The sequence below is a fragment of the Streptomyces sp. NPDC001514 genome, assembly GCF_053597075.1.
In genome coordinates this window covers 56,712-169,726 of the sequence record NZ_JBSFHO010000005.1, presented here as the reverse complement: position 1 = coordinate 169,726, position 113,015 = coordinate 56,712, and the positions used below count along the sequence as shown (strand labels likewise).

Here is a 113,015-nt window from a genome sequence, read left to right as displayed (position 1 = left end):
GCTTCGTGGACGAGCGGCGCGGCCGGATCGAGGCCGCGACCACGGCCGCCCGGATCAAGGGCTTCGCCGACCGTGGACCGGTGTACCTCGGCGGAGCGGACAACGACCCGGCGACCCCCGACGAGACGCTCCAGAACCCGCCTTGCGGCTACCGGCTCACGGCCGGACAGTACGCGGACGTGAAGGACGAACTCGCCCTGCACGGCGTGCTCGCGAAGGCGGACGGGGACGGCTCCGCCTTCGTACCGCTGCGTCAGTCCCAGCGCGCCTTGGTGCCGCTGCTGCTCGATCAACGCGCCACATACCACCTCGCAACGGGGCAGTCTGTCACCGCCTGTTGATCCCGGGCGGTGCAGGGAGGGTGTGGTAGGGGGTACCGGACAGCGAAATCAGGTTCCACGAAATTTCGTGAAAGGTGCCCCCTGTGTCGCACGACGAACAGCCTCCGGATCAGCGACCGGGGCTGCCCGTGAGGGCGGCCCTCCCGGGCCGCCACCCCCACGAGGACGAGCCTCCCGTGACCGACCGGGTGGTGTTCGGAGTGACGGCCGTGCTCACCCTCGCCTTCGTGATCTGGGGATCCGTCTCCACCAAGACGCTGGAGAGCATCTCCGACACGATGCTGAGCGGTCTGATGCACAACGGCGGCTGGGCGTTCGTCCTGGCCGCCTCCGGCTTCGTCGTCTTCGCCCTCTGGCTCGCCATCAGCCGTTACGGCAGGATCGAGCTCGGCCAGGAGCACGAGGAACCCGAGTTCCGTACCGTTTCCTGGGTCGCGATGATGTTCAGCGCGGGCATGGGCATCGGCCTGATGTTCTACGGTGTCAGCGAGCCGCTCGCGCACTACGTCAACCCGCCGCCCGGGACCGACCCCGCCGACTCGGCGGACGCCATGCAGACGGCCATGGCCACCACGCTCTTCCACTGGACCCTGCACCCCTGGGCGATCTACGCGGTGGTCGGCCTCGCCATCGCATACAGCACCTTCCGGCGCCGCAGGCGGCAGACCATCAGCGCCGTCTTCGAGCCGCTCATCGGAAAGCAGCACGCCGAGGGCATGCCGGGCAGGGTGATCGACGTCCTCGCGATCTTCGCCACGCTCTTCGGATCCGCCACCTCCCTCGGCCTCGGCGCCCTGCAGATCGGCAGTGGATTCAGGGAACTGGGCTGGATGGAGAAGGCCGGTACCGGCCTTCTGGTCAGCATCATCGGCGTGCTGACGGTGGCATTCGTGTTCTCGGCCGTCTCCGGTGTCGAGCGGGGCATCCAGTGGCTGTCCAACACCAACATGGTGCTGGCCGTGGCGCTCGCCGTCTTCGTCTTCGTCGCCGGACCGACCATCCTCGTCCTCGATCTGGTGCCGACCTCGCTCGCGTCCTACATCGGCGATCTGCCGCAGCTCGCCGGTCGTACCGAGGCGGCGAGCGGCAAAGGAATCGACGACTGGCTGAGCAACTGGACCGTCTTCTACTGGGCCTGGTGGATCTCCTGGACGCCGTTCGTCGGCATGTTCATCGCGCGCATCAGCCGTGGACGGACGATCCGTCAGTTCATCGGCGGCGTGATCCTGGTGCCGAGCACCGTCAGCCTGATCTGGTTCGCCATCTTCGGCGGTACGGCGATGAAGCTCCAGGAAGGGGGTCGGCTCGGGGCCGAGACGACGCCCGAGGGTCAGCTCTTCGGCGTGCTCCAGGAGTTCCCGATCGCGGGCGTGACGAGCATCGTGGTGATGATCCTGGTCGGCATCTTCTTCGTCTCCGGGGCGGACGCCGCTTCGATCGTCATGGGCACGCTCTCGCAGAGGGGCACCTTCGAAGCGGCCCGGCTCGTCGTCGTGTTCTGGGGCGTGGTGACCGGCGCGGTGGCGGCCGTGATGCTGCTCGTCGGTGAGGGCAAGGGCGATGCGCTCGCCGGACTGCAGCATCTGACGATCCTGGTCGCGGCCCCGTTCATGCTGGTGATGGTCGGCATGTGCCTGTCCCTCATGCGCGACCTTCGCCAGGACCCGCTGATCGTCCGCACCGAGCTTGCCGAGGAGGCCGTGGAGGAGGCCGTGATCGCGGGTCACGAAAAGTACGCAGGTGCCTTCGAGATCCGTATCGGGCCCGTCCCCGAGGCGGAGAAGGGCACGGAAGCCGGACCAGGGACCGACACGGACCAGGGGGACGAGCCCGGGACCGGCCGGGACGGTGTCAAGGGTTCCTGACGGGGAGCGGAGGGGTCGGTCACCCCAGCAGCGATGCCACCGCCTGCGCGCAGCCCCAGGCCACGGTGACACCCGCGCCGCCGTGACCGTAGTTGTGGATCAGCCGGGTCCCGGGCGCCGACGCCTCGCGGCCCGGCTCCAGCCGAACCCCTTTCGACCGCACCGGCCGGAGCCCCACCCGATGCCCGAGCACCGGCGCATCCGCGATCTCCGGGCGGATCCGGGCGCAGCGCTCCACGATCGCCGCGGCCGTCGCCAGGTCCGGGGCCGGCGACCAGTGGCCCTCGTCGGCCGTGCCGCCCAGGATCAGCCGACCGGGCTGCGGGAAGAAGTACGTCGTCGCGCTCGACGCGTCGTCCGCCGCGGTGAACCACGACGTGATCCCCGGGTTCTCCACGAGCACCAACTGCCCGCGGACCGGTGACACTTCCGGATCCGGTACGAGGCCACGGGCGCCGAGCCCCGTGCAGTTGACCACCACCGGAGCCTGCGCCGCCGCCTCGGCGAGCGAGCGCACCTCCCGGGTCTCCACAGCCCCGCCCGCCGCCTCCAGCCGCGCCCGCAGCCAGGCCAGATGCACCGGCATGTCGATCAGCGGAAGCCGCGCCGCGAGCGCGGACACGTGCCCCGCCGGCATCTCGTCGGCCTCCAGCTGCCGCAGGTCCGCCACGTGCCGTGCCCACGGGCCGAGACCGTCGAGCCGGACCCCGGCGTGCACACCGGGCACCAGCCGCACCCCGGTCTCCTCCGGCCGGGCCGCCAGCGCCTCGTACACCCTCAGTGACGTGAGCGACCACGCGCCGACCCGCTCCTGCGGCTCGATCCGGTACGGCCACCACAGCGCCCCCGCCACCGCGGAGGTCGTCTCCCCGGCCGGCTCGCGGGTCCACACCCGCACCCGGCGGCCCTGCTCCGCGAGCACCACCGCCGTCGTGAGCCCGATGACCCCGCTGCCGACCACGATCACTTCGCCCGGTTCTCCGTTCACGAGCCGGACCGTAGCCGAATCCGTCGTGGCGTGCTCACATCCCGTCGCAGCTGGGGATACTCAGGACATGTCTGCCGAGTACGCGACCTTCGGGCTGGCGCCGGCTATGCGGGCCGGGGGAGTCCTCGCCGATGGTGGCTATCAGGTCCACCGGGACTTCATGGACTTCATCGTCGACGGCCGGCCGCTCCTCTTCCAGCTCTCCGACCTCGACGCCGTCTCCCCGCTCGCCTCCGACATCCCGCCCGCGATCTTCACCCACCAGGTGCGCAGTCTGCCGCTGGAGGCGGAGGCTCCGCTGCCCGGCGGACGGTACGTCATCTACGGCTGCCCGGAGTGCGAAATGCTCGCATGCGGTGCCGTCACCGCGGTGATCGAGCGCGACAGCGACGACATCGTCTGGCGGGACTTCGCCTGGCAGACGGACGAGACCGCCGACCTGGAGCGGGGCGGCTACCACGGCATAGGGCCGTTCCGCTTCCGCGGTGCCGAGTACCGCGCGGAGCTGGAGCGGCTGCTCGACGACGAGGAGGCCCGCCCGCGCCGCCGCGTCCTGCTCATCGGCGCCCGCGTCGCCGTCCTCGCCAAGCTCGCCGCCGCGCTGCGCACCATCGGCATCGGCGCCGAGATCACCGACGACGCGACGCGGATCCCCGCCGAGGAGCTGCGCACGTACGGCGCCGTCGCCTTCGGGCGGGCGGTCGGGGAGGCGGAACGCGCGGCGGTGCGCGCCGCGTTCGAAGGGGCCGGTGTCGATGCCGCCTGCGTCGACGGCCTCGCCCCGGTCATCCCGCTCCTCGTCGCCCAGATCGAACACGCCCTGGACCGGGGCCCGGTGGAGCGCCGCCGCCTGACAGGGCTGACGGCGAAGGCGGGTGCGGTCGAGGTGACGGTCACCTCTGCCTGCCGCGTCAGGCTCGTCGCATACCGCCTGGACCGGCTCCACCGCACCCACACCCACGACGTCTTCGACGGGATGCTGGAGCCCGGCAGCCACACAATTCCGCTGGACGCGCGGGCGGTGAAGGGGCAATCCTTCGTGGTGGCACGCGCCATGGGGGGCGTGCTGGTCGCGCCCGTAGCGCGATGACACAGCCGAGGGGCCCGGGCGAGCCGTCGAATCGCCGAGACGACATGAACCGACCGAACTGGAGGTCCGCCTCCCCGCGCCGATGAGCGGCGCACGGAGGAACGGACCCGCGATCCGTACGCGTACCCCCGCCGAACTGCGCCGCACGCGCAGACCGCGCGCCCACTCCTGCTGGGACCATCTCTACGCGGCGCCCCTGTGGCCGCTGCACGGAGCCAACCTGGGAACCCTCGCCCGCACCTGTGACGCGGTCGGCGCCTGTCTGACGGTGCCGCGCTTCCCGTGGGTGCCGGAGGCGCTGGCGCGCGGCAACACCCTGCGCAAGCCGTTGTGCACCCACTGGACCGGCGATCCACTGGGCTGGCTGGCGCGGCAGCGCGAGCGTGGCGTACGGATCGTGGGCGTGGAGCTCGCGGACGAGGCCGTCCGCCTCGCCGATCTCCCGCCCGCACGCGAGCCCACCGTCATGGTCCTCGGCCATGAACAGGACGGCATCCCGCCCGAAGCCCTCGACCTGCTCGACGAGTGCGTGGAGATCCCGATGATCGGCACGGGAGCGAGCCTGAACGTGGCCGTCGCCGGATCGCTCGCGCTCTACAAGCTCGCGGGCCTGCTCTGAGCCGCTCCAGGCGGCCCAGGCGGGCCCTGGCCGGGACCGGCCCCCACTGGCCGGGACCGGGCCCGACCTGTGCCCCCGATAGGATCGGCCACCTCATGACTGCAACCCTCGTCGCCAAGGACCTCGCCGCCGGACACGGCGACCGCTCGCTCTTCTCCGGGCTCGACCTCGTCGTCGCGCCGGGTGATGTGATCGGCCTCGTCGGCGCCAACGGCGCCGGGAAGTCCACCCTGCTCCGGCTGCTCGCCGGCCTCGACACGCCCGAGCAGGGGGAGCTGCGGCTCTCCCCGCCGAGCGCCACCGTCGGCCATCTCCCGCAGGAGCCGGAGCGCCGCGCGGGCGAGACCGTACGGCAGTTCCTGGCCCGCCGGACCGGGGTCGCCGCCGCGCAGGCCGCGATGGACGAGGCCACGCAGGGCCTCGTCGACGGCGTGCCCGGCGCCGACGACGCGTACGCCACCACCCTCGAACGCTGGCTGGCGCTCGGCGGCGCCGACCTCGACGAGCGTGCCGATGAGGTCGCCGACTCGCTCGGCCTCACGGTCGGCCTCGACCAGCCGATGACGTCCCTGTCCGGCGGTCAGGCGGCCCGCGCCGGGCTCGCCTCGCTGCTCCTGTCCCGCTACGACGTGTTCCTCCTCGACGAGCCGACCAACGACCTCGACCTGGACGGACTGGAGCGGCTGGAGAAGTTCGTCCAGGGACTGCGCGCCGGCACGGTCGTCGTCAGCCACGACCGCGAGTTCCTCACCCGTACGGTCACCAAGGTCCTCGAGCTCGATCTCGCCCAGCAGCAGATCACGCTCTATGGCGGCGGCTACGAGGCCTATCTGGAGGAGCGCGAGACCGCCAGGCGGCACGCGCGCGAGGAGTACGAGGAGTACGCCGACAAAAGGACCGCCCTCGAAGGCCGCGCCCAGATGCAGCGTTCCTGGATGGACAAGGGCGTCAAGAACGCGCGGCGCAAGGCCACCGACAACGACAAGATCGGCAAGAAGTTCCGCAGCGAGGCGAGTGAGAAGCAGGCTGCCAAGGCCCGCCAGACCCAGCGGATGATCGAACGCCTCGAGGCCGTCGACGAGCCCCGCAAGGAGTGGGAGCTCCGGATGGAGATCGCGGCCGCGCCACGCTCCGGCGCGGTCGTCGCCACGCTGCGCGACGCGGAGGTCCGGCGGGGCGACTTCCATTTCGGGCCGGTGTCGCTGCAGGTCGACTGGGCGGACCGGGTCGCCATCACCGGTGCCAACGGCTCCGGCAAGTCCACGCTGCTCGCGGCCCTCCTCGGCCGTCTCCCGCTGGACTCCGGGCACGCGACGCTCGGCTCCGGCGTCGTCGTCGGCGAGGTCGACCAGGCGCGGAAGCTCTTCCACGGTACGGAGTCACTGCTGGACGCCTTCTGCGCGGCCGTGCCCGACACCGAACCCGCCGAGGTCCGTACCCTCCTCGCCAAGTTCGGCCTCAAGGCCGCCCATGTGCTGCGCCCCGCCGTCACCCTCTCCCCGGGCGAACGCACCCGCGCGGCGCTCGCCCTCCTCCAGGGTCGCGGCGTCAACCTCCTCGTACTCGACGAGCCGACGAACCACCTCGACCTCCCCGCCATCGAGCAGCTCGAGTCCGCGCTCGACTCGTACAGCGGCACGCTGCTGCTGGTGACGCACGACCGGCGGATGCTGGACGCGGTCCGTACGACCCGGCGCATCGAGGTGGCGGACGGCAAGGTGACCGAGTCGTGAACGGCTGCGGCGTCGGGTTCGAGTGGGGGCCTGCGGGCGCCCGGCACCTGGCGCCGCACGTGGCGTGCCTGGCCGTCGTGGACGTGCTGTCGTTCACGACGGCCGTGAGCGTCGCCGTCGACGCGGGCACCCGGGTCTATCCGTACCGCTGGCGCGATGCCACCGCGCAGGAGTACGCCATCCGCCTGGACGCCGCCCTCGCCGTCGGCCGCCGCGCGGTCACCCGGGAATCGCCCTGGTCACTGTCGCCCGCTGCCCTGCGTCGCGCGCCCCGCACCGCACGCCTTGTGCTGCCCTCGCCGAACGGCTCCACCATCGCCGCCGAGGCCGCCGCCGGCGGGGCCACGGTCGTCGCCGTGTCCCTGCGCAACGCCCGCGCGGTGGCCCGATGGCTGAGGACCCAGGGCTACGGCACCTCCGAGCGCCCCCTCGCGGTCGTCGCCGCGGGCGAACAGTGGCCCGACGGCTCCCTGCGGCCGGCCGTGGAGGACCTGCTCGGTGCCGGGGCACTCATCTCCACGTTGCGCGGCCTCGGCACGACGGACCTGACCCCCGAGGCGGCCACGGCCGCGTGGGACACGACGGCCGACCCCGCGACGGTCCTCCACCGCTGCCACTCCGGCCGCGAACTGAGCGAGGGCGCCTTCGCGGGGTTCACGGCGGACGTGGACATCGCGGCGGAGATCAACGCATCGACGTCGGTGCCGGTCCTCGCGGACGGCGCGTTCACGGCGTCAACCTGAGGGCGGGGAGCGCCCACGGCGGCCTCTCCCCGCCGATGCCCCTGCGCTCTCCGATCCATGGCGTGGGCTCGCCGCCTCCCCCTGCCCGAGCGGTACGCACCTGTCGCCGAGCCGCGCCAGGATGCGGCGGTCGGCGTGTGGGTTCCCCGGGGTCGCCGCACGGTGGGGTCGTGCGGCGCCTGGTCGCGCTCGGCGCCCGGTTCCCGCGTGTCTCGACCGGTTCCCGCGTGTCTCGACCGGTTCCCGCGCGTCTCGACCGGTCATCCGCCTCGCTCCGCGGCCTTGTTGCCGGCTCCGCGAGCAGCGCGGGATGCGACCGTGCGTCCGCGCAACCGGCGTTGTCAGTGGTCGCAAGTATGTTCAGCCGTGTCCCGCCGTTGTGGCGCGGAAGTCCCCTCGGTGCATAGGAGATGGTGCGTTGTCGGATTGGGAGAGGTCGAGCACGGCACGGGTGATACCACCCGCACGGCCGCGCAAGCTCGCCAAGGTCCCGTTCGTCGAGCTGGCCGACGGACGCTTGCAGGGCGTGGTGTCCAGCGGCTCGGACATCGAGCGGGTCTATGTCTCGTCGGTCGCGGCGGGTACGTACGCGTTCGCTTGCAGCACCAACAACAACCGGCCCTGCGGCGGCGCGAGGGGCTCGTTCTGCAATCACATCCGGGCCCTGATCAACGAGGCGGTGCTGCAGTACGGCGCCGAGCGCGTCGCCCGCTACCTGAGGGTCGAGCTCGCGGACGGGGTGCCGAGCGCCGAGACCATCGCTGCCGACATGAGCAGCACACGTCCACCGCAGGGTGACACGAAGGCCGCCGCGCCCGTCTTCAGCCGGTTCCTGCGCCACCTGGCCTACCTGGAACTCGCCCCGACCACCGCACCGTTGCCGGAGATGCAGTGGTTCCCGCCGACCAGGGCGGTGGCGTGATGCGCGCCGACCTGCTCGCCGAAACCGTCGACGGGCTCGACGAAGCCCTGGCGGCCGTCGACGCCTTCGACCGGGCTCTCGTCGCCGGACTGCTCTGTCCCCAGCCCGCCCAGGCCGCCGGCCTGACAGAGCTCACGCACGCCGTCGCAGGGACGCCGCTGGCCACCAGGGTCGCCGAGGCGGCCGAGAAGGCGGCGGCCGGAGCCGCGGGCGAAGACCACTTCGTCGCCCTCGCCGCCGCCCGCACCGCGCTGCTCGGCTCCGTCCACGACGCACTGATGACCCGCGTCGAGGAGGCGACCGGTCGGCCCCGCAGCGAGGAGGCCGTCCCGGTGTCCGGCGGGCAGCAAGCGGCGAACCTGCTCGCGGCCGCCCGTTCCTGGCTGTCCGATCTGGCGCGCTCCGGGTGGCAGGGCATCGACCACGACGTGGTCTCCGGGGCGGCGCAGGTCGTCTCCGCGATGCTTCCGGACCCGGCCCTGCGCCGTCTGGCGACGCTCCTCGACGGATTCGCCGCCGAACTCGCCGCATCCTGCCCGGGTGCGGCCCTGGATCGCATCCCGGCACGCCGCTGGGCCGACCTGTGGTCGCGCGCGATGCTGCTGACGCTGCCCGGTGCGGCCGACGTGACCATCACCGGTACGGCCACCGGCCGCCTGCTGCCCCTCGGGGTCGACCTGCACGAACACGCGACCGCCGCACAGGTCCAGGTCCACGCGGTGTTCGAGCCCGCGGACGGCACCGCGCCCCGCCTGGTGCGTGCCGGCGTGTCGGTGCCGAAGCCCGACACGGTCGTCGGAGCCGGCCTCTGGCAGCTGCTCCGCCCGCACATGTCACTCCTGGCAGCCGCCGGCGAGGGCCGCTCGATGGACCTCGCCGACATGCCGGTCACCGCCGAGGGCGACCTGATCTGGAGCGACGAGCACGCACGCCTGGGCGAGCCCGCCGACGCCTGCGCCACCGCCCGCGTCGCCCTGCCCACCGCGACCGCTGCGGCGACCGCACCGCTGGACCGGCACCCGGCGCGCATCGCCGTACCTGTCTTCCTGGAGGGCTACGCCGCCCAGAAGGACGACGACGCACTGACGTTCACCATCGCCGGACACCCTCTCGCCATCGACACCGACCGCATTCCGACCGCCGGACCGCTCACCCCTGAGGCCGTCGCGGCGTCCGGAGCGTGCATCGGGCTGCTCCGCTGGGACGCCGGGGCGTTCGTCGTCCAGCCACTGGCCGTCGAGACGACCGTACGGAAGAAGGCCGTCGCGATCCACGCCGGGGGATGGGCCGGGGGCACGACCGACAAGGCCGGCGTCAAGGCCGAGAAGGCCGCCACCGACGCCGTGGCCGTGCTTCGGGAGCGGGCAGGGAGGCTGCTGCGGAAATGACGGAGCACACGACCGGGCAAACGGCCGAGACCTGGCAGACGGCCGACTGCACGACTCCACAGAACCCCGAGGTGGACCCCCACGACAACCGCCGCCAGGTCCTGTACTGGCGGCTCCTCGCCCGCCTCTTCGACCACGAGGAGCAGGCCACGCTGGAATCGGCGAGCCTCGCCGTCGTCGAGGACATCGGTCTGCCGTCCGCGCTGCTGGACCCGGGGGCCTCCGTCGACTCGATCGTGCAGCGCCACCCGGAGCTGGCCACCGAGTTCGACGGTCTGATGGTGCCCCGTCCCGACCCCGACCCCGCCGACGGTGCACGCGACCGGGCCGCTGAAGTACGGCGCGCGGCGCTGGTGTCGAAGGTGCTGCTCAGCGTCTTCGCCTCCGGCTCCGGCACGGTCACCGCCGGACAACTGGCGCGCTGGCAGTCCGATGCGGGCTGGCTGGAGCGCGCTCTCGGCTGCAGGCCCGGCGAGCTGCGCGGCGGCCGCGCGGGGGGAGGGCCCGGGGGAGCCACGGCAGGACCGGGCGTCGGCCCGACCGGCACCGGCGGCCTGGGCACGACGCCCGACCTCAGCCGGCTGATCCCGGCGATCGGCCCGGAACTCGGCGCCATCGAGGCCGACCTCGTCAAGCGGATGCACCTGCGCGAGGTGCTGGCCGACCCCAAGCTCGCCGCGCAGCTCACCCCGAGCATGTCGCTGATCGAACAGCTGCTGCGGGACAAGAACAACCTCTCGGGCGTGGCCCTGGCCAACGCCAAGGCCCTGATCCGCCGTTTCGTCGACGAGGTCGCCGAAGTGCTGCGCACCCAGGTGGAAAAGGCCACGGTAGGCGCGCTGGACCGCTCCGTCCCGCCCAAGCGGGTGTTCCGCAATCTCGACCTCGACCGCACGATCTGGAAGAACCTCACCAACTGGAGCCCGGAGGAGGAGCGGCTGTACGTCGACCGCCTCTACTACCGGCACACCGCCCGCAAGACGACGCCCCAGCGGCTGATCGTCGTCGTGGACCAGTCGGGCTCGATGGTCGACTCGATGGTGAACTGCACCATCCTGGCGTCGATCTTCGCCGGGCTGCCGAAGGTGGACGTGCATCTGATCGCCTACGACACACGGGCCATCGACCTGACCCCCTGGGTGAGCGACCCGTTCGAGGCGCTGCTGCGCACCAACCTCGGGGGCGGCAATGACGGCCCCGTCGCGATGGCGATGGCCCGCCCGAAGATCACCGATCCTCGGGACACCGTGATGGTGTGGATCTCGGATTTCTACGAATTCGACCGCTCCCAGCCGTTGTTCGAAGGAATCGAGGCGGTCCACCGCTCCGGGGTGAAGTTCATTCCGGTCGGCTCGGTGACCAGCTCCGGCCGCCAGGAGGTCAACCCCTGGTTCCGGGAGCGCTTCAAGGCCCTCGGCACGCCGGTGCTCTCCGGCCACATCCGCAAGCTCGTCCACGAACTCAAGACGTTTCTCGCCTAATTGTTGCTCAGAAAGGCCCTGATATGTCCGACCTGTTGCGCGCCCCTGCCGAGATCAAGTACGCCGAGGAGCTGGACTGGCTGGAGTCGGTCGACGACAACCCCAAGCCCTTCTCGTGGCGCCTGTCCCCGAAGATGGTCCGCCTGTTCATCCTGGGCTCCGAGCGCTCCGACGGCCTGGACCGGGAGATCTCGCAGAAGTGGTTCGGCGACCGCAGTTTCGTCGAGCGCTCCATCGTCACGCTGGCCTCCGACCGCGGCCTGCTGCTCATCGGCGACCCCGGCACCGGCAAGAGCTGGCTGGCCGAGCTGCTGTCCGCCGCGATCTGCCGGAACTCCACGCAGGTCGTGCAGGGCACGGCCGGCACCACCGAGGACCACATCAAGTACTCCTGGAACGTGTCCATGGTCATCGCCAAGGGCCAGTCGCGGGAGTCGATGATCCCCTCGCCGATCATGACCGCGATGGAGACCGGTACGATCGGCCGTTTCGAGGAACTCACCCGCTCCACCAGCGACGTCCAGGACGCGCTGATCTCGATCCTGTCCGAGAAGTACATCTCGGTTCCCGAGCTGGACAGCGAGGACGGCACCGTCTTCGCCAAGCCCGGCTTCTCGGTCATCGCCACCGCCAACAGCCGCGACCGGGGCGTCAACGACCTGTCCTCGGCGCTCAAGCGCCGCTTCAACTTCGTCCGCATCCCGGTGGTGACGAACAAGAAGAGCGAGACGGAGATCGTCCGCTTCCGCACCGAGGAACTGCTGCGCCGCCACCAGATCGAGCTGGACGTGCCGCCGACGCTGCTCGACGTGCTGCTGCAGAGCTTCGCCGACCTGCGCGCCTCGGCGGCCGCGGCCGGCAGCGACGACGAGAAGCTGGAGTCCGCGCTGTCCACCGCCGAACAGATCGGCGTGCTCGAGGACGCGATCCTGCACAGCAACTTCTTCGGCGAGCGCGCCCTGACCGCCCACACCCTCGCCTCCTCGCTCGTCGGCTCGCTGGCCCGGCGCGAGCCGGAGGACCTGGCCATCCTCAACAAGTACCTGCACGGTGTCGTCGAGCCGCGCAGCAAGGAAGAGGGCGGATCCTGGCCGGAGTTCCTGGAGGGCGGCCGCGACGCGATCGCCACCCTGTCATGAGCAGCACGCACCAGGGGACCTTCGAAGCACTGCGCGGACAGTTGCAGGAGGCCGCCGCGACGTTCGCCGACGGGCCCGACGCTCTGGAGGGCATCCTCCTCGGCATCGTCGACGACGTCGACCGCGCGGTGCGCGAGCCACTGGAGATCTTCCCCGTCTGCCACCACTCGCCCGCCTCGGCGATCGCGATGGCACGCCGCCTGCGGGAGAAGCAGCCGAAGGTCGTGTACCTGGAGCTGTGCGAGGACATGGCGCCGCTGCTGACCGAACTGCGCAACTGCAAGCTTCCGGTGGCGGTCCAGGCGTTCGCGACCGAGACCGACGGCTTCCCGGCCGAGTGGTCCCCGCTGTCGGTGGTCGCACCGATCACCGAGGCCTCGGCCGAGTACCAGGCGATCGCCTACGCACTGGACACGCCGGGCGTCGAACTGGTCCTCGTCGACCGTTCCTCGGACCACGTCTTCCAGTGGGACGCGCGCGGGACGGACCCCGTAGAGCCTGCCGATGCGGAGGCCACGCCCGCCGAGGAAGAGGCCGCGCTGCACGGCGACGCGGTCGGCCTGGAGATCGGCGACCTGCGGCCGCGCTTCGCCGAACTGGAGGAGCACCTGCTGCGCCACGGCAGGGTGCGGCACTGGTCGGAGTGGTGGCACCAGTACGTCGAACTGCCGCTCGGCGACAGCGACCACGACACCTACCGCCAGGTCATGCTCCTGATCGGCAGCCTCTTCCGGCGCCTCGCACCCGGCGACCCCCACCGGGTGCGCGTGGACGAGGACCGCGAGCGCTACATGTGGACCAGGATGCGGGAGCACCTGGCCGCGACCGGCACCGATCCCGCGGACTGTCTCTACGTCTGCGGCGCCTTCCACGCGGCAAGCCGAGTCGCCGAGTTCGGCGTCCACGGCACCGACACCTTCGAGATCGGCCCGCGCAGTGCCACCAAGTGGCAGCACGGCCTGATCCCCTCCAGCCACGCGGCGATCGAGGCGCAGTTCGGCCTCGCCGCCGGCTCGGTGTCGATCGCCGCGACGGTCTGGGCGAAGAACGTCAGGCGCACGCGTGTGGAGCCGTACCGCCTGGCGGGACAGGCGGGCACGAGGAGGACGAAGGCCAAGAAGACCGCGGCCGCGGCGGCTCCCGTACCGGCCGTCCCGCCCTCGGACAAGCTGACCGGCTTCCTGCAGCAACCACCCGTCCTGGACCGGCTGGACGAGGCCGAACTGCTCGGCTGGTCGGTGGAGATCGTGCGCGCCGCGCGCCGAGGCGGCTACCTCGCCTCCACCGCCGACGCCATCGCGGTGTTCGAGACGTCGATCCTGCTGGCCGGGATGCGCGACCGGACCAAGCCGACTCCGTACGACTTCCAGGACGCGGCCGTCACCTGCATCGAGAAGGACACCGTGCCCGGACGGCGCGACGTGCGCCGTCTCGTGGAGATCATGATGGGTGGCGACCGGATCGGCCAGGTCGGCTACGACGCGCTGCCACCCCTGGCTCGCGACGTGCACGACCGACTGGCGCCGCTGAACCTGAGGCTGCAACAGCGCGGCGTGCAGCGGGCGCTACTGGACATCGCTTCCCAGCCGCAACTGGAGCAGTGCTCCGACGTGCTGTGGATGCTGCGCTACCTGATGCCGCAGGGTGCCGCGCGGCCGATCATGGGCGAACGTCGGCTCGGCGAGCGGCCGATCCAGGAGTCGTGGGACCTGGCGCTGGGCACCCACCAGCGCGCGCTCATCGAGCTCGGCTACGAGGGCGTCAGCATCGAGCAGGTCCTGGAGCAGCGCCTGCGCCGCACGGCGTACGGCCCGCAGGCCACCGCGGCGACCGTCCTGGAAGCAGTCGAGGACGCGACGCTGTATCTGCGCAGCCGCCGCCTCGCCGACGAGCTGGGCACCCGAGCCCTGGAGGTGCTGTCGGCCGAACGCAGCGTCGACGGCGCACCGGAGGTGCTGCGCCGTGTACGGCGGCTGCTGGCGTACTACCGCACCAACGAGCCGGTGCTGCCGCCGTGGATCGAGTCCTTCGTCAAGACCGGGTACGCGCACTACTGCACCCTGCTGCCGACGGCGTTCACCGACGACGACGCCACCGTCCGCCAGGTGGCGGCGATGCTGGGCTTCCTGTTCAGCATGGAGAGCCTGGCGCTGTCGCTGGGCTGCGACCGTACCCAACTGGAGCTGGCGGTCGCCCAGTCGCATCCGCAGGAACCGTCGAAGACGGCGCTGCTGTGGGCGGCTCAGGTACAGCTCGGGAACCTCTCCCGCGCGGACCTTCGGGCGAGGTGCGACGAACTGCTGGGCAACCCCCTGGTGGTGCCCGCCTATCCGCGCTACCTCAGCGGCTTCGTACACGCCCTGGAGCCCGTCCCGGGCCTCACCGACTTCGTTGTGGAAGCGGTGTCGAACGCGTTCGGACGGCTGCCGGACCCGGTGCTCCTGCCGTGGCTGCCGACCCTGATCACCACCCTGCGATCGGGGGGCGCCGAGCTTGCCCCGCTGCTGATCCGTGAGGCCGGACGGATCTTCCCCGGGCGGCTCGCAGCGCTGGACGAGTGGGTGCCGCCGTGGCGGGCGCATCCGGCGCCGGAAGCCGTGCATCCGGCGCGGCGCGCGAAGGGCAGCCGCGGTGCCATGTTGCTCGCTGCCCACCCCGAGACGTGCGACGCGCTGGCGAGTCTGCTGGGCTGCGACGGGACGTGGGAGACGGCGGACCCTGGCGTGCCGGGCGCGGATTTGGTCGGCCGCCATCCGGATACGGCGGTGGCGCTGGAGGTATTGCTGGCCGGCCCATGACGTCGGTGGGGTGAAAGCCCACGCAGCGGATCCGTCGTCGGGTCCCCGGCCCTGTGGCTGACCCGTCCGGCGGCACCCGGGCTCACCTGGCGGTGCGGGCCGCCATATCCAGCCTGTCCGGCGTTTGAGGACGAACATCCCCGGCCGCCTCGGCGGTGCGGGCCGGCACATCCAGCCTGTCCGGCGTTTGAGGACGGACACCGGGCCGACCGGACGGGACCGGGCATGTCCGGCAGCCCGTCTGCGGGGCGTACCGGGGCTCCACCCCCTGCGGGTGGAGCCCCGGTACGGGGAGGTCAGCCGCGCCTGCCCCCACCCTGCTTCGGGTCGAGGAGGCCCGCCTTGCGAAGGGCGTCCGCCATGGCGCTGTTGGCCGGGGCGGGGGCCTGGCGGCCGCCACCACCACCACCACCGCCACCGCCACCGCCGGAGCCGCGGCGGTCCCGGCCGCCGCCGCCCTGGCGCTGCTGGGGCGGACGCCCGCCCTGGCCGCGCTCGCGGCCCTGGGCGGGGGCCGCCTCGTCCTCCAACCGCAGCGTCAGCGAGATCCGCTTGCGCGGGATGTCGACGTCCAGGACCTTCACCTTGACCACGTCGCCCGGCTTCACCACGTCCCGCGGGTCCTTGACGAAGGTCCGGGACATCGCCGACACATGGACCAGCCCGTCCTGGTGGACGCCGACGTCCACGAAGGCGCCGAACGCAGCCACGTTCGTGACGACACCCTCGAGCACCATGCCCGACGACAGGTCGGAGATCTTCTCGACGCCCTCCTTGAAGGTCGCCGTCCTGAACGCGGGCCGCGGGTCGCGCCCCGGCTTCTCCAGCTCGCGCAGGATGTCGGTCACCGTCGGCAGACCGAAGATCTCGTCCACGAAGTCGTCGGCCCGCAGCGACCGCAGCACCGATGTGTTGCCGATCAGCGAGGCGACCTCGCTCCCGGTCGTCTTCACCATCCGCCGTACCACCGGGTACGCCTCGGGGTGCACGCTCGACGCGTCCAGCGGGTCGTCCCCGCCGCGGATGCGGAGGAAGCCGGCGCACTGCTCGTACGCCTTCGGGCCGAGCCGTGCCACGTCCTTGAGCGCCTGGCGCGAGCGGAAGGGCCCGTTCGCGTCCCGGTGCGCCACGATGTTCTCGGCGAGGCCCGAGCTGATGCCCGACACGCGCGAAAGCAGCGGTGCGGAGGCCGTGTTGACGTCGACGCCGACGCCGTTCACACAGTCCTCGACGACCGCGTCCAGCGAGCGGGACAGCTTCACCTCGGACAGGTCGTGCTGGTACTGGCCGACGCCGATCGACTTGGGGTCGATCTTCACGAGCTCGGCGAGCGGGTCCTGCAGCCGCCGTGCGATCGACACCGCGCCGCGCAGCGAGACGTCGAGCCCCGGCAGCTCCTGCGAGGCGAACGCGGACGCCGAGTACACGGACGCGCCCGCCTCCGACACCATCACCTTGGTGAGCTTCAGCTCCGGGTGATTGGCAATGAGTTCGACGGCCAGCTTGTCCGTCTCGCGCGACGCCGTGCCGTTGCCGATCGCGACCAGCTCGACGGCGTGCTCCTTCGCGAGCCGCGCCAGCTTCGCGAGCGACTCGTCCCACTTGTTCGCGGGGACATGGGGATAGATCGTGTCGGTGGCGACGACCTTGCCGGTCGCGTCGACGACGGCCACCTTCACGCCGGTACGGAAGCCGGGGTCGAGGCCGAGCGTCGCCCGCGTCCCCGCCGGGGCGGCGAGCAGCAGATCCCGCAGGTTCGCCGCGAAGACCCGTACCGCCTCGTCCTCGGCCGCCGTCCGCAGCCGCAGCCGCAGATCGATTCCGAGGTGCACGAGGATCCGGGTCCGCCAGGCCCAGCGAACCGTGTCCGCCAGCCACTTGTCGGCCGGCCGGCCGCGGTCGGCGATGCCGAAACGGCGGGCGACCATGCCCTCGTACGTGGAGGGGCCGGGCTCGTCCGACGGCTCCTCGGGCTCCAGGACCAGGTCGAGGACCTCCTCCTTCTCGCCGCGCAGCATCGCCAGCACACGGTGCGAGGGCAGCTCGGTGAACGGCTCGGCGAAGTCGAAGTAGTCGGCGAACTTCGCGCCCGCCTCCTCCTTGCCCTCGCGCACCTTCGCCGCCAGCCGGCCCCGCGTCCACATCCGCTCACGCAGCTCGCCGATGAGGTCGGCGTCCTCCGAGAAACGCTCGGTCAGGATCGCCCGTGCGCCCTCCAGCGCGGCCGCCGGATCCGCGACGCCCTTGTCCGCGTCGACGAACGCGGCGGCGGCCGCGAGCGGCTCGACCGAAGCGTCGCCGAGCAGCCCTTCGGCGAGCGGCTCAAGACCCGCCTCGCGGGCGATCTGTGCCTTCGTGCGCCGCTTGGGCTTGAAGGGCAGATAGATGTCCTCGAGGCGGGCCTTGGTCTCGGCGCCCCTGATCTGCGCCTCCAGCTCGTCGGTGAGCTTGCCCTGCTCGCGTACGGACTCCAGGATCGTGGCCCGCCGCTCCTCGAGCTCCCGCAGATACCTCAGCCGCTCCTCGAGCGTGCGCAGCTGCGCGTCGTCGAGCATCTCGGTCGCTTCCTTGCGGTAGCGAGCGATGAACGGCACGGTCGATCCGCCGTCGAGCAGCTCGACGGCCGCCTTCACCTGCCGCTCACGTACGCCGAGCTCCTCGGCGATCCTGCCTTCGATGGACGTCGTCACGGTTACCCGACTCGCCTTCTGCTGCTGGCTGTGCTTCAGGCTGCATTCTGCCGGGTGGCCGGGGGCCGTGTCGCGCACCCCCTCCGAGGCCGGAGGTCAGCCCTTGCCGGTCAGGTCCGCCGGGAAAGCACCGGCCGCGACGGCCGTCATCAGGAAACCGCGGGCCAGCTCGGTGAGCCGTTCGACGCCCGCCGCGCCGAGATGCTCGTACGGTGCAAGGTCGAGCCGGTCCGTGTGCTCCTCCAGCTCCGCCCGCAGGGCAGCGCCCTCGCTGGTCAACTCACCCTCGGCGCCGAGCAGTCCACGCTCACGCAGCCGGTCGGACGCCGCCTCCCAGTCGGTGCGGCGCCACCCGCGGCTGGCGAGGATCCACCGCGGTGACATGCCCTTGCCGGTCGCCGTGTGGCTGACCAGGGCCTCCAGCGGGTCGAGACCTGCGATCAGCAGTGCGGTGAGATGGCCGTCGCCGCGGTGCTCGCGCAGCAGGGTCGCGGCGTGCCAGTAGGCGAGATGCGGCTCCTCGGGCACGGGCAGATCCGCATGTGCCGCGTACAGCGGCCGGGCGTGCCGGGTGCAGGCCTCCGTGGCGCGCAGCGCGAGCCGCGCCGCCTCCGCCATCTCGGCCGACGCGACCACCTCGTCGCCCAGCAGCCGGCGCAGCGTGGCGTCCGCGGCCCGCAGCCGGGCAGCCAGCACGGTGGCCGGCGATGCCGTGTCCCACACCGCGGGCAGATGCCGGGCGATCAGCTCGTGGTTGAAGTTGTAGAACGTCGCCGCAACCGTGCCCGGGCCGACGGCGCCCATCGCGGCGGCACGCCCTGCGAAGTACGCGGCCCTCGTGTCCTCGATGCCGAGCCCGGCGAGCTCCTTCGCGTAGTCGGGCGAGAAGTACAGCGTGGAGTGCAGCGGGTTGACGGCGTTGTGGCAGCGGCGTCCCGCGCGCGGCGGCAGTGAGGTCATGACCGGCACGTTACCGACTGGTCGGTACGACAGGAAGGGCGGGCGGCCTCCTGCTCGGCGTGATGGCAGGAAAGGTGGGGTGCTCGTCATTGCGGCCATCTCGGGTGGCCCCGACGATGGAGACATGACCGAGCGATCCGTGCTCGTCGTCCTCTTCGACGGCGTGCAGAGTCTTGATGTGACGGGCCCGCTGGAGGTGTTCGCGGGCGCCAACAAACACCCTGGAGCCCCGTTCACGTACGGCATCCGCACCGCCTCGCTCGACGGCGCGCGGATCCGCACATCCAGTGGGCTCACCCTCGTTCCCGACACCAGCCTCGACGAGCTCGCCGGCTCTCCGCACACCCTGCTCGTGCCGGGCGGCGAGGGCACCCGCCACCCCGCCCCCGCGCTGATCGACTGGCTGCGCGCCCACGCCCCGCGCGCCGAGCGCCTCGTCTCCGTCTGCACCGGCGCGCTGCTGCTGGCCGATGCGGGGCTGCTCGACGGACATCGCGTCACGACTCACTGGGCCGTCTGCGACCACCTCGCCCGCAGCCATCCCGCGGTCGACGTCGACCCCGAGCCGATCTTCGTACGGGACGGGAAGCTCGCCACCTCCGCAGGGGTCACCGCCGGAATCGACCTCGCTCTCGCGCTGGTCGAGGAGGACCTCGGGCGTGAGACCGCCCTGAGCATCGCCCGCCATCTCGTGGTCTTCCTGCGCCGTCCCGGCAACCAGGCGCAGTTCAGCGCCCAGCTTGCCGCCCAGACCGCACAGCGCGAACCGCTGCGCGAGGTACAGGCGTGGATCACCGAGCACCCGGACGACGATCTGTCGGTCGACGCGCTCGCCCGCCGGGCGAGGCTCTCGCCCCGTCAGTTCGCCCGCGCGTTCCGGGCCGAGACCGGCATGACCCCCGGCAGATACGTCGACCGGGTCCGCCTGGAGCACGCTCGCCGCCTACTGGAGGACACCGGCGACGGCATCGAGGAGATCTCCCGCGCCTGCGGATACGGCACGCCCGAGGCGATGCGCCGGGCCTTCGTCAAGGCGCTCGGCGCGGCGCCCGCCGAGTACCGCCGCCGCTTCCACGCACCCGTCCACTGACCACCGGCCCCCGGCATCGACCACCGGCCACTGACCACCGGCCACTGACTACTGACGACTGACCACCGAAGGAGACCGCCTTGCAGATCGCCATCCTGCTGTACGACGAGTTCACCAGCCTCGACGCCGTAGGCCCGTTCGAACTGCTCAGCCGGATGCCCGGCGCCGAGACCGTCTTCGTCGCCGAGAAGACAGGCCCCGTACGCAACGACCAGGGCAATCTGGCTCTCGTCGCCGACCACACCCTCGCCGAGGTGACGGCCCCGGACATCGTCCTCGTGCCCGGCGGCCGCGGCTCACGGCAGGCCATGGGGAACGAGACCGTCCTGGAGTGGTTGCGCACGGTGGACGCCACCAGCACATGGACCACCTCGGTGTGCTCCGGCTCCCTGGTGCTGGCCGCCGCGGGCCTGCTCAAGGGCCGCCGGGCCACCAGCCACTGGCTGGTGCTGGACGTCCTGGGCATGCTGGGCACCGAGGCGACCGGTGAGAGGGTCGTCCTCGACGGCAAGTACGTCACGGCCGCCGGGGTCTCGTCCGGCATCGACATGGCCCTGCATCTGATCGGCCGGATCGCGGGCGACGAGGTCGCCCAGAAGATCCAGCTGCTGACCGAGTACGACCCGCAGCCACCGTACGACGCGGGCTCGCCGGACAAGGCCCCGGCGGAGATCGTCTCCTACTGGCGGGCGCAGGGGGCGTCCGACGACACGATCCGGGCCGGCGGCGAGTAACCGTCACACCGTCCAGGTGAAGCGCGGCGTCCTGCGCTCCAGGAAGGCGGCGACCCCCTCCGCGGTGTCGCCGCTGCCACGCGCCTGCTCCGCCCAGTACGCGTCCCGGTCGATGCGCCCCGACGCGAACTCCTTCGCCGCGGCCTGCGTCAGCTGGGACCGACTCGTCAGCACGCGCGTGAACTCGGCCACCCGCTTGCCCAGCTCCCCCTCCGGCAGCACCTCGTCCACCAGGCCGGTGCGCAGCGCCCGTTCCGTGCCGATCAACTCGCCCGAGAAGAGCAGATACTTCGCGGCCGCCGGCCCGACCAGCGACACCAGCCGCCGGGTCGACGACGCGGGATAGACGATCCCCAGTTTCGCCGGCGTGACCCCGAAGGAGGCGCCTTCCTCGGCGAACCGCAGATCGCAGGCCGCGGCCAGCTGGGAGCCGCCGCCCACGCAGTAGCCGCGAACCGCCGCCAGTGTCGGTTTGGGGAAGGCCGCGAGCGCGTCCTCGGCCCGTACGGCCAGACTCTGCGGCTCCTCGCCGGCGGCCGTCGCACGCTCGCGCAGCGACGAGATGTCGGCACCGGCGCAGAACGTGCTCCCGGCGCCGGTCAGCACCAGCGCCCGTACCTCCGCATCGTGCGCCAGCCCCTCCAGCACGTCGGGCAGCGCGCGCCACATCGCGGCCGTCATCGCGTTGCGCTTCTCGGGATTGCTGATGACGACGGTGGCGACCCCGGCCACCACCTCGGCGGAGATCTGCCCCTGCTGCGGCTCCGAACGGTCCATGTGCCGGATGCTATCGGCCCGGCCCGAACCTATGATCAAGAAGGGGGTGCGACAAGGAGGCACGGATGGCCGGTCCCACCCAGGAGGGCAGGAGGCTCCGCCGCAGCTTCGGCTGGCTCGCGGCCCTCGGCGTGATTCTCGTGCTCGGCGGGCTGGTCGGACTCGTCTACGTCGGCGTGGCGACCATCACCTCCATGCTGCTCTTCGGCTGGCTGCTGCTGATCGGCGGACTGGTGGGGCTGCTGCAGGCGATCGAGTCGCGCGGCAGCAGCTACTTCTGGCTCGCGGTGGTCGTCGCCGCGCTCAACATCGCTGCCGGTGTGGTCGTCATCCGGCATCCCCAGGGCAGCGCGGAGGCGCTGACCATGTTCGCCGCGCTGCTGTTCCTGACCGGCGGGCTGTTCCGGCTGGTCGGGAGCGTGGTGGTGCGCGGTCCGCAGTTCGGCTGGACGCTGCTGCAGGGCGCGTTCGGCCTGCTGCTCGGCATTCTGGTGCTGGCGAACTGGCCCGAGAGCAGCCGCTATGTGCTCGGCACCTTCTTCTCGCTGGCGCTGCTCTTCGACGGGCTCGGGCTGATCGCGGTCGGCGTCGGCGGCCGCCGGATCATCGGCATGGTGAGCGACACGGAGGTGTCGGCGAAGTCGTCAGCAGAAGATCAAGATCAGTCGCAGAACTGACTCTGTCATACCCACCCGGTCGGATTCCGTCGATTGGCGGCAACTTCTGTTCAGCCGCTCGGTACGGACCAGCCGGTTCCCAAACTCGTCAGTCAAGAACTCAATTGGTTCCTGACCACAATTCACGAGGGTGGGTGCCGGACTTATGGAGAGCCCCGGGAGCGTCCCGGCCCGGCCACTGTCGTACGAAGGCGTCTGGCGGTTCACCGCACCCGCGCTCGAGGTCTCCGTGCCGCAGGCCAGGCACGCCGTCCGCGATCTGATCCGCCGCCAGGGAGTGCCGGTCCACGACGAGGTCCTGCATGGACTGCTGCTGATCGTCTCCGAGCTGGTGACCAATTCCGTACGGCATGCGGCCCTGCTGTCGCCCGAGGTCGCCGTCGAGGTCGCGATCGGCCCCGAGTGGATCCGGGTGGCGGTCGAGGACAACCACCCGTACCGGCCCAAGGCGCTGGAGACGGACTACGCGCAGACCGGCGGCCGCGGCCTGCTGCTCGTTCGGGAGGTCACCCGTGAGGCGGGCGGCACCTGCGACGTGGAGCACACCGCGACCGGCGGAAAGATCATCTGGGCCGCGCTGCCGCTCGCGACGGCCGCAGCCCATGCCATGGTCCAGCCACAGCGACAGCCATAGCAGCGATAGCCTTAGCCGTTGCCGTAGCCCTGGCCAAAGCGACAGCGACACCCATGGCCACGGCAACAGGCACGGGCAGCCTCACCAGCCGCAGGCCGGCCCCGTGAGCTCCTTGATCGCCGGACGCGCCGCGTCCAGCACGGTCATGAACCACGCGGAGAACGGGTCCCGGGCGTGCCGCTCGGCCAGCTCGGCCGCCGTCACGAACGCCGTCTCGCCGACCTCCTCCGCGTCCGGCCTCGGCGAAGCCTGCACCAGGCCGACGAAGAGGTGGTTGTACTCCTGCTCGACCAGGCCCGACGCCGGGTCCGGATGGTTGTAGCGGACCGTGCCCGCCTCCGCCAGCAGCGACGGCGAGACGCCCAGCTCCTCGAACGTACGCCGCGCGGCAGCGGCGATCGGCGCCTCGCCCGGGTAGGGGTGGCCGCAGCACGTGTTGGACCAGACGCCGGGGGAGTGGTACTTCCCGAGCGCGCGGCGCTGGATCAGCAGCCGCCCCTGCTCGTCGAAGAGGAACACGGAGAACGCCCGGTGCAGCTGCCCGGGCGCCAGATGGGCGGAAAGCTTCTCCGCGGTGCCGATGGTATGGCCGTTCTCGTCGACCAGTTCGAGCAAGATCGGCTGCTGGGTGCCGTTGGGCGAGCTGTTCGCCGCGGTGGCGGGTGTGGTCGGCATAGCCATCCTTCGCTTCGTTCCTCGGCCCTGCGGGGCCCACCCAGTCTGCCGTACAAAAGCGGCTTGTCCGCACTTCACCGCCCTGGGCATGTCCGCGCCCGCCACGCGGACACGTGGCGGGCGCGAACGGTGGTGGATCAGACCCCGAAGGCCCCCGGGTAGGTGATCGTGCCCTGCGGCACAGCCGTGGAACCGTCCAGGACCAGCGCCATCATCGCCTCGTTGGGCACCTCGAAACCCGGTGCGATGCCCAGTCCTGAGGCGGGGGTGAAACCGAACCGCGGGTAGTACTCCGGATGCCCCAGCACCAGCACCAGCCGCTCGCCGCGCGCCCGCGCCGCGTCCAGCACGGCCCGGATCACCGCGGAGCCCGCGCCCTGCCCCTGATGCTCCGGCGCGGTGGCGCACGGGGCCAGGGCCAGCGCGGGGGCGTCACCGACCCGGCAGCGGGTGAGCAGCGCGTACGCCGCGACCGAGCCGTCCGGCGCCTCCGCGACGTACGAGAGGCCCGGCAGCCAGGCCGACGCGTCCTCGCGCAGTGCGTCGACGAGATCCGCTTCTTCCTCCGTGGGGAAGGCCGCCGTGTTGACGGCGCGCACCGCCGCGATGTCGGCCGCCCGCTCGGGGCGGGTCCGCCAGCGGGCGTCGGCGGGCCGCAGCACGAAGCCGGTGTAGCCGTACTCCGTGCCGTGGTCGTGCCACATCGCGAGCTCGGCCCGGGTGGCGGCGAGTGCCTCCGCCATACCCGCAGCCGTGGGATCGACGGTGTCGGCGCGGGCGCCGAGCGGGCCGTAGTACTCCACCCAGTCGCTCACCGGCTGCCGGTACACACCGAGTACGTTGTATCCGGCCCCGACCGCCGCCGCCGCGTTCGCGGCCGTCGTACGCAGCCGGTAGTGCTGCTCCCAGAAGGCGCGGGCCTCGGGGCTCGGTGTGTCGGAGGTCCACTCGCACTCGGTGACGACGAGCGCGCCGCCGGGTGCGAGCAGCCGCCGCCAGTCGCGCAGGGCGGTGTCGAAGCCGATCAAGTATGCGGAGCTCTCCGCCCAGACGAGATCGAAGGACCCGTCGGGGTAGGGCAGTTCGCCCATGTCGGCGTTGACGGTACGGACACGGTCGCCGAGCCCGCGGGCCTCGGCGGCACGCCGCACCTCGTCGAGGAACGGCTCGTGCAGATCCACCGCCGTGACCTCGGCGCCGGCCTCGGCGGCCAGCAGCAGCGTGGCACGGCCGGGGCCGCAGCCCAGATCGAGCACGCGCGGACGGGACGGCAGCGGACCCGCGAGAGCCAGCAGCCGGCGGGTGGTCTCGTCGGAGCCGGGGCCCTGTCGGGGCAGGCCGTGGTGAAGGGAGAAGAAAGCGTCGTGCAGGGTGTTGTCGGACAACGTGGGAACCCTTTGAGTGAGCGGGCTCCGGCCGACGGACGCACGTACGTGCGGAGAGGTACGGGTCGGGTCAGCCGAGAACCCGGAAGTCGATGACGGACCGGGCGCTGCGCACGGCAGCATCCATCGCGACGGTCATCAACCTCAGCTCCTCTCCATGTCCATTGCCGGGCCAACGCTAACAGGAGTCGGCAACGCAGTTCGGTGGAACGACGGAGCCCGTTGACAGGGATCAGCGGCGGAGCCCGCTGACAAGGGTCAGTGGCAGAGCCCGGCCTCGTGCGCGGCATGGCCGCTCGGCTCCAGCTGGAACGTGCAGTGCTCGACGTCGAAGTGGGACCCCAGACAGCCCTGCAGGTCGTGCAGCATCTTCTCGTGCCCGAACGCGTCCAGCACCTCCTGCGCGACGACGACATGCGCGGAGAGCACCGGCATGCCGGACGTGATGGTCCAGGCGTGCAGGTCATGGACGTCCTCGACGCCGGGCAGCGCCACTATGTGTTCGCGCACCTCGCCCATGTCGACGCCCTTGGGTGCTGCCTCCAGCAGCACGTTGAGGGTCTCCCGCAGCAGCTTGACCGTACGCGGCACGATCATCAGGCCGATCAGGAGCGAGGCGATCGGGTCGGCGGCCTGCCAGCCGGTGGCCAGGATGATGCCCGCCGAGACCAGCACCATCACCGAGCCGAGAGCGTCCGCGAGCACCTCCAGATACGCGCCGCGCACATTGAGGCTGTCCTTCTGGCCCCGCATCAGCAGGGAGAGCGACACCAGGTTGGCGACCAGACCGACGAGGGCGAACGCGATGGCGAGGCCGCCCCTCGTGTCGGCGGGCGTGATGAAGCGCTGCACCGCCTCGTACACGAGGTAGCCGCCGACCCCGAGCAGCAGCAGACAGTTCGCCAGCGCGGCAAGGATCTCGGCGCGGGCGAACCCGAAGGTGCGCCGGGCGTCGGCCGGACGGGCGGCGAAGTGGATCGCCAGGAGCGCCATGGCGAGGCCGAGGCCGTCCGTCGCCATGTGCGCGGCGTCGGCGATGAGGGCCAGCGAGTCCGCCAGGATCCCGCCCACGACCTCCAGGACCATCACGCCCAGCGTGATCGCGAGCGCGATCCGCAGCCGTCCCTTGTAGGCGGCGGCCGCGGTGCCCGTCGGCGGGGCACCGCCGCCGTGCGTGTGTCCGTGGTCGTGCCCAGCCCCCATGAGAGGCGCCTCCCGTACCGTCCGATTCGATCTGATCGCGCCCCGCCAGTGAACTACGGGTGGGGGGTATCGGGCAACACGACGTTGAACACCGTTGTCATATGCTCTGACCTGCGGTGATGTCCGCAGGTCAGAGCAGTGGACGATCAGTGACGATCAGCGAGATGCCGGGCGAGTGCCGGGCGGGCGCAGGGCGGGCGCAGGGCGCCTGTGCTCAGCGGACGCGGGCCTCGGGGTGGTGCAGCACCCAGCCCTCCCAGGCCGACTCGACCATCTCGCGCACCCCGCGTGAGGCCGTCCAGCCCAGCTCCTTGGCGATCCGCTCGACGGAGGCGACCGCCTGTGCCGCGTCTCCGGCCCGCCGCGGTTCGACGACCGCGGGTGTGCCGTGGCCCGTCACCTCGGCGACAAGGCGGGCGAGCTCGCGGACGGAGACGCCCTCGCCACGGCCGATGTTCACGGTGAGGTCCCCGGCGCCGTCCTGGTCGGCCAGACGGCGGGCCACGGTGAGGTGGGCGTCGGCAAGATCGGCGACATGGATGTAGTCGCGGACGCAGGTGCCGTCCGGGGTCGGGTAGTTGTCACCGAAGATCCGCGGCGCCTCGCCACGGGTGATCCGGTCGAAGAACATCGGGATGATGTTGAACACCCCGGTGTCGGCGAGCTCGGGCCGGGCGGCGCCCGCCACGTTGAAGTAGCGCAGACAGGCCGTGGCGATGCCGTGTGCCCGGCCGGCCGCTCGCACCAGCCATTCGCCCGCGAGCTTGGTCTCGCCGTACGGGTTGATCGGCACCGCGGGGGTGTCCTCCGTGATGAGCTCCACATCGGGGACCCCGTACACGGCGGCGGACGACGAGAAGAGGAACCGCTTCACGCCGGCGGCGACCACGGCCTCCAGCAGGACGGTGAGTCCGTGCACGTTCTCGCGGTAGTAGCGCAGCGGCTGCTCAACGGACTCCCCGACCTGCTTCTTCGCGGCGAGATGCACCACACCCGTGACCGCGTGCTCGGCCAGCGCGCGGTCCAGCAGCTCCCGGTCGAGCACCGAACCGCGCACCAGGGCCACGCCGTCGGGCAGCCGCCCGGCCACCCCCGTCGAGACGTCGTCGAGGACGACGACGCGTTCCCCGGCCTCGGTCATGGCATGCGCCACATGGGCCCCGATGTACCCCGCTCCACCTGTGATCAGCCAAGTCATAGCCGCCACCCTAGGGGGTGCGCGAGGGCGGTTTGTGGGGCAAGGCCAGGATCGACGATGATGATCTAGGTGGTGCTCTGTGGTGCACAAGACACCATCTCGGCCGGGACGACCGCGGCCCGGCCGGGAAACCGCGGCCCCTCGGTGGGTGCGGCCGTTGGCCGGGGGAGCGGGGGATGTCCCCGGCGGTAAGCCTCGGTGAACGCAAGATTCCGAACATCGGATAGCCTCACCCGACGTGCCGCCGCCCGTGTCCACGGGCCGAGCCGCCGTGCACAGCCACCCGTCAGTGCCAAGGAGTGAGTCCGTCTGTCGACCGCCGTCCTCACCGGTCAGCCGGTACCCGGATCGCCGCTCGAAGGCGACCTGCGGTCGCTGGGCTTCGATGTCCGCGTCGCCTCCGGCCCCGACGAGACCGCCGCGCTTCTCGCCGCGGTCCCGGCCGCCGACCGGGTCGCCGTGGTCGACCCCGGCTTCGTCGGCCACCTCCACGCCCTGCGCCTGGGACTCACCGACCCCCGCTTCCCGGCGGCCGCGGTCCCGGGTGCCGTCACGGCCCAGGCCGGGGCACGCGCCGCTCTGCTGAGCGCGCTGCACACGGCCGCGGCCGCAGCCCCCGACAGCGCCCCCGACCCGGACGCCGCGCCGTCCACCGGTACGCGCGCCCCCGTACGCAGCTGCGTGCTCGCCGACCGCGTCGCGGACGCCATCGACGCCGACGGCACCCCGGTGCACCGGCCCGAGCTCGGGTCGCTCGTGGCGGCCGTGCCGGGCGACGCCCAGGCCCGCAACGAGGCCCGGCAGGCCGTCGCGGCCGTCGACGACGAGGACGTACGGCTGCGCTCGGCGGTGAAGGCGCGGGACGGCTTCTTCACCACTTTCTTCATCAGCCCCTACTCGCGGTACATCGCCCGCTGGTGCGCGCGGCGGGGGCTGACCCCCAACCAGGTCACCACCGCCTCGCTGATCACCGCGCTCATCGCGGCCGCGTGTGCCGCGACCGGCACGCGCGGGGGCTACGTGGCCGCCGGCGTGCTCCTGCTCTTCTCCTTCGTGCTGGACTGCACGGACGGGCAGCTCGCCCGCTACTCGCTGCAGTACTCGACGATGGGCGCCTGGCTCGACGCCACCTTCGACCGGGCCAAGGAGTACGCGTACTACGCGGGCCTCGCCCTCGGTGCCGCCCGCGGCGGGGACGACGTCTGGGCCCTGGCCCTCGGCGCGATGATCCTCCAGACCTGCCGCCACGTCGTGGACTTCTCCTTCAACGAGGCGAACCACGACGCGGTGTCGAACACGAGCCCCACCGCCGCCCTCTCCGACAAGCTCGACAGCGTCGGCTGGACGGTCTGGGTGCGCCGCATGATCGTGCTGCCGATCGGCGAGCGCTGGGCCATGATCGCCGTACTCACGGCCGTGTCCACGCCCCGCATCGTCTTCTACGCCCTGCTCGTCGGCTGCGCCTTCGCCGCCACGTACACCACCGCGGGCCGCGTCCTGCGCTCGCTCACCCGCAAGGCACGGCGCACTGACCGCGCGGCCACCGCCCTGGCGGAGCTCGCCGACTCCGGTCAGCTCGCCGAGAGCTTCGCGGCGGCCTTCGCCAGGGTGGCCCGCCCGCTGCCCGCCATCGCGCCGCTCGTCGTCGCCGTGGCCGGCGGCGCCGCCGTCGTGGCTGCCGCGGGTTTCACGGACGTCGGCAGCTGGTGGCCGGTCGTGGCCGCCGCGCTCTACGTCGCGACCTCCGGCTTCGCCGTCGCACGCCCCCTCAAGGGCGCGCTCGACTGGCTCGTCCCCCCGGTCTTCCGGGCCGTGGAGTACGGCGTGATCCTGCTCCTGGCCGCCCGCTCCGAGGTGAACGGAGCGCTGCCCGCGGCTTTCGGCCTGGTGGCCGCGGTCGCCTACCATCACTACGACACGGTGTACCGCATCCGCGGGGGCACCGGCGCGCCGCCGGCCTGGCTGGTGCGGACGATCGGCGGGCATGAGGGCCGCACGCTGGCGGTGGCGGTTCTCGCCGCACTCCTGGCGTCCCACGGCACCGGCTTCACCGTCGCGCTCGCCGTGCTCGCGGTGGCCGTGGCGCTGGTGGTGCTCGTGGAGTCCATCCGCTTCTGGGTCTCCGCCGGAGCACCCGCCGTACATGACGAAGGAGAACCCGCATGATCGGCCTCGTACTGGCAGCCGGTGCCGGACGGCGTCTGCGTCCCTACACCGACACGCTTCCGAAGGCCCTCGTGCCGGTTGACGGGGACCTGTCGGTCCTCGACCTCACGCTGAAGAACTTCAGCGAGATCGGCCTCACCGAGGTCGCCGTCGTCGTCGGCTACCGCAAGGAAGCCGTGTACGCGCGCAAGGACGAGCTGGAGGCCACGTACGGTCTGAAGCTCACCCTCATCGACAACGACAAGGCCGAGGAGTGGAACAACGCCTACTCCCTGTGGTGCGCCCGTGACGTCCTGAAGCAGGGCGTGATCCTCGCCAACGGCGACACCGTGCACCCGGTCTCCGTCGAGAAGACGCTGCTCGCCGCCCGCGGCGACGGCCAGAAGATCATTCTCGCCCTCGACACGGTGAAGCAGCTCGCCGACGAGGAGATGAAGGTGATCACCGCCGACGGCCAGGGTGTGCAGAAGATCACCAAGCTGATGGACCCCGCCACCGCCACCGGCGAGTACATCGGCGTCACCCTCATCGAGCCCGAGGCCGCCGCGGAGCTCGCCGACGCGCTGAAGGCCACCTTCGAGCGCGACCCCGACCTCTACTACGAGGACGGCTACCAGGAGCTCGTGAACCGGGGTTTCCAGATCGACGTGGCACCGATCGGCGACGTGAAGTGGGTCGAGATCGACAACCACGACGACCTCGCCAAGGGCCGGGAGATCGCGTGCCAGTACTGACACGGCTCATCCCGTCCCCCGTCGTCGTCGACATCCGCCCGGGCGCATTGGACGATCTGCCCGGGCTCCTCGCCGACCAGCGGATCTCCGCGTCGGGCAGGCTGGCGTTCGCCGTAAGCAACGGCTCGGGCCAGACCCTGCGGGAGCGGCTCGCACCGCTGCTGCCCGACGCCGACTGGTACGAGGTCGCGGGCGGCACGATCGACGCCGCGGTCAAGCTCGCCGACGACATCAAGGGCAGGCGGTACGACGCGGTCGTCGGCCTCGGCGGCGGCAAGATCATCGATGTGACCAAGTACGCCGCGGCCCGGGTCGGCCTGCCGTTGGTGGCCGTCGCGACCAACCTCGCGCACGACGGACTCTGCTCCCCGGTCGCGACGCTGGACAACGACAACGGCCGGGGCTCCTACGGTGTCCCCACGCCGATCGCCGTGGTCATCGACCTGGACATCATCCGCGAGGCCCCGGTCCGCTTCGTCCGGGCCGGAATCGGTGACACGATCTCGAACCTTTCGGCCATCGCCGACTGGGAGCTCTCGCACCGGATCACCGGCGAGCCGGTCGACGGACTGGCCGCCGCCATGGCTCGTACCGCGGGCGAGGCCGTCCTGCGCCACCCCGGCGGTGTCGGCGACGACGGCTTCCTGACCGTGCTGGCCGAGGGACTGGTCCTGACCGGCATCGCCATGTCGATCAGCGGCGACACCCGGCCCTCGTCCGGCGCCTGCCACGAGATCAGCCACGCCTTCGACCTGCTCCACCCCAAGCGCTGCGCGCTCCACGGCGAGCAGGTCGGAATGGGCGCCGCCTTCGCGATGCACCTGCGCGGCGCCCACGAGGAGTCCAGGCTCTTCGCCGACGTGCTCGGCAAGCACGGCCTGCCGGTCCTCCCCGAGGAGATCGGCTTCACCGTCGACGAGTTCGTCGCGGCCGTGGAGTACGCACCGCAGACCCGCCCCGGACGCTTCACCATCCTCGAGCACCTCGACCTGTCCACCGATCAGATCAGGGACGCGTACGCCGACTATGCCAAGACCATCCGTAGCTGAACTCCGCCCGGTCGTGCACCCGGCGGGAGTCAAGGACCGGCGCAGCGGCGAGCACTGGGGCGGCCGCCTGTACATGCGCGAGATCTCCCTGCGCGTGACCCGCTCCCTGGTCACCACCAAGGTCACGCCGAACCAGCTGACCTACCTGATGACCCTCGCCGGCGTCCTGGCCTGCCCGGCCCTGCTGGTGCCGGGCATCTGGGGAGCCGTCCTCGGCGTGGTGATGGTCCAGCTCTACCTGCTGCTGGACTGCGTGGACGGCGAGGTCGCCCGCTGGAAGAAGCAGTACTCCCTCTCCGGCGTCTACCTGGACCGGGTCGGCGCCTACCTGTGCGACGCGGCGGTCCTGGTCGGCTTCGGCCTGCGCGCCGCGGACCCGTGGGGCGGCGGGAGGATCGACTGGCTGTGGGCGTTCCTCGGCACGCTCGCGGCGCTCGGCGCGATCCTGATCAAGGCCGAGACCGATCTGGTCGGCGTCGCCCGGCACCAGGCCGGGATGGAGCCGGTGAAGGACGCGGCGGCCGAGCCGCGCTCGTCCGGCATGGCGCTCGCCCGCCGGGCCGCCGCCGCGCTGAAGTTCCACAGGCTGGTCCTCGGCATCGAGGCATCACTGCTCATCCTGGTGCTGGCGATCCTCGACCAGGTCCGGGGCGACCTGTTCTTCTCCCGCCTCGGCGTCGCGGTGCTGGCCGCCATCGCGCTGCTGCAGACGGTGCTGCACCTGGTGTCCGTCCTCGCCTCCAGCAGGCTGAGGTGAGCGGCATGAAGCTGGGTGCAGTGATCATCACCATGGGCAACCGGCCCGACGACCTGCGTGCCCTCCTCGACTCGGTCGCCAAGCAGGAGGGTGACCCGGTCGAGATCGTCGTCGTCGGCAACGGCGCACCGGTGACCGACGTCCCCGACGGCGTGCGCACGGTCGACCTGCCCGAGAACCTGGGCATCCCCGGCGGGCGCAACGCCGGGATCGAGGCCTTCGGAACCGCCGGGCAGGACGTCGATGTCCTGCTCTTCCTCGACGACGACGGTCTGCTGCCCAACAACGACACCGCCGAACTGGTCCGCCGGGCGTTCCTGGAGGACCCGAGCCTCGGCATCGTCAGCTTCCGGATCGCCGACCCGGAGACCGGGGCCACCCAGCGCCGGCACGTTCCGCGACTGCGCGCGTCCGACCCGATGCGCTCGTCCCGGGTGACGACCTTCCTCGGCGGCGCCAACGCCGTCCGTACGAAGGTCATCGCCCAGGTCGGCGGCCTGCCTGACGAGTTCTTCTACGCGCATGAGGAGACGGACCTCGCCTGGCGGGCGCTGGACGCCGGCTGGATGATCGACTACCGCTCCGACATGGTGCTGTTCCACCCGACGACGCCGCCCTCGCGGCACGCGGTCTACCACCGCATGGTGGCGCGAAACCGGGTGTGGCTGGCCCGGCGCAATCTGCCCGCGCCCCTGGTGCCGGTCTACCTGGGGGTGTGGATTCTCCTTACCCTGGTGCGACGGCCTTCGGTCTCGGCGCTCAAAGCGTGGTTCGGCGGCTTCAAGGAGGGCTGGACGACTCCGTGCGGGCCTCGTCGCCCCATGAAGTGGCGTACCGTGTGGCGACTGACCCGGCTGGGCCGACCACCCGTCGTCTGACGGGCCGGGATCTGAGAGCATCGGGCGTACTCCGGGACCTGGCCGCCACTTGAGCGCCCACCTGCCGCGCATCTTGAACACGAAAGTTTCAACTTGTGAGTGACACAACCCACGACGGCGCGATCGCGACCAGCGCTCCGCCGTCTCCCGACGACGGTCTGACATCGGCGGAACTCGCCGCCAAGTACGGCCTCTCGGTGAGCGGTGCCCGACCGGGGCTTTTCGAGTACGTCAGGCAGCTCTGGGGCCGTCGGCACTTTATCCTGGCCTTCTCCCAGGCGAAGCTCACGGCCCAGTACAGCCAGGCGAAGCTCGGCCAGCTGTGGCAGGTGGCGACGCCTCTGCTGAACGCTCTCGTGTACTACCTGATCTTCGGGCTCATCCTCGGCGCCGACCGTGGGATGCCGAAGGAGGTCTACATCCCGTTCCTGGTCACGGGCGTGTTCGTGTTCACGTTCACGCAGTCGTCGGTGATGGCCGGTGTCCGGTCGATCGCCGGGAACCTGGGACTGGTGCGGGCGCTGCATTTCCCGCGCGCCTCGCTGCCCATCTCGTTCGCGCTGCAGCAGCTCCAGCAGCTGTTGTTCTCGATGATCGTCCTCGTGCTCATCGCGGTCGCTTTCGGCAGCTACCCGTCGTTGAGCTGGCTGCTGGTGCTGCCGGCGCTGGTGCTGCAGTTCGTCTTCAACGTGGGCCTCGCGCTGATCATGGCCCGCATGGGCAGCAAGACGCCCGACCTCGCCCAGCTGATGCCGTTCATCATGCGTACCTGGATGTACGGCTCGGGTGTCATGTTCTCCATCCCGGTGATGCTCCGCGACGAGCCGGCCTGGATCGCCGACGTCCTCATGTACAACCCGGCGGCCATCTACATGGACCTGGTCCGCTTCGCTCTGATCGACGGTTACGGCTCGTCGAACCTGCCCTCGCACGTCTGGCTGGCGGGTCTCGTCTGGGCGCTCCTGGTGGGCTTCGCCGGGTTTGTGTACTTCTGGAAGGCTGAGGAGCGGTACGGCCGTGGCTGATCTGCAGAAAGACCTGAGCTCCGGCGCACGGGTCCCCACCGTCATCGCCGACGACGTGCACATCGTGTACCGCGTGAACGGCGGCAGCGGCGGCCGGGGCAGTGCGACCGCGGCCCTGAGCCGGATACTCCGACGTGGCAGCGGCGAGTCGCGCGGCGTCCGCAAGGTGCACGCCGTGCGCGGCGTGTCCTTCACGGCGTACCGCGGCGAGGCCATCGGCCTCATCGGCACCAACGGCTCCGGCAAGTCGACCCTGCTTCGGGCCATCGCCGGCCTGCTGCCCACCGAGAGCGGCAAGGTCTACACAGACGGCCAGCCGTCCCTCCTCGGGGTCAACGCGGCGCTGATGGGGGATCTGACCGGCGAGCGGAACGTCATCCTCGGCGGCCTGGCCATGGGGATGTCGCGCGAGGAGGTCCGCCAGCGCTACCAGGGCATCGTCGACTTCTCCGGGATCAACGAGAAGGGCGACTTCATCACGCTGCCCATGCGTACGTACTCCTCCGGTATGGGTGCCCGGCTCCGCTTCTCCATCGCCGCGGCCAAGGACCACGACGTGCTGATGATCGACGAGGCGCTGGCCACCGGTGACCGCAAGTTCCAGAAGCGCTCGGAGCAGCGCATCCGCGAGCTGCGCAAGGAGGCCGGCACGGTCTTCCTGGTCAGCCACAGCAACGGCTCGATCAGGGACACCTGTGACCGCGTCCTGTGGCTGGAGAAGGGCGAGCTGCTGATGGACGGCCCGACCGACGAGGTCATCAAGGCGTACGAGAAGGAGACCGGCAGGTAGTCCCCGGTCCGGCACATCGGAAGGGCCCCCACCGGATCATTCCGGCGGGGGCCCTCGTGCTGCGTGAGGCAGCGGCGCGGCAGGGCGGGTGCCGCGGCAGATGTGCCAGGCGGTGCGGCCGCGGGCCGCAGCGGCCTTGGCGGCACGCCGGGCGGGGCGCCCACGGTGCTGCCCCGGGTCACTCCTCAGCCGCCCGTCCCGTGCCGGAGCCATCCGGACCGGGCCGCGGCTGCGGCGTCCTCGCCCGCCCGCCCTCCCGGACGGTCGCGGCGGCGAGTCCACGGCGCGCGCCCGGCGGGACCTCGTCGGCGAGCTCGCCGAGGCCATCAGGCGGTCCCCGGCGCCCCGTACCGCGCCCCGCACCGCGCCGTCGTCAGACGCCCACCGGGGTCCGCGGCTCCTCCGCAGGAGCCTCCCGCAGCCCCACCCGCGCGTGCAGCCTGCGCAGCGCCTTCGGCGCGTACCAGGCCTGGCGTCCGAGCAGCCGCATCGCTGCCGGTACGAGCACTCCGCGCACCGCGATCGCGTCGATGACGATGGCCAGCCCGCTGCCGATCCCGAACATCTGCAGGAAGCTGATGCTGCTGGTGCCGAAGGCGAAGAAGCTCACCGCGAGCAGCCCGGCGGCCATGCTGACGATCCGCCCGGTGTGCGACAGGCCCGCCGTCACCGTTGTCGTACGGTCCGCCCCGGTGTCGTGCAGCTCCTTCATCCGGCTGGTCACGAAGACCTCGTAGTCCATCGAGAGACCGAACGCGACGCAGAAGAGAAGCACGGTCATCGACGTGTCGAGCGGCATCGGTGTGAAGCCGAGCAGTGAGGCGAGATGGCCGTCCTGGAAGACCCACACCATCGCGCCGACGGCCGCGGACAGGCTGATCATGTTCAGCAGCAGCGCCCGCAGCGGCTGCACGACGCTGCCGGTGAAGAGGAAGAGGAGCGCGAAGGTCGACACCGCGATCATGCCGATGGCGAGCGGCAGCCGGTCGTAGATGGCCGCCTTGGAGTCGACCAGCCGCGCGTCGTCGCCGCCGACCAGGGCATCGGTGCCGTCCGGTGCGGGCACGGCACGGATGTCGTGGACGAGATCCTGGGCCGCGTCCGACTTCGGTGCGAGGGAGGTGACGACGACCAGGCGCTGGGCGTCGGGGCGGCCGAGTGCCGCGTTCTGCGGGCCGGCCTGCCCGCTCGCGCCGTCCGTGTACGTGCCGCTGCTCGCATCCACGCGGACGACGCCGCCGAGCCGGGACAGCTCGCTCGCGTACGCGCCGAGCGGCCCGGACGCGACGGGTCCCGTCGTCACGACCTGTACGGAGCCGGTGTCGTCTCCCGCGAAGTCCCGCTGGACGGCGGCCGCGACCTGGCGGCTCGCCGCGCTCTCGGGAAGCACCCGCTCGTCCGGGGTGCCGAAGGTGACACCCAGCAGCGGGCTCGCGGCCACCAGCAGCACGGCGAGCACGGGGAGCGCGGTCAGGGCGGGCCTGCGCATGACGACGCCCGCGAGGCGTCCCCAGAAGGGGGCGTCGGGCCGCTGCACCGACGCCGCCCACGGCAGCCGCCCCTTGTTCACCCGGTGTCCGAGGAGCACCAGCAGCGGCGGAACGACGAAGAGGGCGGCGAGGACCGCGACCACGACGACGCCGATGCCCGCGTACGCGAAGGAGCGCAGGAAGAACGGCGGGAAGACGAGCAGTGCGGTGAGCGCGGCGGCCACGGTCGCGGCCGAGAACACGATGGTCCTGCCCGCCGTGCGGACGGTCGTCACGACCGCGTCCTCGACCTCGTCACCGGCCGCGAGCTGCTCGCGGAAGCGGCTCACCAGCAGCAGCGCGTAGTCGATGCCGAGGCCGAGGCCGAGTGCGGTGGTGAGGTTGATGGAGAACACCGACACATCGGTGAGCGATCCGAGGACGGAGAGCTCGGCGAAGGTGCCGGCGATCGCGATCAGCCCGATGATCAGCGGCAGCAGCGCCGCGACCAGGCTGCCGAAGGCGAGCACGAGCAGGATGAGTGTCACGGGGACGGCGATGGCCTCGGCGACCGCGAGGTCCGCACCGACCTGCGAGGTGACGTCGTTGCCGATGGCGGCCAGTCCGCCCGCCCGCACCGAGACCCCGCCGCGGTCACCCGCGTACGTGTCGGTCAGTTTCTTCGCGCGGTCGGTGCGCTCGTCCTCCGTGCCGGTGACATGGGCGGCGACGAGCGCCTGGTCGCCGCCCTCGGATGCGAGCTGCGGGCTCCTGGCATCCCAGTACGAGACCACATTGGTCACCGTGGGGTCGTTCCTCAGCCCCTCGGCGATGGCGCGCCCGCGCTCCTCGACGGCGGGGGAGGACAGGCCCCCGGCCGCTGGTCCGTCGGACGAGATCAGGAAGACGAGGTCGGTCTGTCCGCCGAACTTCTTGTCGATGAGGGCCTGGGCCCTTGTCGACGGCGCATCCGGGTCGTCGAACCCGCCTCCGAGCAGTTTGCCGAATGCTCCGGTCCCGAGCACGGCCATGACGGCGACCGCGGCCGCGGCCAGTACGAGTACGAGGCGAGCGCGGCGCAGTGCGAGCGCGGCGATCCTGGTCAGCATGGTCCTCCCCTGACGTTCCCACCGATGTTTACGGCGTTAACAATCACTGTTCCAGTGGATGTTTATGCTGTCAACATCGGGCAGGATGAAGTCATGGCGACAACCTCTGGCACGACGAGCGGCAAGACCGGCTACCACCACGGCGACCTGCGCAACGCGCTGATCGCCGCCGCGGTCGACCTCGCGACCGAGGGCGGCCCGGAGAAGGTCGTCCTGCGCGAGGCGGCCCGGCGTGTCGGCGTGTCGCCGACGGCCGCGTACCGCCACTTCGAAGGCCAGGGTGACCTGCTGCACGCCGTGAAGATCCACGGCCAGCTGGCGCTCGTCGAGTGGATGGAGCGCGCGGCCACCGCCGCGCCCCGCTGCGAGGACCCCGGGGACGCGGCGGAGTCCCGGATCGCGGCCATGGGCCGCGGTTACGTCGGCTTCGCCCTCGCGGAGCCCGGCCTCTACCGGACCGCGTTCTGCAACCCCAAGTTCCCGGGCGGATCCGGTGAGGAGGAGGAGTGGGCGGGGCTCGGTCCGGCCGGTCCGGGGCCCGAGTTCGGGGCGCTCGTCCTGCTCACCGCGGCCCTCGACGCCCTGGTCGCCACCGGGCGCATGCCCGAGAGCAACCGCCCGGCCGCCGAGGTCGCCGCGTGGTCCAGCGCCCACGGACTGTCGATGCTGATCCTCGACGGTCCGCTGAAGCTGCTGCCGGCCGAGGAGCGCGACGCCGTGATCGACCGGACCGTCGCGACGATCGTCGCCGGCCTGACGGCGCCGCGGTCCGCGACGCACGGCGGCGGCGTACCGGACGCGCGGACCGGTGCACAGGCGGAGTGAGAGTCAAGCCCCGGTTCGCCCGATGTCAAGCAACCGTCAAGTCCTGTGCCGCTTGGGAAGGTTGGCGTTGGATCGCATCGTTCTTGTAATGCGCGCAACACCCCGGCACGGTCCCGGGCGTTGTACAACGTAAGCTGTACCGGTGCTGATTCACGGCAAGTGGGGCGATACCCCCTAGGTTTCCCGCCCGCCGGGGCGGTTCCCTGCCGGGAAAGACCGGCGGCGTGTCCGAAATAGGATGTATTGGGTCGGCAGTGTAGAACGGGAGACGTGACGGCTATGACGGAAAATCTCCAGCTCCGCGTGTGTAGTGCCGTCCCCGCGCCGGGCAGTCCGCAGTGACAGGTACCCGGCAGGTGCGCCCCGTCGCCTCCACGCGCACCACACTCGACAAGGCCGCGGACGAGAACTTTCCCGTGGCCCCCTTCTTCCTGCCGCGCGCCTGGCGTGACGACCTCATGGCCGTGTACGGCTACGCCCGCCTCGTCGACGACATCGGCGACGGCGACCTCGCGCCCGGAGGCGCCGACGCCCGTCATCTCGGCCTCGACCCCGCGCAGGCCGACGACCGGCTCGTGATGCTCGACGCCTTCGAGGCCGACCTGCGGCGCGTCTTCTCCGGCTCCGGCGACGGCGACGCCGACGGCCACGGCGGGAGCAGCGGCGACGGCGACCGCGGCATCCCGCACCATCCGCTGCTGCGCGCCCTCGTGCCGACCGTGCGCCGCTGCGGACTCACCCCCGAGCCGTTCCTCGGACTGATCGAGGCCAACCGCCAGGACCAGCTCGTCGGCCGCTACGAGACGTACGAGGACCTCGTCGCGTACTGCGAGCTCTCCGCCAACCCCGTCGGCCGCCTCGTCCTGGGCCTCACCGGCACCGCCACCCCCGAGCGGGTGCGGCTCTCCGACGCGATCTGCACCGCACTCCAGATCGTCGAGCACCTCCAGGACATCCCGGAGGACCTGGGCCGGGACCGGATCTACCTCCCGGCCGAGGACATGAAGCGGTTCCAGGTCACCGAGGCCGACCTGGCGGCGCCCACCGGGGGCGCGTCGGTGCGCGCCCTGGTCGCGTACGAGGCCGAACGCGCCCGGCGCCTGCTGGATGAAGGCACCCCCCTCGTGGGTAGCGTCCACGGCAGGCTCAGACTGCTGCTCGCCGGATTCGTGGGCGGCGGGCGCGCCGCCCTCGACGCGATCGCGGCCGCCGGACACGACGTACTCCCCGGTCCGCCCAAGCCCACCAGGTCACGACTCATCCGCGAAGTGGGAGCTGTCTTGCGTAGAGCCGGTAGAGAGGGGTGAGCCGGAGCATGGAGGGACAGACGCGCATGTCCGCGCCGGTGCAGGCCGCGTACAGCTACTGCGAGGCCGTCACGGGACAGCAGGCGCGCAACTTCGCCTACGGCATCCGGCTGCTGCCCACGGACAAGCGGCAGGCGATGTCGGCGCTGTACGCCTTCTCGCGGCGCGTCGACGACATCGGCGACGGTGCCCTCGACGGGGCCGCCAAGCGCGACCGGCTCGAAGCGACCCGTGAGCTCCTCGGCAGGATCCGCGACGACGACGTGGACGAGGACGACACCGACCCGGTCGCGGTCGCGCTCGCCGACGCGGCGCGCCGCTTCCCGATCCCGCTCGACGGACTCGACGAACTCATCGACGGCGTTCTCATGGACGTCCGCGGCGAGACCTATGAGACCTGGGACGACCTCAAGGTGTACTGCCGGTGTGTCGCGGGCGCCATCGGCAGGCTCTCGCTCGGCGTGTTCGGCACCCTGCCCGGCGCGCGCGGCGCCGACCGCGCCCCCGAGTACGCCGACACGCTCGGCCTCGCCCTGCAGCTCACCAACATCCTCAGGGACGTCCGCGAGGACGCGGCCAACGGTCGTACGTACCTACCGGCGGACGACCTCGCCAAGTTCGGCTGCTCCGAGGGATTCCACCGCGTCGGCCCGCCGGCCGGGGCCGACTTCACCGGCCTCGTCCACTTCGAAGTCCGGCGGGCCCGGGGTCTGTTCGCCGAGGGCTACCGGCTGCTGCCCATGCTCGACCGGCGCAGCGGCGCCTGCGTCGCCGCCATGGCCGGGATCTACCGGCGCCTCCTCGACCGTATCGAGCGCGACCCCGAGGCCGTGCTGCGCGGCCGCGTCTCGCTGCCCGGCCGGGAGAAGGCGTACGTCGCCGTCCGCGGCCTCTCCGGGCTCGACGCCCGCCATGTCTCCCGACAGACCGTCAGGAGGCGTGCCTGATGCGTCACCTCACGTCCCGTCGGTACGCGCGTGCGCGTAACCGGCACGCAACCCTCCGCGACGGCGGTGCGTCCCTGACAGCGACGGCCGCGGTGGGGATGCCGGACGGCGCGCCGACCGCGGAGACGTACGTGTCCGACGCGAGGTCCGCCATGTCCGCCGTGTCCGTGACCACGGACAGGGCGACGGACACCGCGCAGGTCCCGGCCGCCGCCCGGCGGCCGGAGACGAGCGGGCGCGGTCCGCTGGACGACGTCGTCCGGCGCCGACGCCCGACCGGCGGCCCGCGCACGGGCACGCCGGCGTGGAGGGAGGGCTCATGACGCACGACGACACGACGTCCGAACGACACGCGGTCGTCGTCGGAGGCGGACTCGCCGGAGTCACCGCGGCCCTCCGGCTCGCCGACTCGGGGCTGCGCGTCACCCTCGTCGAGAACCGCCCGCGCCTCGGCGGCCTCGCCTTCTCCTTCCGGCGCGGCGACCTGACCGTCGACAACGGCCAGCACGTCTACCTGCGCTGCTGCACCGCCTACCGCTGGTTCCTCGACCGCGTCGACGGCGCCCGTCTGGCCCCGCTCCAGCCCCGCCTCGACGTCCCCGTGCTGGACGTCGCCCACCCCAAGGGGCCGCGGCTCGGTCGGCTGCGCCGGACCGCTCTGCCCGTTCCGCTGCATCTCGCCGGCAGCCTGGCCACGTATCCGCATCTGTCCCTCGCCGAGCGGGCGGCCGTCGGGCGCGCCGCGCTCGCACTCAAGGGGCTCGACCCCGCCGACCCGGCCCTCGACGGCATCGACTTCGCCACCTGGCTCGGCCGTCACGGCCAGTCCCGGCGCGCCGTCGAGGCCCTCTGGGACCTGGTCGGCGTCGCCACCCTCAACGCCACCGCGCCCCATGCCTCGATGGGCCTGGCCGCGATGGTCTTCAAGACCGGGCTGCTCTCCGAGCCCGGTGCCGCCGACATCGGCTGGGCGCACGTCCCGCTCGGCGACCTCCACGACACGCTGGCCCGCAAGGCCCTCGACTCCGCCGGGGTCCGCACCGAGCTGCGCACCCGCGTCAGCGCCGTCACCCGCACCGACGACGGCCGCTGGAACGTCACGGCGGGCGCCGAGCGGCTCGACGCGGACGCCGTCGTCCTCGCCGTACCGCAGCGCGAAACGCACGCCCTGCTGCCCGACGGCGTGGTCGAGAACCCGGACCGGCTCCTCGACATCGGCACCGCGCCGATCCTCAACATCCATGTGGTCTACGACCGCACGGTGCTGCGCCGGCCGTTCTTCGCCGCGCTCGGCACTCCGGTCCAGTGGGTCTTCGACCGCACCGACGCCTCCGGTCTGTTGAGGGGAGGGCCCGAAGGGCCCTCGAGCACGGGCGGTGGCGGGCGACGGGTGGGACAGTACCTGGCCCTGTCCCAGTCGGCCGCCGAGGACGAGATCGACACGCCCGTCAACGTACTGCGCGAGCGCTACCTCCCCGAGCTGGAACGGCTGCTGCCCGCGACACGCCGTGCGGAGGTACGGGACTTCTTCGTCACCCGGGAGCGCACGGCCACGTTCGCCCCCACCCCCGGCGTGGGCAGGCTCCGGCCCGCCGCGCGCACCGGTGCCCCCGGCCTGTACCTTGCCGGATCGTGGACCGCCACCGGCTGGCCCGCAACCATGGAGGGCGCCGTACGCAGCGGCTTCACCGCCGCCGGCGCCGCGCTCACCGACCTCGGCCGCCGCCATGAACATCCGCTCAAGGAGGCGGCATGAGAACTGAGCCTGGAACCAGAGGAGAGAACGTGCCGACTGCGCCTTCGGCGAACCCGGCTGTCGACATCGCGGACGTCACCGCGCTGCTCGAACGCGGGCGGACCATGTCCACCCCGGTGCTGCGCGCTGCCGTGGACCGGCTCGCGCCGCCCATGGACACCGTCGCCGCATACCACTTCGGCTGGATCGACGCCCAGGGCCGCCCCGCGGAGGGCGACGGCGGCAAGGCCGTACGTCCGGCGCTGGCGCTGCTGTCCGCGGAAGCGGCCGGGGCCGCGCCGGAGGTCGGTGTCCCCGGCGCCGTCGCGGTGGAACTGGTGCACAACTTCTCGCTGCTCCACGACGATCTGATGGACGGCGACGAGCAGCGCCGCCACCGCGACACCGTGTGGAAGGTGCACGGCCCCGCGCAGGCCATCCTCGTCGGCGACGCGCTGTTCGCGCTGGCCAACGAGATCCTGCTGGAGCTCGGCACCGTCGAGGCCGGCCGCGCGACACGCCGCCTGACCACCGCCACCCGCAAGCTCATCGACGGGCAGGCGCAGGACATCTCCTTCGAGCACCGCGAGCGGGTCACCGTCGAGGAGTGCCTGGAGATGGAGGGCAACAAGACGGGCGCGCTGCTCGCCTGCGCCGTGTCCATCGGCGCGGTGCTCGGCGGCGCCGACGACCGCACCGCCGACACGCTGGAGGCGTACGGCTACCACCTCGGGCTCGCCTTCCAGGCCGTGGACGACCTCCTCGGCATCTGGGGCGACCCCGACTCGACGGGCAAGCAGACGTGGAGCGATCTGCGCCAGCGCAAGAAGTCCCTGCCGGTCGTCGCCGCGCTCGCGGCGGGCGGCCCCGCCTCCGAGCGGCTCGGCGAGCTGCTCGCGGCCGACGCCAAGAGCAACGACTTCGACAGCTTCTCCGAGGAGGAGTTCGCCACCAGGGCGGCCCTCATCGAGGAGGCCGGCGGCCGCGAGTGGACCTCCCAGGAGGCCCGCAGGCAGCACGCCATCGCGGTCGGGGCACTGGACCGGGTCGAGATGCCCGACCGGGTGAGGGCGCAGCTCGTCGCACTCGCCGACTTCGTCGTCGTACGCAAGAGATGAGCACGGCCGCGCCTGGCCGGCCGATCAGGCCGTACGGACGGGACGGTCACGCCTCGGAGATGATCACGATCAACCGCATATGAGCTCGCAGTCGCCGGCCGGTGCCATGTCCGGCACCGGCCGACGGCAGACCCGCAGCAGCAGAGATCCGACTGCACGAAGGGGAAGCCATGACAGCGACGACCGACGGAAGCACAGGGGCCCCGGGACCCCGCGCAGCCGCGGCCAGCGAACCGACCGACACACCTCCCGCCCCACCTTCCGCGGGGGGTGACACCTGTTCGGCCGCCGCACGGGCGGCACAGCGGTCCATCGAGTACCTCCTCAGCCGCCAGGACCCCCAGGGATGGTGGAAGGGCGACCTCGAGACCAACGTCACGATGGACGCGGAAGACCTGCTGCTCCGTCAGTTCCTCGGCATCCAGGACGAGAAGACCACTCGGGCCGCCGCGCTCTTCATCCGCGGCGAACAGCACGAGGACGGCACCTGGGCCACCTTCTACGGCGGACCCGGAGAGCTCTCCACCACCATCGAGGCCTATGTCGCGCTGCGCCTCGCGGGCGACCGGCCCGACGACCCGCACATGGCCCGCGCCGCCGACTGGGTCCGCGCACAGGGCGGCATCGCCGCGAGTCGCGTCTTCACCCGCATCTGGCTCGCGCTCTTCGGCTGGTGGAAGTGGGACGACCTGCCCGAGCTGCCGCCCGAACTGATCTATCTGCCCTCGTGGTTCCCGCTCAACATCTACGACTTCGGCTGCTGGGCGCGGCAGACCATTGTGCCGCTCACCATCGTCTCCGCGAAGCGCCCCGTCCGGCCCGCACCCTTCGCGCTCGACGAGCTCCACAGGGACGCCCGCCACCCGAATCCGCCCCAGCCCCTTGCCCCGGCGGCCAGTTGGGACGGCGCGTTCCAGCGGCTCGACAAGCTGCTGCACCGCTACCACAAGGTCGCCCTGCGCCCGTTGCGCCGCGCGGCCATGAGCAGCGCGGCACGCTGGATCGTCGAGCGTCAGGAGAACGACGGCTGCTGGGGCGGCATCCAGCCCCCCGCCGTCTACTCGGTCATCGCCCTGCATCTGCTCGGCTACGACCTCCAGCACCCGGTGATGCGCGCGGGCCTGGAGTCGCTGGACCGCTTCGCCGTCTGGCGCGACGACGGAGCCAGGATGATCGAGGCCTGCCAGTCGCCGGTCTGGGACACCTGCCTCGCCACCATCGCACTCGCCGACGCCGGACTGCCCGCCGACCACCCCGCGCTGGTCAGGGCCGCCGACTGGATGCTCGCCGAGGAGGTCGTCAAGCGGGGCGACTGGGCCGTGCGCAAGCCCGGGCTCCCGCCCGGCGGCTGGGCGTTCGAGTTCCACAACGACAACTACCCGGACATCGACGACACCGCCGAGGTCATCCTCGCGCTGCGCCGGGTGCGGCACCCCGACCCCTCGCGGGTCGAGGCCGTGATCGCGCGGGCCGGCAACTGGACGCTCGGGATGCAGTCGAAGAACGGAGCGTGGGGCGCGTTCGACGCCGACAACACCAGCCCGTTCCCCAACCGGCTGCCGTTCTGCGACTTCGGCGAGGTGATCGACCCGCCGTCCGCCGATGTCACCGCCCACGTCGTCGAGATGCTCGCCCACGAGGGCAGGGCCCACCATCCCCGTACCCGCAGGGGAGTCGAGTGGCTGCTCGCCGAACAGGAGCCGAACGGCGCCTGGTTCGGACGCTGGGGCGTCAACTACGTCTACGGAACCGGCTCGGTGGTACCGGCCCTGACCGCGGCCGGACTGCCCACCGCGCACCCCGCGATCCGGCGCGCAGTCCGGTGGCTGGAGTCCGTGCAGAACGACGACGGCGGTTGGGGCGAGGACCTGCGCTCCTACCGGGACGCGTCCGCGATCGGCCACGGCGCCTCCACCGCGTCCCAGACCGCCTGGGCGCTGCTGGCCCTGCTTGCGTCAGGAGAGCGGGACGGCAAGGCGGTCGAGCGGGGCATCGCCTTCCTCGCGGAGACACAGTGCGAGGACGGCTCCTGGGACGAGCCGTACTTCACCGGCACCGGCTTCCCGTGGGACTTCTCCATCAACTACCACCTGTACCGGCAGGTCTTCCCGCTCACGGCACTCGGCCGCTATGTGCACGGAGAGCCCTTCGCCGACCGGAACGGGGGCTGAGTGGACGCTGCCACGGAGCCGTCCGGCGCCACCGGACCGTCCGGATCCACCGTGCCGCCGCTGCTGATCGCCTGCGCGCTCGGCATCGAGCGGCTCGCCCTGCGCGGCAGCGGGCGAGGCCGCGGCGGCGCGCCCGGCCCGGTGACCGTACTCCGTACGGGCATGGGCCCCGCCAACGCACAGCGTGCCGTCGCACGGGCACTTGAGGACGAGCGACGGCGCGGCGCGGCGGTCATCGCCTCCGGCTTCTGTGCCGGACTCGCCCCGGGCATGCACCCAGGCGATCTGGTCGTGGCCGACGAGACCCGCGGCCCCCGGGGCGCCACGCCGTGCACGGGCACCGAGCTGCTGGTGGGGGAGCTGGCCAGGACGGTGCCCGGGCGCACCGTCCACACCGGCCCGCTGACCGGCTCCGACCATGTCGTACGCGGCCATGAGCGGGCCGAGCTGGCGGCCGGCGGAGCGATCGCGGTGGACATGGAGTCCGCCGCCACGCTCCACAGCGCGCTGAGTGCCGGGCCACGCCCTGTTGCGGCCGTCCGGGTGGTCGTGGACGCTCCTGAGCATGAACTGGTCCGCATTGGCACGGTGCGCGGTGGAATATCAGCCTTCCGCGTTCTCCGTGCCGTCCTTCCCGCTTTCTATGAATGGCACCGTTCTTTGCTGCTCCCCAGGAGGTGAGCCAGATGGCCATGCCGCTCCGTCAGACCATCAAAATCGGGACCTATCTCTTTGAACAGAAGCTCCGCAGGCGTGAGAAGTTCCCGCTGATCGTGGAGCTGGAACCGTTGTTCGCGTGCAATCTGAAGTGCGAGGGCTGCGGAAAGATCCAGCACCCGGCGGGAATCCTCAAGCAGCGCATGCCGGTCGCGCAGGCGGTCGGCGCGGTTCTGGAGTCCGGGGCCCCGATGGTCTCCATCGCCGGCGGCGAGCCGCTGATGCACCCTCAGATCGACGAGATCGTCCGCCAGTTGGTGGCGCGGAAGAAGTACGTCTTCCTCTGCACCAACGCCATGCTGCTGCGCAAGAAGATGGACGAGTTCCGTCCGTCGCCGTTCTTCGCCTTCGCCGTCCACATCGACGGGCTGCGCGAGCGCCATGACGAGTCGGTCGCCAAGGAAGGCGTGTTCGACGAGGCGGTGGAGGCCATCAAGGAGGCCAAGCGGCGCGGCTTCCGGGTCACCACCAACTCCACCTTCTTCAACACTGACACTCCGCAGACCATCATCGAGGTGCTGAACTACCTCAACGACGACCTCAAGGTCGACGAAATGATGATCTCGCCCGCGTACGCCTACGAGAAGGCGCCCGACCAGGAGCACTTCCTCGGTGTCGAGCAGACCCGTGAACTGTTCAGGAAGGCCTTCGCGGGCGGCAACCGCCGGCGCTGGCGGCTGAACCACTCACCGCTCTTCCTGGACTTCCTGGAGGGCAAGGTCGACTTCCCGTGCACGGCGTGGGCGATCCCGAACTACTCGCTCTTCGGCTGGCAGCGGCCCTGCTATCTGATGAGCGACGGATACGTGCCCACGTACAAGGAGCTCGTCGAGGAGACCGACTGGAGCAAGTACGGCCGCGGCAAGGACCCGCGCTGCGCGAACTGCATGGCGCACTGCGGCTACGAGCCGACCGCCGTGCTCGCCACCATGGGCTCCCTCAAGGAGTCGCTGCGGGCCGCCAAGGAGACGGTCTCCGGAAACCGCGGATGAGGAGGGGCCGGCGGACGGTCCCGTGCCGCCCGCCGTCGCCGTGAGTCGAACAGATCAGAGAGGGGGCCCGAGCGTGACGATGCTGGAGAACATCCGGGGGCCGCGCGATCTCAAGGCGCTGACCGAAGCGGAACTCGACGAACTGGCCGAGGACATCAGGGAGTTCCTGATCCATGCGGTAGCCAGAACCGGGGGCCATCTGGGCCCGAATCTCGGCGTGGTGGAGCTCTCCATCGCACTCCACCGCGTCTTCGACTCGCCCGTCGACCGGATCCTCTGGGACACCGGGCACCAGAGCTACGTCCACAAGCTCCTCACCGGCCGGCAGGACTTCTCCAAGCTGCGCGGCAAGGGCGGCCTCTCCGGATACCCGTCCCGCGAGGAGTCCGAGCACGACGTCATCGAGAACTCCCACGCCTCCACCGTCCTCGGCTGGGCGGACGGGCTCGCCAAGGCCCATCAGGTCCTTGGCCGCACCGACCATGTCGTCGCCGTCATCGGGGACGGCGCCCTCACCGGCGGCATGGCCTGGGAGGCCCTCAACAACATCGCCGCCGCCAAGGACCGCCCGCTGATCATCGTCGTCAACGACAACGAGCGCTCCTACGCACCGACGATCGGAGGCCTCGCCAACCACCTCGCCACCCTCCGCACCACCGATGGCTACGAGCGCTTCCTCGCCTGGGGCAAGGACGTCCTCCAGCAGACGCCCGTCGTCGGCCGACCGCTGTACGAGTCCCTGCACGGCGCGAAGAAGGGCTTCAAGGACGCCTTCGCCCCGCAGGGCATGTTCGAGGACCTGGGGCTGAAGTACGTCGGCCCCATAGACGGACACGACATCGCGGCCGTCGAGTCGGCACTGCGCCGTGCGAAACGCTTCCACGGGCCGGTGCTGGTCCACTGCCTGACCCAGAAGGGCCGCGGCTATCAGCCGGCGCTGGAGGACGAGGCCGACCGCTTCCACAGCGTCGGGGTGATGAACCCGCTGACCTGCGAGCCGCTTGCGCCCGCGAGCGGCCCGTCCTGGACCTCGGTGTTCGGGGATGAGATCGCGGCGATCGGCGAGGAGCGGCCCGATGTGGTGGCCATCACCGCGGCCATGCTGCACCCGGTCGGGCTGACGAAGTTCGCCGAGCGCTTCCCCGACCGGGTCTGGGACGTCGGGATCGCCGAACAGCACGCGACCGTCTCCGCCGCAGGCCTCGCGACCGGCGGCCTCCACCCCGTCGTCGCCGTCTACGCCACCTTCCTCAACCGCGCCTTCGACCAGGTGCTGATGGATGTGGCGTTGCACCGGTGCGGTGTCACGTTCGTCCTCGACCGGGCAGGTGTCACCGGCACCGACGGCGCGTCCCACAACGGCATGTGGGACATGTCGGTCCTCCAGGTCGTCCCCGGGCTTCGGATCGCCGCCCCGCGCGACGCCTACCAGCTGCGTGCCCAGCTGCGCGAGGCCGTCGATGTGACCGACGCGCCGACCGTGCTGCGCTTTCCCAAGGAGGCGGTCGGCGAACCGGTGCCGGCGCTCGGCCGGGTCGGCGGCATGGACGTACTGCACCGCAGCGACGACGCCGAAGTGCTGATCGTCTCGGTCGGAGCGCTCGCGTGCGTGTGTCTGCAGGCCGCCGATCTGCTGGAGGCCCGCGGACTGCGCTGCACCGTTGTCGACCCGCGCTGGGTCAAGCCCGTCGACGAGCAGCTCGCCCCGCTCGCCGAGCGGCACCGCCTGGTCGCGGTCGTCGAGGACAACAGCCGGGCGGGCGGAGTCGGTGCGGCGGTCGGACAGGCGCTGCGGGACGCCGACGTGGACGTACCGCTGCGCACGTTCGGCATCCCCGAGCAGTTCCTCGCGCACGCCAAGCGCGGCGAGGTGCTGGCGGACATCGGGCTGACACCGGTGGAGATCGCCGGACGGATCAGCGCCGCACTGGCGCGCCGTACGCAGACCGACGAGACCGAGGAGTACGGGCCATGAGCAAGGAGTTCGACCTCAGGCAGCTGCTCACGGAGCGCGGCGGCGAACGGTACGAGCTGCACACGAGACACCTCAACCACCAGCTGCCGCGCATGCTCCGCACCATCGGCTTCGACAAGGTCTACGAGCGCGGCGAGGGCGCCTGTTTCTGGGACGCCGACGGCAACGACTACCTGGATATGCTCGCCGGCTTCGGGGTCATGGGCCTCGGCCGGCACCACCCCGTCGTCCGCAAGGCGCTCCACGACGTCCTCGACGCCTCGCTCGCCGATCTCACGCGCTTCGACTGCGCGCCCCTGCCCGGGCTGCTCGCCGAGAGGCTGCTGGCGCACAGCCCGCACCTGGACCGGGTCTTCTTCGGCAACAGCGGTACGGAAGCGGTGGAGACGGCCCTCAAGTTCGCTCGGTACGCGACCGGCAGGCCACGGATCGTGTACTGCACTCACGCCTTCCACGGGCTCACCACCGGCTCGCTCTCGGTCAACGGCGAGGCGGGATTCCGGGACGGCTTCGCCCCGCTGCTGCCCGACACCGCGATCGAGCTGGGCGACCTGGCCGCCCTGGAGCGCGAGCTGAAGCGCGGTGACGTGGCGGGCTTCGTCGTGGAACCCATCCAGGGCAAGGGCGTGCACGAGGCGCCGCCCGGGTTCCTCCGCGCGGCCCAGGAGCTGCTGCACCGCCACAAGGCGCTGCTCATCGCCGACGAGGTGCAGACCGGCCTGGGCAGGACCGGCGACTTCTACGCGTACCAGCACGAGGACGGTGTGGAGCCCGATCTGGTGTGCGTCGCCAAGGCCCTCTCGGGTGGCTATGTGCCGGTCGGCGCGACCCTCGGCAAGGACTGGATCTTCAAGAAGGTCTACTCGTCGATGGACCGGGTGCTGGTGCACTCGGCGAGCTTCGGCTCCAACGCGCAGGCGATGGCCGCGGGGCTCGCCGTCCTCTCGGTGCTGGAGGACGAGCAGATCGTCGCGAACGCGCGGGCGACCGGGGAACTGCTCAGGACGCGGCTCGCGGCGCTCATCGACCGCTACGAGCTGCTGCGGGACGTCCGCGGGCGCGGGCTGATGATCGGTATCGAGTTCGGCCGGCCGTCGTCCCTGAAGCTGCGCAGCCGCTGGACCATGCTGCAGGCGGCCCGCAAGGGACTCTTCGCGCAGATGGTGGTCGTACCGCTGCTGCAGAGGCACCGCATCCTCACCCAGGTCTCCGGCGACCATCTGGAAGTGATCAAGCTGATTCCGCCGCTGATCATCGGCGAGGCGGAGGTCGACCGCTTCGTCGAGGCCTTCACCGCCGTCATGGACGACGCGCACGGCGGCAGTGGGCTGATGTGGGACTTCGGTAAAACGCTCGTCAAGCAGGCCGTCGCCAACCGCTGAGATTTGCCGCCCGCCGTTTCGACTTTCTTGTCGCCCGGCCACGCGCAGTGTCCTTTTGCCTCTGGGGCAAGAAATTTGCCCCAGAGGAAAACGCCTGGCCCAATGGAGGCATGAGCCTTCCTCCCGGACACCCGGTCGGCCCATCCGCAGCAGCGGCAGCGGACGAGCTGCCCGACGTCGCACCCCGGCTGCGCGAACTGCGCCGCCGGCGCGGCCTCACCCTGGAGGCCGCCGCCCAGCGGGCGGGCCTCTCGCCCGCCCATCTCTCCCGGCTGGAGACAGGCAACCGGCAGCCGTCGCTGCCGATGCTCCTCGCCCTCGCCCGTACCTACGGTACGACGGTCTCCGAGCTCCTCGGCGAGCTGCCGCCGGAGCGCGACCCGATCATCCGTGGCGGCCGGATGGGGCCGGCCGAGGCCGACGGCTGGACGTACCGCCAGGCCGGCGGGCGCGGGCGCGCCATGCAGGCCCTGCGGGTGCGAGTGCCCTACGGAACACAGGGGGATCTCGTCCGGGTCCATCCCGGCGAGGAGTGGCTCTACGTACTCGACGGGCGGCTGCGGCTCGGTCTCGGCGACACCGTGCACGAGCTCGAACCCGGTGACAGCGCCCACTTCGACTCGCTCACGCCGCACCGTATCGGTGCTGCCACGCACGACGGCGCCGAGCTGCTCTTCGTCCACACCCTGCTGCAGAGCCCCGACCCGCACACACACCCGCACGCCTGAGGAGACCCGTCATGCAGGACAAGCAGTCGTCGCACCAGGACGCGAACCAGGAGCAGAAGTTTCCCGTCGGGCTGATCGTCCGGCTCTTCGCCTATCTGGTGGCGGGCCACCTGTTCGCGGCCTTCCTCTACCTGCTGTTCACCGTCGGCGGTCAGTGAGCCCCGACGGTGAACGGGAGACTCAGACCGAGCCGTCCAGCAGCCGCTCACGCAGCCGCTCACGCGTCTCGGGCGAGATCCTGAGGCCCTCGGAGAGGTAGCGCTCGGTGCCGCCCCAGGTCTCCTCGATCGTCTCGAACGCCGCCGCAAGATAATCGGCCCGGGCGTCGAACAGCGGGCTGAGCAGCTCCATGACCTCCGGCGAGTACCCCGAGGGCGCGTTGTCGCTGCGGCGCACCTTGTAGCGGCGGTGCGGGTCGTTCGACTTCAGGTAGTCGGCCTCGATGGCATCCCGCTCGACGCCCACCGCCAGCAGCGAGACCGCGATCGACAGGCCCGCGCGGTCCTTGCCCGCTGCACAGTGCATCAGTGCCGGAACGCTGTCCTCCGCCAGCGCGTGCAGCACCCGGCTGTGCTCGGCCGTCCGCTCCTTGATGATCATTCGGTACGAGGCGGACATCCGGCCGGCCCCCTTCCCGTCGGCGAGGATCGACCTGAGCTGCGCGAGGTCGCCGTCGCGGACCATCTTCCAGAACTCGGCGCCCTCGGCGGGGTCGCTGAGCGGGATGTTCACGTTCCGCACGCCGGGCAGCTCGACGTCGGGGCCCTCCAACTTGTGGTCGGCGGCGTTGCGGAAGTCGAAGATCGTGTGGAGCCCGAGCGACGCGAGGAAAGCGGCGTCGCTCTCGGTCGCATGCGCGAGGTGGCCGCTGCGGAAGAGCCGTCCGTGCCGAACCCGGCGCCCGTCGATGGTCGGCAGTCCGCCCACGTCCCGGAAGTTGCGCACCCCTGCGAGCTCGGGTTCGGTCGACGGGGTCTGGGGCAGCTGCTGCGTCACGGGGGCTCCTCCGTGTCTGCGGTCGGCACTGCTCGCCGACGATGGCGCGCTCCGACCCTACGACATCGATTCCTCAGGCAATCATCTCGGCTGTCGCGGCAAGAGCGTTGCCTCCAGGCTGCGTTCCGGCCGATGATGTTCGGACTTGCGCGAATCTGGGGGTTGGGATGATCGAACCGGTCGGCAAGGGGCGCATCTGGTTGCTGTCCGGGCGCACGAGCAGCTACGCGCTGCAGATCACCGACCGCGACGAGCTCCTCCATCTCCACTGGGGACCCCGGATCGGACCGGCCGACGCCGAGGCCCTGGCGGCCCGGCCCCTCCCGCCCTACTGGCCGTTCGAGTCGCAGCTCGACGGGCACGAGGAGTATCCGGTCGAGGGCGGACCCCGATTCGTGCGGCCCGCCCTCTCCGTACGTACGGAAGCGGTGCGGGGCACCGAGTGGCGCTACGACGACGCACAGGTGGACGGTGACGAGCTGCGGCTGCGCTTCGGCGACCCCCTGCACGGCCTCGCGCTGACCCTGCACTACCGGATGAGGGACGACTCCGACGTGATCGAGCGCTGGGTCACGGTGGCGCACGTGGGGGAGGGGCCCGCCCTGGAGCTGCTGCGCGCCGACGCCGCCGTATGGACGCTGCCGCGCCGCGACCGGCGCCGGCTCTCCCAGCTGCACGGCCGCTGGGCCGCCGAGTCCCTGCTCGTACGGTCGGAGCTCACGTACGGCGAGAAGGTGCTCGGCTCGCGCCGGGGGCACACCGGGCATCAGCACCTCCCCTGGGTCGCCGTCGACGACGGCGAGGCCACCGAGGAGAGGGGCGAGGTGTACGGCTGCGCGCTCGGCTGGTCGGGATCATGGCGGATCGCCGTACAGCACCTGCCCGACGGCCAGGTGCAGATCAGCGGCGGCGCCGGATACGACGACTCCGGGCTGCTGCTCCTCGCGCCCGGTGAGGCGTACACCACACCCGTCTTCTCCGGGCTGTGGACCGACAAGGGCTTCGGCGGGGCCAGCCGGGCCTGGCACGCCTGGCAGCTGGCGCACGTGATTCCGGACGCGCGGGCCTCCCGGCCGGTCCTCTACAACTCCTGGGAGGCCACCGGCTTCGACATCTCGGAGGACCAGCAGCGGGCCCTGGCGCGCCGGGCCGCCGGGATCGGGGTCGAGCTCTTCGTCGTGGACGACGCCTGGTTCCGGCAGCGCACGAGCGACCGGGCGGGGCTCGGCGACTGGACGCCGAATCCGGACCGCTTCCCGCAGGGGCTGAAGCCGCTCGCCGACGAAGTGCACGCGCTGGGCATGCAGTTCGGGATCTGGGTCGAGCCGGAGATGGTCAACCCGGACAGTGATCTCTACCGCGCCCACCCGGACTGGGTCCAGCACCATCCGGGCCGGGCCCGGACCGAGTTCCGCAACCAGCTGGTGCTGAACCTCGCCCGCGCGGATGTCCTGGAGTACCTCTGGGAGCAGCTGGACGGGCTGCTGTCCTCGGCCCCCGTCGACTATGTGAAGTGGGACTTCAACCGCTGCTTCACGGATTCCGGCTGGCCGGGCGAGCCGTACCCCCAGAAACTCTGGATCGAGCACGTGCACGCGCTCTACGCCCTGCTGGACCGGCTGCGGGCGGCGCACCCGACCGTCGCCTTCGAGTCCTGCTCCGGCGGTGGCGGCCGGATCGATCTGGGGATCCTCTCCCGTACGGATCAGGTGTGGACTTCCGACAACACCGATCCGCTGGACCGGCTGGCCATCCAGCACGGCTTCGGGCAGGTGCATCCGGCCCGGGTGATGGCAGCCTGGGTGACGGACAGCCCGAATGTGCAGCTCAATGGCCGGGTCAGTTCCCTGCGCTTCCGCTTCGTCAGTGCGATGGCCGGGGTGCTGGGCGTCGGGGGTGACCTGACGCGATGGAGCGAGGACGAGCTGGCCGAGGCCCGCGGCTGGGTGGATCTCTATAAGAGGATCAGGCCGGTCGTGCAGCACGGCGAGCTCTACCGGCTGCGGCCGCCCGGGGGCGGGCTGAGCGCCGTGCAGTACGTACGCGGCGACGAGGTCGTCGTCCTGGCGTGGCTGCAGGCACAGCACTACGGGGAGCGGCCGCCGGCGCTCAGGCTGCGCGGGCTCGATCCGGCGGCGGCGTACGAGTGCCTGGACACGGAGACCGTGTACCGGGGTGCGGTGCTGCTGCATCACGGAATGGACACGGGGCTGCGTGGTGATCTCGACGCGGTGGTGCTGCGGCTGAGGCGCCGGACCAGCCGGATCTGACCTTTCCGTCTGCTGAGCCAGATCTAGCCGATAAACGCACCTAATGAGGCTTCTGTCCGTATTGGACGCTTTAGTGGAACACGCACCAGTTGCAAAGGAGATAGGCCTCGTTGCGTGAGCGGGATCATATTCGTGACGGTCTGTTGCCGTGTCCCCTCATCAATCTCCGTTGCCCGTAAGGAAATCAGAGGTCCGTAATCGACGGAGGGTGACCGGGAAATCCCTGTTGATATGGCCTGGGTGAATGCCGGGTCATTGGGGAGGCTTGTTCCCGTCGATTTGCTCGCTTACGGTCGCCGCAATCCGGTCGGACCGCCTAATCCTGCCGCCGACCGGAATAAGCACCCACCCCACGCGTGGCAGGAGCGGGGGACCCAGGTAGATCGCCGCTCCGGAGTTCCGGACGGCTAGGGGTCAAGTCGCGTGAAAGCGCGACCGGGCATCTCCAGTCCGAACCCGACAGCTCACCTCGTAGGCGCCGGAGAGGAATTCGCCATGCCCAAGGGCAAGCATCGCCGTCCGAGGACCAACCCGATCACGCGCGGATTCGTCGCCGCGGGCACGGGTGGTGCCGCCATCGCGCTCCCGCTCATCGGTGCCGCAGGTGCGCACGCAGCGGACACGTCCGCGCCCACCGTGACCCCTGAGCATGTCGCCGCCGTCGCCCAGAAGGCCGCCGCCCCCGAGGCGCCGAAGACGGGTAAGGCCGCCACGACCTACACCGTCGTGGCGGGCGACTACCTGTCGAAGATCGCCGCGGAGCAGGATGTCGTCGGCGGCTGGAAGAAGCTGTACGCGGACAACCGCGAGGCCGTCGGTGAGAACCCGTCGCTGATCCACCCGGGTCTCAAGCTCGCGCTCGGCGCCAAGGTCCAGGGGAAGGCCCCTGCCGAGGCCCCGGCCAAGGCGAAGACGAAGGTGCGGGCCGAGGCTCCTGCCAAGGTCAAGACTAAGGCCCCCGCGAAGGCCGAGGCTCCTGCCAAGGTCAAGGCGAAGGCCGAGGCTCCCGTGAAGGCCGAGCGCGTGCAGGCGCGCGCCGAGTCCGGTTCGGGCACCGCCCAGGCTCCCGCGGGTGCCGCTGCCGCGGCCCCCGCCCCGCAGAGCAACTTCTCCGGTTACTTCGCCCCGGTCAACTCGACCATCACCACCGCCTACCGCACCGCCGGAGCCATGTGGGCCAGCGGCTACCACACCGGACTCGACTTCGCCGCCGCCACCGGCACCTCCGTCAAGTCCGTCGGCCCCGGCACCGTCGTCTCGGCCGGCTGGGCCGGCGCGTACGGCAATCAGGTCGTCATCCAGCACAGCGACGGCACGTACTCGCAGTACGCCCACCTCTCCTCCCTCTCGGTCTCGTCCGGCCAGAGCGTCCGCGGCGGGGAGCAGATCGGCCTCTCCGGCTCCACCGGCAACTCCACCGGGCCGCACCTGCACTTCGAGATCCGCACCACTCCGAACTACGGCTCGGACATCGACCCCCTGGCGTACCTCCGCCAGCACGGCGTCGCCCTCTGAACCTGACGTAACGTCAGTAGCGTCCGCCGCCCCCCGACCTGACCAAGGGGGGCGGCGGACGACTTTGTGTCGCCGTATTCCCGCTGGGCGGGAAACTGACCAGGTGGTCTATCTCACGCCCCGTCAACCCCTCCCTACGGTGGCGTAGGTCACTTCCCGCCGTGAATGATGTCTCGACGTGGCAGACGATTCGAGATCAAGAACAAATGGCGCATTCGGGTCGTTCGCGGCGATCGGTGACAGCTTCACCGAGGGCGTCGGGGACCCCGGACCCGAGGGTCAGTTCGTGGGCTGGGCGGATCGCCTCGCGGTCCTGCTCGACGACCGCGTACCGGAGCACACGTTCCGCTACGCCAATCTCGCCGTACGCGGCCGCCTGCTCGATCAGATCGTGGCGGAACAGGTCCCGCGCGCGAAGGAACTCGCCCCCGACCTCGTGACGTTCTGCGCGGGCGGCAACGACATCATCCGCCCCGGCACCGACCCCGACGACGTCGCCGAGCGCTTCGAACGAGCCGTCGCCGACCTCACCGACGCCGTCGGCACCGTCATGGTGACCACCGGCTTCGACACCCGCGGCGTGCCCGTGCTCCGCCATCTGCGCGGCAAGATCGCCACGTACACCGCGCACGTCCGCGCCATCGCCGACCGCTACGACTGCCCGGTCCTCGACCTCTGGTCGCTCAAGTCGGTCCAGGACAGGCGCGCCTGGGACGACGACCGGCTGCACCTGTCGCCCGAGGGCCACACGCGCGTCGCACTCCGCGCCGCCCAGGTCCTCGGCATCGACGTGCCGGCCGACCCGGACCAGCCGTGGCCCCCACTGCCGCCGCGCGGCACGCTCGAGGTCCGGCGCGACGACATCCACTGGGCGCGCGAGTACCTCGTACCGTGGATCGGCCGGCGGCTGCGGGGCGAGTCCTCCGGCGATCACGTGGAGCCGAAGCGTCCTGATCTGCTCCCGCTCTGACCCCTCCCGTTCGCGGCGGCGGGGATCCGCTCCAGGACCCCGCCGGCGAACACGTCGTACAGCGGCAGCGACTCCAGATGGACGTACCCGATGTGGCAGTCGCAGACAGCGACCGGACACGGCCGGGGCCGCAGCGCCGTCCGGTACGAGCCGTCGTAGAGATTGCCGAGCTCGGCCCGGACGAAGTGGCAGCGTCGTACCGTCCCGTCCCCGTCCACCGAGATCACCGACTCGCCCGTGCGGCACGGCAGCCCGGCCGAGCGGTGCGGATGGCGGCTGTACGGGAAGAGGGGGTCGAGGGCCGTCCAGCGGGCGGCCTCACCCTCGGTGTACGTGCGCCCCTCAGCCGCGTTGACCCACAGATAGACATGCGGCGGAAGGTCCGCCCGCAGCCGGCGGGCGTGCTCCAGATGCTCCTCGAAGCCGACGATCCCGACACTGAACCGGACACCCCGGTCGGTCAGTTCACCGCATTTGCCGAGGAAGCGGTCGTACGGCGTCTGGCCCGGGTGATACGTGCACCACAGCGCCAGAGTGTCCGTGTCGGCGTCCGCGAGCCAGTCGGTGCGGCAGCTCAGATTGGTCTGGATGGCAACCCTGCGGATGTGCGGAAGCTGCGACAGGCCGGCCAGGGTGCGCCGGTACCAGGAGCGGACCAGGCCCTCGCCCCACGGAGTGAACAACACCGACAACCGGTCGTCCGTCCGCTCCGCCGCCCAGCCCGCGAACCGCTCCAGCGCCGCCCGGTCCGCGCGCAGCTGTTCCCTGCTGTCGCGGCGCTTGGCGAACGGGCAGTACGGGCAGTCGTAGTCGCAGGAGGCGAGCGGCCCCCGGTACAGAATCGTCAGATCCACGCGTCGCTCACCGCTCCGTACTCCGTCACTTGAGCTCGTACGCGGCCATCGCGGCGCGTACACCGGGCGAGAACAGCTCGGGACCGAGCGCGTCCGAGTACGCCAGCCCTTCCGGGGTCAGCCGCAGCAACCCGTCGCTTCCCTCCGGCTCTTCCAGCCAGCCGCGCCCGGCGAACGCGGCGAGCTCGGCGGGGAAGTCGTCGGACGGGACGCTGCCGAACCGCGCCCGGTACTCCGCGATCACCATCCCCCGCGCCTGCAGTAGCGACTGCAGCAGATGGCGGCGGCGTGCCTCGTCGTCGTCCATCCGCCGGCCCACCTCGGCACGTGTGAAGTCCTCGGCTCGCGTGTAGTCGTCGATGATCGCGCGTATCTGGCGCATGTCGACGGCGTAGTCGAACGAGTAGTGCAGCCCGGAGGTGTACGAGCGGGCTCCGCAGCCGATACCGATCATGCCGTCGGTCTGGCAGGCGTAGTCGTCCGCGCCCTGCGCAGGCGCGTCCGTGCGGCGGAACATCCGCATCGACACCTGTTCGTAGCCCTGGGCCAGGAGGTGATCACGGCCCTGCCGGTACAGACGCAGCCGCTGGGCGTCCCAGGCCGTGTCGGCGTCCGGGCCCGCGAAACGGCCGAGGCCGGTCAGCGGACGGACATAGAGCGGATAGAGATACAGCTCCTCGGGCCGCCAGGCGAGCGCGGCGTCGAGCGAACGGCGCCAGGTCGTATCGGTCTGTCCGTCGATGCCGTAGATGAGGTCGATGTTGAGGACGGGAACCCGGGCCTCCCGGATCCGGGCCAGCGCGGCCTCGACATCGGCGCGCCGCTGCGGGCGCACCGCGGCCTTCGCCTCCTCGTCGACGAAGCTCTGCACACCGATGCTCACCCGGGTCGTGCCACGCTCGGCGAGCACGGCGAGCCGGTCGGCCGTCGCCGTCGACGGGGAGGTCTCGACCGACAGCGGCACAGCACGCAGATCCGCGCCCATCCGCTTTTCCGCGATGTCGCAGAGCCGCTCAAGCTCCCCGGCCGTGAGGAAGGTGGGCGTGCCACCTCCGAAGGCCGCGGCGGCGAACCGCACCGGGTCCGAGTCCCCGAGCGCGTCTCGGACGGCCACCGCCTGCCGCTCCAGCGCGTCGAGGTAACGCGTGGTCAGCTCGTCGGGTGCGCCGATGCGGGTGAAGAGATTGCAGAAGCCGCAGCGGACCTCGCAGAACGGTATGTGCAGATAGAGCGAGAGCGCGTCCTTCCGCTCCGCTGCCCACAGCTCGCGCAGCGCGGGCCGGTCGGCGAGCGGCCGGTACGCGGTCTTGTGGGGGTACGCGTACACATAGCTCCGGTACGGGCGGATCCCGCTCATCGGGGACCGCCCTTCACCGGGCCGTCGGCCGGGCCGTCGGCCGGTCGGGCGTCCGGGCCGGTGGCGGGGCTGGTCTCGGGGCCGGTGTCCGGTCCGGTGTCCGGGCCGGGGAGGAAGAACTGCGCGTACGGCACGGTCCAGACGACCTCGTGGCCGAGCCGGTGGCCGGCGTACCCGTCGTCGCCGTACGCCGTGCCGTGGTCGGAGCAGACGATCGCGAAACACCGCCTCCTGCTGCTCGCCGCAGCGAAGAGCCGGCCGATGTGCCGGTCCACGTACTCCAGCGCGGCCGCATGCGTCTCGCGCGAGTCGCCCGTCTCGCGCGTGGCGCCGGACAGATGGAACCAGTTGGGCTGGTGCAGGGCGGCCACGTTGACGAACAGGAACAGCCTCCGGTCGTGCGGCAATCCTGCGACGATCTGTTCGGCCCGGTCCACCTGCGCCTCGAAGGAGTCCGGGGATGTCACGCCGAACTCCGGTTCCCAGTGACTCTCCTGGAACAGCCCGGGCAGTACCGTGCCGAGCGGTCCCTGCCGGTTGAAGAAGCCGACCCCGCCGATGCACACCGTCCGGTATCCGGCCTGCGCCAGTCCGGTGACCAAGTCCGGCGTGTCGTACACGAACGTGCCGGACGCAGTGGTCTCACTGCCCGCGAAGCGGGCGGCGAACAGCCGCGGATGAGGGCCGGGCGTGGCCGGCGTCGGCAGGAACCCGGCGAACATCGCCTGATGCGAGGCATAGGTGAAGCTGCCCGGCGCGTGCCGCTTCTCCCAGACGCCGCCGGGGAGATGGCGGGCGAGGTTCGGGATCCGGCCGGCCGCCGCGAGCTCGGCCGCGACATCGAACCGGAGTGTGTCGAGGGTGACGAGGAGCAGATCGTGGGAGCCGACGACCGAGGCCATGTCGACGGTACGGCCCCTATGGGCCGTACCGCTTGGCGCAGTCACACCGGCCGTGCCGATCGTGTCCGCCGTGTCGGGAGGGGTCGGGCGCATGATGGTTCCTCGTCGTACTTGCGTATGGCAGCGGCGATCTGCGCCGCATAGGTGTCGAGGCCCTCGGCCTCACTGCCCGGCAGCCCGGTCAGGCGCGGCAGCAGATCGCCGAACGCGTTGACCTCGCCGACCGCGAAGCGGCGCCAGCCGGTCGCGGGGAGCAGGTCGACGCCGACACACAGGGTTCCGGCGAAGCATGCGGCGGCCCGCTCGCACAGGCCCAGTACGTCGTCGCGCCAGCTGCGGCCCGCCGCCAGCACGGCGGCCATGGCACCGGCCAGATCGCTTCGCTCGCCACCCATGTGGAGATTGGTGAGCGGGGAGCGGCTCGTCCGTACGACGACATGGGTGGCCCGGCCCGCGACGACCACGACCCGCAGATCGGTGGCCCTGCCGTACTGAACCGCCTTCGGGAGCCAACGCTCGATGTGCAGACCGTCCGGCGCGAGGGTGTCCACGATCGCGGCGATCTCGGACTCCGAGGTGTAGCGACGCAGCCGGAGCGAGTTGAACAGATGCCCGTCCGGGGCCCGTTCGACCGAGGTCGCCGCCCGGAACCGCCCGTCCGCCGCCGCCTCGACCGCGAGCACACCGGAGGCCGACGAACCATGGGCCAACTTCACGAAAGCGCGCCGGAAACCCGGCTCGGCGAGATGCGCACGGACATCGTCCCAGCCGCGCACGGCAGGGGCCGCGGCCCCCGAAGTCGGCGACGCCGGCACGGCCACGCCCGCAGCCGCGAGCCGCTCGTGACAGAGCCGCTTGTCGAACAGCACGGCGAGGTCGTCCGGATCGTCCAGAAGCGTCGCGCCCGCGGCACGGACGGCAGTGGCCACGTCCCGCACGGCCTCGGTGAACCGCACGTACCAGCGCCCGGTGCCCTCGACCCTGGCCGTGGCGCCGGCACCGCGCAGCAGCGCGTCCACTTCGGCGTTCTCACCCGGCGAGTCGATACGGACCAACTCGCCCGGCAGGAAACGCGCTCGGCCGTGCAGCACGTCCAGCCACGGAACCACACGCGCCTCGGGCAGCCCAGCCGCGCGCACCGCCTCCTGGAAGAACGCGACACGCCGGTTCTCGGGGTTGCCGACGACGGCGAAACGCAGCGATGCGGGCGGTGTCACTCCGCCACCGCGGTGAAACGGCCGCCCTCGTCGCTCCAAGGCTTCTGCACATCGCTGAGATCGACCACCACTGCGGCCGGCTCCAGGGCCTGGCGTATGCGCTCGCCCAGCGCCTCGCCGATGAAGTGGTGGTGCAGATCGAGCTTCTTGAGATGGGTCAGCGGCTGCCCTTCGAGCAGCGCGGCCGCACCCTCGTCGCCGAGCGTGCCCATCGACAGGTCCAGCGTCTCCAGCCGCGCCACGACCGGCGCACCGGCCAGCGCCGCGGCGATCTCGTCCTGGATCTCGCCGTTGCGCAGCGCGAGATGCCGCAGCCGAGGAAGCCGAGTTCCGGAGAGGAACGGCTCCAGATCGGCCAGCTCGGCGTCGCCGCCGTACTCGGAGACCCCGAGCCAGAGGTCGAGGTGCTCGAGCGCGGGCAGTTCGCTCGCCGCGATGCCGCGCACCACCTCGGCCGGCAGACCGCCGGTCTCGACCCGGAGTGTGCGCAGCTTCGCGTGCCCCACGGCCGGGAAGGCGAGGCCGGAGCCACCGCGGACACCGAACTCCTCCAGCTCGGGGAACCCCTCCAGCAGCGGGGTCACCACGGACTGGGTGATCCAGGAGATCTCGCACTCCTCGAAGGTGATGTCACCCAGGAACAGGCCGCGCAGCGCGGGCAGCTGCGCCTTGGCCTCCAGCAGGGCCGCTATGACCTCGTCGGGACCGCTGTCGTACGCATCGCTCCACGCTCCGGCGATCAGCGCCCGCACCTGCGTGGTGTCGACGGCGGAGGCGAAGCGGGCGAAGGCGTTCTCCCAGGACTCCTCGCTCTCGTACGCGTCGACGCCGATCCGCCAGGCGACGGAGGCCGGGTCGGGCAGCTGCTCGACCTTGGCACCGGCGCCGGGGAAATCGAACGCGGGCAGGCCGTACAGCTCCTGCAGATGGCCCGAGATGGTCATGACGGATGCTCCAGACAGCTGATGGCGTTGACCGGGTGATGTGCGAGCAGTTCTACCAAGCCGCGCTGACAACACCCGCCGCGGGGCCGGGGAGCGGACGGTCCGGTCCGGCGGTCCGGCCCGGGAGCGGCCGGACCGGGCCGACTGTCAGACCCTGCCTCTAGCTTCGATACCGAGTCCGGCGCACTCGGTGCCGGCCGCGGAGGGGAGAGCCATGTACCGGCAGGGAGACGTGCTGATCGTGCCCGTCGCTGAGGAAGCCGTCCCGGCACACGCCGTCGACGCCCCCGGGGAGCCGAGGGACGGGCGGGGACGGCTGGTGCTCGCGCTCGGCGAGGTCACCGGCCATGCGCACGCACTGGCGGCGCCCGGTCGGCTCGTCCGTGAACCTGGCGCTTTCGGGCCGATGCTGCTTCATCTCCCGGAGGGCGGGCGGCTGGTGCACGAGGAGCACGCGCCGATCCCGCTCCCCAAGGGCTGGTACCGGGTGGTGCGCCAGCGGGAGTACATCCCTGGGGCGGTGCGGATCGTGGCCGACTGAGCCAGGCGACGCCGAAGCCGGCGGCAAGCGGAACTGCGGGACAACAGGGCAGCAGGCAAGGGAAGCAGGGGACGGGGCACAGATGCAGTACGTGGACAAGTGGCGGGCCGTGGCGGCGGCGACGGGCCCGGCGGACCGGACCGCAGCGGAGGAGGGGGTCCGCCTCGCCTACCGCCTGGCCGGACTCGAGGCACCCGAGCGGTTCGTGTGGGCGGGTTCGCCCAAGTCCGCCGTGGCGGCCGTGCGCACCCTGGAGGACGCGGGGCGTTCGGTGCGGGAGGAGGTGAGGACCGTCCCCTGGGCCGACGAGCGGCGCAGGCTGCACGACGAACTGGGTCCGGCGGGCTGGACCGAGCACTGGGGGAGGACCGGCGCCCTGATCTGGGAGAGCACCAGGGCGCTGGCCGAGCGGATACGCACAGGGGTCGCCGACGCTCTCGCCGACGACGCCGTGGCGCCCGCCGGGGGAGTCGCCCCGACGGCCGGGGGAGACACGTCGACCGGCCGTGAGGACGCCCAGGAAGCGGCAGCCGTGCGTCGGGCGGTGCGGCTCGTCCTGCTCGACGCGGTGCTCGGACAGCACGACGCCGCCTGGCTCGCCGCCTTCGACGGCCGCAGCGAGCGGCTCGAAGGGCTCGCCAGGGTCGCCGAACACGCAGGCTGGTGGTGGCCGTTCGAGAAGGCCGTTGTGATCTGCGAGCGGCCCGTCGAGCTGCACCGCGACGAGGCCGGGCGGCTCGACCGCGGCGACGGCCCCGCGCTCGCGTTCCCCGACGGCTTCGCGCTCCACGCCTGGCGCGGGATGCCCGTGCCCGCCGAGTTCATCACCGGACTGTCCTCGCTGACCGCCGAGCGGATACGGACCGAGGAGAACGCCGAACTGCGCCGCGTCATGCTCGAGTTCTACGGCTACGACCGCTATCTGTCCGAGTCGGGCGCCCAGCCCGTGCACCGCGACGAGACCGGTGTGCTGTGGCGCATCGCGCTCGCCGACGACGAGGACGTCGTCATGGTCGAGGTCGTCAACTCCACACCGGAGCCTGACGGCACGCACAAGACGTACTGGCTTCGCGTGCCGCCCCGTACTCGCACCGCGAAGGAGGGAGTGGCCTGGACGTTCGGGCTCGACGCGTCGGTGTACGAGCCGCTGCGTCAGACCTGAGCCGCTGCCAGGTCCGCGGGGCCGATCAGCGCCGAGCTGCCACCCCGGCCCGTACAGGCGTAGGCCCCGGCCACGGCGCCCAGCCGGGCACAGTCCGCGGCGGGGCGGCCGGCCAGCCGTCCGTAGAGGAAGCCGCACACGTACGCGTCACCGGCGCCGTTGGAGTCCACCACCGGCGCGGGCGGCGCCACGGCCGGGACCGGACGTGGCGTGCGGCCGCCGTCGCGGGTCATCAGGTACGAGCCGCCGGCACCGGCGGTCGCGATCACGGCCTCCGCGCGCCCCTCGCGCAGGATCTCCCGCATCACCGACGCGATCCGCTCCCCGGCGTTCGCCGCGCTGAGGAAGACCACGTCGGAGCGGAGCGCGAACTCCCTGTGGTAGTCGTCCACTCCGTCCCAGTCGTGGAGGTCGGTCGAGACGGGGAGGCCGAGCTCGGCGATGTCGTCATAGAGATGACGGGCGAAGTTCGTGATCGACAGATGGACGTGGCGGGCCCGCCGCAGATGGGGCAGGTAGAAGTCGCGTGGCATACGCAGATCGGCGGGATCACGGGCGTCGTAGAAGGACATCCTGCGGCCCGTCGAGTCGACCAGGTTCACCGCACGTCGCGTACCGGCGGGGGAGATCAGGGGTGCGAAGTCCACGTCGCCCTCGGCGAGCCGCCCGCGGACCTGGCGGCCCGGCCCGTCGTCCCCTATGAAGTCCAGGAATTTGACGCCGAGTCCGAGGGCACGGCAGCCGAGGGCGACGTTTCCTCCCGTGTGCCCGGGCCACTCGGTGATCGGGGGTACCCCGACCGAGTCCGCGAGGGGGACCGGCAGCGAGCCGACGCGGACGACCGTGTCCACCCCGCTGCCGCCGATCACCAGGACGTCATGCTCCGGCTGTTCCGTGCGCTGTGCCGACACCACTTCCCCTCCCATGAGCCTTCGATGCGCTACGCACTCTGCCGGGTCAGCGCCGCGCGGTCGAGCCCCAGTTCACGGGCGAGGGCCTCGTCCGTCCACTCCAGCATGGCGGCGCGGCTGAGCGACCCCGCGTACGACGTCATCTGCACCGCGAGACCGTCCAGCAGAGCCGTCAGCCGCCAGGCCGCCGCCGCCGGGTCGGCGCAGCGGAACTCGCCGGCCGCCGCGCCCTCCGCGATGACGGCGGTCAGCTCTGCCTTCCACTGCTGGTCGAGTTCGCGGGCCACCTCGCGCAGCGCCGGTTCGCGCAGCGAGGCCGCCCAGCCCTCGATCCACAGGCGCCAGCCCTTCGCCTGACCCGTCGGGGCGTACCAGCGGACGGCGGCACGGAGCCGGCGCACCGCCGACGTCCGGCGGCCGAGGATCTTGCGCAGATGGGCCAGATCGCCCTCCGCGGCGTAGGCGAAGGCGGCGGCGACGAGCCGCTCCTTGGTCGAGAAGTGGTACAGCACCAGGGCGTTGCTCACCCCGAGGGCGGAGGCGACATCGGCGATCCGGACGGCGGCGACGCCCCGGGCCTCGATCTGCTCGACGGCGGCCCGCAACAGTTCCTCCTGCCGCTCCGCCACGCTCAACCGGACTCTCGTCACCCGGTCACCCTACACACGCGAGTCGCTCACCTGTACCAGCCGAAACGCTCCGCGATCACCGGCAGCCGGTCGGCGACGATCGCGTGCGCGGCGGCGCGCGGCGTCGTACCGTCCGCCTCGGCGCGTGCGAGCATCTGGTCGACCAGGGCGCGCATGGAGCGGCGCGTGTACGCGAAGGCCTCGTCCGCGTCGGCTTCGATGTCCCCGAAGAGCGTCCACCACCACCATGCGTTGGTACCGGAGTTCACGACGACGTCCGGCAGTACGGTGATCCCACGGCCCGCGAGCAGCTCCTCCGCCTCGGGCAGGACGGGCATGTTGGCGGCCTCGACGATCCAACGCGCCGTGATCCGCGCCTGGTTGGAGGTGTCCACGGCGTACGACACGGCGGCCGGCACCAGCACCTCCGCCTCGGCGGAGAGCCACGCGTCGGCGGGCAGCTCGGCGTCGCCGGGGCGCAGCGCAGCACGGTCCACCGTCCCGTACGCGTCGCGCGCCGCGAGCAGCCTCTCCACGTCCAGGCCGTCGGGATTGGCGATCGTCCCCTTGATGTCGGCCACGGCGACGATCCGCAGGCCCGCCCGGGACAGAAAGCGCGCGGTCGCCCCGCCCATCGTGCCGAGGCCCTGGACGGAGACCCGGACGCCCGTGCGGCTCGTGCCTGCCCGGTCGAGCGCCACGAGTACCGACTCGGCGACACCGCAGCCGCCGACCAGCTCGTCGAGGCCGATGCCGTCGACCTCGACGGCGAACGCGTCGGCGAGCCGCTCCCGTGCCGCCGCCTCGTCGTCGAGCAGCGGATAGACGGCCTGCACCGACGAGACGAGCCCGGCCTCGGCCGCCGCCTTGTCGACGAGGTCCTGGGTGAGGCCGAGGTCCTCGCCGGTGGTCCAGACGCTCTCGACGTACGGACGCATGGCGCGCAGATAGCGCACGAGGACGCCGTACGCCTCCGGGTCCCGCGGATCGCAGTCGATGCCGCCCTTCGCACCGCCGAGCGGGATGTACCGCGCCGTCGGGTCGTCGGCGTTGTAGTGGAGGGCCTCCTTCATGGTCATGCCCCGGGCCAGCCCGGCCACCTCGTCGAGCGTGCAGCCTGCACGCATCCGCAGCCCACCGCTGGACACCCCTCGGACCAGCCGGTCGACGACGAGATGGCCCTGGCGGCCGGTGACGTGGTCCGTCCAGGTGAGCGAGATCAGGGGACGGGCCGGCGAGGGGGCCTCCAGGGCGGACACGGTGCCTCCAGACACGACGACGAACTGAACCGTCGGTCAGTATCCGGAGGCAGGGGCAGCGGTGTCAACGCGGACGGCTCCCGATCGCTCCGGGTACGGCGCAGACTGCGTACCGCCGTGCCCGGCGTACCGCTGCCGAGCCGCGCAGCGCGGGCGAACGGCGCCGCCCCCTCAGCTGCCGTCGGTCCGCCCTGCTGGTGCCGCGGAGGGCCGCTGCGGCACCTCGCAGTGGTCCTTGAACCCCTGGCTGGACAGCCCGAGCGCCGAATTGATCCGCGAGCGCAGATTCTCCACCGCCACCACCGCGGTCAGCTCGACGTACGCGGCCTCGCCGAGCGCCCCGAGCAGCCGCTCGGCCAGTTCGTCCGTGACCTCCGGCGGGTTCGCGGTCATCGCCTCCGCGTACTCCATGACGTCACGCTCGAGCGGCGTGTACGCGTCACTGTCACGCCATACCGGCACGTCCTGCAGCTTGCGTGCGTCGATCCCCTCCCGTCGGCTCACCCAGTAGCCGAAGTCCATGCACCAGCTGCAGCCGATCGACGCGGCCGTGGCCATCTCGGCCAGTGCCTTGAGCGCCGGGTCCAGGGCGTTCCACTTGGCGACGGCCTGCTCGAAGCGGAGGTCCGCGCGCAGGACGCGCGTGTTGTGGCCGAGAGCCTTCACGGGGTCGAGGACCTCCTGGTACGCGTGCTTCGAGTACCACTCCGTCACGCGGTAGAAGAAGGTGCGGGGCGGGGCGAGCGAAATACGGGCCATGACGGGCTCCTCAGGTGTCGCGTTTTCGTACTGACACCCGTACGACGGATCGCGCGGCGCCGATGTGACATCCCACCGCGTCGATGTGACATTGCGCGGGACCGAGGCGACCATCCCTGTCCTCGTGGGCCCGATTTCCAGGGTCTCCGGGAACAACCCGCGTCACTCTTCCGTTCCCGCACTGTCGTACCCCACGCCCATAATGGAAGACCCCTCACCTTCAGGAGGCCCTGTGACCGGCGCTGCTTCCCCGCCTTCGCTGCAGTCCAGGCTGCGGTCGCTGCGACCCGCCGCCTTCGGGGCCGACCCTGCAGGGGAGCGCATGGAGCGGATCCGCCGCTCGCCGAATTTCGCCGACGGGGTGTTCCAGAACCCGGTCGGGGCCAGGACGAGGCCGTCCGGCTCCGCCGTGGAGTTCGCCAAGATCTACTTCCAGAAGGAGGCGCGCAGGCTCCGCACCCCTGCCGCCCCCGTGCCCCTGCACCCCACGACGCTCACCGACCTGGCCAAGCCGCCGGTCTCCGGGCTGCGGCTCACCTGGATGGGCCATTCGAGCGTCCTCGCCGAGATCGACGGCCGACGGGTGCTGTTCGACCCCGTATGGGGCTCGCGCTGCTCGCCCTTCCCCTTCGCCGGGCCCAAGCGGCTGCACCCCGTCCCGCTGCCGCTCGCGTCGCTCGGCCCGGTCGATGTCGTCGTGATCTCCCATGACCACTATGACCACCTCGATCTGCCCACGATCCGCGAGCTGGCCGCCACGGACACCGTCTTCGTGGTGCCGCTCGGCGTCGGCGCCCATCTGGAGCGCTGGGGCGTCTCCGAGACACGTCTGCGCGAGCTGGACTGGACCGAGTCGACGGAGGTCGCCGGGCTGCGGCTGACCGCCACCCCCGCACGCCACTTCTGCGGCCGCGGTCTGCGCAATCAGCAGCACACGCTCTGGGCGTCCTGGGCCGTCGAGGGCCCCTCCGGGCACCGCGTCTACCACAGCGGGGACACCGGCTACTTCCCCGGTTTCAAGGAGATCGGCGCCGAGCACGGCCCCTTCGACGCGACCATGATCCAGATCGGTGCCTACAGCGAATACTGGCCGGACATCCACATGACCCCGGCCGAGGGCATGCGGGCCCACCTCGACCTCCAGGGCGGCGAGCCGACCGGAGCGATGCTGCCGATCCACTGGGCCACGTTCAATCTCGCGTTCCACCCCTGGGCAGAGCCGGGGGAGGGCACGCTCACCGCGGCGGCCGAGGTGGGCGCTCGCGTAGCGCTGCCGCTGCCGGGGGAGCCGTTCGAGCCCACCTCCGACGACATCCCGGCGGCGCCCTGGTGGCGGGCCGTCGCGCCTGCCCCGGTCGCGCCCGTCCCGGCCACCGCGCCCGCCTCCGCAGCCGTACGCCCCGACGCGGCCGGCACAGCCCTGGGGACCCGCGAGGCATCCGGCGCCGGCGCGATGCCCGATGCCGACCTCCGGGGCACGCGCCGCCCCGGCAGCGGTGCGGGAGCCCCCGAGACGGCCCCGACCGCTTAGGGCCCGTCTTCCGGATCTTGCCGGGCTCGCGTGCCCTGGCATGCACCCCCAGAGCTGACGCCTGGGGCCCCAGCTGCGTTGTCGTCGGTCACCGACACCTCATAGCCCTTCGGGCGCGGAAGGTGCCCACCGCGTCCCCCGCGGCGTCAGCCGCCGATATCACCGCCTCCTCCGCCGTGCGATCGCACGCACCGCTGTGACATCAGCCGCTCCCCGGCGGACCGCTCCCCGATCCGGCCTGATCCAGAAGACCGGCTAGTGTCCCGAGTCGGAGATTCTTAGGTAGTTCTCCACCGGGCACGGGATGGTCCGGGGGTCGCCTCCGCGGCCCCGACCGCCTGTCGGGACCCGAGGAACGACCGTAAGGACGAAGGGGTACATGCTGACCCCGGCCGAGTCGTCGGCCCTTACAAGAAGAGCAGGGAGTCCCGGCAGGATCTGTCCACCAGGATGTGCGAGGGGGCGCCGTCGGACGCGGACTGCATGACGGGACTCGAGGTGGCCCCGCCGACCAAGGCGGAGGAGATCGGCGTCAGGGAGCCGGCCTTCGCGAGAGCCGAATACCGGTACCAGTACAAGGACGACCAGGGCCGCAGCGAACGGAAGACGCTGCTTGTCGACGGCTACTGGGGCACGATCGACGACCCGGACAAAGCGCTCGACAACTTCTTCGAGTCGATCAAGGACGGGGACCAGTCGTTCAGGGGCAAGCTGATCGGCCCCCGCGAGAAGGTCGACCCCGAGGGCTTCAACGGTGCCCTGATGGAGTGCCAGAACGCCGAACTCACGCGCATCGGGGCGATACGGAAGCGCTCTGTCTCGACGATGCGGGTCCCGATCTGCGTCTGGGCCGACTACAGCACCGTGGCCGCTGCGGCGGTAGTCGACTCCCCCCAGATCCTCCGCAGGGCCCCGGGCCTGACTCAGTCCCAGGTCGCCGACCTGGCCGCCGAGCTCTACAACACCTCGCGCACCGAGTACTGGCACGGGGTATGCACGTGGGACTACTGCAACGGCAGGTTCAATTCACCGCAGGGACCGGCCCGGACCGGGCTCGGTCCGCAGGCCGTCCTCGCAGGTCGTATTCGTACTGCCGTACGAGACCTCATACCAGAGCGGGATGCTCTTCGGACAAGTTTGTCAACTGCCCACCGCGCATGAACGGTTAGGCGGCAGTTGCGTGTGGACGAACCCCGCCTCGGCCAGCTCCGTCACGGTCTCGTCGGTCAGCCGCCGGTCGGACTCAGCTTGAGCTTGCCGCTCGACGAGCCCCCGGGGTCGTCCGGGCGGCTGCTGACTTGAGGTCCTCGGCGGTGGGTGCGCTGGTGCTCACAGAACCCTCCTTGGGTGCTTGACCGGATAACGCCTTGTCCATCGGTCGGAAACAAGTGCGTAAGAGTATTGACGCACTTGAAAAATTGGTGCAACCATTCCGGCATCCAACCGCGGTCCGGTCGAGGCCCCTCCCACACGATCAGTGTTCGGACAGCACGGGCCACCGGAAGCCATGACCCGAGGAGACAAGAGACCCGATGGGCAGCAAACTCGTCGAAGAGATCGTCAAGGCCACCGAGCCGAGCGCAGAGTTCCGCAGCATCTGGACCGATCTGCGCAACGTGGCGTTCGAGCAGGGCTGGCTCGACGTCAAGGGCACGAAGATCCGCTATCTGCGTTCCGGAGCCGGTAAGCCACGGAAGATCATCATGCTGCCGGGCACCGGCGGTCACGCGGAGACCTTCGCGCCGAACCTCGGTCCCCTGGGTGAGCAGTTCGAGTGCTGGGCCATCGACATACCCGGCTGTGGCTACAGCGACATGCCTGACGTTCCCTCATACGACAGTCGGTACATCGCCGCGTTCCTGAAGGACATGGCCGAGGTGATCGGCGCCGAGCAGGTCGACCTGGTCGGTTGTTCGGTCGGCTCGTGGGCGGCACTCCAGGCTGCGCACCTCTACCCGGAACTGGTGCGTCGGCTGATCCTCATTTCGCCGGGCGGCGGCCCGGTGCCCGACGAGGACGACGAGTGGTACGAGTTCTGGAACCTGCCCGACATCGTCGGCACGATGGGCGGCAGCGAAGGCGAGGCCCGTCGAGACATCGTCAAGCACCCGACGTGGGAAGCAGCCGAGACCATCCTCACCGGTCTCATGCCCGACCGGCGCCGGCTGCCCGACGACATGATCGCGTCGAGGCTCGACGTCAACCGCCAGCCCGGCGCCGCCGACATATACCCGAAGGTGAACTGGTGGGTCGACTACGACCTGCGCCAGGCCAACGGCCTCACCCGCGACGACCTCCGCAACATCCAGCAACCCGTCCTGGGCATGTGCGAACTCGACGACCGGGTCCTCGTCATCATCCAGGCCATGTTCGAGGCCCTACCCGACAGCAAGCTCTACCGCGTCGAAGGCGTCGGCCACTGGCCGCAGTACGAAACACCCGACCAGTTCAACACCTTGGCACTCGAACACCTCACGGCGTGACCGCGACGACCACCACCACGCCGAACCGACCAGCTTGACTGCAATCCCGTTCCGACCGGCCTGCTCGCCTGATGACGGGCAGGCCGCTATCCCGATCAATTGCACCAGGAGGTAAAGATCATGACCACCGGAAGCAACGTTGCTGGTATCTGGGAGTTCGTCGCGCAAACGCCCAGGGGGCCGATGCAGTGCACCTTGTCCGTGCTGGCGGACGGCGACCGCTTCACCGGGACGGTGAAAGGCGACTTCGGCGAACTCGAGGTGACCGACGGGCAGATCGAGGACGGCCCGGTCCCGGTTCTGCGCTGGGCGATGAAGCTCAAGGAGCCTCTGCCCCTCACCGTCAAGTGCAACGTCGAACTGGCCGGCGACGAACTCAAGGGCACGATCAGCGCCTTCGGCATCGGTAGCTTCCCGGTGGTCGGCGGGCGGGCCTCCTGAAGCGCTTCGCGAGCCCCTGTCCCCTCGAGTAGAGACGGTTTCCATGAAGCTGGCTTCCTACGTCCGGTCCGGTGCCCCGTCCTACGGGATCTACACCGATGCGGGACTCGTCGACATCGGTCAGCGTCCCGATCGCCCCGCGGAAACTCTGAAAGACGCCCTGGGCGAGCTGAGCGCCTTGGCGGCGTTCTCCACGCAGGCGCCCACCATCGGCCTCGACGAGGTCGAGTTCCTGCCACCCGTCTGGAACTCCGACCGCATCATCTGCGCCGGCCTGAACTACAAGGAACACATCCGGGAGCTCGGCTTTCCCGAGCCTGAGGTGCCGATGCTGTTCGTGCGGTTCGCCGACAGCCTGGTCGGCCACGGTCAGCCGATCGTAAGGCCTACCGCTTCCGTGGAGTTCGACTTCGAGGGCGAACTCGCAGTCGTCATCGGAGTCGGCGGCCGCCACATCGCCGCGGACCGGGCATCGCACCACATCGCGGGATACTCGTGCTTCAACGAGGGCTCGTTGCGGGACTTCCAAACGCGTGGCATTCAGTTCCTGCCCGGCAAGAGCTTCTGGCGGTCGGGGGCGTTCGGCCCGTGGCTGGTCACGCCGGACGAGGCCGGCGATATCGGCCAGGCGAGCCTCGTGACCACGGTCAATGGCGTCGAGAAGCAGCGTGCCAAGCTCGATGACCTTCTCTTCGGTGTCGACCGCCTTATCGAGTTCATCTCCACCTTCATGCCGCTGCGGCCAGGAGACATCATCGCGACCGGCACGCCCGGCGGCGTCGCGGCGGCCAGCAACCCCCCCACCTGGCTGGTGCCCGGCGACCTCGTCGAGATCGCCATCGACGGCATCGGGGTACTGCGCAACACGGTCACCGACGAATCCCCGATGCACACTCACCACAGCACGGAGTCGACGCCATGACCAAGACAGATCCCCCCGTGAAGATCTTCGATGTCCTCTTTCCCCGGCTCGCCGTTCCCGACCTGGGTCTGGCAGAGGAGTTCCTGAGCGCACTCGGCCTGGTCCCGGTGGAGCGGACCGAGCGTCAGCTGTTCCTGCGCGGTACCGGCTCCGCCAACCACATCTATGTGGCGGAGCTCGGCGAGCCGCGGTTCATCGGTATGGCGTTCACCGTCACCGACGAGGAGGACCTGCATCGGCTGGCCAAGCTGCCGGAGGCCAGCGCCGTACACGAGCTGGACGAACCAGGCGGTGGGCGCCGGGTGACGCTGACCGAGCCGAACGGCTACCAGATCGAGGTCATCCACGGAATGGCGCCCCGCGAGCCGCTGGTGGTCCCGCCGCTGCTGTCCAACTCAGCGCTGGTGCCGGCGCAGCGCATCGGTGTCGGACCCTGGGGCCCCGATCAGCCGCCGCACGCCTGGCGGTTCGGCCACGCCGTGCAGAAGACGGAGAAGTTCGGCGAAACCATGGCCTGGTACCAGAATACCCTCGGCCTGGTGCCGTCGGACTTCGGCGACAACGGCGAGGGCGAGATCAACGGCGTCTTCCTCTGCCCCGACGGCGGCGAGCGCTGGGTCGACCACCACTGCCTTCAGATCGCCGCGATCCCGCAATCGGGATGGCACCACGTCTCCTTCGAGGTGCAGAACTGGAGCGAGGTGTTCGAAGGCGCCGCTTACCTCGCCAAGCAGGGCCGCTACAAGGTGTGGGGAAGCCCGCAGCGTCACCTCGTCGGCGGCCAGGTGGGCATCTACGTCTCCGATCCGTGGGGACGGCTGCACGAGTTCTGGTCCGACGGCGACCGGCTCGACAACACGCACGAGCCGCGCACCTGGGCGATGGCAGACATGATCGACGGTCCACTCTGGGGCGAGGCGCCCAGCTTCGACTTCTTCATGCAGGTGGCGCCATGACCGCCAGGCCGGCCCGTGAGCCAGCCACGCGCCGAACGGCTCGACCTGGACATGTCCGACGAGGAGATCTGGGCGGCCACCGAGGCTATGTGCCGCCAAGATCCGACGTTCAAGTCGATGCAGACGTGGGACGACGAACTGGCGCCGGCCACAGGTCGTCAGCTGCAGGCCCGACGTAGGTCCCTCGTCCCGGCGCGGTTGGGACGACGCACATGTCCACCACCAGGGGTCACGAACGGAAAGGTTCCGCGACATGCGCAGCACGATGATGGACAACCCACTGCAGGTCTCGCGGCTTCTGGAGCACGGCCGTACAGTACACGGCGCTTCCGAGGTCGTGACCTGGACCGCCGAAGGAGCCCGCCGGACCACCTTCGCCGAGGTCGGCTCCCAGGCGGCGAGGCTGGCACATGCCCTACGGACCGACCTCGGCGTCACCGGGGACGAGCGGGTCGCCACGCTCATGTGGAACAACGCCGAGCACATGGTCGCCTACCTGGCCGTCCCCAGCATGGGGGCAGTCCTGCACACGCTGAACCCGCGCCTGTTCCCCGAGCAGTTGGCCTACATCGTCAACCACGCCGAGGACCGGGTGATCATTATCGATTCGACCCTGATCCCGCTGCTCGCCAACGTGTTGCCGCAGCTGACCACGCTGCATCACGTCATCGTCGTCGGCGACGGCGACACGAACAACCTCGTCCGCGACGGACTGACGGTGCACCGCTACGACCACCTGATAGCTGGGAAGTCCGATCACTTCCCATGGCCCGAGGCAGACGAGCGCGACGCCGCGGCTCTGTGCTACACGTCCGGCACCACCGGCGACCCGAAGGGCGTCGCCTACAGCCACCGCTCCATCTACCTGCACTCAATGCAGATCTGCTTGGCGGAGGCGTTCGGCATCGGCCCAGCGAGCAAGGTGCTCGCCGTGGTGCCGATGTTCCACGCGATGGCGTGGGGCCTGCCGTACGCCGCCTTCATGTCGGGCGGATCGCTGCTGATGCCTGACCGGTTTCTGCAGGGGGCCCCGCTCGCGGCAATGATTGCCGCGGAGCGGCCCACGCTGGCTGGCGCGGTGCCGACGATCTGGACCGACCTGCTCGCCCACCTCGACGCGAATCCGACCGATGTCTCGTCGATGAAAGAGGTGATCGTGGGTGGGTCGGCCTGTCCGCCCTCGCTCATGCACGCCTTCTCCGAGCGCTACGGCGTCGAGGTCATCCACGCCTGGGGCATGACCGAGACGTCGCCGCTGGGCTCGGTTGCGCGCGCCCCGGCCGGGTTGGCCGGTCCCGAGGCATGGGCTTACCGCTACACACAGGGTCGCGTGCCGGCGAGCGTCGAAGCCCGCATCGTCGGTCCGGCAGGCGAGGTCATGCCCGCGGACGGTAAGGCCGTCGGCGAACTCGAGGTACGTGGCCCGTGGATCACTGGTACGTACGTCGGGGACAGCGAGCCGGACCCGGAGAAGTTCCACGACGGTTGGCTGCGCACCGGCGACGTGGGCAGCCTGTCACCCAACGGATATCTGACCCTCACCGACAGGGCAAAGGACGTCATCAAGTCCGGCGGTGAGTGGATCAGCTCGGTGGAGCTGGAAAACCTGCTCATGGGACACCCGGCGGTGTTGGAGGCGTGCGTCGTAGGCGTGCCCGACGAGCGCTGGGGTGAGCGTCCACTCGCGACGGTCGTGCTCCACGACGGGGCGACGGCGACCGCCGCCATGCTACGCGACCACCTCGCCGGCTCGCTTGCGCGCTGGCAACTGCCGGAGCGGTGGGCCTTCATCGAGGCCGTTCCGAAGACCTCGGTGGGCAAGTTCGACAAGAAGCGGGTGCGGGCCCAGCACGCCGATGGCTCCATCACTGTCATCACCGTGTCCTCGTGACCCCGAGTCAGCCAGCCGAACACCTCGGGTAGGCATCGAGGCCGATGCAAGCAGGCGGGCACCAGTTCAAGCTCGTGCTGCCTTCGACGGGACCCCGCGCCCGACATCCGCCGGCTACCTCTTCACCACTGACTTGGCGTCCTCGGGTCGCCGCCGGCGGCTCGGCATTCGCAGGAGAGTCACCACCAGCACCCTCGCAGAAAGAGGTACCCACAATGACTCAGCAGAGGCGCGGCAAAGCCGCCAGTCGGGCGGCCATCGCGGTCGCGGCGTCCGTCGCGCTCACCCTGACCGGATGTGCCAAGAGCGACGACACCGGCAACACCGACCGCGCTGCTGCGGCGATCGCCGCAGTCCCAGCCGCCTTCGCCGGCAGGGCCGCCACCGGCAGCCCGGTCAAGATCGGGCTGCTCAACCCTGAAGGAAGCGCCGCCGCCAACTTCCCGGAAAGCCGCGTTGCAGCCGAAGCGGTGGTCGCCTACGCCAACGAACACCTGGGCGGACTCGCCGGACACAAAATCGAACTGGTCCGCTGCGATCTCGTCGCGGAGGACCCGTCCACGATGACCGCCTGCGCGAACCAGATGGTTCAGGACCAGGTCGCCGCCGTCGTCGCGACCACGGGTGGCAACGGGGAACTCATGGCTCCCATCATCACCAAGGCCGGCATCGCCTACACGAACTTCCAGGGCACCAGCGCCACCGAGTTCTCCGGGCCGAACGCCTTCTTGTGGAACGGCGGCGTCGCCGCCACGACCCTAAATATGGCGAAGTTCGCCGCGAAGGCCGGGGTGAAGAACGTAACCATGTACGTCACAGCGGTCGGTGACATTCCCGCGCATATCGGGGCGGCCACGCCGATCCTCAAGGCGATGGGCGTTGACAGCAAGATCGTCCCGATTCCGCCAGGCTCGCCGGACGTCACTGGCCAGGTCCAGGCGGGCCTGAAGGACAAACCAGGTGCGATCACCGTCCTCGGTGACGTCTCGACCTGTATCGCCACACTCAAGGGTCTGAAGCTCCTTAACGCGGACGTCGATCGCTACCTCACCCAGAAGTGCGCGGACCCCGCGGTTTACGAAGCCGTGCCGGATGCCCTCGACGGCGCGTACCTGTTCACCACCGCGGAGGGGACCAGCGATCACGATGAGGCCAAGATCTACCGCGCCGTGATGGCCAAGTACGCCCCCGCCGATGCGAACCTCGGTGGCAACGCCACCGCCGGCTACCAGACCATGCTGGCCATCACCCGGATGGTCAACGCCGGCATCGGCACCAATGAGCCGACTGCGCCCAACATCATCGCCGCGCTCAAGGCGGCCAAGGCAGTCCCGCTTCCCGTCGGCCACGGAATCACGCTGACCTGCGATGGCAAGGCCCTCCCCAAGCTGCCCAACGTCTGCTCGGTCGGGGGCCTCGTCGGCGAGATCAAGCAGGGAACGGCCAACAAGTTCAACGTTCTTCAGTGACCCGAGCCAGGACCGGACGAATGGTTCGTCCGGTCCCGGCTCGAATCCGTCAGGCAAAGGAAGCGCACATGACCGCCCATTTCACCTTCCTCCTGCTCGGCCTGGGTAGCGGCGCGGTCTATGCCGCGCTCGCGATGGGCCTTGTTGTCACCTTCCGCAGCTCCGGCGTAGTGAACCTCAGCACCGGCGCGATCGCGCTCTACATCGCCTACACCTTCGCCTACCTCCGTCGCGGTGAGCTGATCAGTCCGATTCCATTCACGCCGACAACGGTCGACCTCGGTGGGCCGATGGCCGTCCTGCCGGCGATGATCCTGGCTCTCGCGATCGCGGCCGTGCTGGGGCTCGCGCTCTACGGGCTGGTGTTTCGCCCGCTGCGTTCGGCTTCCCCGGTGGCCAAGGCGGTGGCCAGCATCGGCCTCATGCTCATGATCCAGAGCCTGCTGTCCGCTCGACTGGGCAACAGCCCGGCGATCGTCCGGTCCATCCTGCCCTCTGGAACCATCACGGTAGGCGGCACCAACCTCGCCGAGGACCGGCTCTGGTTCGCCGGCATCATCGTCGTGGCGGGCCTGGGGCTTGGCGCGTTGGTGCGGTTCACCCGGTTCGGCCTCGCCACCCGCGCGGTTGCGGAGTCCGAGCGGGGCGCACTGGTCAGCGGGCTCTCCCCGGATCGGATCGCCGCCGTGAACTGGGCGCTGTCCGCGGTGGTGGCCGGCCTGGCGGGCATCCTGATCGCACCGATCGTGGCGCCCTCTCCCAGCGCGTACACGCTGTTCATCGTGCCGGCGCTGGCCGCTGCCCTGGTCGGCGGCCTGGCCCGGCTCGGCCCCGCGATCGCCGCCGGCCTGGCGATCGGAATGCTGCAGTCCGAGGCGGCCAACCTCCAGGCCACGGTCCCGAACTTTCCGAAATCCGGCGTCGACACCCTCGTTCCGCTCTTCCTGATCCTCGTGGTGCTGCTCATCCGCGGCGGGAGCATCCCGCAACGCGCTTCGATCGCCCAGCAGTCCCTGGGGCGGGCGCCGCTGCCGCGCAATCTCCCGCTGGCCGTCGGGATCGGCGTTGTCGTCGGGCTCGTCGCGCTGCTGACCACCAGTGGGAACTGGCGAGCAGCCGTCATCACCTCGATGGTCCTCGGCATTCTCGCTCTGTCCTATGTAGTTGTGACGGGGTACGCCGGGCAGGTCTCCCTCGCCCAGCTGGCCCTGGCCGGTTGCTCGGCCTTCCTGTTGGCTCGGCTCGCCACCGACCTGCACATACCCTTCCCCCTCGCGCCGCTGCTCGCTGCGTCGGCCGTGACGGTCCTGGGCGTCATAATCGGCCTCCCAGCAATGCGGCTGCGTGGACTCCCGGTAGCCGCTGTCACACTCGCCTTCGCCGCGGCGGCGGAGATGATCTGGTTCCAGAATCCGCAGATCAACGGCGGCATCGCGGGCGCTCCGATCGGTGCTCCTAGCCTCTTCGGCCTTGACCTCGGTATCGGCGAGGGCATGGCCTACCCGCGACTGGCGTTCGGTGTCACGGTCCTCACCGTGCTCACGATCACCGGCACCGGGGTCGCGTTGCTGCGCCGTAGCCGGCTCGGCGCGTCGATGCTGGCCGTACGAACCAACGAGCGCTCGGCCGCCGCCTCCGGCATCGACGTGCGCCGAGTGAAGATCGCCGCTTTCGCCATCGGCGCCTTCATCGCCGGCTGGAGTGGCGCACTGATGGGCTACCAGCAGCAGGTGGCCTCCGCATCTACGTACGCGACGCTCACCGGTGTCGCGGTGTTTGCCGCCGTATGCCTGGCCGGGGTCACCTCGGTATTCGGTGGCCTGGCCGCCGGCGTGGCCGGCAGTGGTGGCCTCTTCTACTACGCGCTCACCAACTGGATCGACCTGCATCAGTACTGGGGGGTCATCAGCGGACTGGCGCTGGTACTGACCGTTATCAAGTACCCAGAGGGAATGACCGGTCCGATCCAGGAACTCCTACGGCGTCGGCATAACCGGCACAAGGCCCCGGTCAGCGACGACGAGGTGATGTCCACGGCTCGTGCGATTGACGAGCGTACCGCGCACCCGATCGGCGAGACGATTCTCCAGGTGGACTCGGTCGCGGTCCGATACGGCGGTGTAGTCGCCGTCGATGACGTCAGCCTCACCGTCCGCGACGGCGAGATCCTCGGAATCATCGGCCCCAACGGCGCGGGCAAGACCACCCTGCTCGACGCCCTGGGCGGCTTCATCGGCAACGCCTCCGGCGTGGTCGCGCTCGACGGTGTGAGCCTCGATGGCCGGCCGGCCTTCCAGCGGGTCCGCGCCGGGCTTGGTCGCACCTTCCAGGCGGTGGAGCTCTACGAGGACCTCACCGTCGAGGAGAACGTCACGGTGGGCACCGTCGGCACCGGCGCCCGTCGACCACTACGTCGACCAGAGCTTCGCGCGATCTTCGATGTGCTCGGCCTATCCGTCGTCGCCGACCGCCCAGTCTCGGAACTCTCCCACGGACAGCGGCAACTGGTCTCCGTCGCCCGGGCGTTGGCCACCAGACCACGAGTGCTTCTCCTCGACGAGCCCGCCGCCGGCCTCGACTCAACCGAGAGCCTCTGGCTCGGCGAGCGGCTCAAGGCGGTCCGCGACGCCGGCACCACCATCGTGATGATCGATCACGACATGGGCCTCGTCCTCCAGACCTGCGACCGGATCGTCGTACTCGACCGAGGCAAGAAGATCGCCGACGGCAGCCCCGAGGAGGTTCGCAACGACCCGGCCGTGATCACGGCGTATCTCGGCGCCACCCACGACGGCGCTCAGCCAGTCCCAGCCCAACCCGCGCCACGCCAACCGGACCGGCCTACCATCCCTGCAAGCCATGAGGTCGTGAAATGAGCGCCACCCCCGCACTCGAGGTCACCGCCCTGGCTGCCGGCTACGTCGGCAGCCCGGTGATCCGGGATCTCTCATTCGCCCTCGCCCCCGGCGAGGTGCTCTGCCTGCTCGGCCCCAACGGCGCCGGCAAGACCACAACCCTGCTAGCACTGTCCGGGCTCCTTGCGCGGTCGGCCGGCACCGTCACAGTGAACGGCGTCGCGTTGCCCGCCGGCCGACCCCGTACGGCCGCCCGGGCCGGCCTGGCATTCGTGCCCGACGACCGGTCGCTCTTCCGCACCCTCACGGTCGCGGAGAACCTCGCCCTGGCCGCAACCTCGAAAAGCCGGATCGCCGACGTGCTCGACCTCTTCCCCCTGCTCAGAGAGCGGCTCAACGTGCACGCCGGGCTGCTGTCGGGCGGTGAGCAACAGCAACTCGCGTTGGGCCGGGCCCTGGTCCAGGACCCAAAAGTGCTGATGGTCGACGAACTTTCGATGGGACTGGCGCCCGTCATCGTCGAGAACCTGCTACCGGTGATCCGACAGGTCGCCGACGAGACCGGCACCGCGGTCATCCTCGTCGAGCAGCACTTCCGGCTTGCGCTGGGCATCAGCGACCAGGCGATCGTGCTCGCCCACGGCGCCGAGGTCCTTCGTGGTGCGCCAAGCGAACTGCTGGCCAAGCCCGAACAGATCGAGGCGGCCTACCTGGGCGGCAAGGCGGCCTGAAACGGCAGAGAGAAAGAGAACTGAACAGCTGCAGGAGCGAGCGGCGTCCTGCCCCACGCCAGCGGTAACTCGACGATCGATGAGGCCTGTCCGCCACAGCGCCACGCACGGGACGCGCGGCCGGGCTACCCGGGACCCGCAACGATCGGTCGCCGCCTTGGCAATGGCCGAGTGAGAACGCGCACCACACGCCCGGCGGCACGGTTCACCCCTTCACCTGGCTCGTCATGGTCCTCGCCTGAGAGGGCGACAGGCCTCAATGGGCTTCTCAACGATTACGGAGACGATGAACGATGAATGTCCTCACCTGGGTGCTGCAGGCCCTCATGGCCGCTCTGTTCCTGGTCCATGGGGGGCTGATGATAGCGCCGCCCGAGTGGCTCGTGCGCCGGATGCGCGAGCGGGGCCGCGAGCCCAGCTGGCCCCACAGCGTGCTCGTCTTCACCGGCATCGCCGAGGTGTTGGGCGCGGTCGGCCTGATCCTTCCCGCGGCCACCGGGATCCTTCCCGTCCTGACCCCGCTGGCCGCGGTAGGCCTGGCGATCGTGATGGTGGGCGGCACCGTCTACCACCTGCAGCGGCACGAGGGCTCGCTCGCGACGGTGGTCATTGGCCTGATCTGCGTGGCAATCGCGGTCCTTCGCTGGACTCTGGTCCCGCTGTGACGAGGAGGCGCAGTGCGCCGGCGTCGCCACAATGGTCCGCCACCAGATAGCCGTACAGGTGGCACAAACCGACCGGCACCTCGATCCCACGGCGCACAGGACCGCACCTCAACCCAGCCGGGTTTCCGAACGACACAGGGCGCAGCGCGACCCGCTGACGCTCGGGCCTGGCCTGGATATCCGGAGCAGCCCTGTTCTCCGCGCGTCGCCTGACCTCAATCCGTTTCCGTGCATCCGCTGCATGCTTGGAGGCCGGGACGCGGGCGAGGAGAACTTGCAACGTGCGGATCTCGTCGGCACCGCGTACGCCGGGCCCGGCAAGACCGACGAGGACCTCGCCGACGCCCTCGCCGCCGGGGTGGACCGCATCCACGTCGAGTCGCCGGCCGAGCTGCGACGACTCGGCGCGCTGGCGGTCTCCGCAGGCACGTCGGCCCGGGTGCTGCTCCGGGTGAACCTGCCAACTTGCAGTCGCGGTCTCGGATCAAGAACCGGAACACGTGTGCCCGCTCACCGAGGTCGACGATCAGTACGTGACACGAGGTACGTGACATGAGGTACGTGACATGAGATATGTGAGCAGAGCACTGCGCGAGGTCTACTCCTCGCTGACAGCCGCGGGGTGGGTCTGGATCGGATTTCCCCCGACGGGGCCACCGCAGCCCATGGCCGCGCCGCGACTGGAAGAACCACCACAGGGCCATCCGGAGCGGCTCTGTCCGGACGTTCCACTGACCAGTACCGAACGCGCGCTCCAACGACAGCTCGTCACACCGATCGGGGAGAGGGAGTGAAGGAGATTCGTCGCCTGGACCGGGTGATCATGCGCTTCGCGGGTGATTCCGGTGACGGTATGGCCAGGTCGTCGTCCCCGAAATGAACCTCGGCCGGGGAACGACAGCTGGACCGTCGTCGGCTGACCGGCGGTCCAGCGCCGTGCGAGCCGCGGTCGAGGGACGCGTCCGAGAGTGGTGTGTCCGCGCTCGTACCGGGGGGCGCGAACGACGAAGACGAAGGGTATGCACCGTGCCGCACCGATCAAGCCCTGCTCCGACCCGGGTTTCGGCCGATCTCCAGGTGGAGGTGCGGGCCTTCTACGCGGCCTAGCTCCCGCTCCTCGAAGACCGCGGCATAGAGGAGTTGGCCGCGATGACCGGGGCGATCCCTTACGTCGGCGACAAGGTGTTCCGGCACTGGTTCGACGAGTTCGTGATCGAGCAGGTGAGCGAGGACGAGATCAGCGTGGTCTTCCGCTCGCCGAGGAACCGTTCACGACTGGGCCACAAGGTGCGCTACGCGCTGAGCCACCCGCAGCGCGTGGTGCCGTATCTGCGACGGGGCGGCCGGGACGGGTGGCTGCGGCTGCGGCACCGCGGGAGTCATATCGCGTACTACCGGGCGGTGATGGCGTCGGATTGTACGAGGATCCGGCCGACGACATCGGCTCGTTCGTCAGCCTGGCCAGCAACGGGGTGCGGGGCCTGGACGCACTCGGCTGCCTAAAACAGGTCCAGGTCGCAGGAGTCGACATCCCCAGGCAGCGGATGTGGTCGGCCGGTGGCCACCTGCTAGGCGACGTCCCACGCGGCAGGCACAGCAGCGACCCGCTGCACGGCGTCACGCTGATGCGCGGCCGGCTCGTGACGGCCCTGCGGCAAGCGGCCCGCGACGCCGGGGCGAAGATCGTGACCGGTGAACGCCTCGTCGACGTAACCGAGACGCCAGAGGCGGTAACCGCACGGTTCGCCGGCACGGGGCGAGACAGTGCCGACCTGCTCGTGGCCGCCGACGGCATCTGGTCGACCGTACGCGGGTTGCTCGACCCGGCGGCGTCCCGCCCTCAGTACGCCGGTCTCTACGCGATCTCAGGCACCTGACCTTCGCCCGCAACGGCGCGTTCATCCACGTGGCCGCACACGACGGCGAGGTGTGGTGGTCAGCGCAGATCGCCGACCCGGTCGAGCCGGACCTCGACGGTGTCAGCGACGCGGACTGGCTGCTCCGCACCGCCGACCTGTATCGCGACGAGGTAGTGCCATCGGCGGTCATCGCGGCCACCACCCGGCTGCACTCGGCCGTGATCATGCACGCGGTCGACCCGATCCCCGACCTGGCACAGCAACCGCATCGTCTTGGTCGGCGACGCCGCCCACTCCGGCGGCGCAGGACAGGGCGCCTCGATGGCCATCGAAGACGCCCTCGCCCTCGCCGCTGCGCTCCAGGCCGAGCCCACCACCGCGGCGCTGAAGGCATACGATGCCGAACGGCGCCCGCGCGTCGTCAAGCTCCTCGGCACCGCAGATGACAACCGCGGCGTCAAGAAGGCCGGCCCGGTCAAACGACGCCAACAGGCGCTGTTAATACGCGTGTTCGTGCCGCTGTTCTACGAAAAGGCCACCGCGTGGCTGTACAAGCTACGAACCCAGCCGACCCCGCGACCACCGGCAGCGTTGACCTCGCCTCGTCCCCCGGGCACCGTAGCTTCACCAGCAACCCAAGGCTCCACATGGGAAAAATCACCCAGATGACAGTCCCGGTTTCTCGTGAGGACACTTGGGTTCGCGGGAACTGACGGAATTTTGCCAGAACAGCGCGGGCTCCTCCAGCGACCAGCGGCGCAGGCTTTCGTAGTCGCGAGCGTCGGCTCTCCCCCGCTCGTCGAGCCACCGGGCGAAGTCCCCGACCCGTGAAGCCTCCCAGGTTCCTTCCTGCGGCGTCCAGAGGACCCGCGGTCGCGTGCCGGCTGGAGCATCCCGGCCCTCGCCCGAGAGCGTCTGCGGCGCGGCGTGCCGCGTGACGTCGGACATCGTCGTCCTGCCTCCCGTCGCTACTCGGGGAGGCCGGACGACATGAGCTCGGCGAGGAACTCGGCGTGCCGAGGATGCGGCTTGAGGATGTCCGACTCCGGCTCACCGGACTCCACGCGGGCGCACAGCGCCTCGGGGTCGATGAAGACACCGAGGGGGTTGACTTCGAACAGCCCCGTCGAGAACCACGTGTTCAGCTCTGCCGCGGACTTGAACGCACCGACGCTCAGCTCGATCTGGTTGTCGTCGGGGTCCCGGTAGTACAGGGACGTTGCCACGCCGTGGTTGACGCAGCGTTCGGGGACGATGCCCTTCGCCTTGAGGTCGCGGTAGTGGCCGGTCAGCTCCCTGAGCGAACCGACCTCGAAGGCGGCGTGGTCCATCCCGGTCGTCTTCCTCGTCGACGGCACGGCTCCCTGCGTGGGCAGGATCGCCATCCGGTCCTGCGACTCGTCCCACGTCAGAAAGATGATCAGCGGGTGTCTCATGACGACCTGCATGCCGAGCACGGTGCAGTACCAGTCGACGAGGGCGTCGGGTTGCGCGGTGCGCAGCACGATGTGGGCGTACTCGGCGGGCCGGAAGCCACCGCGAGCTTGCGGGACGTGCGCTTTGACGTCGGTCATCGTCGTACCTCTCTGGTTCGTCGGACGTGATGGGTCGACAGGTAGGCCGGTGTGCTCCTGCGTGGGGCGTCAGCGGGGAACGTGACCGGTGCACAGAAGCAGAACGAGATTGCCAGGGTGAGCCCGACGGGACCGGCCCCGACGACGACGACCCCTGGGCCGCCGTCGGTCGGGTACTCACTGCTCACGGTCATGCTCGTCGACCTCCTTGTCGTCACCGCCGGTCGGCTCGTTCTCGACCCGGTTGCGCAGCACGCCGACGCCGGAGACCGCGATCTCCACGCGGTCCCCGGCGCGTAGCCACGTGCTCGTGAGGGCCCCGATCCCGGCCGGCGAGCCGGTGAGGACGACGTCCCCCGGCTGGAGCGCGAAGACGGTCGAGATGTAGGAGACCAGCTCGGCGTGGCTGAAGATCAGGTCGCCCGGTTCCAGACGCTGACGCACCTCGCCGTTGACCCGCGTCTCCAGGGTCAGCGAGGAAGGGTCGGGCACGTCGGAGCTGGTGGTGATCCACGGGCCGAAGGCTGCGCTCGCGGGGAAGTTCTTCCCGGCGGTGACCTGGTTGGAGTGCGTCTGGAAGTCCCGGACACTCCCGTCGTTGTAGCAGGCGTACCCGGCGACACAGTCCATGGCCCGGTCGGGAGCGACACGCCGACCGGACCGGCCGATGACGAGGGCGATCTCGCCCTCGTAGTCCAGGCACGGTGACACCGCGGGCACCAGGACGGCGGCTTCGTGCCCGACGTGGCTGAGCGGGCTGCGCATGAACAAGCGGGGGTACCGGTGGTAGTCACCCGGCTGCCGGCGCATGAGGGAAGCTGTCTCCTCGAAGTGGCTCTTCGTGTTGAGTCCCACTCCGATGACATGGGTGGGGTTGGTGACGGGTGGCAGCCACGTCACGTCGTCGAACGACCAGTCGGCCGGCGCGTCAGCGAACCGTTCGAGGGCGTCGACGCCTCGGGCGAGAGCGGTCCTCAGGTCCGGGGCGCTCGTGCGTTCGGACACGTCGACCAGACCCGACGACGCGACGATGCCGAAGCGGTCCTTGCCGGCGGCGCGGAAGCTCGCAAGGCGCATGTCCGTCTCCGTATCCCGCTGTCGTAGAGAGCCGTCCAGGCATCGGCCTGCCGGGACCGCCTCGTCGGGGATCGGTCGCGACAGCGAGGTCGGCCGGCCACGTGGCGGGTAGCACATCATAAACACATAGGTTTATGATGTGACAATGAGTTTGCGTCCGTCTCATGCCGGCGGCACCGGCAGCACCGCAGCCCGCGTCCGCTTCGACGCGAGCGTCCCGTTGCACCACCAGGTCTATCTCGAGCTTCGCCGCGACATCGCGGACGGCCTGTGGGAGGGAAGGTCCGACTTCCCCGGCGAGAAGGAGCTCGCCGAACGCCTCGGAATCAGCGTGATCACCAGTCGTGCAGCGCTGGATCGCCTGGTCGGCGACGGATGGATCGAACGGCGGCGCGGTCGACGCCCGCGGGTGCTGCACCGGCCGGAAGTGGCCGCGAAGGACGACAGGCCGGGCATCCTGGAGTTCGGGTCCCTGCGTGCCTACACCTACACGGTGCTCGAGGCGGGGACCTCCATCGCGCCCGTCGAGGCGTGCGCCGCGTTCGGGCTCCCGTCCGGCGAGTATCTCTGGCAGTGCATGAGGCTGCGCCACCACAAGGGTGCCGCGCACAGCGTGACCCACAACGTCCAGCGGCCCGCCGTCGGCGAGCGGCACACGATGCGCGAGCTGCAGAAGGAGTCGATGGCCCGGATCCTTGCGCAGCAAGGGCACTCCATCGCGCACATCCGCCGACGCATGGGGATCACCCATGCCCCCACCGTGGTGACCGAGGCACTGGGGCTCACGGTCGCCGAGCGCGTGCTGGTGTCGACCTTCACCCTGCACGACCCGAGCGACGAGGTGCTCGAGTGGGTACGCATCTTCCTGCACCCCGACCACGACACTCCCGAGGAAACGCTCGACCTCGCGACGGGCACCTGGTCGACGGAGGACGTCATGTAACGCCCTACCATCCATCGGCCAGGTGATCGACGAGGGTCCGGTCTTCGCAGGTTCGAAAGATTCGAATGATGTCCGTTGTCGACGTGTGGATGCAGCACCCGACGCTTCGCCACTCACAGGACGAGATGTTCGACTCGGTTCGTCGGTGGACGGGGAGGGAAGCTCCTCAGGAAGAGCTGCCGGTGTCCGCCACGATCGCGGCAATGGACGAGGGCGTGGGCCCCGCGGGGTCAGTCTTCAAAATCTGGCCCACTTTTGTTGATCGAGACTGGTCCCTCTGGCGGTCAGGTAGCGACGAGGACTCGCTTACGGAAGCAGGTCGGCCCGTGCTGCGACGAGCACATCGATCGCTTCGTTGCGTGGCTGCGCCTGCCAACGGCGGCCCGCGACGGACGGGGTGCCGGCCCTGCCGTCCGCCGAGGGCTGATCCGCTGCGGCTACGGCCGGAAGAGCCGTTGTTGTTCCAGTCCCCGGGACCACTCCTCCGGCGTTCGTCATGCCTGTCGCTGGGGGTGGTCGTCCCCTGGCGTTCCGTGGTCTGTGGTCGCTGGGGCCTGTGCTGTAGCGCTGGGACGGTGGCCTGGTGCGAGGATGCCCATCATGAGTGTCCGAAGTTGCTGTAGTGCGCTGTCCATGGCCCGGCGAGCGTCGTCGTGATCGCGTCGCTCGATGGCATCCACGAGGCTGCGGTAGGCGCCAGAGCTGAGCGGGGGAAGGATCTCGCTTATCCACCGTCGCTGAAGGTTGTGCTCGGGATCAATGGTGGTCTCGAACATCTTCACGTACGTATTGAGGAGTAGCTCGACTGCGACGGAGTGGCCGCTGCGGCACAGGGTTCGTAGGAATGTCCGTTGGGCCGCAACCATCGAGTTACTGTCTCCGGAACGCAACTCGTCGTCGAGGACGCCGAGCCGCTCCCGCAACAGCGCGATGTCGTTGGCATCCGCGTGCATCATGGCCAGCTCGACAAAGCTTCTGAAGATGATGGCACCGACGTCCGCGACCGACTCCGCAATCTGGACGTCTGCCTCGCCGCTGCGGTAGAGCAGGTACGGCAGCAGCTCCGTGGAGCCCTTCTCTCGGAAGTCGGTTACCTTGCATCCGGAGCCCTGACGACGTTCGATCAGGCCGAGCAGCTCCAGCTCAAGCAGCGCGGATCGGAGCGTGTGTCGGTCCACGCCGAACCGGACGGCAAGGTCGCGTTCCGACGGCAGGTAGTCGCCGGGTTTATAGGCACCCTGCAGGATGGCCGTGCGTAGCTGGCTCGCGACATGTTCGCCGAGAGACCGCCGGGCGACGGCGACAAACCGGTGGTCCGTCGTCTCGTGATTCGAACTCATGGGGGTCCGTCTTCTCCGCATCAGGTGCTGGTCCAGCGCGGATGGAGAGCGCACTCCACCACAAGACGCTGGGAATGGTTGCACCAATCCGTGGGCCTGTCAACAGCTGGGATACCTCTGAAAATTATACGAGGTACTGGACGTCTGGTCCCCAGAGCGGGCTGTTGGAGGGTTCGCCGGCGAGGGTTCGGCCGTAGAGGCTCAGTGAGGCGGTGGGGTTGAGCATTGCGGGGCTGGCGCCGACGTTGATGTCGTGCCCGGCTCGCTGGGCTGGGTTGTGGTTGGCGAAGGCGGACGCGCCGGACAGGCTCACGATCGAGTTGGCGGCGTCGCGCAGGAGTTGGGCGGCGAAGGCGGCGGAGGCTTGGAGTCGTGTGCTGTCCAGGTAGCTGATGGGGCCGGTTGTCTGTGTCTCGAGGTGCTTGACCGCGTGTTCCACCTGCAGTCGTGCGGAGTCGATGGTCATGGTGGCTGAGGCGATCTGGTGGAGCAGGGCTTCGGAGTCGGCACGTCCACGTCCCCGAAGCGTTTATGCCGGCTACGCAGCGGCTGCCCGGTCTGCTCGCCGAACAGCTTGGCCAGTACCTCCTTGGCGCTGCCCAGGTACTGCTGCGAGACGATGCGTGGCTTGCCGTCCACGCGGGCGGACTCGACCAGGTAGTAGTAGGTCTGGTTCCCGCGGCGCTTCCCCACGATAGGGGCCAGCACGCAGTCGAGCCGTCGCAGCACGGCGAACGGCAGCACGACCCTGCCGTACTCGGATGCCTTAAAGTCACCGCGGAGTAGATCCGTCACCGACCAGATCAGCTTGGACAGCTGTATCGCTGTATCACCCATGCGTTCCCCTCCCCGCTCACGCGGCTCACCCGCGCACAGACGGCCGCCCACCATGCGTGGCCAAAGTGAGCCCACGTGGCAGCGGAGTCAGAGAACGCCAGAGTTTCACGGACCGCGGGGGAGATCTGCTGAGTCCACTGGGACGGGATGGTGTCGGAGGGATGGCGACGAACTCATCTTGGAGATCTGTGAGTCAGTCTTGTAGCCGGACATCCACATGACCCCGGCCGAGGGCATGCGCGCCCATGTCGACCTCCAGGGCGGTGACCCGACCGGAGTGATGCTGCCGATCCACTGGGCCACGTTCAATCTCGCGTTCCATCCGTGGGCGGAGCCCGGGGAGGGCACGATCACCGCGGCCGCCGAGGTGGGGGCGCGTGTCGCCCTGCCGCTGCCGGGCGAGCCGTTCGAGCCCACCGCCGACGACGTCCCAGCGACGCCCTGGTGGCGGGCCGTCGCGCCTGCCGCTACGGCGCCTGCGACGGCGACGGCGCCCGCCTCGGCCACGGCGCCCGTCTCTGCATCCCTGCGCCCCGACGCGGCCGACGCCCCTCCGGGCACCCGCGCATCCGAGGCCGGCGCGATCCCCGGCAGCGGTGCAGAAGCCCCCGAGACGGCCCCGACCGATTAGGCCTTGTTCGGCTCAGGCCTTGTCCGGCCGATTTTGCCGGGCTCGCATGCCCTGCGCACGCTCCCCCCAGAGCTTCGCCTGCGGAACCCCGGCGACCTTGTCCTCGGTCACCGACGCAGCGACGCAGCCGGCCGCTCACCGGTCCGGCATGATCGACCGGACAAGGCGTATTCCGCAGGTCGTCTTCCCGGGTCGTCATCGCAGGCCGTATTCGTGCTGCCGTGCGAGCCCTCATACCAGAGCAGGATGCTCTGCGGGCAAGTTTGTCAACTGCCCACCGCACATGAACGATTCACGACTACCCTGTGTGGTTGGTGATCAACGGTGGGCTCAACCAGCGCTGGCGTGCCTGTCGCTGAGCCGAACTGAACACTCGCAGTACGCCGATGAGTACGTCGATCGGTGCTCCGATTCCTGGGCCACGTACCAAGGACGCTGATGTCTCAACTTCGCGCACCCGCCGCGCGGCCGGACCGCCGCGAGGGCGGACGGCACGGCCGGTCAGGCTCCCGAACCTCCTCCGCCCCGGGCAGGCCGCAGACGACGCCGCCGTCGCCGGAATCCCGTATACGCCCGCAACTGCTGCGCACCGCCGTCCTGCCGGTCGTCATCGCCTCGCTCGGCGGTGCCGCGGCGGTGCTCTTCACGATCCGTTCCACCGACGCGCGGCCGTCGGCCGCCCTGTGGGTCGCGCTCGCCGGCTCCGCGGCCCTCGCCGTCGCGGCCGTGGTGGCGGCGGCGATGGGCGCCGACCGGGCCGCGAGATCGGTGCTCGACCGCTGCCACGACCTGCGCCGCGCCAGCGCGCGCAACCAGGCCGAACTGCGGGGCGTGGTCGATGGGTTGCGGCGCGGCGAGCGCCCGCAGGCCCGCCGCGAGGGTCCGCTCCCCACACCCACCGGTGACGAATTCGACCTGCTCGCCCATGAGTTGACGCGGTCGTACGACGCCGCGGTGGCCGCGGTCGTCCAGGCGTCCCGGCTCTCCAGCAGCGTCGGCAACGAGCAGAAGGTCGAAGTCTTCGTCAATCTGGCCCGCCGGCTCCAGTCGCTCGTGCACCGGGAGATCCAGCTGCTCGACGAGCTGGAGAACGAGGTCGAGGACCCCGAGCTGCTCAAGGGGCTCTTCCATGTCGACCACCTCGCCACCCGCATCCGCCGGCACGCCGAGAACCTCGCGGTCCTCGGCGGCGCCATCTCCCGGCGCCAGTGGTCCAACCCGGTCACCATGACCGAGGTGCTGCGCTCGTCGATCGCCGAGGTCGAGCAGTACCCACGCGTCAAGCTCGTGCCGCCGATCGACGGCACCCTGCGCGGGCACGCCGTCGCGGATGTCATCCACCTGCTGGCCGAACTGGTCGAGAACGCCACCCTGTTCTCCGCCCCGCACACACAGGTCCTGCTGCGCGCCTCACGCGTCACGGCGGGGCTCGCCATCGAGGTCGAGGACCGGGGCCTGGGCATGCCGCTCACCGAGCAGAACAAGATGAACGCCCTGCTCGCCGACCCCGACCAGGTCAATGTGGCCCATCTGCTGCAGGACGGCCGCATCGGCCTGTTCGTGGTCTCGGCCCTCGCCCGCAGGCACGGCATCGCGGTCCGCCTCCAGTCCAACATCTACGGTGGCGTGCAGGCCGTACTCGTCCTGCCGCAGGGGCTGCTCGGAGCCGAATCCGGGGATCCGACCGTGGAGCAGACCAACGCTCAGGCCGCGGCGCAGAGCGCACCCCAGCCCTCCGCCGTCGCGGCCCCCGCACGGGCGGTGGCGCCCCCTCCGGCCCCCGTGCCGCATGCCGCGGGAGACGTGACACACACCGGACCGCAGCGCTCGCTCACGTACGTCACGACCGGCGGCCCGGCCATTCCGCACCAGACGCCCCCGCCCCCGCCCCCGGCGACGGCGGAAGGCAACGGCCACGGCAATGGCAATGGCTACAGCAGCGGCCACGGCAGCGGCCACGGCCCGCTCCCGGTGCGCGGCGAGCACACCGAACGCCCCAACCCGGCCGCCGCACCACCCGGCGGCACCCACGCCACTCCGCAGCCCGGGGCCCAACAGCCCCAGAACCCCGCCGAATCCCCGGCGGTCCGTGGCACCATGGGCCGTCCCACGCTCCCCAAACGCCGCGCCCAGGAGCACCTCGTGCCCCAGCTGCGCGACGATCCCGCACCCCGCAAGGCCGAGGACCACGAGCTCCACGACCCAGGTCTGATGGCGGCCTTCCAGCGCGGCATCGGCCTCGCCGAGTCCCAGAGCCCCGTCACCGCCCACGAACCGCTTCAACAGGACGAAAACCACAAGGAGTAGATGCAATGGCGAGCGATGTGCCGATCGGCCATTCCTCGGATCTCGACTGGCTGCTCACCGGCCTGGTCCAGCGGGTGCCGTACACCCGAAACGCGGTTCTGCTCTCCTCCGACGGCCTGGTGAAATCCGTGCACGGCCTCGATCCCGACAGCGCCGACCACATGGCCGCGCTCGCCTCGGGGCTGTACTCCCTGGGCCGCAGCGCCGGTGCCCGCTTCGGCGACGGTGGGGAGGTCCGCCAGGTCGTGGTCGAGCTCGATTCCACGCTGCTCTTCGTCTCCACGGCGGGCTCCGGCACCTGTCTCGCCGTGCTTGCCGGGCGGGAGGCGGACGCCGCAGTCCTCGGCTACGAGATGGCGATGCTGGTCAAGAGCGTACGGCCATACCTGATCACCCCGGCCAGACAGCCGGCCGGGGCGCCGAGCGCCACGGGGCACTGACCGTGCCGGCTCCGCAGGACGGGCCCTGGCTCGACGACGCGGCCGGCCGCCTCATCCGTCCCTACACGGTGAGCGGCGGCCGCACCCGTCCGACGGCCGCACTCGATCTGCTCTCGCTGGTGATGGCGACCGGTACCGACCCGCAGGCGCATCTGGGGCCGGAGCACGCGGTGGCCCTCGGCCTGTGCGACGGGCCGACCTCGGTGGCGGAGATCGCGGCGCACTTACGGCTCCCGGCGGTCGTCACCAAGGTGCTCCTCTCCGATCTCGTGGACTGCGGGGCGGTCACCGCGCGGGCGCCCCGATTCCAGGAGTCCCCTACCGACCGTTCCTTGCTGGAGGCAGTGCTCGATGGCCTACGACGACGGCTCTGAACCCCACGACGACAGCTTCGGCACGTACGACGACCGGGGCCGCTTTGACGCCGATCCCTTTCCCACCGCCCTGAAGATCCTCATAGCGGGCGGCTTCGGGGTCGGCAAGACCACCTTTGTGGGCGCGGTCAGCGAGATCGAGCCGCTGAGCACCGAAGAACTGCTGACTACGGTCAGCGCGGCGACCGACAGTCTCGAGGGCGTCGAGTCCAAGACGACCACCACCGTCGCCATGGACTTCGGCCGTATCACCCTCGACGACCGTCATGTGCTGTACCTCTTCGGCACGCCTGGCCAGGAGCGCTTCTGGTTCATGTGGGACGAGCTCTCCGAGGGCGCGCTCGGCGCGGTCGTTCTGGCCGACACCCGGCGCCTGGAGGAATGCTTCTCCGCGGTCGACTTCTTCGAGCGGCGCGGCATCGGATTCGTTGTCGCCGTCAACGAGTTCGACGGCGCCTACCGCTACGAGCCGGAGGAGGTGCGGGCAGCGATCGACCTCAAGCCGGAGGTACCGGTCGTGCTGTGCGACGCCCGGATCGCCAGTTCCGGGATCAGGACCCTGGTCACCCTGGTCCAGCATCTGCTGACCATCACCCCGGCACCGGCACCGGCGCCGAGCTACGGAGCACACTCATGACGTACGACCCGACCGGCCATCTGCTGCTGACCCCCGTCGACCGTGAGGCGCCCACGCGGGTGCGACGGCTGCGCCAGCTGGGTCTGGGCGAGCGCCCCGACCCGGCCTTCGACGAGTTCGCCCACAAGCTCGCGGAGGTGACCCGTGCGCCGTACTCGATGGTCAACTTCATAGACGAGCACCGGCAGTTCTTCGCCGGCCTGCACACTCCCGCGGGTACGCACTCGGGAAGTGACCTCGGCGCCGCGGCGGCCGCGACCGGTGGCGACGTGAGCCGATTCATGGCCCGCGACCACGGCTACTGCCCGCATGTCGTGGTGCGGCGCAAGGCGCTCGTCCTGGAGGACGTCTGCGACTATCCGCGGTTCGCCGGGAACCCCGTCGTCGACGAGATCGGCATCCGCTCTTACCTCGGGGCGCCGCTGATCGACCGTACGGGCATCGCGCTGGGCACGATCTGTGTCGTGGACACCGAGCCGCGGCCCTGGGGCCGGGCGGGTCTGGAGACCATCAAGTCGCTCGCGGCCGAGCTGGTCGAGCAGATCCACCGCCGCGAGGACGGGGGACTGTGACGGCAGGGCCCTTGGCCTTGTGGTGTGTGGCCGTGTGACGCCCCCGAGTACCCGGGGGCGTCACATGTCACGGTGTACGGCGGTTGCCGCCGCACGCACCGCCGCACGCACCGCCGCACGCACCGCCGCACGCACCGCCGCACGCACCGGTGTACGCGCCTGTCAGAGCATCGGCTGCAGTCTGCTCACCTCGGCGAGCCGCTCCGACCACTCGCCCTTGTCGGTGCCCAGCGCCACCTCGGCGAGCCGCAGTAGCTGGATGTCGGAAGTGCCGGCGGGCGCGAAGATGTGGTGCGCGTCGCGCAGATACCGCTCGATGGGACGGTCGGTGAACAGTCCGGCCGCCGCATGGATCTCCATCGCGTTCCGCGCGGAGTCGAGCGTGGACTCGACATTGACCAGCTTCGCGTTCATCAGCTCGGCGTCGCAGGGCAGCCCCTCGTCCAGCAGATGCACCGCGTGGTACGCGGCGAGCCGTGCCGTCATCAGCCGCGACTGCAGCTGACCCAGCTTCAGCTTGATGGACGGCAGCTCGTGCAGCGGCTTGCCGTAGCGGTGGCGTTCCGTGCAGAACTTGGTGGTCGCCTCCAGGATCGCCTGGTGGAGGCCGAGCGAGACGGCGGTCAGGTTGGGCCGTCCGTAGAGGACGCTGGAGGAGTACGCCACGGCCAGGCCGTCGCCCTCCTCGCCGAGCCGGTTGTCCACCGGCACCCGGCAGTTGTCGAACAACAGCTCCCCGAAGCTGAAACCGTGCAGGCCCATCGTCGGTTTCTGCTCGCCGACGCGGAAGCCGGGCCGGTCGGACTCGACGAGGAACGCGGTGAGGCCGTCGGAGCCCGGTCCCGTACGGACCACGACCCCATGGAGATCGCCGACATGGCTGTTTCCGACATACACCTTTCGGCCATTGATGATGTAGTCGTCGCCGTCGCGCACGGCATCGGCGCTCATGCCCAGCACATGTCCGCCCGATTCGGGTTCGGTGACCGCGATCGTGGGGAGACAGTCGCCCGCGGCGATCACCGGAAGCCACGTCTTCTTCTGTTCCTCGCTGCCGAAGTGGACGATTTTTGCGACGCCCAGCTGGGAGGCCTGAACCATGGCCCCCATGGCGCCGCTGACGCGGGACAGTTCCTCGATGATGATGGTCTTGGCGAGGTGGCCGACACCCATCCCGCCATGCGCCTTGCTGATCGTCGCTCCGAGCCAGCCCTGCCGGGCGATGAGCCGGGACAGCTCGCGGTGGACCGTGCGGGCCGCCTCCATGGCAGGAACCCGCGGGCGGACCTCACTCTCCGCGAAGTTCCGGACTTGGTCTCGGAGCTGATGATGTAGTCGACTGGCAAAATACCCGTCCATCGCGAGCCCTCCTCTGCGAAACGCCTGCTCGCGCGTATGTTCGAGCAGGTGGTGCATCGGCATGGTCCCGTCCCGTACAGGCCGACCACCTCATGGTGTTGATCGCTTCCGGGTGGTTCAAGATCGTTTACCAACTTTGTCCGAAACAGCGTCGGTTGACGTTTGATTGGGGCTGTGCTTTGCGTGGTACTGGGCCTGTCCGGTCCTATCCGTAGGGCATTCCCAGCATGCAACTTTCTGCCACATGTCAACGGCGAAGGTTTCGTGGGCATATGGCACTCAGGGACACAGCCTCCGGACCCGAGGCGCTCCGCCGCCCGGCGGACGGCGCAGGACCTCGCGTACGCCTCACGGGTCCCTGCAGGCCCCCAAGTGCGCCTCACGGACCCCTGCAGGCCCCCACGTACGGCCCCGGCGTGCGGTTGCGCCACGCGGCGCGTGGCCCGGTTCCGGGGCGCCACCGTGTGCGGGAGGCGCCGCCCGTCAGGCTCGCCGCTCCAGCACGTCGACGGCGAGCCGCCGCACGATCGACTCGTCCACCTCGACCCCGAGGCCGGGTGCGTCCGGCACGTACGCCACACCCTTCTCCACCCGTACCGTCGCCCCGGCGTACGGCGAGTCGATGAACTGCCGGCCGTTGAGGTCGACCGGGGTCCCGACGCCGATGCCGTACGCGGCGAAGAGGTGCAGCGACGCCGCCAGTCCCAGGTCGGAGTCGGTCAGACCCGAGCCCATCAGCCGCACCCCGCAGTCCTCCGCGAGCGCGCACAGCCGTCGCGACAGGGTCAGCCCGCCACTGCGCTGCACCTTGGCGATGGCCACGTCCACGGCCTCCAGCCTCACGAACGTCGCGAGATCGGTCGGATGCCGAAGACTCTCGTCGAGCGCGACCGGCACCGGGGAGTGCTCGCGCAGCCGTCGCAGGCCCGCGAGATCATTGGCGGGCAGCGGCTGTTCGAAGGCGGTGAGCCCGTACGGCTCGAGGCGGCGGGCCATCCGCAGCGCCGCGTCCGCCGTGTACGCCTGGTTGGCATCGACCCAGAGCGGCGCGGCCGGGGCGTGCTCCCGCACCGCCGCCACCACGGCCGCGTCGGTCGCCTCGTCGTGCAGCCCGATCTTCACCTTGAAGGCGCGGTAGCCCGCCTCCGTACCCTCCGCGACGCTGTCACCCACCTCGGCCGGCGACTGGCCGGAGACGATCCAGCCAAGTTCGACCGTCTCCGTGCGCCGCTGGTTCCACAGCACGCCCAGGGGTACGCCCGCGGCCCGCCCGAGCAGATCGTGCAGGGCCACGTCCACCGCGCTCTTCGCGAGCGGTGCGCCGATCGACAGCCCCCGGTTGACCGCCCGGTCGAAGGCCGCGTCCACCGCGTCCAGATTCCAGGCGGGGCGGCCGACGATCGCCGGGGCGAGATAGCGGTCGACGGTCGTGACGATGGACTCGGCGGTCTCGTACGTCCATGCGGGGATCGGGGTCGCCTCGCCCCAGCCGTACGCCCCGTCGGCACTCACCTTCACCAGGATCCGGATCGACGGCTGCCCGGCGACGGCGACCGCGCCCCCGGAGACGCCGAAGGAGCGGCGGGTGGGCAGGGCGACCGCGAAGGTCTCGACGCGTTCGATGTTCATCAACGGGTCCTTTCGGCGGGCGGGTCGGCGGACGAACGGGACGGTGGTGCGGTGCTCGCGCGCAGGACGACCTCGCCGCCGACCCGCAGCACGCGCGAGCGCCTGCTCGGCGCCTCACGCAGAGCCAGGAACATGACCTCCTGGCCCATCGCGGTGAGCGGCAGAGCGACCGTGCTGAGCGGCGGAGTCAGCTCCCGCACGAGGGGAATGTCGTCGAAACCTGCCAGGGAGATGTCCTCCGGCACCCGAACGCCGGCCTCCCTGAAGGCCGCGAGCGCCCCGACCGCCATCACATCGGTGACGGCGAAGACACAGGTGGGGCGGTTGGCGCCGGTACGGGCCAGCAGTTCGCGGGCGGCCGCGTGCCCGCCCTCGCGGGTGAAGGCGCCGCGTACGACCGACTCCGGCCGCAGGGGCGCACCGCCCTGGGCGAGCCCCTCGCGGAATCCGGCCAGCCGGTCGGAGACGGTGGTGAGCTCGGTCGGCCCGCTGAGCACCGCGAACTCCCGGTGCCCCAGGGCGAGCAGGGACCGGGCGAGCGCCGCGGCCCCGGCTCGGTTCTCCGGCAGGACGGCGTCCACCCGGAGGCTTCGATGACGGCTGACGACGGCGACGCGTCCGCCGGCCCGTACGTACGGATCGAGCTCGGCGGCCATCGCCCGCTCCCACGCGCGGTCCTGGAAGCCGGAGCCGATGAGGAGGATGGCCCGGGCGCGCTGGGCGCGCAGCATGGAGACGTACGCGATCTCCCGCTCCGGCTCGCGGAAGGTGCTGGCCAGCATGACGAGGAGGTCCGACTCCGCCGCGGCGCGCATCACTCCGTCCGCGATGGCGGAGAAGTACGGGTCGCCGACGTCGTGGCAGACCACACCGACGGTGTTGTTGGAGGCGCTGGCAAGTGCCTGGGCATGGGCATTGGGGATGTAGCCCAGGATGTCGGCCGCCGCACGCACCCGTTGCCGGAGTTCCTCACGGACCCGGGTCGTGCCGTTGAGCGCTCTCGACGCCGTCGCCAGGGAGACGCCCGCCCTGCGGGCGACGGTGTCCAGCGTGACGTGGGGCTCCGGTGGTGCGTGGGTGCGGTCCTGCGCTGGTGCCTGAGCTCGGCGTTCACTCAACCTGACCCCCGCAAACTTCGGGACGACCTATTGACCGTGCGTGCAAGCAGTCATTAGCGTGGCGACACCTTAGCAGAAAGCGCTTTCTGAAAGCGCTTGTTCGGAAGACACCGATCGCAGAGCCCGAACGGCCGCTCTTCGCAACTGCCCCGGATGCCCGAGGAGTTCATCGTGAGCCAGAGCGTCATACCGGCACCCGCCGCCGAGGTGAAGGGGGTTGCCCGGCGGAACGGTCCGGGGACGGGGGAGAGACTTGCCCGGGCCCTCGAGCAGAGCTGGCGGCCGTTCGCGCTGCTGCTGGCCTGTTTCGCCGCCTGGTGGGGGATCGCCGCCGCCGAGCTCGTCGAGCCGTATCTCGTTCCCTCGCCCGGCGCGACCCTGGACGTGCTGCTGGAGAAGACCGACTACGTCTGGCACCACAGCTGGGTGACCACCTACGAGACACTCATCGGCTTCGTCATCGCCGTCGCCGTCGGGGTGCTCGCGGCCGTGGTCATGGTCTACTCGGCGACCGTCGAGAAAACGCTCTATCCGATCCTGCTCTTCGCCCAGGTCGTACCGAAGATCGCGATCGCGCCGCTGTTCGTCGTCTGGCTCGGCTTCGGCATCGCGCCGAAGATCCTGATCGCCGTGCTGATCGCCTTCTTCCCCGTGGTGATCTCGATGGTCACCGGCCTCAAGGCGGTCGACCCCGAGATGCTGCAGCTCTCGGCCACCATGGGCGCCGGGCCCTGGCAGACCTTTGCCAAGATCCGCTTCCCGGCCTCGCTGCCGCATCTCTTCTCCGGCCTCAAGGTCGCCGTGACGCTGGCCGTGACCGGCGCCGTCGTCGGTGAGTTCGTCGGGGCGAACGAGGGGCTCGGCTATGTGATCCTCCAGGCCAACGGCAACCTCGACACGCCGATGCTCTTCGCGGGGCTGCTCGTCATGTCACTCATCGGTGTCGTCCTCTTCGTCCTCGTCGAGATCGCCGAGAAGCTGCTGCTCCCGTGGCACGCCAGCCGCCGAGGAACCGACGTCACCACCACGTACTGACCACGACCACCATCCCGAGAGGGCCAGCCATGACTTCGCGCAGACTCCTGTTCGGCCTCGTACCGCTGCTCCTGGTCACCACGGCCTGCGGCGAGGGCGACGCGGGAACCACCACCAGCGACTCCGGCAAGAAGCTCGACAAGGTGACCCTGACGCTCAACTGGTATCCGTACGGCGAGCACGCGCCGTTCTACTACGGCAAGCAGCAGAAGATCTTCGAGAAGCACGGCATCGACCTGACGATCAACGCCGGGCAGGGCTCGCAGAAGACCGTGCAGGCGACCGGCGCGGGCCGGACCGACTTCGGCTGGGCCGACACGCCCGCCGTCCTCGCGGGCGTCGACCAGGGTGTCAAGGTCAAGAGCCTCGGGGTGTTCCTGCAGACGACCCCGTCGTCGGTGCAGTTCTTCGAGTCCGTGGGCATCGGGACTCCCGCCGACCTCAAGGGGAAGACCATCGCCGGTACGGCGGGCGACGCGCTGTCCAAGACCTTCCCGATCTTCCTCGAGAAGAACGGTCTGAGCGAGACCGACGTCAAGGTCCAGAACACCGACCCCGCAGGCAAGATCGCCGCAGTGATCTCCGGCAAGACGGACGGGCTGCTCGGCTACGCGAGCGATCAGGGCCCGACCATGCAGAACAAGGCCAAGAAGACCGTATCCTACCTCCGTTTCTCGGAGCACGGCCTCAACTTCTACTCCAACGGCCTGATCGCCGGTCAGAAGACGCTGACGGGACGAGCCGATGTCGCCAAGCGCATGGTGCAGGCGGTCAGCGAGGCCTGGGCCGCCGCCGAGAAGGCACCGGACCCGGCCGTCGCCGCGATGGAGGGCGCGTCGGAGCAGCTGCCGCCGAAGGAGGTCCTTGCCGAGCAGTTCAGGACGACCGTGACGCTGCTGCACACCTCGGCCACCCAGGGCAAGGCGCCGGGTGTCAACACCGAGGCGGACTGGCAGCAGACCATCGACGTCTTCGCAGAGGCCGGGATGGTCAAGAGCCCCAAGGCCGTGTCGGAGTACTGGGACAGCGCCACGGCGCTGAAGGGATGACGATGAACAGGGACACGACCCTGCGCAAGGCGGAGGACGCGGAGCATGCGAGGGGCCTGGCAGGCACCGCGGCCGGCGACGGCCGGGCGGTCGACGATGACACGGCGCCCGGCACCGCGGCCGTCGCTCTGGAGGACGTCGCCGTCCGCTTCCGCAGCAAGCACCGCGATGTCACCGCGCTGCACGAGGTCTCCCTCGATGTCGCCGCAGGCGAGTTCGTCGCGATCGTCGGACCGTCCGGCTGCGGCAAGTCGACCCTGCTCAAGCTGGTGGCGGGACTGCTGAAGCCGTCGGCCGGACAGGTCCGGCTGAACGGCGAGGCCGTGAACGGACCGCGCCACGACATCGGTTACGTCTTCCAGCGCGCCGCGCTTCTCGAGTGGCGCTCGGCCCGGCGCAACATCCTCATCCAGGCCGAGATGCGCCGGATGCCGGGGGACCGGGCCCGCGCCCGCGCGGACGAGCTCATCGCGATGACCGGGCTCGGCGGCTTCGAGGACGCGTACCCGCATGAGCTGTCCGGAGGCATGCAGCAGCGGGTCGCGCTGTGCAGGGCGCTGCTGCACGAGCCGCCCGTGCTGCTGATGGACGAGCCGTTCGGCGCGCTGGACGCGCTCACGCGGGAGCAGATGAACATGGAGCTCAACCGGATCTGGCGGGAGACCGGCACCACCGTGCTGCTGGTCACCCACTCCATCTCGGAGGCGGTCTATCTGGCCGACCGGGTGGTGGTGATGAGCCCGCGACCCGGCACCATCACCGAGATCATCGAGGTCGGGCTGCCCGCCGAGCGGGACTACACGGAGACCCTGGGCAGGCCTGAGTTCCGCCAGGCCACCGGGCACATCAGGGATCTGCTGGGAGCCGCTTCCGCGCAGGACTGAGGCAACGAGCTCGCCTGTCCCACATCTGGGATACTCTCTCGCGCATGAGAGATGTGGACGTCGACGTACGACTGGCGACCCGGCTCGCCGAGTTGAGGGCCGAGCGCGGCTGGTCCCTGGACGATCTGGCGCAGCGCAGCGGCATCAGCCGTTCGACCCTGTCGCGTGCCGAGCGGGGAGAGATCAGCCCCACCACCTCCCTGCTCGGCAAGCTGTGCGTGGTCCACGGTCGCACCATGTCGCAGCTGCTCAGTGAGGTGGAGGCGGAGCCCGCCCAGCTCGTGCGCGCCGGCAGCCAGACGGTCTGGACGGATTCCGAAGCGGGGTTCGTCCGCCGTTCCGTGTCGCCGCCGCAGCCCGGCCTGCGTGCCGAGGTCGTCGAAGGGCGGCTCGCCGCGGGTGCGGACCTCGCGTACGAACGGCCGCCGGTGCCCGGCATGGAGCAGCACATCTGGGTGCTGGACGGCTCGATCGAGATCACCGTCGGTGACGAGACGCACGAACTCCGTGCGGGGGACTGTCTGCGCTTCAGGCTGTGGGGACCGACCCGCTTCCGCTGCCCGGGCCCGGAGCCGGTCCGCTATGCCGTCGTGGTGGTGCTGCCATGACCATGACCCAGGACACCGTGACCCGTATCCGCGCCGACGAACTCGACTCGGTCGCACCGCAGTTGGCTGAAATTCTCGTCGACGCGGTCGACGGCGGTGCCTCGGTGGGGTTCCTGGCGCCGCTCGACCGCGCCGTGGCCGAGGCCTGGTGGCGGGCGCACGCCGAGGCGCTCGCCCGCGGCAGCCGTGCCCTGTGGACCGCCCGCAGCGGGGGACGCATCACCGGCACCATCAGCGTCGGATTCGCCACGTATCCCAACGGAGGGCACCGCGCCGAGATCGCCAAGCTCCTCGTCCACCGTGACGCCCGCGGCCGTGGTCTCGGCCGCACGCTCCTCAGCACCGCGGAGCGCGCGGCCGCCGACGCCGGAGTCACTCTGCTGCACCTCGACACCGAGACCGGCAGCCCGGCCGAGGCCCTCTACCGCAGGGCCGGGTGGACGGCGGCCGGGGTGATCCCCGACTACGCCGCCGACCCGACCGGTGAGCTGCATCCGACCACGGTGTTCTACAAGCGCCTGGCCCCGCTGGGGCAGTAGCGGCGCCGCCGGGTCAGTAGCGCAGCCGCGACAGATACGTGTAGCTGTTCAGCGCGGTCGCGAACGGATCGGCCGGCGAGTCGTGTTCGACCAGCCACTGCCGTACACCCCCGCTGCTCGCCGTCTCGAACATCGCGGCGAAGTCGAGCACGCCCGACCCCACATCGGCGAAACCGCCGTCCGGGGCCATGTCCTTGACATGGAGCGCGGGGAAGCGGCGCGGGTGGCGCACGAACAGCGTGCGCGGATCCGCCCCGCCCTTGGCCGCCCAGTACACGTCCAGCTCGAAGCAGACCAGCTCGGGATCGGTCTCCTTCAGGAGGATCTCGTAGAGGTTCTCGCCCTCCACGACGGCGTGGTCGCTGCCGTGGTTGTGGAAGAGCAACGGCCCGAGACCGGCATCCCGGGCCGCCTGGCCCGCCTTGTTGAACGTGCGCGCCGCCTCCCGGAATCCGGCCGGGGTGTGCATCTCGCCGGGCAGGCTCGGGACGACGATCCAGCGGGCGCCGAGCGTGTGGATGTCGTCCAGCGCCTGGGGCAACCCGCTGCCGGCCACCGTGGTGTACGCGACGTGCTCCAGGACCGCCCTGAGGCGCGTCTGGTCGAGCATCTGCCGGATCGCGGCGGCGCTGTTCCCGTGGCGGCCGCTGACGCCGACCGTGGCGTACCCGATCTCGGCGAGACGGGCGAGCGTGCCCGCGAAGTCCTGGGCCAGGGAGGTGCGCATCGTGTACAGGTGCATGCCGAGTCCGGCAGGCGGGATGCGCCGCCGGCCGCAGCCGTCCCCGTCCTCGTTCCCGTCCGCCACGACCGCAGCCTGGGCGGCCGCCGGGGTGCCCAGCCCCGCCGTCGCGGCGAGTCCGAGCGCCGTCCCGAGGAAGGCCCTTCGTGTGGAATGCATGAGATCTCTCCTCTCAGCTGACCGTGATCCGGACGGCGCCGGTCGTCGTGTCGCCCTTGTCGTCCGTGACGGTCAGATGCGCCGTGTACGTGCCCGGCCTGGCGTACGTGTGCGTCGCCCCGGGCCCCTCGGGGGCCGTGGCCTTGCTGTTGTCGCCGAAGTCCCAGTGGTACGCGGCGATCGTGCGCCCGGACACCGGCTCCACGGTCGAGGCGAGCTCCACGGTGAGCGGTGCCGCGCCCGTCGAGGGTGTCGCGGTGACCGTCACCTCGGTCGCGGGGCGCTTCTCGACGCCCCGCCCGTTGAAGTGCAGCCAGTCGACGGCGAACAGATCGGGCTTCTCCGCCGACCACTCGGGGTTCGTGAACACCGCGTACAACTTCACCGTGCGCCCGGGGTCGTTCAGCGTCGTGGTGGGGGAGACGACATTGCCCCAGTCGCCGGTGTTCGGGATGGTGATCTGCCCGAGCAGCGGACCGGTGGGCGAGTCGGCGCGGAACTCGACCGTGCCGCCGAGTCCGGCCGATGCGGCGCCGACCGTCACCGAGTCGATGCCTTTGAGGTGTGCCGGATCGAGCATGATCCAGTCACCGTTCTCGATCTCGGTCAGCCGCTTGCCGCCCGAGGCGTCCGCCCGGCTCGCCACGACGGCACCGCCCTGCGCGCCTCCAGTCGTCGTGAAGTGCTCCGCCTCGCGGAACGCCGGACGCAGCGTCAGCGACGCCGACCCGGTCAGCGCGGGCACGCCGCCCGGGCCGCCCTTGTCCTCGTACTGCGCGCTGATGCCGTAGTACAGGTTCTGTCCCGGGCCGTGACTGTCCCCGGCGTCGGTCACGATCTCGCCCGCGCAGCCCGTGTAGTTGTCGAGTGGATGCAGATGGGAGTCGTGCCCGAGCTGGGACTGGACGATGACGCGCGAGCAGTCGATCGGCCTGTCCCGGCCGTCCTCCCTGTCCTTCACCCGCACGGTGAAGGGGATGGTGTCGCCGAAGCTGAACATGCCGCCGTTCGGGGGCTGCTGGATGGTCACCTCGGGGCGGGTGTTGCCCACGGTGATGTCCTGGACGGCGAGCGCGGTGAGCTGCTGGGGGCCCGTCACGGTGAGCCGGGCCGTGAAGCGGCCGTTTGTGCGGTACGTGTGCGTCGGGTCGGCCTCGGTCGAGTCCGTGGTTCCGTTCCCGTCGAAGTCCCAGGCGTACGTCACCGGCTTGCCGTCCGGCAGCCCGGAGCCCACGCTGGAGAACTGCACGGTCAGCGGTCCCGGGCCGCTGTCCGGGGTCGCCGTCGCCTTGGCGTCGGGCAGTCGGCCGTCGGCGACGTAGTCGATGCGGTAGATGCCCGAGCCCTCGTTGCTTCCGCCACGGCCCGTGCCGCTGCCGAGCCCGAAGTCGATGACGTACAGCGCCCCGTCGGGACCGAAGTCCGCGTCGAAGGGCTGGTTCCATGACATGTCACCGAACACCGCGTTGATGGACTGCAGATCGCCTGCCTTGGCGGGCGCGAACCGGGGATCGGTGAAGGTCTGGTCCTTCTGCTGGATCGAGAAGGACTTGAACCATCGGCGTGTCAGCTCGTAGTTCAGCCACTTCCCCTCGAAGTATTCGGGGAACTTGGTGCGGTACGTGTTCGCCGCGTCGTAGTCGTAGACGGGGCCGCTCATCGGGCCGCCGCCCCCTGCGCCGAGCTCCGGGAACTGGGCGGACGCGGAGTACGCGTACCAGACCGTGGCGGGCTCGGCCGGCGGCAGGTCCCGCAGGCCGGTGTTGTTGGGGGAGTCGTTGACCGGCTTCGCGCAGTCGAACGTCGCGCCCGACGTCTTCGTCGCGAAGTCGTAGTCGTTGAAGGGAGTGTTGTTGCCGACGCAGTACGGCCAGCCGAAGTTGCCCGCCTTCGTGATACGGGTGTACTCGACGGTGCCCTCGGGGCCGCGGTCCGGACTGGCCTGTCGGGCGTCGGGTCCGTAGTCCGCCACGAGCAGCGCACCGCTCAGCGGGTCCGTCGTGATCCGGAACGGATTGCGCATCCCCATTGCGTAGATCTCGGCGCGGGTCCTGTCCGTGCCGGGCGCGAAGAGATTGCCGTCGGGGATCTTGTACGTACCGTCGGCCTGCGGGGTGATGCGAAGGATCTTGCCGCGCAGATCGTTGGTGTTGCCCGAGGTGCCCTGGGCGTCCCAGGCCCGACGCCCCTCGCGTTCGTCGATCGGCGCGTAGCCGTCCGATGCGAACGGATCGGTGTTGTCGCCGGTCGCGACGTACAGATTGCCGCTCCTGTCGAAGGCGAGGGAGCCCGCCATATGGGAGTTGGCCCGGCCTTCACCGCGCAGGGTGGGGATGGTCAGCAGCCGCTTCTCGGAGGCCGGGTCGACCGTGTTGCCCGTGACCGTGAACCGGGAAAGGTTGAGCTGCTTCTCGGTCTTGTCCGAATGCAGCAGATAGAGCCAGTTGTTGGTCGCGAAGCCCGGATCGAGGGCGAGCCCGAGGAGTCCGTCGGACTGGCTGGTCATGTCCGGGGTGTACGCGAAGTCCAGCGCGGTCGTGACCTTCAGCGTCGACTGGTCGATGACCTTCAGCTTGCCGGTCCGCTGGATGAAGAAGACGCGGCGGTCGGGCGCGACGGCCAGCTCGAAGGGGTCGGCGAGATCACTGGTGACGAGGGGAGTGCGCTGGAAGGCGCCGGTCTTCGTCGCGGTGCAGTCGCCGGGCTTGTCGCCCGCGGCCCACTGGATGCCGCCCAGCAGATGCTTCAGGAAGCCCTCTTCCTGGAACGCCGACGATGCGTGGCCGCCGGCCGTGAACCAGGAGCGGCCGCCGTCGTAGTTCTGGCACCACGACCACGGGTGGTCGACACCCTCGTCGAGCCCCGTGATGCCGTCGCGGACCTTGATCTGGGCGAGTGTGTGGACCTTGCCGGTCGGATTGGTGCGCCAGTTGTACCACTCCTCCGTACGCTCCCAGAGCTCCGGCAAACCCTGGGTGGAGGGGTGGCTGTGGTCGAGCACCTTGATCCGGCCCGTCTGGACGGCGGGGTGCTTGTCGAAGATGGCGCCGACGAGGCCCTCGTACCACTGCCAGTCGCGCTCGCTCGCCGATGCGGCGTGCACACCGACCCAGCCGCCGCCCGCGCGGATGTACTTCTGCAGGGCCGCCCGCTGGTCGGCGTTCAGCAGATCGCCCTTCTCCGGGGTCGAGTTGGTGTTGTTGAAGACGATCGCCTGGAAGCGGGCGAGGTTGGCGTCGGTGAAGGCCGTGGCGTCGTCGGTGGCCTCGACCTCGAAACCGTTTTCGCTCCCGAGCTTCTTGATGGCCTCGATCCCCGCCGGTATGGAGTCGTGGTAGAAGTTCGTGACCTTCGAGAAGACCAGAACGCGGAACGGCGCCGCCTCGGCGCGAGGGGCCGTGACCACCCCGAGTCCGATGACCAGCGCCAGTAGTGCCGTGACTGCGGTGATTGCCGTCCGTGCCCTGCCGGCACTGCGAGCAGTGCGTGCTGTGCGGGCCACGACGGCGGTGACCGGTGACATTGCTCTTCGACTACTCATGGCGCTCCCGGTGCTGGTGAGGCGTCTGCGGGTGTCGTGACGGACAGAAAGCGCTTTCCAGAGTTCGTCGCACAGCGTAGGTTCCGCGGTCACGGGGGGTCAATGGGTCGGAAGAGGGCTCTGGTGACGGCCTGTTGGCTGTGAGCGGCGAGTGTCGGTGGCGCGCCGTTCGGCGACGAGGGCGAGTCGTACGCGAACCTGCACCACTCCTGGCGCCGGGCGGCGCGCGCAAACTGCTGTACGTGCACCGGGAGTTGGGGGATACGGGCACGCAGTGACGACGGCCGGCGCCGGCGATTCAGGAAGACGAGCGCCGGGGGTCGAAAGGTTTAGCGAATTCATTGTGACGACTTTCACCATCGCCCCTACCTGCGCTAACTCATTGTGATGAGTTGCCTACGACTTCTGTACGTACAGTTACGTGTGTGCAGACAGTCGACGAAGGAGACTCATGCGACCGTTCGTACTGAACTACGTACTCCCGGCCGTGAGTCCAGCGGTTACGGTTCCCTACACCTACGACCCCGCCCTGCAGCTGAACGTGCTGCCCGACGGGCGGCCCGCCGTCGACGACCGCGCAGTGCTCCTGGCCACCGGCACGACCACGTCCACGGCCGGTTCCAAGACGCACTTCGACGACTGAGCAGACCGGGCAAGACATGACTGTGCTCATCCTGACCTGCAGGCAGGACGTCACGGCGGACATGGTGGTCGCCAAGCTGCTCGAGCGGGGCGTGCCGCTTGTGCGCCTGGATCCCGCCGACGTACCCGGTGAGGCGGCCTTGTCGGCCGAGTACGTCCACGGCGACTTCTACGGCCATCTGTCCATGGACGGACGCCTGTTGAGTATGAGCGCCCTGCGCTCCATATGGGTCCGCAGGCCCGGCGAGCCCGCGGCGCACGCTCCCGAGCCCTCGGAGTGGCTGACCGCCGAGACCGAACAGGCGCTGTACGGAATGCTCTACTCCGCCACGGCGCGGTGGATGAACCATCCCTGCGTCTCCGCCCAAGCGCGATGCAAGCCCTGGCAGTTGGGCGTGGCGCACCGCAGTGGTTTCGCCGTGCCGCCGACCGTCGTCACCACCTTCCCGCGTGTGGCCCGGCAGTTCGCCGCGCAGTACGGGGACATCGTGGTGAAGTCCGCGTCCGGCCCGCCGGCCGGCGACCCCCCGGTGGCCCTGCCCACCACCCGCATCGGCCGGGACGCCGACTTCGCCGGAGTGGCGGCCGGCCCCACGCTGCTCCAGCAGTACATCCCGAAGCGGGCCGACATCCGGCTGACCTCGGTCGGCGGCCGGCTCTTCGCCGCCCGCAAACTCTCCGCGTCCGACCAGGTGGACGGCCGGTACGGCACCACCGGCCACGGCTGGGAGTCCGCGGAGGTCCCCGACCGCATTGCTCGCGCCGTCCGCGACTACACAAGTCTCGCCGGTCTCGCCTACGCCGCCTTCGACTTCGCCGAGGACGCCGAGGGCGTGTGGTGGTTCCTGGAGTGCAACCAGGGTGGCCAGTTCGGATTCATCGAACTGGAGACCGGTCAGCCCATCGCGGAGGCCGTCGCGTCCTGGCTCGCTGGTGGGTCGAACGGGTGAAGGGGTGTTACGGCCCTCCAGTGACCGGGGATGGTCAACGTGTTCTATGGACATTTCGGTCTATGAACACTTCTGACCGCTTCTGTGAAGGAGAAGCCATGCGTATGCGCACTCTGGCGGCGACCCTCGGGCTCACCGCTGCCGCGCTCCTCGGCGGTGCCGGTGCCGCCGTGGCGGACAACGGCGCCGAGGCCATCGGTGCCGCGTCGGGTTCGGGCGGCGTGCTGTCGGGCAACGTCCTGCAGGTACCGCTGTCGGTGCCCGTGAACGCCTGTGGCAACGCCATCAGCGTCCTCGGGCTGCTGAACCCGGCCATGGGCAACGCCTGCGTCAACGGCTGACGGCGGCTCGCCCGGCCGAGGCCCCGCGGCCTCTGCCACGGCGAGCCCCGATCAGCGGGCCAGGAACCGGCCGATCCGCTCCCGCAGGCCCGCCGGGTCCAGTCCGTGTGCCGTGAGGTGCTCGTCGATCCGGCCGTAGCGGCGGAGTTCCTGCCTGGCGACGCCCAGGCCGAGGACGCGGTGCGGGATGTCGGCGAGCGCGTCGTTGGCGGCGGACGTGGACGTACCGGCGAGGTACGGCTCGACGAGCGCCACGTCCGCCGTCCGGCCGCCTGCCGCCCGACGCACCGTTGCCGCGTCGAAGGGCCGCAACGTCGTCGCGTACAGGACGGTCACATCCAGGCCCTCCGTCGCCGCGAGGACGTTGTCCAGCATGGGGCCGACGGCGATCACGACCCCGTCGTGCCCCTCGCGTACGGTCAGGAAGCGAGCGCCGTCGACCGGCCGCGCCCGGTCGTTCGACTGCAGTGACAGCCGCACATACACCCGGTCGTCGCCCGCCACGGCCTTCCGCAGCAGAGCCTCGGCCTCGTCGGGGTGGCCCGGAACATGGACGGTCCAGCCGTCGAGCGTGTCGAGGAGCGCCACATCACCCGGCGCCATATGGGTGAAACCGCCCGCCGGCCAGTCGTACGACGCCCCGGCGCTCACCAGGACACCGCCCACGTCCTGATGCCCGAAGTCGAGCTTGACCTGCTCGAACGGCCGCTCCACCAGGAAGCTGGCGAAGGTGTGGACGATCGGCCGCAGGCCCGTCAGGGCGAGTCCGCCGCCGACACCGACCATCAGCTGCTCGCGGATGCCCACGTTGATCACCCGCTCGGGATGCGCCCGCTCGGCCTGCCGAAAGCCGTCCCTGCTGGGCCAGGACCAGGGCGAGCCTCGGGTCCTCGTCCAGCAGCCGTGTCGTGGTCGAGATGAAGCGCTCGCGCATCGTGTCCATGATCGATTTCCCCTCGCTGTCGCCGGACCCGTGTCCGGACGTCGGTCTCTTCTTGCGCTCTCGGGCTTCAGGCGTTCTTGGGCTCGACCCGGGCCACGACCGCCCGCGGCAGGCCCGGGTGCGGAGCGGTGAACGCCGCGTACAGGGCCTCGTGATCACGGCCGTCCACGGTCTCGGCCGACCAGCCCGCCGCCTCGAAGCGCGAGGCGATGCCGCCCGGCCATCCGTACGTCGCGGACGCGTTGTCGATCACCAGCGTGTGCAGCTGCTCCAGGCGTGCGGGCCCGGCGTACGCGATGGCCTCGTGATTGCTGCCCTCGTCCAGCTCGGCATCCCCGATCAGCACCCACACCCGGGGATCGCCGAGCCCCTGCGCCCGCAGCCCGAGCACGGTCCCGACGCCCAGCGGCAGCCCGTGGCCCAGCGACCCGCTCCCGATCTCGACCCCGGGCACGAGCACCCGGTCGGGGTGGTGCCCGAGCGGCGAGTCGTACGACCCGAAGCCGGTCAGCAGCTCCTCGTCGAAGAACCCCATCGCGGCGAGGACGGCGTAGTACGCCATCGGCCCGTGCCCCTTCGACAGCAGGAACCTGTCCCGCCCGGGTGCGTCGGCCGTCTCCGGAGTCACCCGCAGCACCCGGTCGTACAGCACCCAGAGCGCATCGAGGGTGGAGGTCGCGGCAGGGCCGTGCTTCTCGTCGCCCGTCATCAGGGCCATGAGCCTGTTCAGGTCCCGGTGGTCACGTGTCGTGATGAGTCCCGTGTTCGTCATGGCACCCACCGTGCAACTTCAACCGCACTTGAGGTCAACGGGCAAACGGTTCGTGACCACGCGGGGAAGTGCGGTATGGTTCTCGTGCACGTTCGGCCGGGGGAAACCCCAGGTCAGGCGGGCATCGGGACGTGGCGCAGCTTGGTAGCGCACTTGACTGGGGGTCAAGGGGTCGCAGGTTCAAATCCTGTCGTCCCGACTCATGAGAGTCGAAGGCCAGGGGCCGTGTCGGAGTGATCCGGCACGGCCCCTGACTCGTTCCGCCGCCTGTCTCGGTCGCTCATACGACGCGCTCGCTCGTACGACGCGTTTGCGCACACGATTTGCGCGCTCACCTCACACGGCTCGTACGCTCAGGCCGAGCCCTCGCTGCTCTCCTTGGCGGCCTTGAGCTTCCGCCACACCGTTCCGAGCGCCTCCAGGTCCTCCTGGTCGAGGAGGTCGGTGAAGACGGAGGCCAGACACTCCCGGCGCGTGGCGTCGGCCTCGGTGAAGAGGCGGTGGCCCTCCGGGGTGAGGGCGACCTCGACGGAGCGGGCGTCCCGGGCGGACGGCGTACGGGTGGCGAGGCCGCGGCTCTGGAGGGCGTCGACGACGCGGGAGACCTGGCTGCGGCTGAGCATGGTGCTGTTGCCGAGGACCGAGGCCGGGACCGGGTCCGGGCTGCCGGCGAGCCACAGCATGACCTCGAACCAGGAGACCGGCAGGTCATGGGCCTTGCTCAGGGCGCGGTCGACGCGTTCGGTGAGGGTCGTTCCGGCCCAGACCAGCCCGTAGAAGGCGTAGTCGGCGGCGGACATCTCCGCCTGGGTGAGCTTCCTTTTCGGCATGCGCCGATCTTACGGGTTGCGTGCGCGCGCACATAATGCTTAAGGTGTGTGTACACGCACCTAATTGCTTTCCATGCGAAAGGCCGCACCATGTCTTCCACCCCTTCCAAGGTTGTTCTGATCACCGGCACCTCCTCCGGCATCGGCCTCGCCGCCGCAGTAGCCGCGGCTCGGGCCGGCTGGCACACCGTGGCGACCCTGCGTGACACCGGCCGCGCCGACGCGCTGCGCAAGGCCGCCGCCGAGGCGGGGGTCGAGCTCGACATCCGGCAGCTCGACGTGACGGACGAAGCCTCCGTCGCCGCTGCGGTCGACGGTGTGATCGCCGACCACGGCCGTCTCGACGCCGTGATCAACAACGCGGGCGCCGGTCACGTCGGCACTCTGGAGAACGAGACCGTGGACGAGATCCGCAAGGTCATGGAGGTCAACTTCTTCGGCGTCCTCAACGTGTCCAAGGCCGCCCTGCGCCATCTGCGGGCCTCCGGTGGCCGTCTGATCACCGTCACCAGCGTCGGCGGTGTCATCGGCCAGCCGTTCAACGAGGCGTACTGCGCCGCGAAGTTCGCCGTCGAGGGATACATGGAGAGCCTGGCACCCGTCGCGGCCACGCTCGGTGTCAGCGTCTCCGTCGTCGAGCCGGGCGCCGTGGCCACCGAATTCGTCAACAACATAGAGCTCGACGTGGAGGCGGAGATCGCCGCCGCCGGACCCTACGCCAAGGCGCTCGACAGCTACGCGAACCGAACCGTCGCGCAGTTCCTCAACAGCGCGCAGACCCCGGCCGAGGCCGCAGAGGCGGTGCTGGAGGCGCTCACCGCCGACCGCCCGGCGTTCCGCATCCAGACGTCCGACTGGGCGCGCGGCTTCACCGGAACCAAGCTCGCCGACCTGGACGGTTCCGCCGTGCTCGGCCTCACCGGTGCCTGGGTCGGCTGACCGCCCCGGGCCGGCTGACGGAGCGGAGCCACGGAGCCGGCTGACATGAGCGCAAGGGGCGGTGCGGCTCAGGGCCCCAGCCGTGCCGCCAGCTCCTCCGGCAGACGGTCCCGGTTCTGCGGAGTCACCTGGACCAGTTCGATGCCGGGACGCCGCTTGAGGGAGTCGGTGAACGGGTCGTGGTGCGCGTGCACGGTGGCGACGACGTCGACATCGGTCGTGAACAGGGTTCCCACGACCTCCCGGAACGCGGAGCTGAACAGCTCCATCCGGCCCAGTTCGTCGATGAGTACGAGATGCTCCGGCGTCGGATGCTCTGACAGCGGCGCCAGCGCCGACAGCGCCAGCTCGTCCATGACGCGCAGATCCACACCGTAACGCCCGACCCGCGGCGGCCCGGGGAAGCCGACATGCGCGAGCACGGCCCGCCGGCCGTCCAGCGTCTCCAGCTCGAAACCCACCCGTGCCGCGTCCTGCCGGACCTCCTGGGTCGTGAAACCGACCAGCGTACGGGTGCGCAGCAGCGCGGCCAGCCGCCGCACGGCGGTCGTCTTGCCGACGCCCGGGCGTCCTTCGAGCAGGATCCTCGTCGGCGTCCGGTCCTCTGCGCGGATCACGGCGTCCCCGCATCCGCATACCGGAGCAGCGCCCCCACCCCGTCCCGCAGCCACAGCTCTGTCTCCGGGACGACGACCAGCTCCGCGGCCGTGGCCACCAGGGCCCGGACCAGGGCCTCGTCGGCCGGCTCCTCGCGAGGTGCCCGTACGCCGAAGGACATGAGCTCCTCCTCGGTGAGGGCGAGCTGGGTGGGCCGTAGCCCGGTCCAGATCAGGGGCGGGGCCTCGATGTGCGGATTGAGCAGAAGCGCGGTGACCTGGCCCCGCTGGAGCGCGGCGACGGCGGCGGCCAGGCCCTCGGCCGTGGCGCCGTCCCGAGCCCGCCGGGCGACGAAGGTCTCCACGAGCGCACGGTCGTGCTCGGCCATCCGCCCGCGGAGGACGGCCTCCAGCTGCGCCTCCAGAAGCGCTCGCCCGGTCTCCGTCGGCGTGGGCCCGCCGACCCGTACGACCCTGGTCCGCAGCCTGTCCGGCAGACGGCGGACCAGGACGC

General features: G+C 70.5%; 103 protein-coding genes, 1 tRNA gene, 4 pseudogenes and 1 riboswitch (2 of these 109 cut by a window edge). Of the genes and pseudogenes, 73 read left to right on the top strand and 35 right to left on the bottom strand.

Translation table 11 applies throughout. The features are described 5' to 3' along the window. Both ACWCXB_RS08495 and ACWCXB_RS08490 read left to right on the top strand, forming a co-directional pair. Nucleotides 1-341, top strand: partial view of a M14 family metallopeptidase gene (locus ACWCXB_RS08495; protein ID WP_450720380.1) — the final stretch only. The gene continues 1,003 nt to the left of window position 1, outside the view; the window shows 341 of its 1,344 coding nt (coding positions 1,004-1,344); its start codon lies beyond the left edge, outside the window; its stop codon occupies nucleotides 339-341. 122 nt (nucleotides 342-463) lie between these two features. Then, nucleotides 464-2,206, top strand: coding sequence for a BCCT family transporter (locus tag ACWCXB_RS08490; RefSeq protein ID WP_450720583.1), 1,743 nt, complete (start codon nucleotides 464-466; stop codon nucleotides 2,204-2,206). Nucleotides 2,207-2,225: 19 nt separating this feature from the next. Here ACWCXB_RS08490 and ACWCXB_RS08485 read toward each other — a convergent pair whose 3' ends face one another. Further along, on the bottom strand, nucleotides 2,226-3,194 hold the full coding sequence (locus ACWCXB_RS08485) for an NAD(P)/FAD-dependent oxidoreductase (RefSeq protein WP_450720378.1): 969 nt from the start codon (nucleotides 3,192-3,194) through the stop codon (nucleotides 2,226-2,228). 67 nt (nucleotides 3,195-3,261) lie between these two features. On the opposite strand from ACWCXB_RS08485, the gene ACWCXB_RS08480 reads away from it, so the two are divergent. The 9 genes from ACWCXB_RS08480 (at nucleotide 3,262) to ACWCXB_RS08440 (ending at nucleotide 15,107) form a co-directional block, all read left to right on the top strand. After that, entirely contained in the window at nucleotides 3,262-4,284 is a 1,023-nt protein-coding gene (locus ACWCXB_RS08480; RefSeq protein ID WP_450720376.1) for an oxidoreductase, read from the top strand. Nucleotides 4,285-4,366: 82 nt separating this feature from the next. Then, nucleotides 4,367-4,903, top strand: coding sequence for a TrmH family RNA methyltransferase (locus ACWCXB_RS08475; protein WP_450720374.1), 537 nt, complete (start codon nucleotides 4,367-4,369; stop codon nucleotides 4,901-4,903). 95 nt (nucleotides 4,904-4,998) lie between these two features. Further along, nucleotides 4,999-6,636 carry a ribosomal protection-like ABC-F family protein gene (gene abc-f / locus ACWCXB_RS08470; RefSeq protein ID WP_450720372.1) on the top strand — a complete coding sequence of 546 codons (1,638 nt, stop codon included), beginning with the start codon at nucleotides 4,999-5,001 and terminating at the stop codon, nucleotides 6,634-6,636. Continuing rightward, complete coding sequence (locus tag ACWCXB_RS08465) at nucleotides 6,633-7,379, top strand: 2-phosphosulfolactate phosphatase (protein WP_450720370.1); 747 nt, start codon at nucleotides 6,633-6,635, stop codon at nucleotides 7,377-7,379. Before abc-f ends, ACWCXB_RS08465 begins: the two co-directional genes overlap by 4 nt. A 418-nt stretch (nucleotides 7,380-7,797) precedes the next feature. Next, complete coding sequence (locus ACWCXB_RS08460; RefSeq protein ID WP_450720368.1) at nucleotides 7,798-8,301, top strand: hypothetical protein; 504 nt, start codon at nucleotides 7,798-7,800, stop codon at nucleotides 8,299-8,301. Further along, on the top strand, nucleotides 8,271-9,689 hold the full coding sequence (locus tag ACWCXB_RS08455; protein WP_450720366.1) for a hypothetical protein: 1,419 nt from the start codon (nucleotides 8,271-8,273) through the stop codon (nucleotides 9,687-9,689). Before ACWCXB_RS08460 ends, ACWCXB_RS08455 begins: the two co-directional genes overlap by 31 nt. Further along, a complete protein-coding gene (locus tag ACWCXB_RS08450) occupies nucleotides 9,686-11,170 on the top strand; it encodes a VWA domain-containing protein (protein ID WP_450720364.1) in 1,485 nt (494 codons plus the stop codon). The genes ACWCXB_RS08455 and ACWCXB_RS08450 overlap by 4 nt, the downstream gene beginning before the upstream one ends. Nucleotides 11,171-11,193: 23 nt before the next feature. Further along, nucleotides 11,194-12,309, top strand: coding sequence for an ATP-binding protein (locus ACWCXB_RS08445; RefSeq protein WP_450720362.1), 1,116 nt, complete (start codon nucleotides 11,194-11,196; stop codon nucleotides 12,307-12,309). Then, on the top strand, nucleotides 12,306-15,107 hold the full coding sequence (locus ACWCXB_RS08440; protein ID WP_450720360.1) for a hypothetical protein: 2,802 nt from the start codon (nucleotides 12,306-12,308) through the stop codon (nucleotides 15,105-15,107). Before ACWCXB_RS08445 ends, ACWCXB_RS08440 begins: the two co-directional genes overlap by 4 nt. Before the next feature lie 296 nt (nucleotides 15,108-15,403). Here the strand turns inward: ACWCXB_RS08440 and ACWCXB_RS08435 are convergent, their stop codons facing one another. Then, entirely contained in the window at nucleotides 15,404-17,797 is a 2,394-nt protein-coding gene (locus ACWCXB_RS08435) for a Tex family protein (protein ID WP_450720358.1), read from the bottom strand. Nucleotides 17,798-17,893: 96 nt separating this feature from the next. Continuing rightward, the gene (locus ACWCXB_RS08430) at nucleotides 17,894-18,757 is read right to left on the bottom strand and encodes an SCO6745 family protein (RefSeq protein WP_450720356.1); all 864 of its coding nucleotides are present in this window, start codon (nucleotides 18,755-18,757) and stop codon (nucleotides 17,894-17,896) included. A gap of 124 nt (nucleotides 18,758-18,881) precedes the next feature. Here ACWCXB_RS08430 and ACWCXB_RS08425 point away from each other — a divergent pair, with 124 nt between their 5' ends. Continuing rightward, on the top strand, nucleotides 18,882-19,847 hold the full coding sequence (locus ACWCXB_RS08425) for a GlxA family transcriptional regulator (protein ID WP_450720354.1): 966 nt from the start codon (nucleotides 18,882-18,884) through the stop codon (nucleotides 19,845-19,847). 80 nt (nucleotides 19,848-19,927) lie between these two features. Then, complete coding sequence (locus tag ACWCXB_RS08420; protein ID WP_450720352.1) at nucleotides 19,928-20,581, top strand: DJ-1/PfpI family protein; 654 nt, start codon at nucleotides 19,928-19,930, stop codon at nucleotides 20,579-20,581. A 3-nt stretch (nucleotides 20,582-20,584) separates the two neighbouring features. Here ACWCXB_RS08420 and ACWCXB_RS08415 read toward each other — a convergent pair whose 3' ends face one another. Further along, a complete protein-coding gene (locus ACWCXB_RS08415) occupies nucleotides 20,585-21,358 on the bottom strand; it encodes an enoyl-CoA hydratase/isomerase family protein (RefSeq protein WP_450720350.1) in 774 nt (257 codons plus the stop codon). Between the two features lie 65 nt (nucleotides 21,359-21,423). Between ACWCXB_RS08415 and ACWCXB_RS08410 the strand changes: the two genes are divergently transcribed. Together ACWCXB_RS08410 and ACWCXB_RS08405 are read left to right on the top strand one after the other, a co-directional pair. Next, nucleotides 21,424-22,035, top strand: a complete 612-nt coding sequence (locus ACWCXB_RS08410) for an HdeD family acid-resistance protein (protein WP_450720348.1) — start codon at nucleotides 21,424-21,426, stop codon at nucleotides 22,033-22,035. A gap of 145 nt (nucleotides 22,036-22,180) precedes the next feature. Continuing rightward, nucleotides 22,181-22,669: an ATP-binding protein gene (locus tag ACWCXB_RS08405; RefSeq protein ID WP_450720581.1), complete on the top strand. Its 489-nt coding sequence runs from the start codon at nucleotides 22,181-22,183 to the stop codon at nucleotides 22,667-22,669. Nucleotides 22,670-22,750: 81 nt separating this feature from the next. Here ACWCXB_RS08405 and idi read toward each other — a convergent pair whose 3' ends face one another. From idi to galE, 4 genes are all read right to left on the bottom strand, one after another. Beyond that, nucleotides 22,751-23,344 (bottom strand): isopentenyl-diphosphate Delta-isomerase, encoded by a 594-nt coding sequence (gene idi, locus ACWCXB_RS08400; RefSeq protein WP_450720346.1) that lies wholly within the window; start codon nucleotides 23,342-23,344, stop codon nucleotides 22,751-22,753. Nucleotides 23,345-23,481: 137 nt separating this feature from the next. Next, nucleotides 23,482-24,729, bottom strand: a complete 1,248-nt coding sequence (locus ACWCXB_RS08395) for a GNAT family N-acetyltransferase (RefSeq protein ID WP_450720344.1) — start codon at nucleotides 24,727-24,729, stop codon at nucleotides 23,482-23,484. A 258-nt stretch (nucleotides 24,730-24,987) separates the two neighbouring features. After that, a complete protein-coding gene (locus ACWCXB_RS08390) occupies nucleotides 24,988-25,932 on the bottom strand; it encodes a cation diffusion facilitator family transporter (RefSeq protein WP_450720343.1) in 945 nt (314 codons plus the stop codon). Between the two features lie 214 nt (nucleotides 25,933-26,146). Further along, entirely contained in the window at nucleotides 26,147-27,130 is a 984-nt protein-coding gene (galE, locus tag ACWCXB_RS08385; protein ID WP_450720341.1) for a UDP-glucose 4-epimerase GalE, read from the bottom strand. Between the two features lie 309 nt (nucleotides 27,131-27,439). Here galE and ACWCXB_RS08380 point away from each other — a divergent pair, with 309 nt between their 5' ends. The 7 genes from ACWCXB_RS08380 (at nucleotide 27,440) to ACWCXB_RS08350 (ending at nucleotide 34,529) form a co-directional block, all read left to right on the top strand. Continuing rightward, nucleotides 27,440-29,296: a DUF5941 domain-containing protein gene (locus ACWCXB_RS08380; protein ID WP_450720579.1), complete on the top strand. Its 1,857-nt coding sequence runs from the start codon at nucleotides 27,440-27,442 to the stop codon at nucleotides 29,294-29,296. Further along, nucleotides 29,293-30,030: a phosphocholine cytidylyltransferase family protein gene (locus tag ACWCXB_RS08375; protein WP_450720339.1), complete on the top strand. Its 738-nt coding sequence runs from the start codon at nucleotides 29,293-29,295 to the stop codon at nucleotides 30,028-30,030. Before ACWCXB_RS08380 ends, ACWCXB_RS08375 begins: the two co-directional genes overlap by 4 nt. Beyond that, complete coding sequence (locus ACWCXB_RS08370) at nucleotides 30,018-31,079, top strand: iron-containing alcohol dehydrogenase family protein (RefSeq protein WP_450720337.1); 1,062 nt, start codon at nucleotides 30,018-30,020, stop codon at nucleotides 31,077-31,079. Before ACWCXB_RS08375 ends, ACWCXB_RS08370 begins: the two co-directional genes overlap by 13 nt. After that, nucleotides 31,057-31,836, top strand: a complete 780-nt coding sequence (locus ACWCXB_RS08365; protein WP_450720335.1) for a CDP-alcohol phosphatidyltransferase family protein — start codon at nucleotides 31,057-31,059, stop codon at nucleotides 31,834-31,836. The genes ACWCXB_RS08370 and ACWCXB_RS08365 overlap by 23 nt, the downstream gene beginning before the upstream one ends. 5 nt (nucleotides 31,837-31,841) lie before the next feature. After that, nucleotides 31,842-32,714, top strand: a complete 873-nt coding sequence (locus ACWCXB_RS08360) for a glycosyltransferase family 2 protein (protein ID WP_450720333.1) — start codon at nucleotides 31,842-31,844, stop codon at nucleotides 32,712-32,714. Nucleotides 32,715-32,809: 95 nt separating this feature from the next. Then, nucleotides 32,810-33,739, top strand: a complete 930-nt coding sequence (locus tag ACWCXB_RS08355) for an ABC transporter permease (protein ID WP_450720331.1) — start codon at nucleotides 32,810-32,812, stop codon at nucleotides 33,737-33,739. 1 nt (nucleotide 33,740) lies between these two features. After that, nucleotides 33,741-34,529 (top strand): ABC transporter ATP-binding protein, encoded by a 789-nt coding sequence (locus ACWCXB_RS08350; RefSeq protein WP_450720577.1) that lies wholly within the window; start codon nucleotides 33,741-33,743, stop codon nucleotides 34,527-34,529. Between the two features lie 373 nt (nucleotides 34,530-34,902). Here ACWCXB_RS08350 and ACWCXB_RS08345 read toward each other — a convergent pair whose 3' ends face one another. Continuing rightward, nucleotides 34,903-37,107, bottom strand: coding sequence for an MMPL family transporter (locus ACWCXB_RS08345; protein WP_450720329.1), 2,205 nt, complete (start codon nucleotides 37,105-37,107; stop codon nucleotides 34,903-34,905). A 93-nt stretch (nucleotides 37,108-37,200) separates the two neighbouring features. Between ACWCXB_RS08345 and ACWCXB_RS08340 the strand changes: the two genes are divergently transcribed. From ACWCXB_RS08340 to ACWCXB_RS08280, 13 genes are all read left to right on the top strand, one after another. Further along, on the top strand, nucleotides 37,201-37,932 hold the full coding sequence (locus ACWCXB_RS08340; protein ID WP_450720327.1) for a TetR/AcrR family transcriptional regulator: 732 nt from the start codon (nucleotides 37,201-37,203) through the stop codon (nucleotides 37,930-37,932). 338 nt (nucleotides 37,933-38,270) lie between these two features. After that, nucleotides 38,271-39,239 (top strand): squalene synthase HpnC, encoded by a 969-nt coding sequence (hpnC, locus tag ACWCXB_RS08335; RefSeq protein ID WP_450720325.1) that lies wholly within the window; start codon nucleotides 38,271-38,273, stop codon nucleotides 39,237-39,239. Between the two features lie 8 nt (nucleotides 39,240-39,247). Beyond that, nucleotides 39,248-40,186, top strand: coding sequence for a presqualene diphosphate synthase HpnD (gene hpnD / locus ACWCXB_RS08330; protein WP_450720323.1), 939 nt, complete (start codon nucleotides 39,248-39,250; stop codon nucleotides 40,184-40,186). Beyond that, complete coding sequence (locus ACWCXB_RS08325; protein WP_450720321.1) at nucleotides 40,186-40,509, top strand: hypothetical protein; 324 nt, start codon at nucleotides 40,186-40,188, stop codon at nucleotides 40,507-40,509. Before hpnD ends, ACWCXB_RS08325 begins: the two co-directional genes overlap by 1 nt. Then, nucleotides 40,506-41,942, top strand: a complete 1,437-nt coding sequence (gene hpnE, locus ACWCXB_RS08320; RefSeq protein WP_450720319.1) for a hydroxysqualene dehydroxylase HpnE — start codon at nucleotides 40,506-40,508, stop codon at nucleotides 41,940-41,942. The genes ACWCXB_RS08325 and hpnE overlap by 4 nt, the downstream gene beginning before the upstream one ends. 104 nt (nucleotides 41,943-42,046) lie before the next feature. Beyond that, nucleotides 42,047-43,039 carry a polyprenyl synthetase family protein gene (locus ACWCXB_RS08315; RefSeq protein ID WP_450720575.1) on the top strand — a complete coding sequence of 331 codons (993 nt, stop codon included), beginning with the start codon at nucleotides 42,047-42,049 and terminating at the stop codon, nucleotides 43,037-43,039. Nucleotides 43,040-43,209: 170 nt separating this feature from the next. Beyond that, entirely contained in the window at nucleotides 43,210-45,210 is a 2,001-nt protein-coding gene (gene shc / locus ACWCXB_RS08310; protein ID WP_450720317.1) for a squalene--hopene cyclase, read from the top strand. Then, nucleotides 45,211-45,891, top strand: a complete 681-nt coding sequence (locus tag ACWCXB_RS08305) for a phosphorylase family protein (RefSeq protein ID WP_450720315.1) — start codon at nucleotides 45,211-45,213, stop codon at nucleotides 45,889-45,891. A gap of 5 nt (nucleotides 45,892-45,896) precedes the next feature. Then, nucleotides 45,897-46,919 (top strand): adenosyl-hopene transferase HpnH, encoded by a 1,023-nt coding sequence (gene hpnH, locus ACWCXB_RS08300; protein ID WP_450720313.1) that lies wholly within the window; start codon nucleotides 45,897-45,899, stop codon nucleotides 46,917-46,919. A gap of 73 nt (nucleotides 46,920-46,992) precedes the next feature. Beyond that, nucleotides 46,993-48,894 (top strand): 1-deoxy-D-xylulose-5-phosphate synthase, encoded by a 1,902-nt coding sequence (dxs, locus tag ACWCXB_RS08295; protein ID WP_450720311.1) that lies wholly within the window; start codon nucleotides 46,993-46,995, stop codon nucleotides 48,892-48,894. Further along, the gene (locus ACWCXB_RS08290) at nucleotides 48,891-50,276 is read left to right on the top strand and encodes an aspartate aminotransferase family protein (RefSeq protein WP_450720309.1); all 1,386 of its coding nucleotides are present in this window, start codon (nucleotides 48,891-48,893) and stop codon (nucleotides 50,274-50,276) included. The genes dxs and ACWCXB_RS08290 overlap by 4 nt, the downstream gene beginning before the upstream one ends. Before the next feature lie 110 nt (nucleotides 50,277-50,386). Further along, entirely contained in the window at nucleotides 50,387-51,004 is a 618-nt protein-coding gene (locus ACWCXB_RS08285; RefSeq protein WP_450720307.1) for a helix-turn-helix domain-containing protein, read from the top strand. An 11-nt stretch (nucleotides 51,005-51,015) separates the two neighbouring features. After that, a complete protein-coding gene (locus tag ACWCXB_RS08280) occupies nucleotides 51,016-51,162 on the top strand; it encodes a DUF6126 family protein (RefSeq protein ID WP_450720305.1) in 147 nt (48 codons plus the stop codon). Nucleotides 51,163-51,184: 22 nt separating this feature from the next. Here the strand turns inward: ACWCXB_RS08280 and ACWCXB_RS08275 are convergent, their stop codons facing one another. Then, the gene (locus tag ACWCXB_RS08275; protein ID WP_450720303.1) at nucleotides 51,185-52,000 is read right to left on the bottom strand and encodes a tyrosine-protein phosphatase; all 816 of its coding nucleotides are present in this window, start codon (nucleotides 51,998-52,000) and stop codon (nucleotides 51,185-51,187) included. Nucleotides 52,001-52,167: 167 nt separating this feature from the next. Here ACWCXB_RS08275 and ACWCXB_RS08270 point away from each other — a divergent pair, with 167 nt between their 5' ends. The 3 genes from ACWCXB_RS08270 (at nucleotide 52,168) to ACWCXB_RS08260 (ending at nucleotide 56,755) form a co-directional block, all read left to right on the top strand. Continuing rightward, nucleotides 52,168-54,270 carry an alpha-galactosidase gene (locus ACWCXB_RS08270; protein ID WP_450720301.1) on the top strand — a complete coding sequence of 701 codons (2,103 nt, stop codon included), beginning with the start codon at nucleotides 52,168-52,170 and terminating at the stop codon, nucleotides 54,268-54,270. A 332-nt stretch (nucleotides 54,271-54,602) separates the two neighbouring features. Then, nucleotides 54,603-54,763, top strand: a riboswitch (cyclic di-AMP (ydaO/yuaA leader). 2 nt (nucleotides 54,764-54,765) lie between these two features. Continuing rightward, nucleotides 54,766-55,785 carry a M23 family metallopeptidase gene (locus ACWCXB_RS08265; protein WP_450720299.1) on the top strand — a complete coding sequence of 340 codons (1,020 nt, stop codon included), beginning with the start codon at nucleotides 54,766-54,768 and terminating at the stop codon, nucleotides 55,783-55,785. A 178-nt stretch (nucleotides 55,786-55,963) separates the two neighbouring features. Beyond that, complete coding sequence (locus tag ACWCXB_RS08260; RefSeq protein ID WP_450720297.1) at nucleotides 55,964-56,755, top strand: SGNH/GDSL hydrolase family protein; 792 nt, start codon at nucleotides 55,964-55,966, stop codon at nucleotides 56,753-56,755. On the opposite strand, the gene ACWCXB_RS08255 is transcribed toward ACWCXB_RS08260, so the two are convergent. The 5 genes from ACWCXB_RS08255 to ACWCXB_RS08235 are packed head-to-tail and all read right to left on the bottom strand — an operon-like array spanning nucleotide 56,716 to nucleotide 62,029. Then, nucleotides 56,716-57,609, bottom strand: a complete 894-nt coding sequence (locus ACWCXB_RS08255; protein WP_450720295.1) for an STM4011 family radical SAM protein — start codon at nucleotides 57,607-57,609, stop codon at nucleotides 56,716-56,718. The two genes, ACWCXB_RS08260 and ACWCXB_RS08255, sit on opposite strands and share 40 nt — an antisense overlap. 25 nt (nucleotides 57,610-57,634) lie before the next feature. Continuing rightward, the gene (locus tag ACWCXB_RS08250) at nucleotides 57,635-58,966 is read right to left on the bottom strand and encodes an STM4012 family radical SAM protein (protein WP_450720293.1); all 1,332 of its coding nucleotides are present in this window, start codon (nucleotides 58,964-58,966) and stop codon (nucleotides 57,635-57,637) included. Continuing rightward, nucleotides 58,963-59,868 (bottom strand): STM4013/SEN3800 family hydrolase, encoded by a 906-nt coding sequence (locus ACWCXB_RS08245; protein ID WP_450720573.1) that lies wholly within the window; start codon nucleotides 59,866-59,868, stop codon nucleotides 58,963-58,965. The genes ACWCXB_RS08250 and ACWCXB_RS08245 overlap by 4 nt, the downstream gene beginning before the upstream one ends. A gap of 41 nt (nucleotides 59,869-59,909) precedes the next feature. Beyond that, nucleotides 59,910-61,085, bottom strand: a complete 1,176-nt coding sequence (locus tag ACWCXB_RS08240; protein ID WP_450720291.1) for an STM4014 family protein — start codon at nucleotides 61,083-61,085, stop codon at nucleotides 59,910-59,912. After that, the gene (locus tag ACWCXB_RS08235) at nucleotides 61,082-62,029 is read right to left on the bottom strand and encodes an STM4015 family protein (protein WP_450720289.1); all 948 of its coding nucleotides are present in this window, start codon (nucleotides 62,027-62,029) and stop codon (nucleotides 61,082-61,084) included. The genes ACWCXB_RS08240 and ACWCXB_RS08235 overlap by 4 nt, the downstream gene beginning before the upstream one ends. Before the next feature lie 214 nt (nucleotides 62,030-62,243). On the opposite strand from ACWCXB_RS08235, the gene ACWCXB_RS08230 reads away from it, so the two are divergent. Both ACWCXB_RS08230 and ACWCXB_RS08225 read left to right on the top strand, forming a co-directional pair. Continuing rightward, the gene (locus tag ACWCXB_RS08230) at nucleotides 62,244-62,570 is read left to right on the top strand and encodes a hypothetical protein (protein ID WP_450720287.1); all 327 of its coding nucleotides are present in this window, start codon (nucleotides 62,244-62,246) and stop codon (nucleotides 62,568-62,570) included. Between the two features lie 82 nt (nucleotides 62,571-62,652). Beyond that, on the top strand, nucleotides 62,653-63,732 hold the full coding sequence (locus tag ACWCXB_RS08225; protein ID WP_450720285.1) for a DUF6745 domain-containing protein: 1,080 nt from the start codon (nucleotides 62,653-62,655) through the stop codon (nucleotides 63,730-63,732). Here the strand turns inward: ACWCXB_RS08225 and ACWCXB_RS08220 are convergent. From ACWCXB_RS08220 to ACWCXB_RS08205, 4 genes are all read right to left on the bottom strand, one after another. Continuing rightward, the gene (locus ACWCXB_RS08220; RefSeq protein WP_450720283.1) at nucleotides 63,723-64,658 is read right to left on the bottom strand and encodes a carbohydrate kinase family protein; all 936 of its coding nucleotides are present in this window, start codon (nucleotides 64,656-64,658) and stop codon (nucleotides 63,723-63,725) included. The genes ACWCXB_RS08225 and ACWCXB_RS08220 overlap by 10 nt on opposite strands. Before the next feature lie 14 nt (nucleotides 64,659-64,672). Then, nucleotides 64,673-65,293 carry a TetR/AcrR family transcriptional regulator gene (locus ACWCXB_RS08215; protein WP_450720281.1) on the bottom strand — a complete coding sequence of 207 codons (621 nt, stop codon included), beginning with the start codon at nucleotides 65,291-65,293 and terminating at the stop codon, nucleotides 64,673-64,675. 26 nt (nucleotides 65,294-65,319) lie between these two features. Further along, nucleotides 65,320-66,522 carry a Glu/Leu/Phe/Val dehydrogenase dimerization domain-containing protein gene (locus tag ACWCXB_RS08210; RefSeq protein ID WP_450720571.1) on the bottom strand — a complete coding sequence of 401 codons (1,203 nt, stop codon included), beginning with the start codon at nucleotides 66,520-66,522 and terminating at the stop codon, nucleotides 65,320-65,322. Between the two features lie 180 nt (nucleotides 66,523-66,702). Beyond that, nucleotides 66,703-67,290 (bottom strand): carboxymuconolactone decarboxylase family protein, encoded by a 588-nt coding sequence (locus tag ACWCXB_RS08205; protein WP_450720279.1) that lies wholly within the window; start codon nucleotides 67,288-67,290, stop codon nucleotides 66,703-66,705. A gap of 232 nt (nucleotides 67,291-67,522) precedes the next feature. On the opposite strand from ACWCXB_RS08205, the gene ACWCXB_RS08200 reads away from it, so the two are divergent. From ACWCXB_RS08200 to ACWCXB_RS08130, 15 genes and pseudogenes are all read left to right on the top strand, one after another. Further along, the gene (locus ACWCXB_RS08200) at nucleotides 67,523-68,821 is read left to right on the top strand and encodes an MBL fold metallo-hydrolase (protein ID WP_450720277.1); all 1,299 of its coding nucleotides are present in this window, start codon (nucleotides 67,523-67,525) and stop codon (nucleotides 68,819-68,821) included. A 483-nt stretch (nucleotides 68,822-69,304) separates the two neighbouring features. After that, nucleotides 69,305-69,982, top strand: a complete 678-nt coding sequence (locus ACWCXB_RS08195; RefSeq protein WP_450720275.1) for a hypothetical protein — start codon at nucleotides 69,305-69,307, stop codon at nucleotides 69,980-69,982. A gap of 371 nt (nucleotides 69,983-70,353) precedes the next feature. Next, nucleotides 70,354-71,304 (top strand): alpha/beta fold hydrolase, encoded by a 951-nt coding sequence (locus tag ACWCXB_RS08190; protein WP_450720273.1) that lies wholly within the window; start codon nucleotides 70,354-70,356, stop codon nucleotides 71,302-71,304. A 120-nt stretch (nucleotides 71,305-71,424) separates the two neighbouring features. Further along, entirely contained in the window at nucleotides 71,425-71,745 is a 321-nt protein-coding gene (locus tag ACWCXB_RS08185; protein ID WP_450720271.1) for a hypothetical protein, read from the top strand. Nucleotides 71,746-71,788: 43 nt separating this feature from the next. Further along, nucleotides 71,789-72,667, top strand: coding sequence for a fumarylacetoacetate hydrolase family protein (locus tag ACWCXB_RS08180; protein ID WP_450720269.1), 879 nt, complete (start codon nucleotides 71,789-71,791; stop codon nucleotides 72,665-72,667). After that, complete coding sequence (locus ACWCXB_RS08175; protein ID WP_450720267.1) at nucleotides 72,664-73,623, top strand: VOC family protein; 960 nt, start codon at nucleotides 72,664-72,666, stop codon at nucleotides 73,621-73,623. The genes ACWCXB_RS08180 and ACWCXB_RS08175 overlap by 4 nt, the downstream gene beginning before the upstream one ends. A 253-nt stretch (nucleotides 73,624-73,876) precedes the next feature. Then, the gene (locus ACWCXB_RS08170) at nucleotides 73,877-75,514 is read left to right on the top strand and encodes a long-chain fatty acid--CoA ligase (protein WP_450720265.1); all 1,638 of its coding nucleotides are present in this window, start codon (nucleotides 73,877-73,879) and stop codon (nucleotides 75,512-75,514) included. 215 nt (nucleotides 75,515-75,729) lie between these two features. After that, complete coding sequence (locus ACWCXB_RS08165; RefSeq protein ID WP_450720263.1) at nucleotides 75,730-76,983, top strand: ABC transporter substrate-binding protein; 1,254 nt, start codon at nucleotides 75,730-75,732, stop codon at nucleotides 76,981-76,983. A 68-nt stretch (nucleotides 76,984-77,051) separates the two neighbouring features. After that, entirely contained in the window at nucleotides 77,052-79,859 is a 2,808-nt protein-coding gene (locus tag ACWCXB_RS08160) for an ABC transporter permease subunit (RefSeq protein WP_450720261.1), read from the top strand. Beyond that, on the top strand, nucleotides 79,856-80,569 hold the full coding sequence (locus ACWCXB_RS08155) for an ABC transporter ATP-binding protein (RefSeq protein WP_450720259.1): 714 nt from the start codon (nucleotides 79,856-79,858) through the stop codon (nucleotides 80,567-80,569). Before ACWCXB_RS08160 ends, ACWCXB_RS08155 begins: the two co-directional genes overlap by 4 nt. Nucleotides 80,570-80,862: 293 nt before the next feature. After that, nucleotides 80,863-81,234 (top strand): DoxX family protein, encoded by a 372-nt coding sequence (locus tag ACWCXB_RS08150; RefSeq protein ID WP_450720257.1) that lies wholly within the window; start codon nucleotides 80,863-80,865, stop codon nucleotides 81,232-81,234. 274 nt (nucleotides 81,235-81,508) lie between these two features. Beyond that, the gene (locus ACWCXB_RS08145) at nucleotides 81,509-81,790 is read left to right on the top strand and encodes a hypothetical protein (RefSeq protein WP_450720255.1); all 282 of its coding nucleotides are present in this window, start codon (nucleotides 81,509-81,511) and stop codon (nucleotides 81,788-81,790) included. Nucleotides 81,791-81,800: 10 nt separating this feature from the next. Then, entirely contained in the window at nucleotides 81,801-82,028 is a 228-nt protein-coding gene (locus ACWCXB_RS08140; protein WP_450720253.1) for a DUF6059 family protein, read from the top strand. Between the two features lie 448 nt (nucleotides 82,029-82,476). Continuing rightward, nucleotides 82,477-82,659, top strand: a pseudogene (locus ACWCXB_RS08135) (methyltransferase); the annotation flags it as partial. A gap of 119 nt (nucleotides 82,660-82,778) precedes the next feature. Continuing rightward, nucleotides 82,779-83,111 carry an FAD-dependent monooxygenase gene (locus ACWCXB_RS08130; RefSeq protein WP_450720569.1) on the top strand — a complete coding sequence of 111 codons (333 nt, stop codon included), beginning with the start codon at nucleotides 82,779-82,781 and terminating at the stop codon, nucleotides 83,109-83,111. Between the two features lie 59 nt (nucleotides 83,112-83,170). Here ACWCXB_RS08130 and ACWCXB_RS08125 read toward each other — a convergent pair whose 3' ends face one another. After that, a complete protein-coding gene (locus tag ACWCXB_RS08125) occupies nucleotides 83,171-83,422 on the bottom strand; it encodes a hypothetical protein (protein ID WP_450720592.1) in 252 nt (83 codons plus the stop codon). Between ACWCXB_RS08125 and ACWCXB_RS08120 the strand changes: the two genes are divergently transcribed. Further along, nucleotides 83,367-83,762: a hypothetical protein gene (locus ACWCXB_RS08120; protein WP_450720251.1), complete on the top strand. Its 396-nt coding sequence runs from the start codon at nucleotides 83,367-83,369 to the stop codon at nucleotides 83,760-83,762. The genes ACWCXB_RS08125 and ACWCXB_RS08120 overlap by 56 nt on opposite strands. A 299-nt stretch (nucleotides 83,763-84,061) precedes the next feature. Here ACWCXB_RS08120 and ACWCXB_RS08115 read toward each other — a convergent pair whose 3' ends face one another. Together ACWCXB_RS08115 and ACWCXB_RS08110 are read right to left on the bottom strand one after the other, a co-directional pair. After that, a complete protein-coding gene (locus ACWCXB_RS08115) occupies nucleotides 84,062-84,667 on the bottom strand; it encodes a VOC family protein (protein WP_450720249.1) in 606 nt (201 codons plus the stop codon). 177 nt (nucleotides 84,668-84,844) lie between these two features. Next, nucleotides 84,845-85,744: a fumarylacetoacetate hydrolase family protein gene (locus ACWCXB_RS08110; RefSeq protein ID WP_450720247.1), complete on the bottom strand. Its 900-nt coding sequence runs from the start codon at nucleotides 85,742-85,744 to the stop codon at nucleotides 84,845-84,847. 145 nt (nucleotides 85,745-85,889) lie between these two features. Between ACWCXB_RS08110 and ACWCXB_RS08105 the strand changes: the two genes are divergently transcribed. Next, nucleotides 85,890-86,687: a GntR family transcriptional regulator gene (locus ACWCXB_RS08105; protein WP_450720245.1), complete on the top strand. Its 798-nt coding sequence runs from the start codon at nucleotides 85,890-85,892 to the stop codon at nucleotides 86,685-86,687. Nucleotides 86,688-87,181: 494 nt separating this feature from the next. Here the strand turns inward: ACWCXB_RS08105 and ACWCXB_RS08100 are convergent, their stop codons facing one another. From ACWCXB_RS08100 to ACWCXB_RS08090, 3 genes and pseudogenes are all read right to left on the bottom strand, one after another. Further along, complete coding sequence (locus tag ACWCXB_RS08100) at nucleotides 87,182-88,027, bottom strand: FadR/GntR family transcriptional regulator (protein WP_450720243.1); 846 nt, start codon at nucleotides 88,025-88,027, stop codon at nucleotides 87,182-87,184. 124 nt (nucleotides 88,028-88,151) lie between these two features. Then, complete coding sequence (locus ACWCXB_RS08095) at nucleotides 88,152-88,493, bottom strand: hypothetical protein (RefSeq protein ID WP_450720241.1); 342 nt, start codon at nucleotides 88,491-88,493, stop codon at nucleotides 88,152-88,154. Nucleotides 88,494-88,723: 230 nt separating this feature from the next. Next, nucleotides 88,724-88,864, bottom strand: a pseudogene (locus ACWCXB_RS08090) (type I restriction-modification system subunit M N-terminal domain-containing protein); the annotation flags it as partial. A gap of 205 nt (nucleotides 88,865-89,069) precedes the next feature. Here ACWCXB_RS08090 and ACWCXB_RS08085 point away from each other — a divergent pair. The 6 genes and pseudogenes from ACWCXB_RS08085 to ACWCXB_RS08060 all read left to right on the top strand — a co-directional run. Next, a pseudogene (locus ACWCXB_RS08085) lies at nucleotides 89,070-89,495 on the top strand (MBL fold metallo-hydrolase); the annotation flags it as partial. A gap of 438 nt (nucleotides 89,496-89,933) precedes the next feature. Further along, the gene (locus tag ACWCXB_RS08080) at nucleotides 89,934-91,802 is read left to right on the top strand and encodes a sensor histidine kinase (protein ID WP_450720239.1); all 1,869 of its coding nucleotides are present in this window, start codon (nucleotides 89,934-89,936) and stop codon (nucleotides 91,800-91,802) included. A gap of 5 nt (nucleotides 91,803-91,807) precedes the next feature. Then, nucleotides 91,808-92,242, top strand: a complete 435-nt coding sequence (locus tag ACWCXB_RS08075; protein ID WP_450720237.1) for a roadblock/LC7 domain-containing protein — start codon at nucleotides 91,808-91,810, stop codon at nucleotides 92,240-92,242. A gap of 2 nt (nucleotides 92,243-92,244) precedes the next feature. Continuing rightward, nucleotides 92,245-92,616, top strand: coding sequence for a DUF742 domain-containing protein (locus tag ACWCXB_RS08070; RefSeq protein ID WP_450720235.1), 372 nt, complete (start codon nucleotides 92,245-92,247; stop codon nucleotides 92,614-92,616). Beyond that, nucleotides 92,594-93,253: a GTP-binding protein gene (locus ACWCXB_RS08065; protein WP_450720233.1), complete on the top strand. Its 660-nt coding sequence runs from the start codon at nucleotides 92,594-92,596 to the stop codon at nucleotides 93,251-93,253. The genes ACWCXB_RS08070 and ACWCXB_RS08065 overlap by 23 nt, the downstream gene beginning before the upstream one ends. Beyond that, nucleotides 93,250-93,825, top strand: coding sequence for a GAF domain-containing protein (locus tag ACWCXB_RS08060; RefSeq protein WP_450720232.1), 576 nt, complete (start codon nucleotides 93,250-93,252; stop codon nucleotides 93,823-93,825). Before ACWCXB_RS08065 ends, ACWCXB_RS08060 begins: the two co-directional genes overlap by 4 nt. Before the next feature lie 162 nt (nucleotides 93,826-93,987). Here ACWCXB_RS08060 and ACWCXB_RS08055 read toward each other — a convergent pair whose 3' ends face one another. The 3 genes from ACWCXB_RS08055 to ACWCXB_RS08045 form a co-directional block, all read right to left on the bottom strand. Continuing rightward, the gene (locus ACWCXB_RS08055) at nucleotides 93,988-95,184 is read right to left on the bottom strand and encodes an acyl-CoA dehydrogenase family protein (RefSeq protein ID WP_450720230.1); all 1,197 of its coding nucleotides are present in this window, start codon (nucleotides 95,182-95,184) and stop codon (nucleotides 93,988-93,990) included. A gap of 483 nt (nucleotides 95,185-95,667) precedes the next feature. Then, a complete protein-coding gene (locus ACWCXB_RS08050) occupies nucleotides 95,668-96,813 on the bottom strand; it encodes a mandelate racemase/muconate lactonizing enzyme family protein (RefSeq protein ID WP_450720228.1) in 1,146 nt (381 codons plus the stop codon). Further along, entirely contained in the window at nucleotides 96,813-97,862 is a 1,050-nt protein-coding gene (locus ACWCXB_RS08045) for a LacI family DNA-binding transcriptional regulator (RefSeq protein ID WP_450720567.1), read from the bottom strand. Before ACWCXB_RS08045 ends, ACWCXB_RS08050 begins: the two co-directional genes overlap by 1 nt. Nucleotides 97,863-98,084: 222 nt before the next feature. Between ACWCXB_RS08045 and ACWCXB_RS08040 the strand changes: the two genes are divergently transcribed. From ACWCXB_RS08040 to ACWCXB_RS08020, 5 genes are read left to right on the top strand one after another with little or no spacing between them, the layout of a single operon-like run. After that, nucleotides 98,085-98,966 (top strand): ABC transporter permease, encoded by an 882-nt coding sequence (locus ACWCXB_RS08040; protein ID WP_450720226.1) that lies wholly within the window; start codon nucleotides 98,085-98,087, stop codon nucleotides 98,964-98,966. 29 nt (nucleotides 98,967-98,995) lie between these two features. Next, nucleotides 98,996-100,015, top strand: coding sequence for an ABC transporter substrate-binding protein (locus tag ACWCXB_RS08035; protein WP_450720224.1), 1,020 nt, complete (start codon nucleotides 98,996-98,998; stop codon nucleotides 100,013-100,015). Further along, on the top strand, nucleotides 100,012-100,899 hold the full coding sequence (locus ACWCXB_RS08030) for an ABC transporter ATP-binding protein (protein WP_450720222.1): 888 nt from the start codon (nucleotides 100,012-100,014) through the stop codon (nucleotides 100,897-100,899). Before ACWCXB_RS08035 ends, ACWCXB_RS08030 begins: the two co-directional genes overlap by 4 nt. Nucleotides 100,900-100,943: 44 nt before the next feature. After that, on the top strand, nucleotides 100,944-101,507 hold the full coding sequence (locus ACWCXB_RS08025) for a helix-turn-helix domain-containing protein (protein WP_450720220.1): 564 nt from the start codon (nucleotides 100,944-100,946) through the stop codon (nucleotides 101,505-101,507). A 2-nt stretch (nucleotides 101,508-101,509) separates the two neighbouring features. Beyond that, nucleotides 101,510-102,046 (top strand): N-acetyltransferase family protein, encoded by a 537-nt coding sequence (locus tag ACWCXB_RS08020; RefSeq protein ID WP_450720566.1) that lies wholly within the window; start codon nucleotides 101,510-101,512, stop codon nucleotides 102,044-102,046. 13 nt (nucleotides 102,047-102,059) lie between these two features. On the opposite strand, the gene ACWCXB_RS08015 is transcribed toward ACWCXB_RS08020, so the two are convergent. Both ACWCXB_RS08015 and ACWCXB_RS08010 read right to left on the bottom strand, forming a co-directional pair. Then, nucleotides 102,060-102,947, bottom strand: a complete 888-nt coding sequence (locus ACWCXB_RS08015; RefSeq protein WP_450720218.1) for a sugar phosphate isomerase/epimerase family protein — start codon at nucleotides 102,945-102,947, stop codon at nucleotides 102,060-102,062. Nucleotides 102,948-102,960: 13 nt separating this feature from the next. Beyond that, nucleotides 102,961-106,488, bottom strand: a complete 3,528-nt coding sequence (locus tag ACWCXB_RS08010; RefSeq protein WP_450720216.1) for a ThuA domain-containing protein — start codon at nucleotides 106,486-106,488, stop codon at nucleotides 102,961-102,963. 451 nt (nucleotides 106,489-106,939) lie between these two features. Between ACWCXB_RS08010 and tgmA the strand changes: the two genes are divergently transcribed. The 3 genes from tgmA (at nucleotide 106,940) to ACWCXB_RS07995 (ending at nucleotide 108,421) form a co-directional block, all read left to right on the top strand. Further along, a complete protein-coding gene (gene tgmA, locus ACWCXB_RS08005) occupies nucleotides 106,940-107,131 on the top strand; it encodes a putative ATP-grasp-modified RiPP (protein WP_450720214.1) in 192 nt (63 codons plus the stop codon). Between the two features lie 16 nt (nucleotides 107,132-107,147). Next, the gene (gene tgmB, locus ACWCXB_RS08000; RefSeq protein WP_450720212.1) at nucleotides 107,148-108,080 is read left to right on the top strand and encodes an ATP-grasp ribosomal peptide maturase; all 933 of its coding nucleotides are present in this window, start codon (nucleotides 107,148-107,150) and stop codon (nucleotides 108,078-108,080) included. A 104-nt stretch (nucleotides 108,081-108,184) separates the two neighbouring features. Beyond that, complete coding sequence (locus ACWCXB_RS07995; protein ID WP_450720564.1) at nucleotides 108,185-108,421, top strand: chaplin; 237 nt, start codon at nucleotides 108,185-108,187, stop codon at nucleotides 108,419-108,421. Between the two features lie 51 nt (nucleotides 108,422-108,472). Here the strand turns inward: ACWCXB_RS07995 and ACWCXB_RS07990 are convergent. Next, nucleotides 108,473-109,364, bottom strand: a pseudogene (locus ACWCXB_RS07990) (transketolase family protein). Nucleotides 109,365-109,431: 67 nt separating this feature from the next. Further along, the gene (locus ACWCXB_RS07985; protein ID WP_450720210.1) at nucleotides 109,432-110,136 is read right to left on the bottom strand and encodes a transketolase; all 705 of its coding nucleotides are present in this window, start codon (nucleotides 110,134-110,136) and stop codon (nucleotides 109,432-109,434) included. 125 nt (nucleotides 110,137-110,261) lie between these two features. On the opposite strand from ACWCXB_RS07985, the gene ACWCXB_RS07980 reads away from it, so the two are divergent. Continuing rightward, nucleotides 110,262-110,335 (top strand) — tRNA-Pro (locus tag ACWCXB_RS07980). A 154-nt stretch (nucleotides 110,336-110,489) separates the two neighbouring features. On the opposite strand, the gene ACWCXB_RS07975 is transcribed toward ACWCXB_RS07980, so the two are convergent. Next, nucleotides 110,490-110,966 (bottom strand): MarR family winged helix-turn-helix transcriptional regulator, encoded by a 477-nt coding sequence (locus ACWCXB_RS07975; RefSeq protein ID WP_450720208.1) that lies wholly within the window; start codon nucleotides 110,964-110,966, stop codon nucleotides 110,490-110,492. Nucleotides 110,967-111,056: 90 nt separating this feature from the next. Here ACWCXB_RS07975 and ACWCXB_RS07970 point away from each other — a divergent pair, with 90 nt between their 5' ends. Further along, a complete protein-coding gene (locus tag ACWCXB_RS07970) occupies nucleotides 111,057-111,905 on the top strand; it encodes an SDR family NAD(P)-dependent oxidoreductase (RefSeq protein WP_450720207.1) in 849 nt (282 codons plus the stop codon). Nucleotides 111,906-111,973: 68 nt separating this feature from the next. On the opposite strand, the gene ACWCXB_RS07965 is transcribed toward ACWCXB_RS07970, so the two are convergent. Continuing rightward, nucleotides 111,974-112,522, bottom strand: a complete 549-nt coding sequence (locus ACWCXB_RS07965) for an NTPase (protein ID WP_450720205.1) — start codon at nucleotides 112,520-112,522, stop codon at nucleotides 111,974-111,976. Further along, on the bottom strand, nucleotides 112,519-113,015 hold the final stretch of the coding sequence (locus ACWCXB_RS07960; RefSeq protein WP_450720203.1) for a baeRF2 domain-containing protein. 598 nt of this gene lie beyond the right edge of the window; the window shows 497 of its 1,095 coding nt (coding positions 599-1,095); the start codon falls outside the window, past its right edge; it ends in the stop codon at nucleotides 112,519-112,521. The genes ACWCXB_RS07965 and ACWCXB_RS07960 overlap by 4 nt, the downstream gene beginning before the upstream one ends.

Bases quoted from the DNA above. Each gene is read 5' to 3' on its own strand.
- ACWCXB_RS08480 (WP_450720376.1), top strand. From the start codon at position 3,262: ATGTCTGCCGAGTACGCGACCTTCGGGCTGGCGCCGGCTATGCGGGCC.
- ACWCXB_RS08475 (WP_450720374.1), top strand. From the start codon at position 4,367: ATGAGCGGCGCACGGAGGAACGGACCCGCGATCCGTACGCGTACCCCC.
- abc-f (WP_450720372.1), top strand. From the start codon at position 4,999: ATGACTGCAACCCTCGTCGCCAAGGACCTCGCCGCCGGACACGGCGAC.
- ACWCXB_RS08450 (WP_450720364.1), top strand. From the start codon at position 9,686: ATGACGGAGCACACGACCGGGCAAACGGCCGAGACCTGGCAGACGGCC.
- ACWCXB_RS08445 (WP_450720362.1), top strand. From the start codon at position 11,194: ATGTCCGACCTGTTGCGCGCCCCTGCCGAGATCAAGTACGCCGAGGAG.
- ACWCXB_RS08440 (WP_450720360.1), top strand. From the start codon at position 12,306: ATGAGCAGCACGCACCAGGGGACCTTCGAAGCACTGCGCGGACAGTTG.
- ACWCXB_RS08430 (WP_450720356.1), bottom strand. From the start codon at position 18,757: ATGACCTCACTGCCGCCGCGCGCGGGACGCCGCTGCCACAACGCCGTC.
- ACWCXB_RS08425 (WP_450720354.1), top strand. From the start codon at position 18,882: ATGACCGAGCGATCCGTGCTCGTCGTCCTCTTCGACGGCGTGCAGAGT.
- ACWCXB_RS08415 (WP_450720350.1), bottom strand. From the start codon at position 21,358: ATGGACCGTTCGGAGCCGCAGCAGGGGCAGATCTCCGCCGAGGTGGTG.
- ACWCXB_RS08410 (WP_450720348.1), top strand. From the start codon at position 21,424: ATGGCCGGTCCCACCCAGGAGGGCAGGAGGCTCCGCCGCAGCTTCGGC.
- ACWCXB_RS08405 (WP_450720581.1), top strand. From the start codon at position 22,181: ATGGAGAGCCCCGGGAGCGTCCCGGCCCGGCCACTGTCGTACGAAGGC.
- idi (WP_450720346.1), bottom strand. From the start codon at position 23,344: ATGCCGACCACACCCGCCACCGCGGCGAACAGCTCGCCCAACGGCACC.
- ACWCXB_RS08390 (WP_450720343.1), bottom strand. From the start codon at position 25,932: ATGGGGGCTGGGCACGACCACGGACACACGCACGGCGGCGGTGCCCCG.
- galE (WP_450720341.1), bottom strand. From the start codon at position 27,130: ATGACTTGGCTGATCACAGGTGGAGCGGGGTACATCGGGGCCCATGTG.
- ACWCXB_RS08375 (WP_450720339.1), top strand. From the start codon at position 29,293: ATGATCGGCCTCGTACTGGCAGCCGGTGCCGGACGGCGTCTGCGTCCC.
- ACWCXB_RS08365 (WP_450720335.1), top strand. From the start codon at position 31,057: ATGCCAAGACCATCCGTAGCTGAACTCCGCCCGGTCGTGCACCCGGCG.
- ACWCXB_RS08360 (WP_450720333.1), top strand. From the start codon at position 31,842: ATGAAGCTGGGTGCAGTGATCATCACCATGGGCAACCGGCCCGACGAC.
- ACWCXB_RS08345 (WP_450720329.1), bottom strand. From the start codon at position 37,107: ATGCTGACCAGGATCGCCGCGCTCGCACTGCGCCGCGCTCGCCTCGTA.
- ACWCXB_RS08340 (WP_450720327.1), top strand. From the start codon at position 37,201: ATGGCGACAACCTCTGGCACGACGAGCGGCAAGACCGGCTACCACCAC.
- hpnD (WP_450720323.1), top strand. From the start codon at position 39,248: ATGGAGGGACAGACGCGCATGTCCGCGCCGGTGCAGGCCGCGTACAGC.
- ACWCXB_RS08325 (WP_450720321.1), top strand. From the start codon at position 40,186: ATGCGTCACCTCACGTCCCGTCGGTACGCGCGTGCGCGTAACCGGCAC.
- hpnE (WP_450720319.1), top strand. From the start codon at position 40,506: ATGACGCACGACGACACGACGTCCGAACGACACGCGGTCGTCGTCGGA.
- ACWCXB_RS08315 (WP_450720575.1), top strand. From the start codon at position 42,047: ATGTCCACCCCGGTGCTGCGCGCTGCCGTGGACCGGCTCGCGCCGCCC.
- shc (WP_450720317.1), top strand. From the start codon at position 43,210: ATGACAGCGACGACCGACGGAAGCACAGGGGCCCCGGGACCCCGCGCA.
- hpnH (WP_450720313.1), top strand. From the start codon at position 45,897: ATGGCCATGCCGCTCCGTCAGACCATCAAAATCGGGACCTATCTCTTT.
- ACWCXB_RS08290 (WP_450720309.1), top strand. From the start codon at position 48,891: ATGAGCAAGGAGTTCGACCTCAGGCAGCTGCTCACGGAGCGCGGCGGC.
- ACWCXB_RS08285 (WP_450720307.1), top strand. From the start codon at position 50,387: ATGAGCCTTCCTCCCGGACACCCGGTCGGCCCATCCGCAGCAGCGGCA.
- ACWCXB_RS08280 (WP_450720305.1), top strand. From the start codon at position 51,016: ATGCAGGACAAGCAGTCGTCGCACCAGGACGCGAACCAGGAGCAGAAG.
- ACWCXB_RS08270 (WP_450720301.1), top strand. From the start codon at position 52,168: ATGATCGAACCGGTCGGCAAGGGGCGCATCTGGTTGCTGTCCGGGCGC.
- ACWCXB_RS08265 (WP_450720299.1), top strand. From the start codon at position 54,766: ATGCCCAAGGGCAAGCATCGCCGTCCGAGGACCAACCCGATCACGCGC.
- ACWCXB_RS08250 (WP_450720293.1), bottom strand. From the start codon at position 58,966: ATGAGCGGGATCCGCCCGTACCGGAGCTATGTGTACGCGTACCCCCAC.
- ACWCXB_RS08245 (WP_450720573.1), bottom strand. From the start codon at position 59,868: ATGGCCTCGGTCGTCGGCTCCCACGATCTGCTCCTCGTCACCCTCGAC.
- ACWCXB_RS08235 (WP_450720289.1), bottom strand. From the start codon at position 62,029: ATGACCATCTCGGGCCATCTGCAGGAGCTGTACGGCCTGCCCGCGTTC.
- ACWCXB_RS08230 (WP_450720287.1), top strand. From the start codon at position 62,244: ATGTACCGGCAGGGAGACGTGCTGATCGTGCCCGTCGCTGAGGAAGCC.
- ACWCXB_RS08225 (WP_450720285.1), top strand. From the start codon at position 62,653: ATGCAGTACGTGGACAAGTGGCGGGCCGTGGCGGCGGCGACGGGCCCG.
- ACWCXB_RS08220 (WP_450720283.1), bottom strand. From the start codon at position 64,658: ATGGGAGGGGAAGTGGTGTCGGCACAGCGCACGGAACAGCCGGAGCAT.
- ACWCXB_RS08205 (WP_450720279.1), bottom strand. From the start codon at position 67,290: ATGGCCCGTATTTCGCTCGCCCCGCCCCGCACCTTCTTCTACCGCGTG.
- ACWCXB_RS08195 (WP_450720275.1), top strand. From the start codon at position 69,305: ATGACGGGACTCGAGGTGGCCCCGCCGACCAAGGCGGAGGAGATCGGC.
- ACWCXB_RS08190 (WP_450720273.1), top strand. From the start codon at position 70,354: ATGGGCAGCAAACTCGTCGAAGAGATCGTCAAGGCCACCGAGCCGAGC.
- ACWCXB_RS08185 (WP_450720271.1), top strand. From the start codon at position 71,425: ATGACCACCGGAAGCAACGTTGCTGGTATCTGGGAGTTCGTCGCGCAA.
- ACWCXB_RS08180 (WP_450720269.1), top strand. From the start codon at position 71,789: ATGAAGCTGGCTTCCTACGTCCGGTCCGGTGCCCCGTCCTACGGGATC.
- ACWCXB_RS08175 (WP_450720267.1), top strand. From the start codon at position 72,664: ATGACCAAGACAGATCCCCCCGTGAAGATCTTCGATGTCCTCTTTCCC.
- ACWCXB_RS08170 (WP_450720265.1), top strand. From the start codon at position 73,877: ATGCGCAGCACGATGATGGACAACCCACTGCAGGTCTCGCGGCTTCTG.
- ACWCXB_RS08165 (WP_450720263.1), top strand. From the start codon at position 75,730: ATGACTCAGCAGAGGCGCGGCAAAGCCGCCAGTCGGGCGGCCATCGCG.
- ACWCXB_RS08160 (WP_450720261.1), top strand. From the start codon at position 77,052: ATGACCGCCCATTTCACCTTCCTCCTGCTCGGCCTGGGTAGCGGCGCG.
- ACWCXB_RS08155 (WP_450720259.1), top strand. From the start codon at position 79,856: ATGAGCGCCACCCCCGCACTCGAGGTCACCGCCCTGGCTGCCGGCTAC.
- ACWCXB_RS08150 (WP_450720257.1), top strand. From the start codon at position 80,863: ATGAATGTCCTCACCTGGGTGCTGCAGGCCCTCATGGCCGCTCTGTTC.
- ACWCXB_RS08140 (WP_450720253.1), top strand. From the start codon at position 81,801: ATGAGATATGTGAGCAGAGCACTGCGCGAGGTCTACTCCTCGCTGACA.
- ACWCXB_RS08130 (WP_450720569.1), top strand. From the start codon at position 82,779: ATGTGGTCGGCCGGTGGCCACCTGCTAGGCGACGTCCCACGCGGCAGG.
- ACWCXB_RS08125 (WP_450720592.1), bottom strand. From the start codon at position 83,422: ATGGCCATCGAGGCGCCCTGTCCTGCGCCGCCGGAGTGGGCGGCGTCG.
- ACWCXB_RS08115 (WP_450720249.1), bottom strand. From the start codon at position 84,667: ATGACCGACGTCAAAGCGCACGTCCCGCAAGCTCGCGGTGGCTTCCGG.
- ACWCXB_RS08110 (WP_450720247.1), bottom strand. From the start codon at position 85,744: ATGCGCCTTGCGAGCTTCCGCGCCGCCGGCAAGGACCGCTTCGGCATC.
- ACWCXB_RS08105 (WP_450720245.1), top strand. From the start codon at position 85,890: ATGAGTTTGCGTCCGTCTCATGCCGGCGGCACCGGCAGCACCGCAGCC.
- ACWCXB_RS08100 (WP_450720243.1), bottom strand. From the start codon at position 88,027: ATGAGTTCGAATCACGAGACGACGGACCACCGGTTTGTCGCCGTCGCC.
- ACWCXB_RS08095 (WP_450720241.1), bottom strand. From the start codon at position 88,493: ATGACCATCGACTCCGCACGACTGCAGGTGGAACACGCGGTCAAGCAC.
- ACWCXB_RS08080 (WP_450720239.1), top strand. From the start codon at position 89,934: ATGTCTCAACTTCGCGCACCCGCCGCGCGGCCGGACCGCCGCGAGGGC.
- ACWCXB_RS08075 (WP_450720237.1), top strand. From the start codon at position 91,808: ATGGCGAGCGATGTGCCGATCGGCCATTCCTCGGATCTCGACTGGCTG.
- ACWCXB_RS08065 (WP_450720233.1), top strand. From the start codon at position 92,594: ATGGCCTACGACGACGGCTCTGAACCCCACGACGACAGCTTCGGCACG.
- ACWCXB_RS08060 (WP_450720232.1), top strand. From the start codon at position 93,250: ATGACGTACGACCCGACCGGCCATCTGCTGCTGACCCCCGTCGACCGT.
- ACWCXB_RS08055 (WP_450720230.1), bottom strand. From the start codon at position 95,184: ATGGACGGGTATTTTGCCAGTCGACTACATCATCAGCTCCGAGACCAA.
- ACWCXB_RS08050 (WP_450720228.1), bottom strand. From the start codon at position 96,813: ATGAACATCGAACGCGTCGAGACCTTCGCGGTCGCCCTGCCCACCCGC.
- ACWCXB_RS08040 (WP_450720226.1), top strand. From the start codon at position 98,085: ATGCCCGAGGAGTTCATCGTGAGCCAGAGCGTCATACCGGCACCCGCC.
- ACWCXB_RS08035 (WP_450720224.1), top strand. From the start codon at position 98,996: ATGACTTCGCGCAGACTCCTGTTCGGCCTCGTACCGCTGCTCCTGGTC.
- ACWCXB_RS08030 (WP_450720222.1), top strand. From the start codon at position 100,012: ATGACGATGAACAGGGACACGACCCTGCGCAAGGCGGAGGACGCGGAG.
- ACWCXB_RS08025 (WP_450720220.1), top strand. From the start codon at position 100,944: ATGAGAGATGTGGACGTCGACGTACGACTGGCGACCCGGCTCGCCGAG.
- ACWCXB_RS08020 (WP_450720566.1), top strand. From the start codon at position 101,510: ATGACCCAGGACACCGTGACCCGTATCCGCGCCGACGAACTCGACTCG.
- ACWCXB_RS08015 (WP_450720218.1), bottom strand. From the start codon at position 102,947: ATGCATTCCACACGAAGGGCCTTCCTCGGGACGGCGCTCGGACTCGCC.
- ACWCXB_RS08010 (WP_450720216.1), bottom strand. From the start codon at position 106,488: ATGAGTAGTCGAAGAGCAATGTCACCGGTCACCGCCGTCGTGGCCCGC.
- tgmA (WP_450720214.1), top strand. From the start codon at position 106,940: ATGCGACCGTTCGTACTGAACTACGTACTCCCGGCCGTGAGTCCAGCG.
- tgmB (WP_450720212.1), top strand. From the start codon at position 107,148: ATGACTGTGCTCATCCTGACCTGCAGGCAGGACGTCACGGCGGACATG.
- ACWCXB_RS07995 (WP_450720564.1), top strand. From the start codon at position 108,185: ATGCGCACTCTGGCGGCGACCCTCGGGCTCACCGCTGCCGCGCTCCTC.
- ACWCXB_RS07985 (WP_450720210.1), bottom strand. From the start codon at position 110,136: ATGACGAACACGGGACTCATCACGACACGTGACCACCGGGACCTGAAC.
- ACWCXB_RS07975 (WP_450720208.1), bottom strand. From the start codon at position 110,966: ATGCCGAAAAGGAAGCTCACCCAGGCGGAGATGTCCGCCGCCGACTAC.
- ACWCXB_RS07970 (WP_450720207.1), top strand. From the start codon at position 111,057: ATGTCTTCCACCCCTTCCAAGGTTGTTCTGATCACCGGCACCTCCTCC.